Source organism: Enterobacter sp. SGAir0187, from assembly GCF_002952735.2.
Classification (GTDB): domain Bacteria; phylum Pseudomonadota; class Gammaproteobacteria; order Enterobacterales; family Enterobacteriaceae; genus Enterobacter; species Enterobacter quasiroggenkampii.
Genome location: NZ_CP025034.2, coordinates 344,351 through 455,592, shown reverse-complemented (window position 1 = coordinate 455,592; position 111,242 = coordinate 344,351). Strand labels below are relative to the sequence as shown.

Sequence of the window (111,242 nt, the reverse complement as noted above, 5' to 3'; positions counted from 1 at the left end):
CCAACAAACAGCGTCGGCGTGAACACCCCGCCCGGCGCGCCCGACCCGCTGCTCGCCAGTACTGCCAGCAATTTACAGATGAACACCCCGGCAATGACCGACAGCAGCGGCGGCGCGAGCAGAAAAGCCTGCACCACGCTGTAGCCGTTCCCCCACACCTTCGGCGTCAGAAGAGACAGCAGCCCGACGATCGCACCGCCGAGCGCCAGCTGCCACGGCGGCGAAAGTTTGAGGCGCAGGAAAAGATCGTGGCTGAACGCCATCAGCCACATCAGCAGCGGTCCGCAAAGACCCGCCAGCAGCCCCATGGCGACCAGCAGGGCATAATCGGCTGCGGTGAGGATGCCGCTCAGATGGACCGCGTAGAGCGTGCCGGTACCCGGCGCCAGAAGCTGCGTAGTGAGAAGCGCCACCGCCGCCGCGATAACCACGGGCCCGAGCGAGGCCAGCATCAGGGTGCCAAACAGAATCTCCGCGATGAACAGGCTTCCGGCTAAGGGAGCATGGTAGGCGCTGGCCATCCCGGCGGCGGCGCCACAGGCTATCCATAATTTCCACTCGGATTTGGGCGTAAAGCGCCGGGCGAAAAGGGAGGCGGCGAGGGCGGCGAGCAGGATCATCGCCCCTTCACGCCCGATGGCGCTTCCGCTGGCGACGACCAGCAGCGAGGCGAGGGATTTAACCAGGCTGGCACCGTAGTCAAACTGGCCGTCACCGGTCTCCAGCGCTTCCATGTAGTCGGTGGGGGCATGAGGCCGTTGCGCGGTCAGACGCTGCCATCCCCATAGCAACAGTCCGGCAGCCAGCCCGCCCAGCGCGGGCGTCAGCGCGCGCCGCCAGGGCGAGAGCGAGGCGGCGGCATTCACCAGGCTGCCGCTGTCGTTGCTGAGAAGCAGCCACTCCAGCAGGTACATGCTGTGGCGGAACACCGCAACGGCCAGCGCGGCCAGCACGCCGGTGACGGTGGCAATCAGCAGTCGGCGAAACATCGCGCGGATGTCGGGGTACGTATGAAGACGTTGCATGAGTCGCGAGTAAACGGGAAAGATACAATATTGTGGCGGGAAATCGCGGGGTTAGCAAAAGGTATGCGTGCGGAAAAGCCGGGCAATGCCCGGCCTGAAAGATTAGCTGTCGCTATGAATATTGAGCGCCCGACGCGTACGCCCTGAACTGAGATACTCGGCAATATAGTCCTGAGAAATCTCGCCGTTGTAGCGCCCCTCCTCATCCACGATCGGCATCCAGCTGGTATTACTCTCATACAGGCGTGACAGCACCACGCGCAGGTTGTCTTCCGCTTTGCCGGTCATGCGGAACGGATGCAGGATGTCGGCGCAGGTCCCGCTGGCGTTTCGCGCTTCGCGACGCTTCACAAAGCCCAGCGGCTTGCCGTGCTCGTCAACTACGGTAATCGCGCGAATATCGTTATCATCCATGGTCGCAAAGGCTTCAGGGAGCGGCGTAGAGCCCCGCACCGTAATGGTCGGTTGCTGGTCGGTGACGTCGCCCGCCGATACCAGCAGCAGACGCTTCAGCGTACGGTCCTGACCGACAAACGAGCCGACAAACTCGTTCGCCGGTTTCGCCAGCAGCTCATCCGGGCTGGCGCACTGCACGATTTTCCCCTGACGGAACACCGCGATACGGTCGCCGAGCTTGAGGGCTTCGTCGATATCGTGGCTGACCAGCATGACGGTTTTTTTCAGCTTGCGCTGCATCTCCAGGAACTGATTCTGGATCACCTCGCGGTTGATCGGGTCCACTGCGCCGAAAGGTTCATCCATCAGCAGTACCGGAGGATCGGCCGCCAGGGCGCGGATCACGCCGATGCGCTGCTGCTGGCCGCCGGACATCTCGCGCGGGTAGCGATTCAGGAACTTATGTGGATCCATCGCTACCATATCCATCAGCTCTTCGGCGCGGGTTTTACATCGCGCTTTATCCCAGCCCAGCATGCGCGGCACGACGGTAATGTTCTCTTCGATGGTCATGTTCGGGAACAGGCCAATCTGCTGGATCACGTAGCCAATGTTGCGGCGCAGGGTGACGGTGTCCATCCCACTGGTGTCTTCACCGTTGATCAGGATCGTCCCGCTGCTTGGGGTAATGAGGCGGTTAATCATCTTCAGGGTGGTGGTCTTCCCGCAGCCGGATGGGCCGAGCAGGACGCACATTTCCCCTTCGGGCACGTTGAGGTTGACGTTGTCGACGGCCTTAAAGGTCTGGCCGTGCTTCTGTGAAAATTGTTTGGTGAGGTTTTCCAGTTTTATCATTATCGAATCCCCTTTGGAGTCAGAACCACCTGCAGACGGTGCAGCAGCCAGTCGAGCACAATCGCTAAAAGACAAATCATCAGCGCGCCCGCAATCAACATGCGAATATCGCTTCCGCCGATGCCGTTGAGCAGCAGCAGGCCCAGGCCGCCCGCGCCGATCACCGCGGCAATCGCCATCACGCCGATGTTCATCACCACGGCGGTGCGGATGCCGCCGAAAATCACCGGCAGCGCCATCGGGATTTCGACCCAGCGCAGGCGCTGCCAGAAGGTCATGCCGATGCCGCGTCCGGCTTCACGCAGGCCAGGCGGCAGGCTGTCGAGTGCCGTATGGGTGTTACGCACAATCGGCAGCAGCGAGTAGAGAAACACCGCCGTGATCGCGGGCAGGGCGCCAATCCCCTGACCGATCAGCGAAAACAGTGGGATCATCAGGCCAAACAGCGCAATGGACGGAATGGTCAGCACGATGGTGGCAATCCCCAGCACCGGCGTTGCCAGCCACTTATGGCGAACAATCAGAATGCCGAGCGGGACGCCGATGAGAATGGCTAAGCCCACGGCCAGCGCTACCAGCCACAGATGCTGCAGCGTCAGGGTTAACAGGTAGTCCCAGTTGTCCAGAATGTAGTGAATCGTCTCCATAGCGCCTCCTACAGCAGCTGTTTGCTATGCAGGAAATCACGGGCGACCTGCTGCGGTGACTGATGGTCGATATCCACCTTCTTGTTCAGTTCGGTGATAACGTCGTTGTTGAGCTGGGCAGAGAGGGCGTTGAGCGCCTCTTCCAGGCCCGGATTGGCCTCCAGCGTGTCCTTACGGACCACCGGGGTGACCGCATAGCTCGGGAAGAAGCCTTTATCGTCTTCCAGCACCTTGAGGTCGAAGCCCTTCACGCGCCCGTCGGTGGTATAAATCAGCCCGGCGTCGACGAAGCCGTCGCGCACCGCGTTATAGACCAGGCCGGGGTCCATCTGGCGGATCTGCGGGCGATCCAGTTCCATGTTGTAGGCCGCCTGCAGCGGCTTCATGCCGTCGCTACGCCCGGCGAACTCCAGGTCTAAGCCCAGCAGCCAGTTTTTGTCCGGGTTGGTTTTGCGGATCTGCTCAATCTTCGCCACCATCTCCGACATGGTGTTGATATGTTCCGCCTCGGCGCGCTTGCGCTGCATGGCGAACGCATAGGTGTTGTTCATGTCGGCGGGCTTGAGCCAGACCAGACCGTGCTTCGCGTCCAGACGTTTCACCGTCTCGTAAGACTCCTCTGGCGACATGCGCTTGTTGATGTGGTTAAAGATGATTAATGACGTGCCGGTGTACTCCCAGGTCATATCAATCTGTTTGTTTATCATCGCGTTACGGGAAATCACCGTGGCGATATTGGTTTGCGGTTGAACCTGAAAACCTTTCTTTTGCAGGTACTGCACGGTCATCGCCGAGAGAATGTGCTGCTCGGTAAAGCTCTTGGTCGCCAGAATCAGCGGGGCCGCCATCGCCTGGCTGGTGAACAGCGCCGCGGCACACAGCGCCGTCAGGCCGGAAAACAGTCTCATAAAAGCTCCTTTTTATTGTTATCGAGCGAGATGGGGACTCATCACGCGACCCAGCGCCGCCAGCAGGGTATCGAGGATCAGGGCGAACAGGGCGGTGGCCGCCGCGCCGAGGATCAGGGTCGGGAAATCGTTCAGATAAATGCCCGGGAAAATCAGCTCGCCGTAGCTGCTGGCACCAATCAGGAACGCCAGCGGTGCGGTACCGACGTTAATGGCGGTGGCGATGCGGATCCCTGAGAGCATAACCGGCCAGGCGGCAGGCAGCTCAACCTGACGCAGACGCTGCCATTTGGTCATCCCGATGCCGTTTGCCGCTTCCAGCAGCGATGGCGGGACCGAGCACAGCCCGGCATAGGTATTACGCACGATCGGCAGCAGCGAGGCGAGGAACAGGGCGATGATGGCGGGCGTATCGCCGATGCCGATCACCACCATCGCCAGCGCGAGAACGGCCAGCGGCGGCAGCGTGTTGCCGACGTTGAAGATTTGCATCACATATTCGGCGATACCCCGCGCGGCCGGGCGGCTAAGCAGAATACCCGCCGGAATACCCACCAGCAGGGCAAAGAACATTGATGAGAAAACCAGAATCATATGCTGTTGCCCGAGATAGATCAGGTCAACCTGACGCGCTCTGAGGGTCTCCAGCCCGATCCCCCAGACGAGGAGGGCGAGGACCACAATAATGGCGCCGACAAACAGCAGCGAACGTTTGAGTAATGGGTGCATTGCGGTGAGTCTCCCTGTGCGCATGCGTTACAGCAACCACGGGTTGCCTGTTGTTATGCCATGTTTCGGCAGGGGTAGATGACCTATAGCAAGCGTTTGGGAAGGGTTCCAGCGAAGGGGGAAAATCAGTAACCCTATGAAACTAGTGGCAACCTCGGGTCAGGCCTTATGGCGTAAGGCCTGATTGTGGGGCGGGCAGAATAGTCCTAAAGCGAATCCTTATATGTGACAGTGTCACATATAAGGGCTTTTATGCCGATAACATCTCATTACCTTCATAGAGGGGCACGAACCCGTCGAACCCGCGACGAGACGGTGATAATTGAGACGGTGGCGACAAACGCGAGCATCACGCCCAGCGCCAGCATGGCGTTGAAGCCAATCCATCTGAACAGCAGCAGCCCCGCAATACCACCTGTAATGAACGAAAACAGGGTAGTTAAGTGGGTTTTTAGCTGACTTTTTTGCGCTGCCGTATCTTTTGAGTAATCCCTGCGCAGCATCGCCACCATGACGGAGGCCAGGGAAATCCCCGCGTCCGTTAGCGTGCCGGTAATGTGCGTCGATCTCACCCGTCCACCGGAAAGCTGCGTGGAGGTGGAATTATGAATGCCCATCAGAAAGCAGAGAAAAAGAATAATCTCGCGATTGCTGGTGAGCGTATGGAAATACATTTCGTAGAAGGAAACGCCGGTCAGTAATATCCCCTCGACAAAAAGGATCTGGCAAAAAACCAGCCTGACGTTATGGATAATACCCCATATGACGATCGCGCGCGCAATAATGGCGCCAGCCACAAAAGAGAGAATTATCGAGCCGAAGAAAATAATATCGCTCAGATCGGTAGAAGAAACTTCGCTGGATAACTGTGAGGTGTTGCCGGTCATGTGTGAGGGGAAAAAGCCAAATGCCCCGAGAGCGATGGCGTTCAGCAAACCTGCTGAGGTCGCCAGCCAGAGAGCAAGCCGGCGATCCTCCTGATGCGTTCGTTCTTTCTTGAGTTTAATCAGCAAGAATACCTCCGGGTTGAGCTTTGCCTGACTATTCAGGCTAGCAAAGCGGTGCAACGGGCTGTCCAGGATATGGCTTAATTATGATTCCCTCTGACGACAATCAGGGTTTCGTAATTAAAAAAACAGCCTCGTTGCGGTATTCATTCAGGCATTAAGTTTTACACCATGCCGTTATTGCCGTGACGCAAAAATGCCGGACGCTGGTTAAGGCGCTCGAACCAGGCCTCAATGGCGGGCACGTCTGGCTTATCAAACGGCGTCATTTTCCAGCGATTCACCGACAGCCCAAGCACCACGTCCGCGAGGGTAAACGTTTCGCCCGCCGCAAAGGCCCCGGTGCGCTGCAGCTGATTCTCCAGAATAGAGATGCAGTGGTTCCACTCCTTGATTCCTGCCGCAATCCGCTCAGGGTCGTTAAAGTCCGGGTTTTTACGCCCCAGCGCCGGGAAGACATAGCGCCAGGCGTTGTTAAATTCAGTGGCCTGCCAGTCCATCCAGCGCTCAACGTTGGCGCAGGCCTGCGGTGCGGCAGGCAGCAGATCGTGACGTTCGGCCTTCCGCGCCAGATAACGGCAGATGGAATTGGACTCCCACAACACGAAATCATCATCAATCAACACCGGCACCATGGCGTTGGGGTTCAGGGCGCGGAAGGCATCCGTTTCCGTCGAGGCGAAACCGCTGCCGTAATCTTCCTGTTGATACGCGAGGCCTGCTTCTTCGCAGGTCCAGAGTACTTTACGCACGTTGATGGAGGTTGTTTTGCCGAGGATGGTGATCATTGCGCAGGTGTCCTTTAGAGGAATGAATTGTCTAAAAACAATACACCAGTTGCACGGGGAAGGTTGGGGCAAAATTTGGTGGGGCGTGCTCTGTCTGACCCCGGCGAACGTTTCTGGAAGGCGCCTCGCAAAGCGCAAAGTAACCTTATGAAATTCAGCGTTATGTCTTTTCCTCGACGGGGCGCGGTCGTAAAGTGCCTGCGTTGCGGCACATCCGCAATCGGGCGTAGGAACCCGCATTTACCATATAGTGACATTTCGTATGTCGCGGCAGCGCTGATCCCGTTACAATTGCGGTGGCGCTGGCGGAGCAGCCGTAAGGCTGGCCGTTTTTCTATATGGGCGGTATTCCTACCTCTGTCAGCGCTACCCCCCGGGCGTAGGAACTCACTGGGTAGTTTAATGAACTGCATATAGAAAGGATGTCTTGTATGGCTACTATCCCAACCCTGACTTATCTCCCGTCTGACGAAAGCGTCATTCTGCAACTTCTCTCCCGACCGCTTCCGGCTGATGCCGATCTCTTTGACGTGGCCGACAACTGCGCCGCGCTGGTGAGCGTGCTGGTCGAAACCGATAATGCCACGAGCCGTACTGCGCTGTGCGAGCGTCTCCTTCAGACCCTGCGCAGGCTGCGTGAACTCTGCGATGTCGATCTTCCGCCATACCTGATTGAACATTTGATCATGGGTGAGAAAACCAACTCCTGCGTGCCGGACTGCTGGCAGGATACCTTAACGCAGGTGGACTACGTTCTGGCGCTGACGCACGCAGTTATCGGTGGAACGCTACCCGCTCACGTAGCGAAAGAGCTGACGGGCCTGCTGCACGATATGGTGTGGCTGCTGGCTGAGTTTGTGAAGGAGCCGCGCATTACTGCGCATTAAGAGGCTGCGGTGGGGCGGCAACGCCCCAGCGACCGTCGCTTTCCTGCCGAGTTTACCAAGAGCGAGAATCGGCCATTATCTCTTGCTAATCCATAAATACAATGAACACAAATAAACACAACTTTGCATCATCTATCATGTGGTGATACTTTGAGTTACGTGCGTCTAAGCGCTCAGATTTATTTCTTCAAAACGACTATTGATGACCAGGCATTCAGGGGGAAACATGATAAAGCTGATTATTACGGATCTTGATGGCACATTTTTAAACAGCCAGGGGGACTATGACCGTGATTTATTTGCCAAAACGTGGGCGAATATGTTGTCCCACGGGGTGCATTTTGCTGCATGTACCGGCAAGCAATGCGAGCGGGTGGAAGAGCTTTTCGGAGAATTAAGTCAAGACATCTGGATAGTGGGCGATAGCGCTACGCGCATCAAACATAAGGGTAGTTTTGCCTTTCAGTCACTGATAGATAATGCTACAGGCAAGGCAATCATTAACACGCTTGAGGAAGTGAGCTCCACGCATGTCATTATTGCCTGTACTCCTGAAGGCGCGATTGTACGCTCTGATGTTCCGCAGCATCTTAAGGACAAAGTCCGACGCTCCTATGCCCGCATGATAGAGACCGTGGACTTTGACAGGGTCAACAGTGATTTTGTCAAAATCACTGTTTTTGATGAGGAGGGAAACTGCCCGCAAACTCGCCCGCACTTGAGCCCGTTTGAGGATGATGTGTACATCGTGGTGTCTGAAGCCTCATGGATCGATATTGCCGGTTATGGCGTGCACAAGGGGAGCACCGTACAAAAACTTCAGGAAATACTGAATGTCAGTCCGGAAGAAACAATGGCCTTTGGTGACGGGTACAACGATTTGGAACTTCTGGCCCAGGCAGAATATAGCTTTGCCATGCGAAACGCTTTTGAAGAGGTGAAACACGCGGCGCGTTTTGTCACCGGAACCAACGATGACAGTGCGGTAATGGAAACCATCAACCGCCTGCTTGCACTGCAATCCTGACGGGAAAGAAAGGGAAGGCTTAACACCTGCCTTCCCGGAGATTGGGTGCATATCAGCCTGCAATTTCCAGCCGTATATTTGTATGCGCAAGAGAGTCTGTATCCGTCTGGCTGCTTGCCACGACGACATCAAGATCCTCACATGAAGCAACTTTATACCGGGCGACCTGGGGCATTTTGTCCGCAATGACAGCGGCGATAACCTCATTGCTCTGGCGCATCACCTCTTTTTTGAAGCAGGCATCCTCATAGTAAACCGCCGTCAGTCCTGCCTGAAGGTCTAATCCGCAGACGCCGATAAACATCTGGTCAAACAACATCTCCCTGACGTGATTAAGCGGCTCTGACCCCAGAATGCTTCCTGTCTGTGAATTGAGTTTTCCGCCCAGCATAATAACTTCCCCCTGCTTGCGTCCGCTCAGTGCTGCTGCTATTTGTGGGGAATTTGTCACGATAGTGAGATCGTAGTCCTCAGGAATGAAGCTGACCATAGCAAGATATGTCGACCCCCCGTCTATAAAGATACAGGTTCCGGGTCTGATCAATTCCGCACAACGCCTTGCTACCCCTGACTTTTCCTCAATGCTGTGCATAACCCGCGTTTCAAAGCTTGCGGATTGTTTGAACTGGCTGATAGCCCCTCCATAGACCTTTTTACACATCCCCTTGCGAACCATCGCCTGCAAATCTCTGCGTATCGTGTGTTCAGACACGCCCAGCTGGCGGGCAATATCAGCGCCAATCACCCGACCGGTCTGCTGCAGCATCTGGTAAATCACTTCCTGCCTCTGTTCAGGCAGGGCATCATAATCAATCATTCTACACTCTCAAAATAAACATAACATTGCATAAGTGTGCACAATAAAGCATAGTGGGTCTGTGAATATAATACACGTGTGATGTACCGGGCAGGTATCTTTTGACCATGTTGATCAGGAGAGCGGGAAAAATGTGTGGGCCAGTATGTATGAAAAGACTTGAGCAAGACGCTGTGAACCTGGAAAAACTCAGTTCAGCGTGGTTTGACGCTCATAAACATAACACATTATCAGCAATGCTTGTTCTTTATCTCAAAGAGGCACAATCCGGAGATTTAAAAAATAATTATGCCTGCTTACTGGATGATTCACTGGAATGCTTGATAAGCGTTCTACCGCTGGTTGCAAACAACCTGGCCAGTTCCATCATGCGCGTCCGGCAGGTACCGCAGTACAGACTACGTCCCGCATTAAGTTTAATAATATACTGGTTAATACAGGCTCACACGGGCAAAAAAGACAATCTACCGGAAAGTCATGAGATGCTGGACATTATTGATAACATACTGACCTGACCTCCAATAATTAATGCCGCACGGACTCATTGAAGAATTTTTACTGTAACGTTGACTGCGTCATTCTTCCGGGAGTGAAGATTGGCAATGATGTTGTTATTGCCGCAGGTAGCGTTGTGACCCGTGATATCCCTGACAGGGTGATGGCCGGTGGGGTAGAGTGTTAAAACATATTCAATGAAGGGGAGTAACTAAAATGAACCATCCACATGCAGGAAAAATTATTCTCAACGAATCCGCAATCGCGGAAGGTGTCAATTTTGTTGCCGACAGGCTTAATTCGGACTTCAGTGATGCGGTGATTATTACCGTTACACCAGGCGGTATATTCTTCACCGCTGACTTAACCAGAAAGCTGAAGTTTGATGTTGAAATGGATTATATTTCTTGCCCACACACACCGGGAGAACGCAATAACGCGTCAGAGATTGTCTTCCATAATAATATCGGCATTGAAGGACGCCATGTGATTGTTATCGATGACGCAATTGAATCCGGGGGGACAATGAAACGGCTTGTTGAAGATCTTAACGACAAATATAACCCACAGTCAGTCTCGGTTGCCGTGCTTTTCGTTAAACCCGGCCGCATATCCATTCCTGCGCGCTGTTATTACGCTTATGAGATGGAGAATGACGATCTGCTGATAGGCTACGGCATGCCCTGGCAGAACAAGTTTCGTAATTTGCCCTGCGTATCTCAATTGATCAAAGATAACTGAGCAATTTTCATGTTAAAACTAGCAACGTCCGCTCATGGCACGGAGCGGACCGCTCCAGGAGTATGATGTCCGCTCATGGCGCAAAGCTGACCCCCATCTCCTGTCAGCTCGTAAAAATAAAAAAACCTTAATGCGGTTAAGTTATTCTCTGATCGTGACGTGGTGATAGGGCGTCATGCTGGAAAATCTATTCAGGCAAGCGTTGATAGTGTAGTGCGTATTTTCTCTGCGCCACCGTAAAGATCATATCCACTAATCATATGCTCTGTGCCCTTAACCGTCGCCAGCAGCACAGGCACCCCTTGGATATCTCGCTGCTCCATAAGACGCTTCACATCCGAGATCCTCTCGTCCGTCATGCGCCGCAACGCTTTATCGGTATCAAGCGCCAGGGTAACCCGTTCATGCTTTAACTCGAGGTTATTTCCCCCGGCCCAGGCCGCGACGATCTCACCCACCACGTCAGGTCTCGAGGTGTCTCGCCCCTCGACATAGCGGGCATGCTGTAGCGTATGAAGAAGATCTGTCTCGGCAGACGGGGTGATGTCACGAACCATTGTCAGAGCACGATTCATAAACGTCGAATCAAACCGTGCGCTGGTCAGCAAAAGCTGATGATAGCGCTCGCTGAAAGGCTGCCCGGTGAGTGAAGCGATGCGCCGATCGTTGGACCAGGCGTATTCTGCCCATTCTGCGGTGATGTCCCGGGCCCCCTCATTGCTGAAAAGACCGCTGGGCATCAGCTCAAGTTTTTCGGCGTAATGCTGAGCCAGATAACCCAGCGCCGGCGCGCTGGCGTAGCACCAGCCGCAAAGTGGATCAAATAAATACTGCAGTCTCTCAAAACGCATGTTGCCTCCTTCATAACAGAATAGCGCCATCATAATGCGTTCGAACCTCGTTAAAAACGGGCATTCAGTAAATGCAGTGTTGCGTAAAATGAGCGAATGGCGGGCGTTAATCCTGAATCACAGGCTAAACGTGAATCATGGCTTAAGCCGGTACACCCACGCATTTACTGTCTGAGCGATAGTCGTCGTTACATCTACCGGTACACGCTCATATTCAGCACCTTCAAACTTATCGAGTTCGTCCCAGTGATGATGCAAATTCGCTGAGGTGAAAATAAAACCCTGAACACGATGACCTGAATCATCCAGTACGATCCCCGGGTACCCCATCTCTGCACCCCAGCCTTTATTTAACAGAGACCCACCAACGTGTCCTGCCTGCCACGTACCACCGATATTCTCAAGAATATGCGCATTGGGTCGACCTGGACCGAGCGTCCCGTACACGAACAATCTCTCCATTATCCCTCCGATAACATGATGAAAATGAAATGGTTGTTTATGACGATTTTGATTTTGGAAGGATGGCCTGACAAATCATTTGTTCTCACACTATGTGTGAATTATTATCACGCGTATGATGTTCGATCGCCTTCCACCCTTGCAAACGCTTCGGGCTTTTGAAGCCACTGCCCGGCTCTCCAGCATGACGCTGGCGGCAGCGGAGCTGCACGTTACGCATGGCGCGATAAGCCGGCAAATCCGGAAGCTCGAAGAGCATCTGGGGATAAAGCTATTTCATAGACTGACACGACAGATAATCCTGACGGAGCAGGGGGCTGAATTCCATCAGGCAGTTACCCGTCTTCTGGGTGATTTAATGAGAGAGTCTGAACGTTTACGCGGAAGGAGCCCGGCAAAAAGTTTGCGTATCAGTACAACGGTTTCATTCGCCAGTAAGTGGTTGGCGCCGCGTCTCAGCCGCTTCAGGCAGCGGTATCCTGAATTTGATATTCAGCTGGATGTGACTGACATTAATGTGGATCTTAACGATGGTCAGGTGGATGCCGCGATTCGTTATGGCCGTGGCAATTATCGTGACGTCTGTTCTGAGCGGATCTTGAGTGAAACAGTCACCCCAGTCTGTAGCCCTGACTTTATAAAGGAACATAACGGTCTGAAAGAAATTAAGGATCTTTCAAACTGCGTGCTCCTTCATGAGTACAGAATGCTGGCGAACTGGGAGGCATGGTTTGAAATGGCCGGAGAAAACACGTTCAGCGGCCATCAGGGGACCTTATGGACGCTTGGCAGTATGGCGACTGAAGCCGCTATACGTGGCGAAGGCGTGGCGCTTGGACGGAGCGTGCTGATTGCAGATGATGTCGCTGCCGGAAGGCTTGTTGTTCCGTTTCCGCAATACAAACTTAAAGCAGAGCGGGGATACGATTTAGTTTACCTTTTCGATAATAAGGATTCTTCTAAAATACGAATGCTAAAACAATGGCTGTTTGAAGAAATAAGCTTGCTGAAAGATACAAACAGCTAAAAAGCCGTAAGCAGTTAACTCCTTACGGCTTTGGAACAGGTAATGATTATTCTGGCCATCAGGCCGCTTTCACCGCCCTGATTTTTTTCGTGTCAGCCGCATCGGATTCAGTTTTATCCTCTGCAGCCGGAGCGTTGACATCGGGAAGCTTGCTGGTACGCAGAATATGCTGCACGGTCTCTTTCTGCTCGGCGAGATACAGGCCAAGATTTTCAGCCTGCGTTTCATCCATCTGCATTCCGCTTTGCAACAGCCAGTCGGTGAACGCGTCTGCCATATCGAGCAGCTTGTCGTGAGCGTCAGCCTCTTTCTTACTGGCAAATGTCATTTTCTCTTCACCTTTTCTTACGACAACAAATTTTGTTTCAACAGCCATTATGCGCACCTCATACTGTAATTATATACAGTATAACAGATCCGAATTAATGTTGCAGCTAAAAATTGCTCACATTTTAGCGGGCAGGGGGCTCATTCGAAAAGCGTGCGCTGATCGCATCACGTTCATAACCCTGGGGCTGCGTCAGTATCTGGTATAAATCAGGGCGGCGACCGTGGATCCAGCGGCGTCCGGTGCTCATAGCAAGCAGGCTTAAATCCAGCTCAGCGCTCACCATCGCATCTTCAGCCGCCCAGGTTTCATTCACGATCCTGCCATAGGGGTCGAGGATCATGGCATTGCCTGTGCGCACTTCGTCAACATCGGCACCAACACCGTTACTGAAGAGAAGAAATAAGCCGTTGTCATGCGCGCGGGCAGGCAGCCAGCGCATGAGCCATTCCCGACCGCTCGGCCCTTTGAATGCCGCGGTGATTTCTTCCTTGTGCGTTTCCCGCTCCTCCCAGAGCGCCAGCGGAACAGGCTTCATCCCGAGAGGGCTGCGGGAATCGGTACCGCCAGTTTGATGCGGTGCGAGAAGAATATCGGCACCCAGCAGCGCCGTCGCGCGTACGTTTTCGACCAGATTATTGTCCCAGCAAATCAGGATACCGACCTTCACGCCCCACGGCGTATCAAAGACGGTAAAGCTATCCCCGCTACTGATGGCCGGATGTTCAAAAGCATGGAGTTTACGATGCGTATGCATTGAGCCGTCCGGCATGCAGGCAACATACGCATTGTAGAGGCGGCCATCGTCGGCGCGTTCAATAAGACCGGTGCCAATCAGCATTTGATGTTTTATCGCCAGGTAGCGAATGAGCGTCAGGGAAGGGCTGTCTGCAATTGGCTCTGCCAGCGCAGACACCTCCGCTGCGCTGAGCTTGGGGACATGCCAGTAGCCGGTGATGCACATTTCAGGGAAAGTGAGAATGTTCACCTGCTCAAGCGCTGCCCGCTCAATAAATTTCTCCATTATCAGGAGATTGTATTTTTTGTTACTGGCCTGATGCTGAAACTGTACGGTTGCCGCCTTTAAGGATGTCAGTTCGTTCATGTTGCGTCTCCGGTTGTCATCGAGACTGGATTACATAACGATTGCCGATAACTGTATAATCAAATCATTTCCGAATTCGATAACCATCTGGAATGCAAAAATGAACACCCGGTTGCTAAAGGCTTTTTTGATGCTGGCGGAAAAAGGTAATTATGCCGATGCGGCGCGGGCGCTGTTTATCTCACAGCCGGCATTGACCAAACAGATTAATCTCCTCGAATCCGTGGTGAAGATGTCTCTGTTTTCACGAGGTCGTCACGGCGCAATGCTGACGGCCAGCGGCAGGCGTTTGCTGCCGGAGGCTGAAAAAGTGGTCAGGCAGACCCGGCAATTTATGCAGCATGCTGAGCGGGTATCGAAAGGGGTTGAAGGGCATATTTCCGTCGGGTTCGGACTCTCAAGCTTTTATCTGGCGCCACGCTGTATCGCTGACTTTCGTCGGGACTACCCGGAAGTAGAAATGTCATTGACGGATCTGCCTTCCTTCCAGCAGTACGAGCGATTGCAAAATGATGAGCTGCAGGTCGGTTTTGTCAGGGTTCCGCCCCCCGTGGCGCTCGAATACCTGCCGTTATTTACCGATCGGCTGGTCCTGGTTGCGCCCGCCGCGTCGCCAACGCTGTCTGTCGCAGAGTGGCTCGCGAAACGCCCTCTGCTGCGGCTGTATGATGAGCGAGGACGGGGTTTAAACGCGCAGATTGACCGCTTCCTGCATGACAACGGCCTTTTCATCTCATCGACTCAGCTGACTGACGATATCCAAACTATCGTCGCGATGGTGGTTGCGGGTATCGGTGTGGCCATTTTGCCCACCAGCGTGACGCATATCGCGCCGCCGGAGCTGGTGATCATTCCGCTAACGGGAGAGTCAATCAGCTGGGAGGTGGGCATCGCCTGGGACGCTGGCAGGGAGGATGTCATCCGTGACAACTTCATTGCTAGCGTAGCTGCTGCGTTTCCGGGCCACCCATACTCCGCCGCCATGCCCCAGGTGCCTGACCATACTGACGCTTAAAGCTGCGGTTGAAGGACTGCTGGGAGTCAAAGCCCAGCGCGATCGCCACGTTCAGAATCGGTTCGTCACTGTGGGATAACCGCTCAACCGATTTTTGCAGCTTTTGCGCGCGAATATACCCGGCGAGAGGATAGCCCGTATGCTCTTTGAACAGGCGCTGGAGGTGCCATTTCGAGTAGCCGGAACGCCTGGCGACGGTCTCAATGTCCAGTCGGCTGTCCAGGTTGTTGTCGATCCAGTCGAGTAAATCATGCATAAATGCGCCAGTGTTCATCTGGTTACCCCCACGTAGCGGATGAAAAAAGTATTTTTGTCTGTTGCATTTAAAGGTGGCGCGTTTTTGCAGTAATTGCAAGTTTTATTGTTGCATTTAAATCCCTGACCGAAACGGGTCTTTTCACATCCGCTCAAATAGCACATAAAGTGCAACAATTATTCTTGCACTTAGTTAAGCGCCTTCCTACAATCGCCGCGAATAGTGTATTCGCAACTGTTACAGTTTTGTGGCGATGAACGACACAAATGGCCTTAAGACAGCCCCCGGACAAAGGAAGTGGCGCGGTGCCTCCTGCTGCGTCTTGCCCGGTGGCGACAATTATCGGAATAAAAATAATGAGCCTGCAAAAAACCTGGGGTAATTCTCATCTGAGCGCGCTGGGGGCAATGTTGCTCTCCGTGCTGCTCGTCGGGTGCGATAACAGCGTCGCGCAAAATGCCGCGCCACCTGCGCCTGCCGTGAGTGCCGCTGACGTGGTGGTGAAATCGATTAGCCAGTGGGATAGCTTTAACGGCCGGATTGAAGCGGTGGAGAGCGTTCAGCTGCGCCCGCGCGTGTCCGGCTACATTGATAAGGTGAATTACACCGACGGCCAGGAAGTGAAGAAGGGCGAGGTGCTGTTCACTATTGATGACCGTACCTATCGCGCCGCGCTGGAACAGGCGCAGGCGAACCTGGCGAGAGCCAAAACGCAGGCCAGCCTGGCGCAAAGTGAGGCTAACCGTACCGATAAGCTGATCAATACCCATCTGGTCTCACGGGAAGAGTGGGAGCAGCGACGTTCGGCTGCCGTCCAGGCACAGGCCGACATTCGCGCCGCGCAGGCGGCGGTTGACGCTGCCCAGCTTAACCTGGACTTCACCAAAGTAACCGCGCCTATCGATGGTCGTGCCAGCCGGGCGCTGATCACCAGCGGGAACCTGGTGACGGCGGGCGACACTGCCAGCGTCCTCACCACGCTGGTCTCGCAGAAGACGGTATACGTCTACTTTGACGTGGACGAGTCAACCTACCTTCACTATCAGAACCTGGCCCGCAGCGGGCAGGGGGCGTCCAGCAATCACACGGCGCTGCCGGTTGAGATTGGCCTGACGGGCGAGGAGGGCTATCCCCACCAGGGCAAAGTGGATTTCCTGGATAACCAGCTTACGCCGAGCACCGGGACCATCCGCATGCGCGCGCTACTGGATAACTCACAGCGTCAGTTTACGCCGGGACTGTTTGCCCGCGTACGCCTGCCGGGCAGCGCGGAGTTCAAAGCCACGCTTATCGACGACAAGGCGGTGCTGACCGATCAGGATCGTAAATACGTCTATATCGTGGATAAAGAGGGGAAAGCGCAGCGTCGCGACATTACGCCGGGACGTCTGGCAGACGGTTTACGCATTGTGCGGCAGGGGCTGAACCCTGGCGACAAAGTCATCGTCGAGGGTTTACAGAAAGTGTTTATGCCGGGTATGCCGGTTAACGCTAAAACCGTTGCCATGACCGCCACCAGCGCCCTCAACTGATCCCTTGACCTGAGAATCCAACCCATGGACTTTTCCCGCTTTTTCATCGACAGGCCGATCTTTGCTGCCGTCCTGTCGATTCTGATTTTTATCACAGGGTTAATCGCCATCCCGCTGTTGCCGGTGAGCGAATATCCTGACGTCGTGCCGCCAAGCGTGCAGGTGCGCGCGGAGTACCCGGGCGCCAACCCGAAAGTGATTGCCGAGACCGTGGCGACGCCGCTGGAAGAGGCGATCAACGGCGTTGAGAACATGATGTACATGAAATCCGTCGCGGGTTCGGACGGCGTGCTGGTGACTACCGTGACCTTCCGTCCGGGGACTGACCCCGATCAGGCGCAGGTTCAGGTGCAGAACCGCGTCGCGCAGGCCGAGGCGCGTCTGCCGGAGGACGTGCGGCGTCTGGGCATTACCACCCAGAAGCAGTCGCCCACGCTGACGCTGGTGGTGCATCTGTTTTCGCCAAACGGTAAGTACGACTCGCTGTATATGCGCAACTACGCCACGCTGAAGGTGAAGGATGAGCTGGCGCGCCTGCCCGGCGTCGGCCAGATCCAGATTTTCGGCTCCGGCGAGTACGCGATGCGCGTCTGGCTGGACCCAAATAAAGTGGCGGCGCGCGGTCTGACCGCCTCGGACGTGGTCACGGCGATGCAGGAGCAAAACGTACAGGTCTCCGCCGGTCAGCTTGGCGCCGAGCCGCTGCCGAAAGAGAGTGATTTCCTGATCTCCATTAACGCCCAGGGCCGCCTGCATACCGAAGAAGAATTTGGCAATATTGTCCTGAAAACAACGCAGGATGGTACGGTCGTCCGCCTGCGCGATGTGGCGCGGATTGAAATGGGCTCCGGGAGCTATGCGCTGCGTTCCCAGCTGAACAATAAAGACGCGGTCGGGATTGGTATCTTCCAGTCGCCGGGGGCGAACGCCATCGATCTGTCTAACGCGGTGCGCGCGAAAATGGACGAACTGTCCACGCGCTTCCCGGCAGACATGAAGTGGGCGGCACCTTACGATCCGACGGTCTTCGTGCGTGATTCGATCCGTGCGGTGGTGCAGACGCTGCTGGAAGCCGTGGTGCTGGTCGTGCTGGTGGTGATTCTGTTCCTGCAAACCTGGCGCGCGTCGATTATTCCGCTGATCGCGGTGCCGGTGTCGGTGGTGGGTACCTTCAGCATTCTCTACCTGCTGGGCTTCTCGCTGAATACCCTGAGCCTGTTCGGGCTGGTGCTGGCCATCGGTATCGTGGTGGACGACGCCATCGTGGTGGTGGAAAACGTCGAGCGAAATATCGAAGAGGGGCTTGCGCCGCTTGCGGCCGCGCACCAGGCGATGCGTGAAGTGTCCGGGCCGATTATCGCGATTGCGCTGGTACTGTGCGCGGTGTTTGTGCCGATGGCGTTTCTGTCGGGCGTTACCGGCCAGTTCTACAAGCAGTTTGCGGTGACGATCGCGATATCGACGGTGATTTCAGCGATTAACTCGCTGACGCTCTCTCCGGCGCTGGCGGCACTGCTGTTAAAGCCGCACGGCGCGCCGAAAGATTTCCCGACCCGGCTTATCGATCGTCTGTTCGGCTGGATTTTCCGTCCGTTTAACCGCTTTTTCCTCCGCAGTTCAAACGGCTATCAGGGGCTGGTGGGCAAAACGCTGGGACGGCGCGGTGCGGTATTCGTGGTTTACCTGCTGCTGCTCTGTGCCGCAGGCGTCATGTTTAAAGCGGTGCCCGGCGGGTTTATTCCGACGCAGGACAAGCTGTACCTGATTGGCGGCGTGAAAATGCCAGAAGGCTCCTCGCTGGCCCGCACCGATGCGGTGATCCGCAAAATGAGCGAAATCGGGATGAATACCGAAGGCGTGGATTATGCGGTCGCGTTTCCGGGGCTGAACGCGCTGCAGTTCACCAATACGCCGAACACGGGGACGGTGTTCTTCGGCCTGAAGCCGTTCGACCAGCGTAAACATTCCGCGGCGGAAATTAACGCGGAGATTAACGCGAAAATCGCGCAAATCCAGCAGGGCTTTGGCTTCTCTATTCTGCCGCCGCCGATTTTAGGGCTGGGTCAGGGGTCGGGCTATTCCCTGTACATTCAGGATCGCGGTGGTCTGGGCTATGGCGCGCTGCAAAATGCGGTGAACACCATGTCCGGAGCGATTATGCAGACGCCGGGGATGCATTTCCCGATCTCAACCTACCAGGCTAACGTGCCGCAGCTGGACGTCCAGGTTGACCGCGACAAGGCGAAAGCGCAGGGCGTGTCGCTGACCGATCTTTTCGGGACGCTGCAAACCTATCTGGGCTCGTCGTACGTCAATGACTTCAACCAGTTCGGACGTACCTGGCGCGTGATGGCACAGGCCGACGGGCAGTTCCGCGACAGCGTGGAAGATATTGCGAATCTCCGCACCCGTAACAGCCAGGGCGAAATGGTGCCGATTGGCAGTATGGTGAACATCACGACCACCTACGGGCCGGATCCGGTGATCCGCTACAACGGCTACCCGGCGGCGGACCTGATTGGCGATGCCGACCCGCGCGTGCTCTCATCAGCGCAGGCGATGACGCAGCTGGACGCGATGTCTAAGCAGATCCTGCCGAACGGGATGAACATTGAATGGACGGACCTGAGCTTCCAGCAGGCCACACAGGGCAACACGGCGCTGATCGTTTTCCCGGTCGCGGTGCTGCTGGCATTCCTGGTCCTGGCGGCGTTGTATGAAAGCTGGACGCTGCCGCTGGCGGTGATCCTCATCGTGCCGATGACCATGCTCTCTGCGCTGTTTGGCGTCTGGCTGACCGGGGGCGATAACAACGTCTTCGTGCAGGTGGGGCTGGTGGTGCTGATGGGGCTGGCCTGTAAAAACGCCATTCTTATCGTGGAGTTTGCCCGCGAGCTGGAAATTCAGGGCAAAGGCATCATGGAGGCCGCGCTGGAGGCGTGCCGCCTGCGTTTACGCCCGATTGTAATGACCTCCATCGCCTTTATTGCCGGGACCATTCCGCTGATCCTCGGCCACGGCGCGGGTGCAGAAGTACGTGGCGTCACCGGGATCACGGTGTTCTCCGGTATGTTGGGGGTGACGCTGTTTGGTCTGTTCCTGACGCCGGTGTTCTACGTGACGCTGCGTAAGTTCGTCACGCGCGGCAAAGTTGAAAGGGAAGTCCTGCCTGCATAGGGACGCTGCAGATAACAAAAAACCGCCTTCAGAGTGAAGGCGGTTTTTTTTAAGAAAATTAATGGGCTTTTTTATACTGGGCGATAAGTTCAGGTAAGGGATCGCACCCGCTGGTGTCGGCTTTTTTGACCTCTTCCAGCGCGCTTGCCACAGTGTGGCGGGCTAATACCGCGAGAGATGCCTGTTCTGCTTCTTCAGAAATTGATTTGAAGTACCAGCAGGCGTTCGCGCTGACCACGCAGCGGGCCGGCACGTCAGGGCGCGACGCCCAGAGTTTTTTATCTTCGGTGACCGAAAGGTAGATATCACGCAGGGTGATCTGCTCCGGCGGGCGACCAAGATGAATTGAACCGTTACGGCCAAGCGTTGAGACAATAATGCCGTCACGCGTCAGCGGAACCATCAATTTGCGGATGAAGCTCGGGTTCGCTTCCAGGCCGTAGGCCAGAATTGCACTCGTCGAACGTTCTCCTAGTTGCTCCGCCATCGCTACGCTGAGAACCATCTGCAAAGCTGTCGGGAAGCGGTAATCTAACATTTCTCTGTCCTGGGTTGCGGTGAATCTTGTTCTTTTTGGCACCGCAGAGGTGAATAAGCAATAAACAACAATATAACAAATACGGTAATTATTTTGAAGCAATCTGCGGCATTTGCGATCAAACCCCCTGTTCTGCTTTAGCTAAACGTGCGGTTTGGGAAGTCAACCGTGACCAGGAGGCCACCTTCTGCAGAGGTACTCAGATTTACGCTGCTGTTGTGTTGCTGCGCCACCGCTTTGACGATGGCAAGCCCCAGCCCACTGCCGCTTTGCACCTGATTGGGATCGCGGAAAAAGCGGTCGAACACGCGCTCCTGCAGCTCATTCGGAATACCCGGGCCCGCATCGGAGACGCGCAGCTGAACGACGCGATCGCCTGCACGCACGTCGACCTGAATCCGCCCGCACTCGGGACTGTATTTCACGGCGTTCTCAATGAGATTATCAATCAGCGACACCAGGCGTTCCCTGACGCCTGAGATCCACACTTCATCCTCGGCAAAGAATTCCAGCTCGATCCTCCGCGCAGACGCTAAGGGCTCCAGCTCGGCCATGCGCGCCTGGATGAGCGTCGTCAGCGGCACGGGCTCCATGGCCGTATCAATACGCGCTTCGCTGTGCATCAGCAGCAGCAACTGATTGACGAGACGCGCGGCGCGGCTGTTGCTGCGGATCACGCCGGCAAGCAGCTCCTGCTGATTCTCGCTGATGACCCAGGACTGCAGGGCTTCCACGTTGATGCGCATCGCCGCGAGGGGCGTACGCAGCTCGTGCGCGGCATCCGCAATGAAAACCCGCTCCCTTTCCGCGCTTTCACGCACCCTGGCAAGGAAGTCATTGATCGCGTCCACCATCTGGCGAAGCTCTCTGTGCTTCGGTACGGCTTTTAACGGGGAGAGATCGTCCGGCATGCGTAATGTAATCTCATTGACCACCTTATTCCAGGGACGCATCGCAATGCGTATTGACAGCCACGCGGGAAACAGCAGAAAAGGGAAGCAGACCAGCAGCGGCAGGATGTAATACCCGCGCGAGTTCAGATAGATAAAGAAGTTCCAGCCGCTGGCTGGGGTGAAAAGGGTAACCTCCACATCGGAGTGCGGGGATTTGAGGGTGCGGCTGGTCCAGGTACGATCTCCGCTCTGAACATGCTCCAGTTCTCCGAACCGGGTGTTTGTTATCCCCGCGGGCACACCGTCGGAGGCAAAAATAACGGTATTATTTTTGCGAACGATGAGGTTAATCGACAGCACGGGATCTTCCCCTCCGCCGTAACCTTCTCGAAGCGCCTTGCTGAAGGCTTCCAGCACGGCGGTACGATCCTGCGGACGTCCGTCCATACGCTCAGCCAGGGTAAAAACGGTTTCGTACGTTTTACTGCCCGTGAGGATAGGGGGCTACGCAGGTCCTCCCACAGAATAAAGGTTAAAAAAAGACACCACAGCAGGGTAAGCAGCAGCATCTGGGCGATGATAATTCGCCGTACCAGCGTCGGGCGCCTCAGGTGATACCAGACGTTTTGCATTAACCGGTCACCTTTTGTATTGAGACGGTATCAATGACGTACCCGACGCCCCGGACCGTTCGCACATACCCGTCACCGATTTTTCGCCGTAAATTTCCCATATGCACGTCGAGCGCGTTGCTGAGGTTCTCTTTGTTGCCGAATATCCTTTCTTCCAGAAACCGCCGGGTCAGCACGCGGTCCGCGCGCAGCATCAACGTTTCCAGCAGCGCGTATTCACTGGCCGTTAAATCGATATGCCGCGCACTCACCGTCACGCGGCGCGTCGGAACATGAAGGGATAGCCCGCGAATTTCTATCGCCTCTTTTTCAAAACCGTAGCTGCGTCGTGCAAGGGCTCGCACTCTCGCCAGCAGCTCGGCGAGAATAAAGGGTTTGACGAGATAGTCGTCCGCGCCGGCATCCAGCCCGCACAGGCGATCCTGCAATGTCCCTCGCGCCGTCAGGATGATGACGGGGATCCCCTTGAGCTGCTGGCGCAAACGCGTCATCAGGCTCATGCCATCGCCGTCGGGCAGCCCCAGGTCGAGCAAAATAAGTTCCGGCACGCAGACGTCAAGCTGATGCAACGCATCCTCTTTACGGCGAACCCATATGACGTCAAATCCTTGATCTGAGAGGGCGATACGTACGCCATTGCCGAGATCCAGGTCGTCTTCGATAAGTAGAATTTTCACATTGGTAACGGTATCAACCGTGAATGAAGAATAACTTAAGAAAAAAACGGTAGCAGGAAATCTGTCCGGATGACAGCACCTGCCCGCGCTTCAGTGTTTCTTCATTTTCGGCTCATAAGAACCTTAGGGTCACTCTTCAAAATGGGCGTTCCGGCGTTTAACCGCCTGCATCGTCATCATTTGAATCCATAAGGACTTCCTTAATGAGAAATATTGAACTGCGTCATACGTTCCCTCATTTACTTTCGGACCGCTGCCTGAAAACCCTCGTGCCGGGCGTCGTTCTGGCGTTACTGGCTACGCCTGTACTGGCGGAAGAACAGCGCCAGGGTAACGTCTTAACCCTGGGGGGCGGCGTGGATGTGGGGCCGCGCTACTCGGGTTCAGATAAAACCCGCGTCTCAGCGGCTCAGGTAGTGGATTATTCCATGGCAAATGGCTTCTTTATCGGCACCACGCGAGGGATCGGTTACGGTAACAACGTTGGCAACCTGGATTACAGCGCAGCGCTGAGCTATCGAGTTGGCCGTAAAGATAAAGACGTGAGCAGCGATTCGATCAGCTCCGGTAGCGACGAGCTGCGAGGGATGGGAGAGATTAAAGGCTCGGCAATCATCGTGCCCGGGCTGGGGTACAAGGTGACCGACTGGCTGAATCTGCAGCTGCAGGCTGAGGTTCCGGTGTCTGAGAGAGACAACGGAGAGGCGGTGCATTTCGGCTTAAGCAGCCCGCTCTATACTTCACCAACAAATGCGGTGACGCTGGCGCTGACCGGCAGTTGGGGATCCGACAAGTATATGCAGACGTATTACGGGGTCAACGCCACCCAGTCGGCCGCATCGGGCTTTGCCCGACATGACGCCGGGGCCGGGGTTTATGCCTGGTCGATGAACCTTGACTGGACCCACAAGCTCACCTCTCGCTGGAGCGTACTTGCCTCTGCGGGCGTGACGCAACTGACGGGGGATGCGAGTGATAGTCCCATTGTACAACGCAAAACGTCGCCCACGGGGAGTTTGAAGGTGACGTACAGTTTTTGAGCAGTGATAACGACGTATATAAGCCGCTCCGGTTAAGATGGCGGGGCGGTACTGCTGGGTGACGGGAAGAGTGATGGACTATCTCATTCTAATGGTGTGTAACAACCTGCTATCTATGCCAAATTGATTCAACATTAGCGATTAACGAGACTTACTGATAATGACCATTGTATTTATTCCGTCACTTGTTGCATTGCTTGAAGCAAAAGAGAAAGAGGCTGGCCGTGAACTGCTCAGGCATGAGGTTGAGGCGATACGAGATAATGCTACTGCTATTGAATTACCGACCGACATTGCCAGAGACATGAATAAAAGCCGGGGCTATCAAGATATTGATGCGGAGGATGTTTGGAATGAATGGTCAACGTTTAAAAACAGAAACTCATAAAAAACAGCAAAGAGAACCACGCAGAACTACTCAAGATCGATGAAGGCAATGGAGGAGAAATAGGCCCCATTATTACTTCACTGTCGATTCTCCCCATCCATCACTTGCATGCATCACGGCACCCGGCACGGCCAACCCCGGTTAAGCCGCAGTGTCTGAACGACGTTTAACATCAGTCAGAATAATAAAAGAGTTAACGTTTTATTAGATTCGCAACAGTGTCGGCCTCCGTTCGGAGCATTTGAAAACCAGAACCTCATTAAGAAATGTGCCATCATGACGCGAGTAATATCCCTGTCCGGAGAATAACGTGTTCGGAAAACTGTTGTTAAACTACATGCCCGGTTTACAAAATTTGTTAGCCTACGATAAAAGCTGGCTAAAACATGATGTTAAAGCGGGGTTATCCGTTGCGGCTGTCGCGCTCCCTGTTGCGATTGCTTACGCTGAGTTGGCGGGTGTGGGGGCAATTGTAGGGCTCTATTCCTGCGTTTTACCAATGATAGCGTACGCACTGTTTGGCTCTTCACGCCAGCTTATTGTGGGCCCTGATGCCACAACCTGTGCGGTGATTGCGGCCGTCGTATTTCCGCTTTCTGCAGGTAATCCCGAACTGCACTGGCAGCTGACGATCATCATGACATTGATGATGGGCGGGTGGTGCCTCCTTGCCAGTAAATTTCGGCTGGGCGCGCTTGCCGATCTGCTTTCTCATCCCATTCTTACCGGTTTACTTAATGGCGTAGCCGTGACGATTATTGTCGGGCAATTAGGCAAGGTATTGGGGATCAAGCTTGATGAGGCGCAGGTTATTGAAAAAATAATCGCCTTGCCAGGTCGACTTTCAGATAGCCATTTATTAACCGTAGGGATATCCCTTTTTACGTTAATTATTTTAATGGCGATTAAAACGTATCGCAGCCAGTGGCCAGCACCTTTAATTGCCATTGTGATAACAACGGCACTGGTATGGGTGACCTCTGCGCAACAGTACGGCATTGCCACGATTGGGGGAGAAGGCTTCCAGCCTGGTTTACCCATCGTTCACTGGGGGGCGTTCCAGCCGGGGCCGATGCGTGATTTGGTGATCCCGGCGCTGAACCTGGCGTTGGTCAGTTTTGTCAGTCTGATGCTGACCGCACGCAGTTTCGCCGCGAAAAATGGCTATGAAATTAATGCTGATGCTGAGTTCCGGGCTCTGGGTATTGCGAACATTATGTCGGGGTTATCTCAGGGGTTTGCTATCAGTGGAGCCGATTCCCGGACCGCGGTGAATGATTCGGTTGGGGGGAAAAGCCAGCTGGTTTCCGTGGTCGCCGCCTTGATCATCGGTATCGTCGTGGTGTTTTTCACTCAGCCATTACAATACATTCCGGTATCTGCGTTAGGTATTGTTCTAATGTATGCATCGTGGTCATTGATTGATTTACGTGGACTATGGAACCTGAGGCGCAGAAATAAACAGGCCTTTCGCCTGGCCTTCTTCACGTTTGGCTGTGTGTTAATTATCGGCGTTATACAGGGAATTGGCCTTGCGGTATTGCTTGGGTTATTACAATTCCTTCGTACGGTGTTTCGCCCCTCTGAGCACCTGCTGGGCACTGACGAAGAGGGAATGATTCACTCGTTAGGGAATACCACCGATATTAAAATGGTCCCGGGCGTGCTGATGTATCGATTTAACTCACCGTTGACCTATTTTAATGTGGCTTATTTTAAACGTCGGGTATTGAACCTGGTTGATGGGGCAGCCATACAACCTAAATGGGTGGTCATTGATGCCGTTGCCTGCTTCACCTATTCAGACATCAGTGTCCTGGCAACCATTAATGAGTTAAAGCGTGACCTGAAAAGTCGACAGATTAAATTAATCCTTGCGGGCAGGAAAACGGAGTTAACACGCTGGTTTAAAGACAGTCGGCCAACAATGAATGATGATGAGATGATTCTGGCGCCAGACCTCTACCTGGCACTTCGGTTCATTCAAAGCAAAGAGAGTGCGAGTGAGGGGGAATCAGTCGGTGATACATAACCAAATACTGGTTAAAGGCTTGTAGCACATGCTACTGGCAGGCAGGGAACACTCACAATTTCTACCACCGAGGCTCAGCTACTGTTGGCCTGGACAGTGAGATGTTCCTTGCCCGTCTTACCTTCTTCTGCCATCTATCTCAGTAAAACCTGAATCAGCTGAACAAAGATATACACTGCCGCCGCCACTCGTATTGCCTGCCAGCCCCATCTGAGATAGCGCCATTCATAGCGTTCTCTGGCATTAGCCTCTGCTATAGCGGAGTCATAACGCTTTTTTTTCTTTCTCCTGACTACGTCTATTACCCACAGGATGAGAATAAAGATAATGATAGTTTTCAGAAATATGGGATTATCCACTAGAAATGACTCCGGCTTGCTCGCTGAAAAAGCAGAATAGATGAACAGTCGTCACGTATCCACCACTAAATGTGGGGGTATGAATGAAATTTACCCTGATTCGATTTTGAGATGACCCTGCCCATAGCCGGTTTCTCCGCTGTGAATGCGCAATCTGTGGTGCGACGTATCAGGCTGACGGCTATAAGCAAGGAGCGGACTTTGAGTACCATTCATTTTTGCCGGAACAAAAATAGATAGGGTCGTGCCTACAAATAAATAAACTCATAATTCACAATGTAACTTCCAATATTATTTACACGAGCCGTTACCCACACCCCAGTCATTCCCTGCTTACGGTGGCTGTGCAGATATTCTTTGTTTGTACAAAGCTGTATCCATCTGTTGGTGTTCTGATCTTTTAACCAGAGACCCGCTTCACAATGGCCATACTTACCTCTCGAAGGCCCCGGAAAGACAACTTCATATTCAGATTCATAGCCAATTATTTTGTCCGGGAAGAGATAGACATAAATATCATAACCATTTACGCTCAATACAAACCCAAGGCAAAAACCGCATAAGAAAGTATTGGCAAAGTATTTTAAAGTTTGGTTAAAGGCGTGCACAAAAAAAGCACGTATAACCAAAAGCGCGCCAATCACGACTCCAACAGAAATATACGTGGTCAATTCAGGAACCGATTTTTGCAAAATGGTATAATTGGAGATGCTTGTTGTCCATGACATATACCAGATCCATGCACCTAAAATGGTAAATGTTATGGCTGTTATAAGTAGCCTTTTAAACTTATTTTCGGAAGGGTGTTTTCCAGTCATTTTTTATTTTTTTATGTATCAACAGATAGCATCATTTTTTTAGGAAAGGCTATTATATATCATCAATCTTAACATGACTCATGTTTCGATATGAATTTTTAAACGCTATCTTCTGACTGCAGCTTGCCCGCTATCCGCGAGCAAGCCACACCCCTTAGCGATACAGCGTCTTTTCCGCAACCGGAATAATGAGCCCGGATCGCCAGTCCGCGAGCGTCAGCTGCGCAAGCTTACCCAGCGCGGTATAAAACGGATGTCCGGCGTTGTCGACAAACACGGACAGGAAGCGGGTGCTCCACGGCAGCAGGTGCCACGCCAGAAGTTGAGCGCACTCCGCATCGCGGCCGTTCTCGGCCAGCCATGCCGCCAGCATCAGCAAAGTCCCGAAGTGATCTTCCGGTTCATTCTGCTGCATTTCAAATGCGATAGCGTTCTCCCGCATCCACTGGCGCAGCGCGAGGGTCGAGTCGCCGAACAGTACGGATTCGCGGTCAAGCCAGACGGAACCCCACGGTGGCGCGGGCAGGGCGTAAGGGCCAATAAACAGCCGTTGCCAGGCGTCCCTCAGCGGCTCATCGGCAGACGCGGCAAAGGTGTCAGCTACAGGCTGCAGCGTTTCCGACGGCAGGGGCCAGTCCTGAACCCAATCCCCTGCGGTGAGGGCCTGCACCAGCGGCGCGGCCTGCTCGCTGTCTGGCGCGAAATAAAACAGCGCGCCCAGCACCCGGGCGCTGAACGCGAACGATTCACGATGTGAGACATCTTTCATTACATCTTCCTTGTTCGCGCGGAGAGTGTCCGCGCGACTGTGTTAACCGATAATACAAATCATAGAATAAACCACGACAACGCCATCCACCCGCTACACCTTCTCGATCTGCACCAGGTTGGTGTGCTGCGGGTTGCCTTTTGCCAGCGGTGAAGGGCGGTGCGTGGTCAGGGTGTTGATGCATGAGCCGTGGTCGACACGATCGCCGCTCATATTGGCGTCGTGCCAGGCACCCTGGCCCATAGCGCTCACACCGGGCATGATGCGCGGCGTCACTTTTGCTTCAATTCGTACCTCGCCGCGGTCGTTAAAGACGCGCACCGTATCGCCGTTCTTAATGCCGCGTTTTTCGGCATCGACAGGATTAAGCCAGACCTCCTGGCGACAGGCGGCTTTCAGCACGTCTACATTACCGTAGCTCGAGTGGGTTCGGGCCTTAAAGTGGAAACCAAACAGCTGCAGCGGGAACTGCGCGCGCTCGGGCGCATCCCAGCCGTCGAAGGTTGATGCGTAGACGGGCAGCGGGCTGATGGTCTCATCTTTTTCCAGCTCCCAGGTAGCCGCAATCTCCGCCAGCTTGCTGGAGTAAATTTCAATCTTACCCGATGGCGTTTTCAGCGGGTTGGCTTCCGGGTTTTCGCGGAATTTTTTATAGGCCACAAAATGGCCGTTCGGATCTTTGCGCTTGTAAATGCCCATTTTTTTCAGCTCGTCATAGGACGGCAGTAGAGGGTCTTTTTCGAGCATTTTGGCATACAGATACTGCAGCCACTGTTCCTGCGTCCGTCCTTCGGTAAATTTCTGATGGATATCCGGCCCGAGGCGTTTAGCCACTTCGCTCATGATCCAGTAGATGGGCTTGCGTTCAAACTTCGGCGCGGTCACGGGCTGAAGGAATATCAGGTAGCCCATGTTACCCGCATAATCGTTAGGAATAATGTCTTCCTGTTCGACGGTCATCAGGTCCGGCAACACGATATCGGCATACTTCGCTGAAGACGTCATGAAGTTATCGATGACCACAATCATCTCGCACTTGCTTTCATCCTGCAGGATTTCGTGGGTTTTATTGATATCGGAGTGCTGGTTAATGAGGGTATTGCCCGCGTAGTTCCAGATGAACTTAATCGGCACGTCCAGCTTATCCTTGCCGCGCACGCCGTCGCGCAGGGCGGTCATCTCCGGACCGCGGGTGATAGCATCTGTCCAGCTGAAGCAGGAAATTTGCGTTTTGACCGGGTTATCCGGCAGCGGCATACGTTCGATGGTGATGGTGTAGGTGGACTCACGCGCGCCGCTGTTCCCGCCGTTGATCCCCACGTTCCCGGTGAGGATCGGCAGCATGGCGATGGCGCGGGAGGTCAGCTCGCCGTTCGCCTGGCGCTGAGGTCCCCAGCCCTGGCAGATATAAGCCGGTTTAGCGGAGCCGATTTCGCGGGCAAGCTTAACGATGCGATCGGCGGGAATACCGGTGATGCGGGAGGCCCACTCCGGCGTTTTCGCCGTGTGGTCATCGCCCTGGCCGAGAATATACGCTTTGTAGTGACCGTTAGCGGGCGCGCCTTCCGGCAGCGTTTTTTCGTCATAGCCGACGCAGTATTTGTCGAGGAACGGCTGGTCGACCAGGTTTTCGTCGATTAACACCCATGCAATGCCCGCTACCAGCGCGGCATCGGTACCCGGACGGATCGGGATCCACTCATCCTCACGTCCGGCGGCCGTGTCGGTGTAGCGCGGGTCGATAACAATCATGCGCGCGTTGGACCGCTCGCGAGCCTGTTCCAGATAGTACGTAATCCCGCCGCCGCTCATGCGCGTTTCCGCCGGGTTATTGCCGAACATGACCACCAGTTTGGTGTTTTCGATGTCCGAGGTGCTGTTGCCGTCGTTGCTGCCGTAGGTGTAGGGCATCGCGCAGGCAATTTGCGCCGTGCTGTAGGTACCGTAGTGGCTCAGGAAACCGCCGTAGCAGTTCATCAGACGCGCCACCAGCGAAGCGTAAGGAGAGGAGCGGGTGATATTGCCGCCGACAATCCCGGAGGAGTAGTTGATATACACCGCTTCGTTGCCGTAGTTGGCCACCACGTCTTTCAGGCTGGCGGCGATCGTGTCGAGCGCTTCATCCCAGGTGATGCGCTCGAACTTGCCTTCGCCGCGTTTGCCCACGCGCTTCATCGGGTAGTTCAGACGGTCAGGGTGATTGATGCGGCGGCGAATAGAGCGTCCGCGCAGGCAGGCGCGCACCTGGTGATCGCCATACACATCTTCACCGGTGTTATCCGTTTCGACCCAGTACACTTCGTTGTCACGCACGTGCAGACGCAGCGCACAGCGGCTGCCGCAGTTGACCGAGCAGGCGCCCCACACCACGGTATCTTCAGGCGGCTGGACGGCGTGCTTCACCGCCGCGGCGGCGCTTTTTAAACCAAAAGGCAGCGAGATCCCACCAGCGGCAAGCGCCAGAGAACCTATCGCCGTAGATTTCACGAGAGTTCGACGGCTAATTCCGCCGTCGTAATGTTCAGCATCGGACATGGCTCACCCCATCATTATACCCGTCATACTTCAAGTTGCAGGTGTGTTGGCTGCACTCACTCACCCCAGTCACGTACTTATGTACGCTCCTGGGGATTCGTTCCCTTGCCGCCTTCCTGCAACTCGAATTATTTAGGGTATATAGTTGCGTATTATTTCGCCCGAAATGATATCCGGGCTAATGATGGGGTGAGTGTTACTTATTTGGGGGTATTAAATCTTAATCCTCATCAAATCAAAGGGGATTGAGGGTCAATTACTGAGCTTCAGCGGCCGCAACACTGCCTGTACGGGTGTACAAAATTTTAAAGGTGTCGTTGGCGCAGTGGCCCACCACCTGCGTGCCCGCCTGATCGGCCTGGTCGTTCGGCACAATGCTCAGCGTAAAGCCTGACTCAGGCACGCCGTTGTTGATAATCTTCTGCTGAATGTCGCTTTTCACGCGCTCGCAGGAATCCGGTGCCGCCAGCGCGGCCGTTGAGGCACTCATTAACAGCAGGGCGGTAATCCAGGGTAACCGTTTCATCTGTAGCTCCTTTTCTCTGTGTAGAGATTAATTTTAGCAGGCTTCGTGTAAACAACTGTATTTGCTAATATGATTGGGAATAATCTCCCTGTACGGTAATAAATGTGAAGAAATACGCAGCGATAACGCTACTGGCAGCAACACTGGTGGGGTGCGACAACAGCTCCGCACCGCTGTCGTTTACGCCCGAGATGGCGAGTTTTTCGAACGAATTTGATTTTGATCCGCTGCGCGGACCGGTCAAAGACTTCACCCAGACGCTGTTCAACGAGAAGGGCGAAGTGTCCAAACGGGTCACCGGCACCGTCTCGACGGAAGGATGTTTCGATACGCTTGAGCTGCACGACCTGGAGGCCAACACCGGCGTGGCGCTGGTGCTGGATGCCAATTACTATCTTGACGCAGAAACCCAGCAGCGAAAAGTGAAGCTGCAGGGGAAATGCCAGCTGGCCGAACTGCCGTCAGCCGGGGTGACGTGGGATACCGACGACAACGGTTTTGTGGTGGCGGCGCACGGCAAAGAGATGGAAGTGAAGTATCGCTACGATGCGGATGGTTACCCGCTGGGCAAAACCACCGTCTCCGGGGATCAGCACCTGTCCGTCCAGTCGACGCCGTCTAAAGATCTTCGCAAAAGAATGGATTACTCGGCGGTGAGCATGTTGAATGACAAGCCGCTGGGCAACGTGAAGCAGAGCTGCGATTACGACCGCCACAATAACCCGGTGAGCTGCGATCTGACGATCACCGACGACAGCGTCAAACCTGCCGTTGAGCGCAAGTACACCATCAAGAACACGATTGAATATTACTGAAATAAAACCGCGCAGGTTACTGCGCGGTAGGTTTCAGCAGGCTGGCGCCAGACGGTTTGTGTCCGGCCAGGTGCTGATGCTGGAAAATGCACATGCGGATGGTGTTGCGGTATTCACCGTTAATAAAGAACTCGTGAATCAGCTCGCCTTCCACCATAAAGCCCAGTTTGCGGTAGATATGGATCGCTTTCTCATTCTCTTTGTCCACAATCAGGTAAAGCTTGTAGAGATTTAAAACGTTGAATCCGTAATCCATTGCCAGCTTCGCTGCCCGTGAGGCAAGGCCTTTTCCCTGATGCTCAGGGGAGATGATGATCTGGAACTCCGCCCGACGGTGAACGTGGTTGATTTCAACCAGTTCAACAAGACCCGCTTTTTCGCCTTCACACTCCACCACAAACCGACGTTCACTCTGATCGTGAATGTGCTTATCGTAGAGATCGGACAGCTCGACAAACGCCTCGTAAGGCTCTTCGAACCAGTAGCGCATCACGCTGGCATTGTTGTCGAGCTGGTGGACAAAGCGCAGGTCTTCACGCTCCAGCGGACGGAGTTTAACGTCGCAGGATCCAGACATTACGGGGCTACCGTGCGGCCAGTGCGGCGATCCAGGCAGCGCAGGGTGTTAGGCTCCCAGTAGGCATTGACGTTTGCACTTTGCTGACACTTATCGCGCGCGTCAAAAGCGACATCTTCTTTGTCCCACTCTTTTTCAGCACGTTTGTTGACCTTCTGACGAAGGTTACGGGTGTCATTCCATTGTTCTTTGTCCATGGCGGCGTTCTGGCGGCTTTGCGCGCTGTCACCAGACTCAATAATGAGCTTGCTGGTTTCCGCTGTCGCAGAGGCGGCAAAGGCGAACGATGACAGCGCCAGCAGGGCTGTCAGACAAAGGCGTTTGCTTAATGTGGTCATAGCGTTTCCTTTTAAATGGGTGCAGATAATCAAGTTACCCCGTACAGATTCTACACTAAAGCGAAATGACGGCATACCCGCGGAGCAAGTATGGAAAAGTAAAGGGCATCATCAGGTATGATGGTTAAATAAATCCTCACCTGACGTGAAATATGCTCAAAACAACGCTGCTTTTTTTTGCCACCGCGCTATGCGAAATCATCGGTTGCTTCCTGCCCTGGCTCTGGCTGAAGAAGGGAGGATCCGTACTGTTGCTCATCCCGGCAAGCGTCGCGCTGGCCCTGTTTGTCTGGCTATTAACACTGCATCCGGCGGCCAGTGGGCGCGTTTACGCGGCTTATGGTGGCGTCTATGTCTGCACGGCGCTGCTGTGGTTACGCGTGGTGGACGGCGTCAAACTCAGCGCATACGACTGGGCCGGGGCGCTGATCGCCCTGTGCGGTATGCTGATTATTGTGGCGGGATGGGGGCGTGCGTGAGCCCCCTGGTTTTGTGATCGTTAGCTGATTTTATGATCATTATACTTGTATGGTAGTAGGGTTGGTGGGTAAATTTCCAGCATCACAATGAACGATGTAAGGAAAGGAATTATGAAGATTGTCGCGGCTGACGTGTTTGTTACCTGCCCGGGGCGGAACTTTGTCACCCTTAAAATCACCACCGATGAGGGGATTGTCGGTCTCGGTGACGCTACGCTAAACGGACGCGAGCTCTCCGTGGCCTCTTACCTGAAGGATCACCTTTGCCCCCAGCTGATTGGCCGCGATGCGCACCGCATCGAAGACATCTGGCAGTTCTTTTATAAAGGCGCCTACTGGCGTCGCGGTCCGGTTACCATGTCGGCCATCTCCGCCGTGGATATGGCGTTGTGGGATATCAAAGCCAAAGCGGCCAACATGCCGCTCTACCAATTGCTGGGCGGCGCCTCCCGGGAAGGGGTGATGGTCTATTGCCACACCACCGGTCACACGATTGACGACGTGCTGGAAGACTACGCTCGTCATAAAGAGATGGGCTTTAAGGCGATCCGCGTGCAGTGCGGCGTGCCGGGCATGAAAACCACCTACGGCATGGCCAAAGGAAAGGGGCTGGCCTACGAGCCTGCGACCAAAGGCGACTGGCCGGAAGAGCAGCTCTGGTCCACCGAAAAATACCTCGATTTCACGCCGAAGCTGTTCGACGCGGTGCGCAGTAAATTCGGCTTCAATGAGCACCTCCTGCACGACATGCACCACCGCCTGACGCCAATTGAAGCGGCGCGCTTCGGCAAGAGCATCGAAGCATTCCGCATGTTCTGGATGGAGGATCCAACGCCTGCGGAAAACCAGGCCTGCTTCCGCCTGATCCGCCAGCATACCGTTACGCCCATTGCGGTGGGGGAAGTGTTTAACAGCATCTGGGACTGCAAGCAGCTCATCGAAGAGCAGCTTATCGACTATATTCGCACCACCATTACCCACGCGGGCGGCATTACCGGGATGCGTCGCATTGCCGATTTTGCCTCGCTTTATCAGGTGCGCACCGGCTCGCACGGCCCGTCGGATCTGTCGCCCGTTTGCCACGCCGCCGCGCTGCATTTCGACCTGTGGGTGCCGAACTTTGGTGTCCAGGAGTATATGGGCTACTCCGAACAGATGCTGGAGGTCTTCCCGCACAGCTGGCGCTTTGATAACGGCTATATGCATCCGGGCGACAAGCCGGGGCTGGGCATCGAGTTTGATGAAAAACTGGCGGCGAAATACCCCTACGATCCGGCCTATCTGCCGGTGGCCCGTCTTGAAGACGGCACGCTGTGGAACTGGTAAGCGAGGAGCGAACGATGAAAAGCGTAGTGATTCAACAGCCGAACGAACTGGTGATTGAAGAGCGGCCACGCCCGGTGCCAGGCGCAGGTGAAGTCCGCGTGAAAATCACCCTGGCGGGTATCTGCGGGTCGGACAGCCACATCTATCGCGGCCATAATCCTTTTGCGAAATATCCACGCACGATTGGCCACGAGTTTTTTGGCGTGATTGACGCCGTGGGTGAGGGCGTAGACAGTGCCCGTCTGGGCCAGCGCGTCGCGGTTGACCCGGTGATCAGCTGCGGGCACTGCTACCCGTGCTCCGTGGGAAAACCGAACGTCTGTACCTCGCTGGTCGTGCTGGGGGTCCACCGTGACGGCGGCTTCAGTGAATATGCGGCAGTGCCCGCTCAAAATGCCTGGGTCATTCCGGATGACATTCCCGACCGACACGCCGTCATGGTTGAACCCTTCACCATTGCCGCCAACGTAACGGGGCAGGCGAAACCGATGGAACAGGACGTCGCGCTGATATACGGCGCTGGCCCGATGGGACTGGTCACCGTGCAGGCGCTGAAAGGCGTCTATCAGGTGAAGCAGGTTATCGTGGTTGACCGCATAGACGAGCGCCTGGCGATGGCGCGGCGCAGCGGCGCGGATTGGGTCTTTAATAACGGCGAGCAGTCGCTGCAGGCCGCGCTGGAGGAAAAAGGCATCAAACCGACGCTAATCATTGATGCCGCCTGCCATCCATCTATTTTGCAGGAAGCGATAACCCTGGCCTCGCCAGCGGCGCGCATCGTGCTGATGGGCTTTTCCAGCGAGCCGAGCCAGATTGTTCAGCAGGGCATTACCGGCAAAGAGCTGGCGATCTTCTCCTCGCGCCTGAATGCCAACAAATTCCCGGTCGTCATCGACTGGCTGAAGAGGGGGCTGATCGACCCGGAAAAACTGATCACCCATACTTTTGACTATCACCACGTAACAGACGCCATCGAACTGTTTGAGAAAGATCAGCGGCAGTGCTGCAAAGTCTTACTCACGTTCGGCCAATAATCATATACGCGATTAAGAGCCTGCGCAGACAGGCTCTATGTGGTTCGCATCTTACCTTTCAGAGATAGCCATCATGACACAAGTACAACCGCAACGATCCACCGCCGATCTGGTGAAAGCCGCCGTTTCCGGCTGGCTTGGCACCGCGCTGGAGTTCATGGACTTTCAGCTTTACTCGCTGGGGGCCGCCCTGGTCTTCCATGAGATCTTCTTCCCCGAACAGTCTGCCGCGATGGCGCTGATCCTGGCGATGGGGACCTACGGCGCAGGCTATATCGCGCGTATCGTCGGGGCTTTCATCTTCGGCAGAATGGGTGACAGCATCGGTCGTAAAAAGGTGCTGTTTATCACCATCACTATGATGGGGATCTGCACCACGCTGATTGGCGTGCTGCCGACCTACGCGCAGATTGGGATTTTCGCGCCGGTCCTGCTGGTGACGCTGCGCATTATTCAGGGGCTGGGCGCTGGCGCGGAGATATCTGGGGCTGGCACGATGCTCGCGGAGTACGCTCCGAAGGGGAAACGCGGCATTATCTCCTCGCTGGTGGCGATGGGGACTAACTGCGGGACGCTGAGCGCCACGGCGATCTGGGCCATTATGTTCTTCGCCCTCGATCGTGAACAGCTGCTCGCCTGGGGCTGGCGCGTGCCGTTCCTCGCCAGCGTCGTGGTGATGATCTTTGCCATCTGGCTGCGCATGAATCTCAAGGAGAGCCCGGTCTTTGAGAAAGTGAACGATGCACAAACCGTGCAGCCGGACACGTCGCTGGGCTCCATGGTGAAAAGCAAATCCTTCTGGCTGGCGACTGGCCTGCGTTTCGGCCAGGCGGGCAACTCGGGGCTCATCCAGACCTTCCTCGCGGGCTATCTGGTCCAGACGCTGCTGTTCGATAAGGCTATCCCTACCGATGCGCTGATGATCAGCTCCATTCTCGGGTTTATCTCCATCCCGCTGCTGGGCTGGCTTTCCGATAAAGTGGGGCGCCGTCTGCCGTACATTATTCTCAATATCTCCGCCATTCTGCTCGCCTACCCGATGCTGTCGATCATCGTCGATAAGAGCTATGCGCCGGGAACGATCATGCTTTGCATCATCGTTATCCATAACTTCGCCGTTCTGGGGCTCTTCGCGCTGGAAAATATCACCATGGCGGAGATGTTTGGCTCGCGAAATCGCTTTACGCGTATGGCCATCTCCAAAGAGGCGGGTGGTCTGGTGGCGGTGGGCTTTGGTCCGGTGCTGGCAGGGATCTTCTGCAATATGACCGGCTCCTGGTGGCCGATTGTTGCCATGCTGGTGGCCTATTCCGTGATTGGACTGGTCTCGGCGATCCTGATGCCGGAAGTGCGCGACCGTGATTTGAGCGCGGCGCATGACGCAGCTGAGTCTGCGCCAAAAGAGACGCTCGGTTACGGCGCTATCTCCTCGCGGCGCTAGTGGTTTATAGCTTGCATGACTTATCACACAACTTTGTTTTTATGTCACACCACATGACCAAAAGTTAATATAAATCAAAATATCAAACGGCAGTATCAGTATGGTTGATGGCAGTAATTTTTTACCCCGACTGCCATTCTAGTTGGTGTAGTCAGCAGGCGCTGCCGCTTCAGAAAGAGCGGCAGCGATCCACAGCTTTCTAATTAACGAGTCTTAATCATGGAAAACACGTTATTACAGGCCAATGCGACGCTGCCTCAGTACGATCGCGACAGCCTTAAAGCTCGCATCGTTCATTTAGGCTTTGGCGCATTTCACCGGGCGCATCAGGCAGTGTATGCCGATATTCTCGCCGCTGAGCACGCCAGCGACTGGGGCTACTGTGAGGTTAACCTGATTGGTGGTGAGCAGCAGATTGCCGATCTGAACGCGCAGGATAATCTCTATACCGTGGCGGAAATGTCTGCCGATGCGTGGACCTCCCGCGTAGTTGGCGTGGTCAAAAAGGCCCTCCATGCGCAGGTAGACGGGCTGGAGGCGGTTCTGGCGGCGATGTGTGACCCGCAGGTGGCGATTGTCTCGTTGACCATCACCGAGAAAGGCTACTGCCACTCACCGGCGACCGGGCAACTGATGCTCGATCATCCGTTTATCGTCGCCGACCTGCAAAACCCGCACCAGCCGAAATCTGCGCCGGGCGTGGTGGTGGAAGCGCTGGCGCGTCGCAAAGCGGCGGGTCTGCCGGCGTTTAGCGTGATGTCCTGCGACAACATGCCGGAGAACGGTCACGTGATGCGCAATGTCACCTGCGCGTACGCCCGTGCAGTAGACGGTGAGCTGGCCGACTGGATCGAATCCCACGTTACCTTCCCGTCAACGATGGTGGATCGCATCGTGCCCGCGGTCACCCCCGACACGCTGGATAAAATTGAACGGCTGACCGGCGTGCGCGATCCGGCAGCGGTGGCCTGTGAACCGTTCCGTCAGTGGGTGATCGAAGATAACTTTGTGGCAGGGCGTCCTGCGTGGGAAAAAGCCGGGGCCGAACTGGTGTCGGACGTGATCCCGTTTGAAGAGATGAAGCTGCGCATGCTTAACGGCAGCCACTCATTTCTGGCCTACCTGGGCTATCTGGCGGGCTACCAGCATATCAACGACTGTATGGAAGATGAACATTACCGCATCGCCGCGCACGCGCTGATGCTTAACGAGCAGGCGCTTACGCTGAAGGTCAAAGGCGTCGATTTAGGACGCTATGCCGATCTCCTGATTGCCCGCTACAGCAATCCGGCCCTGCGCCATCGGACCTGGCAAATTGCGATGGACGGCAGCCAGAAGCTTCCGCAGCGCATGCTGGATTCCGTGCGCTGGCACCTGGTGCATCAGAAGCCTTTCCCGCTGCTGGCGCTGGGCGTGGCAGGGTGGATGCGCTATGTCGGCGGCGTGGACGAGCAGGGTAATGCTATTGACGTGAGCGATCCGCAGCTGGCAGTGATTCAGACGGCGGTTAAAGGCAGTGCGGAAGGGGAAAGCCGGGTCAAGGCGCTGCTCGGCATCGAGGCCATCTTCGGCACGGAATTACCGCGTGAAGCCGTCTTTGTTGATGCGGTGATGAAGGCGTACCAGATGCTGCTGCAAAAGGGGGCGAAAGCGACCGTGGCACAGTACGTGTCTCAACGGTAATTCAGCACATGCCGCCGTTCACGGCGGCATGTCTGCGCACCGTTTAGTGCATACCCAGGCGAATCAGCTCAATCGGTTCGAACTTACCTTCGCATCCTTCCACTTCAACCGTTTTGCTGCGGCGCACCTGCGCGGCATCCAGCCCGTCGCTGTGGATCGCTTTAATCACGCCAGTTTTGCCCGTGCCGCTAATCATGACGCGGCTGCCGGTGGTGATTGCATTGCGGTTACGGTCGTATGTCATCATGGTATTTTCTCCTCTCTAACCTGTTCGTTACGGCGATATTTCAGGGTTGCCGTTCACGGAGCATATAAATACGCCTGTCTGCATCACATGTTTTTGTTTTTGATCAAACTCACACTTTTTTCTTTATTGTGCCGGGCGCTGACGGTTCACGACAGCAATTGACAAAGCAGACCGTTATTTTCATTTATTGATAGTTTCAGCAGGGAAGCGTTGAGGGTTGGTTTATATTCCCGGTGCCATTCTGGGTACAGGAAATAACCCTTTCATCGGAATAAGGAGTCAGGCTTATGTATAAGAAGATTTTGATGCCTGTTGATGTGTTTGAAATGGATTTGAGCGACAAAGCGGTTCGCCACGCGGCAAACCTTGCGAAGTCAGAAGGCGCCTCGATTACCCTGGTCAATATTCTGCCGGCCAGCAGTCGGTCCCTGCTGCGCGGATTTAACGCCGACATTAAAAAGTTCGAAGAGTATATGACGGAGGAATCCGGTAAGAAAATGAACGCGTTAAAAAGACTGTTCGATATCTCGCCGGAGAAAATTGACACCCTTGTTCGCTTTGGCAACGTCCGCGATGAAATTATCAGGCTAAGCAAGGAAGGGGAATATGACGTCATTGTCATCGGGTCGAAAAATCCGGGCATCACCACCCATCTGCTGGGATCAAATGCGGAATCTATCCTGCGCTACGCCACCATTCCGGTGTTAGTCGTTCGCTAAACCCATCGCCGCGTCCGAAAGGGGGCGGCGAATATTACTCTTCGCTAAACCACTCGCTATTTTCCTGACGAATCAGCTGCACGGATTCGCTAATTTCCTGCAGATGCAGCGTCATCGCTTTTTCCACAGCGTCCGGGTCGCGTTTTTCCAGCGCGCTGAAAATATCGTGATGCTGTCGGAGCAGCATTTCCGGCGGTGAGACGTGATCGAGACTCATATAACGCACGCGGTCGATGGTGGCCTTGATGTTTTCGATGGTGTCCCAGGCCAGCTGGCAATCCGCAATCTGCGCCAGCTTCTGGTGGAATTCATCATCAAGCTGGAAGAAATCATTCAGTTGCTTGCGGTCAATCGCAATCCGCTGCTGATGCAGGTTCTGCTCCAGCAGGTAACACTGGTTGTCGTTGATGAGCGTTGCGGCACGCCGCGCCACCGCGCATTCAATGGCCTGGCGAACGAAACAGCCGTTGCGAACCTGAGAGAGGGAGATTTTGTTCACGTAGCTGCCGCGCTGCGGGCGGATCTGAATCAGACCGTTTTCCGCAAGCTTAATAAACGCTTCACGCACCGGCTGACGGGAAACGTCAAAACGCACTGATACCTCTTTTTCAGAAAGTGGCGTTCCCGGTGGGATCAGGCAATGGACAATATCACGTCGCAAAATGCGATAGATTTGCTGGTTTACGGGCTGGGTGGGATTGAGTTGCGATTCAGCGGCCATGAGTTGTCATTTCTCAGAGAGTTAGCCTGAACATACTACCATTCTTTTAGAACCCGAAACAGACCCGGCCCGCAGGCCGGGAAGGTCAGCGTTAGCCACGATGGACGCTAAGTCCGGCAAAACTCTGGCTGACCGGCATCATTTCTACGGTATTGATGTTCACGTGTTTTGGCAGCGTTGCCACCCACCAAACCGTTTCGGTGACATCTTCCGGCGTCAGGGCGTTCGCGTTTTCATAGGTTTTGTCTGCTTTCGCGTCATCGCCTTTGAAACGCACGTTGGAAAACTCGGTGCCACCCACCAGGCCCGGCTCGATGTCGGTGACGCGGATGGCGGTGCCGTGCAGATCGGTCCGCAGGTTAAGGCTGAACTGGCGCACAAACGCTTTGGTCGCCCCGTAGACGTTACCGCCTGCATAGGGCCAGCTTCCGGCGGTGGAGCCGATATTGATAATGTGTCCACGATTGCGCTCGACCATGCCCGGCAGCACCGCGCGGGTCATATAGACCAGCCCTTTGTTGTTGGTGTCGATCATGTTTTCCCAGTCTTCCACGCTGGCTTTGTGGGCAGGCTCCATGCCCAGCGCCAGACCGGCATTGTTAACCAGCACGTCGATGGCGCGCCATTCTGCTGGCAGATTCGCAATCATCTCTTCGATCGCCGCGCGGTTACGCACGTCCAGCTGCGCGGTCAGAATGCTGTCGCCTAGTTCGTCCTTCAGCTCCTGCAGACGTTCCTGACGGCGGCCGGTCGCAATAACCTTGTGCCCGTTGGCGACGAAGCGACGCGTGATGCTTTCACCAAAACCTGCCGTTGCCCCGGTAACTAAAATAATCATCTCACTGTTCCTCAACGCTTTTTGTGTTGTACTAACATAGCACGGCCGCAGAGGGTGCGTTAAGGCAACATTTGTATGACAGCGTTGCAGGGGATGGCGGCCTGGCCTACTCTGGGAGAATACCCGTACTCAGGAGCGAAAGATGACGGCCACGAATCCCTTTTTTAACATCAGCCTGCTGCCTTACCAGGCCCCCCATTTTGATGAGATCAACGACAGCCACTATCGTCCGGCCTTCGATGAAGCCCTTCGCCAGAAGCGGGCGGACATTGACGCGATTGTCGATCAGGCCGCTGCGCCTGATTTCGCTAACACCGTGCTGGCGCTGGAGAAAAGCGGCACTTTGCTCGCGCGCGTCAGCAGCGTGTTCTTCGCCATGACTTCCGCGCACACCAATCCGTATTTACAGGCGCTGGAGGAACAGTTCTCCACCGAGCTTGCCGCGCTGGCAAACGATATCTGGCTGAATGACGTGCTGTTTGCCCGCGTGGAGAGCGTCTGGCAGGACCGTGCCGCGCTGGATGCCGAATCCCGTCGTCTGGTCGAAGAGACGTATCAGCGGTTTATTCTGGCCGGCGCGCGTCTTAATGAGACAGAAAAGGCCGAGCTGAAGGCGTTGAATACCGAGGCGGCCTCCCTGACCAGCCAGTTTAGCCAGCGTCTGCTGGCTGCCGATAAAACGGGTGGGCTGGTGGTGGATTACGCGCACCAGCTTGACGGGCTCAGCGCCGGTGAGATCGCTGACGCGGCGCAGGCTGCCGCGGAGCGAGGGCTAAACGATCGCTGGCTGATCCCGCTTTTGAACACCACCCAGCAGCCCGCGCTTTCCGCGCTGCGCAATCGTCAGACGCGCGAAAACCTCTTCAACGCAGGCTGGACGCGTACTCAGAAAGGGGATGAAAACGATACTCGCGCGCTGATCCTGCGTCTGACGGCGCTACGTGCGCGACAGGCCCGTCTGCTGGGCTTTGAGGATTACGCCAGCTGGAGCATCGCCGATCAGATGGCGAAAACCCCGGCCGCCGCGCTGGAATTTATGCGCGGCATTGTGCCTGCCGCCCGCGCCCGCGCGGAACGCGAGCAGGCCGATATTCAGAAAGTCATCGACGACGAGCAGGGCGGTTTCACCGTGCAGGCCTGGGACTGGGCCTTTTATGCGGAGCGCGTGCGCCAGGCGAAATATGCCCTCGATGAGTCGCAGATCAGGCCCTACTTTGCGCTCAATACCGTGCTGCAGGATGGCGTATTCTGGGCAGCCAGCCAGCTGTTTGGCATTCGCTTCGTCGAACGCTTCGATATCCCGGTGTATCACCCGGACGTCCGCGTATGGGAAATTTTCGACCACACCGGCGAGGGCATGGCGCTGTTTTACGGTGACTTCTTTGCCCGTGATTCCAAACAGGGCGGGGCATGGATGGGGAATTTCGTCGAGCAATCCTTCGAGTTTGCTGCCCGTCCGGTGATCTACAACGTCTGTAACTATCAAAAACCGGCGAATGGCGGTGTCGCGCTTCTCTCCTGGGATGACGTGATAACCCTGTTCCACGAGTTTGGCCATACGCTGCACGGTCTCTTTGCCAGCCAGCGGTTCGCCACGCTTTCTGGCACCAATACGCCGCGTGATTTTGTTGAATTCCCGTCACAAATCAACGAGCACTGGGCCAGTCATCCACAGGTGTTTACCCATTATGCGCGCCATTACGAAACCGGCGAACCGATGCCGGACGCGCTGCGGGAAAGCATGCTCAACGCGACCCATTTCAACAAGGGTTATGACATGACGGAGCTGCTGAGTGCCGCGCTGCTGGACATGAACTGGCACGGCATCGGCGAGGCCGTTTCGAGCGTGGAGGATTTTGAAGCGGCTGCGTTGAAAAAAGAGGGGCTGGATCTGCCCGCCGTTCCGCCGCGCTATCGCAGCAGCTATTTTGCCCATATTTTTGGCGGCGGCTACGCGGCGGGGTATTACGCCTACCTGTGGACGCAGATGCTCGCTGACGATGGCTACCAGTGGTTTGTTGAGCACGGCGGCCTGACCCGTGAAAACGGGCAAAAATTCCGCGAGGCGATTTTGTCGCGCGGGAATAGTACTGATTTAGCTGAACTGTATCGCACCTGGCGCGGGCACGATCCGAAGATTGAGCCGATGCTGGAAAATCGCGGGTTGAGCGCGTAGGAAGCGTTAAGGCTGGAAGAACAACCGGGCAGCGCGCCCGGTTTTTATAAAAACAGCCAAGCCCGGATTGGTCAATAAATGAACTTAATTTACATTTGTTAATCTTTTGAAATCTTTTTAAATAAAACTCGCTTAATTTTGCCCGTTTTTGTAAATCTCAAATTTATTATATCTGCAAGTTTATTTGATTATTTAACTTTCTGTAAGCGGGCCATGAATAACATATCAGAATTATCCTAATTGGATGGTAAATATAATTTAATTGAACCTAAAGTATTAATTTCCTCTGCCGATTAGCATGGGTGTGGGCATGATGGATTCCTTAATCCATTAACCACAAAAAATAAGCCGTTATTAAAATTCATCTCCAGAAGATGAACCTATGCTAATTATTAAGGAAGAGTAATGTTTAAAAATCTCAACATCGGCACCCGGCTTACCATAGCATTTGGCGCAATTGTGGTTTTAATGTCCGTCGTATGCGGATTGCTCTATTTGAGCTTTGACAAAGTGACGGCCGTAAGCAAGCTCAACGTCCATAGCTATAAAGTGGTCGATAATCTTCGCTCTGTCACCGAAACCCTGATCAACATGGAAACAGGTATTCGAGGTTTTGCGCTCACCGGCAACCGGGACGTTCTCGAGCCCTTCACGCAGGGTGATGAGAGGTTTAAAAGCAAAGTAGAAGAAATCGCCGAGCTTACGCGTGATAACCCGTTGCAGCAGCAGAAATTAACTTCACTTTCCACGCTTGAAGGGGAATGGAAAAGATCATTTGCTCTGCCGTTAATCCAGCGCAGGGAGAGCGTATCCCGCGGGGGAGAGAATATGGATGCGTTTATCAATAATGTTCAGCGCAATACTGGAAAAACCCAAATGGATGCCATGCGGGGCGTTATTCAGCAAGCGTTGAGGGATGAGTACAGCATTATGGCTGAACGCCAAACCCGACTGGCTGAAGAACGCTTCCGAACGCGAATGATGATTGTCCTGGGAATGATTGCTGCGGTTATCACCGCGCTGCTGACGGGCATACTTCTTTCACGCAGTATTCTCCGACCGCTAAAGCAGGCCGTAAATACGGCGAATACTATCGCTGCGGGCAATCTCACCTCAACCATACATATTACCCGTAGGGATGAAACGGGCACGCTGCTTTCAGCGCTGGACAACATGCAGACCCAGTTGAAAACGCTTGTCACTGAAATCAAAGAGGCTGCCGCGTCGGTTGATCTCGCCGCCGGGGAGATTGAGCAGGGAAACATGGAGCTATCGTCTCGGACCGAGGAACAGGCGGCAGCGTTGCAGCAGACTGCCGCCAGCATGGAACAACTGACGATGACCGTTCGAAACAACACCGAGGTCGCAGAGCACACGGCAACGTCCGCGAGAAAGACTGAGGCACTGGCTCGCGAAGGTGAGTCTGCTGTGGGCGAGATGAGCGAAACGATGCAAAATATCTCGGCTAATGCCATGAAGATTAAAGAAATTACTAGCGTTATTGAAGGGATTGCTTTCCAGACTAATATCCTGGCACTTAACGCCGCGGTTGAGGCTGCCCGTGCCGGTGAGCATGGCCGCGGCTTCGCCGTGGTGGCGACAGAAGTGAGGAATCTCGCTCAGCGCAGCGCAACGGCGTCAAAAGAAATTGGGGCCCTGATTGAGCATGCCGTTGAGGATGTCGAAAACGGTGTGTCGGTCGCATCCAGAACGGCTGAGACGATTTTACGCGCCGCCAGCAACGTGGCTACGTTGGCAGAAACGATGGATAGCCTTTCTATGGCCTCGGTTGAGCAAATGCAGGGGATCATGCAAATCAGCGCAGCCGTCACCCAGATGGATGGCGTGACGCAGGGGAATGCGGCACTTGTCGAGCAGTCGGCTGCGGCATCACAGGCCCTGACCGAGCAGTCAAGGTCTCTGAAGCAGATGACGGAAAACTTTGCGATTTGAGCAGCAATTACCGGTAAAACGCCAGCGTTATAAACGCGTCTGGTAATCAAACCTTAACGGGGACGCATCATTAAGAGGACGTCCCCGTAAATAAGGAGAAAAATAGCCGAGCGCCAGTGACAATTAAAAAATAGGGGCTACGATTTCGTAGGATGAAAAATTCAAAAAGGAGTTTTCAATGGTGTTTGCCGCAATGACGTTTTTACTCGTTCTGCTGACAATTCCGGCGGCTATTCACATTTTGCTGCAGCTCGTGGAAGGCTGGTGCGACAGGTAGCCTCCCTCGTTAATCCCTCTCAGGGTCGTCATTTGTTTTTCAAAAAGCACCGCTACACTATATCTTTAATTTTATTGTGCGATTGTCTGGCTGCGGGTCGTCGCAGAACGCGAGCCGGATACATAACAGGCAGGAAGTATGTCTCTTCGTTCGCTGCAGGCATTATGCCTGACCAGTTTTTTTATCGCGGATGTTCGCGACGGGCTCGGGCCTTTTCTCGGCATTTTTCTGACCGAACGCCACTGGACTCCCGATGATATCGGCATCCTGATGACGGCCGGTGGCCTGGCGGGATTACTCGCTACGCTGCCGGCGGGGTTCATCACCGACACCTCCCGCAACAAGCGTGCTGTACTCGCGCTGCTGTGCATTCTGATCACGCTAAGCACGCTTCTGCTCTGGTTTAGCCAGCAGAGCGGCGTGGTAGCCGTGTCGCAAATCGTCACCGGTATCTGTGCGGCATTTGTCGGGCCGTTGATCGCCGGGATTACGCTGGGGTTGACCGGGCAGAGCGGCTTCAGCGCGCAGATGGGCAAAAACGAGGCGTTCAATCACGGCGGCAATTTCGTCACCGCACTGCTAGCGGGCGGCATTGCCTGGTACTGGGGCGTGGGCGGGATTTTCCTGCTGATGACCAGCACCACGCTGCTCACGCTGTGTGCGCTGCTTGCCATTCGCAACCGCGATATCGATAACGACGCGGCGCGCGGGCTGTCCTCTTCAGCGAGCCTGCCGGTCCCCGGTTTTGCGGTGCTGATGAAAAACCGGGCGCTGTTTGTGACCGGACTGACGCTGCTGCTGTTCCACCTGGCAAACGCCGCGCTATTACCGATGCTGAGCATGAGGGTGGCTGCGGCACCCGCCACGATCAACCCCGGTTTGTACGCGGCGGGTACCGTCATCATCTCGCAGGCCGTGATGATCCCCGTCGCCATCTGGGCCTCGCGCCGGATCGAACATTATGGTTACTGGCGCTTGATTATGCTGGCGCTGCTGGTTATGCCGGTGCGCGCGGCGCTGGCGGCATCCACGGACGCGCTGTTGATGATGATCCCGGTACAAATTCTTGATGGCCTGGCAGCCGGGATCCTGGGCGTTGTCGTACCGTCGTTTATTGTGGTGCTGCTGCGTGGAAGCGGGCACGTCAATGCCGGGCAGAGTGTGGTGATGTTGATGCAGGGAGTAGGGGCATCCATGAGCCCGGCGTTAACCGGGACGATCGCCGGACATTACTCGTTTGCGACGGCATTCAGTGTCCTGAGCGCCATTGCCCTGGCTGCCGTTCTGCTCTGGTGGCGCGTTGCGCACCGGAGCTGGGAAACAAACGCGCCGGGTGAGGCTTAGCCGCCCACCCGGCGTAGCACTTAAGCCAGCTCGTTAGGGCACGCTTCGCCCTTTTCCAGCTGCTGCAGGTTCCCCAGCGTGGTTTCTGAAATGCTGATCAGCGCTTCGGCCGTCAGAAACGCCTGGTGACCGGTAAACAGCACGTTATGGCAGGCAGAGAGGCGACGGAACACGTCGTCCTGGATGACATCGTTGGACTTGTCTTCAAAGAACAGATCGCGTTCGTTCTCATACACGTCCATGCCCAGCGCGCCAATTTTCTGGGTCTTCAGCGCTTCGATAGCGGCCTGGGAGTCAACCAGTCCGCCGCGGCTGGTGTTGATGATCATCACACCATCCTTCATCTGGTCAAATGCCGCCTGGTTAAGCAGGTGGTAGTTTTCCGGCGTCAGCGGGCAGTGGAGGGAGATTACATCGGACTGCGAGAACAGGGTCGGCAGGTCGACGTACTCCACGCCCAGATCCAGCGCTGCGGCGCTTGGGTACGGATCGAATGCCAGCAGACGCATGCCAAAGCCTTTCAGGATGCGCAGGGCAGCCACGCCAATTTTACCGGTCCCGATCACGCCAGCGGTTTTGCCGTACATGGTAAAGCCGGTCAGCCCTTCCAGCGAGAAGTTGGCGTCACGGGTGCGCTGATAAGCGCGGTGAATACGACGGTTGAGCGACATCATCATGCCAATCGCATGTTCCGCGACCGCTTCCGGGGAGTACGCCGGAACGCGCACCACCTTCAGACCCAGCTCTTTTGCCGCGTCGAGATCCACGTTGTTAAAGCCCGCGCAGCGCAGAGCGATGTACTTCACCCCCTGTTTTTTCAACTCTTCCAGCACCGGACGACTGCCATCATCGTTTACGAAAATGCAGACGCCTTCACAGCCGTGCGCCGTTTTAGCGGTTTTTTCGGACAGCAGAAAGTCGAAAAATTCAAGCTCAAACCCGTAAGCCTCGTTAACATGTTGCAGATACTTTTTGTCGTACTGCTTTGTGCTATATACCGCGAGTTTCATAAGACTTTCTCCAGTGATTTTGCATTCACGTTAGCATGATTAAAATTATCTTACAATTTCTAAAATATTATTGAATTCAATAAGTTCTATCAATTATTCTAGAGCATCTATCCTTAAAAATGGCATTCCCTTCAACTGACTGGCTAAACATGCGACAATGATCGGCACTGCCGGCTTAAATCTTTCGCTAAATCAGGATATTAACTGCCCATGAAGGGTAAATACAAAGCCGCTCTTGCGCTTTTACTGCTGTTCATACTGTTGCCGCTGACGCTGCTGATGACGCTCGCCCAGTGGGTGCCGACGCTCGCCGGGATCTGGCTGCCTGTCGGGACGCGCATCGCGTTCGAAGAGAGCCCAAAACTGACTCGCCACGCGCTGGTGATCCCCGACCTTCGCTATCTTGTGGAAGACTGCGAAATTGCCCGTATCGATAACGTGACGCTGTCACATCCCAGCCGCTGGAAGCTGGATATCGGCACGCTCGATTTAAACTCCGTCTGCCTCAGCAAAATTCCCCAGTCTGCGCCCTCAACGGTCGCCCCGAAAACGCTGGCACAATGGCAGGCTGTGTTACCCAATACCTGGCTCACGATTCACCGCCTGACGCTGTCGCCCTGGCAGCAGTGGCAGGGCGAGCTTAATGCGTCGCTGACCCCGTCCAGCCAGGAGATAGTCTATAAAGGCGAGCAGGTCAGCATTAAAGGGACGCTTCGCGGTCAGACGCTCTCGGTCAGCCAGTTCGATATACAGCTCCCGGATCAGCCGCAGCCAATTAAGCTGGTGGGCGAGTTTACCCTGCCGCTGGTGCCGGACGGCGTGCCGGTGAAAGGCCACGCGGTGGCGACCTTTACCGTGCCACAGTTAACGTCTCTGGTCGATGCCGATCTCGACTGGGAGGACAATCAGGGACAGCTGGTGGTGATGGCGAGAGACAACCCCGATCCGCTTCTCGACCTGCCGTGGCAGATCACGGCGGAACAGCTCAACATCAGCGACGGACGCTGGAACTGGGATCTCTCGGGTATGCCGCTGAGCGGGCGGGTGTCCCTTCGCGCCGACAACTGGCAGCAGGGGCTGGAGAAAGCCACGCTGACCGGACGACTGAACGTGTTGACGCAAGGCGATGCGGGGAAAGGCAACGCGGTACTGAATATCGGGCCCGGCAGGCTCAGCATGGAAAACAGCGACATGCCGCTGTATCTGAGCGGCGAGGCGAAGCAAAACGATCTCATTCTTTATGCCAAATTGCCGGCAACGCTGACCGGCAGCCTGTATGAACCGCAGCTGGCCTTTGAGCCGGGCGCGCTGCTCCGCTCGCGCGGACGCATCATTAACTCACTCGATATCGATGAAATCCGCTGGCCACTGGCGGGCGTGAAGCTCACCCAGAAGGGCGTGGACGGTCGTTTACAGGCGATTTTACGCGCTCATGAAAACGAGATGGGCGATTTTGAACTCCACCTGGACGGTCAGGCCAACGACTTTTTACCTGATAACGGCCTGTGGCAGTGGCGATACTGGGGGAAAGGCGGCTTTACGCCGATGCATGCCCGCTGGGATGTCGCCGGGAAAGGCGAGTGGCGCGACAACCTTATTGAGCTGACGGCGCTCTCCACCGGTTTTGACAAGCTTCAGTACGGCACGATGGAGGTCAGCAAGCCGCGTCTGGTGCTGGAGCAGCCTGTACGCTGGTTGCGCGATGCCGAAAAACCGGCCTTCAGCGGCGCGCTGTCGCTGAAGGCCGGGCAAACCCGGTTCTCCGGCGGCAGCGCGTTGCCGCCCTCGGTTCTGACCTTCAGCGTCGACGGCACCGACCCGACAATTTTTCAGTTTAAGGGCGACCTCCATGCGGACAACATCGGTCCGGTACAGGTCAACGGAAGGTGGGATGGCGTGCGCCTTCGCGGGCAGGCCTGGTGGCCGAAACAGTCCCTCACCGTCTTCCAGCCGCTGGTCCCGCCGGACTGGAAAATGACGCTGCGTGACGGAGAACTCTATGCGCAGGTTGCCTTCTCGGCGGCCCCCGATCAGGGCTTTGAGGCGGGCGGGCACGGGGTGCTGAAATCCGGTAGCGCCTGGATGCCGGACAACCAGATCAACGGTGTCGATTTTGTGCTGCCGTTCCGCTTCAGCGAGGGCACCTGGTCACTGGGCACGCGCGGCCCGGTCACGTTGCGCATTGGCGAAGTGGAAAACCTGGTGACCGCGCGCAACATTACCGCGGATTTACAGGGCGATTATCCCTGGACGGAGGACAATCCGCTGCTGCTCACCAACGTGAAGGTAGAAACCCTCGGCGGGAAGATCACCATGCAGCAGCTGCGGATGCCGCAGCACGATCCGGCCCTGCTGCGGGTGGACAATATCTCTTCGAGCGAGCTGATTAGCGCCGTCAATCCAAAACAGTTTGCCATGTCGGGGCCGGTCAGCGGGGCGCTGCCGTTCTGGCTGGACAACGAAAAATGGATCATTAAGGATGGCTGGCTGACTAACCCGGGCCCAATGACGCTGCGCATCGACAAAGATACGGCCGACGCCATCGTCAAAGACAATATGGTCGCGGGCGCCGCGATTAACTGGCTCCGCTACATGGAAATTTCGCGTTCGTGGACGAGAATCAATTTAGATAACCTGGGTGAATTAACCATGCAGGCGACCATCAAGGGGACCAGCCGGGTCGATGGCAAGAGCAGCTCCGTCAACCTGAATTATACCCATGACGAGAATGTCTTTACCCTCTGGCGCAGCCTGCGTTTTGGAGACAATCTGCAAACCTGGTTTGAGCAACACGCGGCGATACCCGGTCTCCGCAGTTCGACTGGCAAGGAAAGTGAGGAACAACAATGAAAAAGATGGCTGGTGCGCTCACCGTTGCCGTTGCCGCGCTACTGTCCGGCTGTACGCCGCGCATTGAAGTCGCTGCGCCAAAGGAGCCGATTACCATCAATATGAATGTCAAAATCGAACATGAGATCCACATTAAGGTCGATAAAGACGTTGAAACTTTGCTGAAATCGCGCAGCGATCTGTTCTGAGGACGCCATGAAACGAGTAGCTCTGATTTTACTGGCGCTGGGGATGAACGTGCAGGCGGCTACGCTCACCCTAAATGACGCCCGGGCGCAGGGGCGCGTGGGGGAAACCCTCAGCGGTTATCTCGCCCCGATTCAACAGGACGCCGAAACGCTGGCGCTGGTTAATCGCATTAACGCGGCGCGCACGGAAAGCTACCAGAAGCTGGCTGACAGCAATAATTTGCCGGTCGATGAAGTGGCCAAAATGGCAGGGCAAAAACTGGTTGCCCGTGCGCAGCCGGGCGAGTACGTGAAGGGCATTAACGGAAAATGGCTGAAAAAATAGCTAGCGGTAGCGCTTGCGGTATTCACCCGGCGAAACGCCAAAGCGCTGCTTAAACGCCGTTGAAAAATGGCTATGGTCGGTGAACCCCCAGCTGTAGCCAATCCCCGCCAGCTTTTCGTCATCACCGGCTGCGCGCAGCACCTCCGCGCAGCGATCCAGGCGGCGGTTTTTAATGTACTGCGCGACTACCAGCCCCTTCTCGGCAAACATGCGATAGAGGCTGCGTACGGACATTCCGCTCTCGGCGGCAATCCACTCCGGGCGCAGCGATTCAGACTGAATATGGTCGTCAATCAGGGCCACCACATGCTGGAACTGGCGCTCCTTACGCGGCTGAATGATTTCGCGCTGCTGGAAAGCGGGGCGCAGCAGGCAGATCATCGCTTCGAGCGCCGCTTCACTCTCCCGGTCACTCAGGCTGGCATTGCTCATACTCTCCATCAACAGGCGATGGCTCAGCTGTACCGTGGGCAAGGTGCGGGAAAGGGCGGTCGCGCAGCTTATCTCCTGAAAACGACACTGCTGCTCAATAATCTGACGGGGAACCAGGAGCGAAATCTGGCGGGATTTTTCCTGCCAGTTGATCGAGCAGGGGCGTGAGGCGTCAATCAGCGTAATATCACCGGTTCTGAGTACCGCGCGGCGGTCATCCTGCTCAATTTCCGCACTCCCTTCGAGCTGGAACACGGTATAGAACCAGGCATCGTTACTCTGTTTGATCTCCTGACGGGAGCGGAACAGGTTGACGCCGCCGGCGGTGACGGTACTGAGCTTCAGGCTACGCGCATAGCTGGTCTCCAGCTCGCCGTAGAATTTTCCCTCGGTGGGCTGAGCGTTAAATCGACCGCAAACCTGGTTAATTTGCGCCAGCCACTGCTGATACTGTTCCTGCTCGCTTGCACACGCCATCGTTTCTCTCACTGCGCCGTCAACGTTTTCGCATTGTTGCATTTATGTTGCATTTTGTCAGGGCTATGAGGCTGACTATAGGAAAGAACACTCACCGGTAACAGCGATATAAGCGGCAATTATCGCGATTTGCGGAGCCTGTCACAGGTGGCAAAGCGAATGTCACAGAGACAAAAGCGAGAATGCAAAACCCCACTTAGACTGGATGAACACCCTGCGAAGAATAACGAAGGAGTATCCTATGTCTGAATCACTGGTGGCTATTCAGCCTGCCGTGCAGCAATTTTTAGACCGACAGCATGGCCTGTGGATTGAAGGGCGTCAGGCCACATCGGACAGTGAAAAGCGGCTGAATGTCTACAACCCGGCCACGGGCGAGGTCATCGCCTCGACTGCCGACGCCAGCGTCGACGACGTTGATCGTGCCGTCATGTCCGGCTGGCGCGCCTTTGTGGCCCGTACCTGGGCCGGAAAACTCCCGGCGGAGCGCGAGCGGATCCTGCTCCATTTCGCCGATCTGGTGGAACAGCACAGCGAGGAGCTGGCCCAGCTTGAAACGCTGGAACAGGGCAAATCCATCAACATCTCTCGTATGTTTGAAGTCAGCTGCACCCTGAACTGGATGCGCTATACCGCCGGGCTGACCACCAAAATTGCGGGCAAAACCCTCGATCTCTCCATCCCGCTACCGCAGGGGGCACGCTATCAGGCGTGGACGCGTAAAGAACCGGTTGGCGTGGTGGCCGGAATTGTGCCCTGGAACTTCCCGCTGATGATCGGCATGTGGAAAGTGATGCCAGCGCTGGCCGCGGGCTGTTCTATTGTCATCAAGCCGTCTGAAACCACGCCGCTGACCATGCTGCGCGTGGCGGAACTGGCCAGTGAAGCGGGCATCCCGGACGGGGTGTTCAACGTGGTGACCGGCAGCGGCGCGGTGTGTGGCGCAGCGCTGACCTCGCATCCGCATATTGCAAAGGTAAGCTTTACCGGCTCAACGGCGACGGGTAAGCAAATCGCCCGCGCGGCGGCAGATACGCTAACCGGGGTGACCCTGGAGCTGGGTGGGAAAAACCCGGCTATCGTACTGAAAGACGCGGACCCGGCGTGGGTGATCGAAGGCCTGATGACCGGCAGCTTCCTGAACCAGGGGCAGGTGTGCGCGGCGAGCTCGCGCATCTACATTGAAGCGCCGCTGTTTGACACGCTGGTCAGCGGGTTTGAGCAGGCAGTGAAATCCCTGAGCGTCGGGCCGGGCATGTCGCCGGAAGCGTTTATCAACCCGCTGGTGTCGCGTGCGCACTGTGACAAGGTGCAAACCTTCCTTGATGAGGCGAAGTCGCGCAACGCGGAGCTGATCGTCGGTAACCGGGGGCCGGAAGGCAAAGGTTATTACGTTTCACCTACGCTGGTGGTGAACCCGGATGCCTCGCTGCGCCTGACCCGCGAAGAGGTGTTTGGCCCGGTGGTCAACGTGGTGCGCGTCGCGGACGGTGAAGAGGCGCTCCAGCTGGCAAACGACACCGAATATGGCCTGACGGCGAGCGTCTGGACGCAGAATATCAGCAAGGCGCTGGAGTATACCGACAGGCTGCAGGCGGGCACCGTCTGGGTGAACAGCCATACGCTGATCGACGCCAACCTGCCGTTCGGCGGGATGAAGCAGTCCGGAACAGGGCGCGACTTTGGCCCGGACTGGCTGGACGGCTGGTGTGAAACGAAGTCAGTGTGTGTGAGATATTGAAAACAAGCCGGGTGGCGCTGCGCTTACCCGGCCTACGGTTCGTGCAATTTGTAGGCCGGGTAAGGCGAAGTCGCCACCCGGCTTTGCCTACCGCGACCACCGATCCCGCCCGGCCTCTTTCGCCCGATACAGCGCCGCATCGGCGCGGGCGATGATCTCGGTGCCCGCTAACCCCTCGGCCATGCTCGCAATCCCCATGCTTACGGTGACATGGTCGCTGACCGTGGAGGCGTCGTGCGGTATGGCTTCCGTACGCAGGCCGTCCTGAATACGCAGGGCAACCTTTTCCGCGATGTTTGCCGGGCAATTGAAGAGGATGACCACGAACTCCTCACCGCCGTAGCGTGAAACCACATCATCAGGTGCGCGCACCGACTGCTTCAGCACGCGCGCCACGCGGGTCAGACAGTCGTCGCCTGCCTGGTGCCCGTAGGTATCGTTGTAGCGCTTGAAGTAGTCGATATCCAGCATAATCAGCGAGAAGGGCTTCTTCTGCTCAACCGCGTTCTCCAGCACCACCTCCATTTTCCGGCGATTGGCGGTCTTGGTTAACGGGTCCTGATGCGCCAGCGCGTCCAGCCGCGATATCAGCAGTTGATTTTGCTGGTTACGTCGCCAGGCTTCGTCAAACCAGCTAAGCAGAATAAAACGCCCGCAGATCAGAATCAGTGTAAAGACGCTCCAGATAATAACGAAGTGAAGATTGAGACCATCGTTTCGTATCCAGCTTGCTATCGGCAGGGTGATCCAGAGCGGGAGCACAAAGGCGAGCAGCCCCTCGGGGTAAAAATAGAGCGCCGTCAAACCGGCGAGTAACAGAATAACGCACAGCGGCCAGACGTGCGGGAGCAGCAGCTGGGTGATAAACCAGAAGCAGGAGACCGACCAGATGGCGCTGCAGATAAACAACACCACGCTGATGCCGGCGATGCGCCGCCAGGCCATAAGGATCAGCGCAGCCGAGAGGATGATAATACCGAGCATGGAGGCATCGACGATTCTCGTCAACTGCGGCGAGTGGGGATAAAGGGGATCGCTGACCTTAAGCAGAATGTGTCGCAGCAGAATCATCACCGCGAAGCTGATATTGACGAAGGCCAGCCACGGCAGGTTCATCGCCAGTCCATGCATAACCATGGCCTGGCGCGTTGGCCAGGTTGCCCGTTCCAGCGTCGGTTTTTTTCTTTTTTCCATAAAGCCCTTTCCCGTCCGGGGGATAAATCATGCAGGTGAGATATCAGTAACTATAAGCAAGCCAGGACGATCCTCAAACGCCAGGGCAAAAAAAACCGGGCAATTGCCCGGCGGATGGTTATTTTTCGTCTTTTTTCTTCCCGAGCGTTGGCGTCTCGTCGAAGAAGTTCCACGGTTTAAGCAGGGTATGCACCCATTCCGTCGGCATGATCGGCCACTCTTCCGCGCGGGCGACGTGGGTGGTGCCGGTGGTCATCCAGACCACGTCATCCTGATCGTTGAGAGATTCGTTATCCTTACTGTACTGGCCCAGACCGGTGTCGTGCACGGAGCGGTTAGGGAATTTCCCTTCCGGGTAGAGCTCATCCGGGTGGTAGCGGGTCACCCACAGCTGTTTGTCCATAAAGCTCAGACGATGGTAGATCCACTCGTCCGGTGCAAATTTCGCGCCGGTCGCCACCGGGTGCGTCCCCCCCGCGTAAGGGATAATCTGGTATGAGACCGGATTGCCCATGCGGTTCTCTTTACTTGTGTTGCTCAGCAGTCGAATCGTGCCCGGGTCGAACTTCTGTGCCGCCTGCTGCTCGGTATCAATATCGTACTGATTAATCTGCATGGTGCTGGTGCGCGGGCCCCCGGCGGTATTCGGCTTCACTTCCGGATCCATCGCCACCAGCTTGTTGTTGATGCCGTCCACGTCCATATCAAGACGGAAGTTGTAGATATGCTGGTGCGTGGTGCCCACGATGTTATGGTCGATCAGCGTGCCGTATTTGGTGTCGTCTTTGGCGGTGGCGTCGTGCATGGTTTTCGCCTGCACGCCTTTCACCGCCTCGATACCCGTCGCGCCGGCATCAATGCCGATGGTGCCATTTTCATGGAACACCCAGTCGAAGATGTAATCGTAGTTGCCCACGGTACTCACCCAGCGCACCACCAGCTCGCGGCGCTCGGTGCTGACGTTTGGCTGGCCCATCTCCTGATGTTTGTATTCCGGCCCCGCATAGCGTTCGAAAATGGCGATCGCGCGCGGGATCTCCATCGGCGCGCCGGTGTAGTCCGGGATGGTTTCGTTGAGCATCACCGCGTTGGACGGCACGTCTTTACCGCGTACCAGCGGTGAGGTCAGGGTGCCCATGCCGTAGTCGCCGGAATCAAGATAGGCCTTGAAGTACCAGCCCACGTCCGGATCGCCGTAAGGGACGATCATGCCGCCGAGCGACCCCTGATACATAATCTGCCGTTTTTTGCCGTTGTCGTTATAGGTGACGGTTGAAATCATCGGGCCGACGCGGGAGTCCAGGCTCAGGTGGAAGTCCCAGTTCTGCCAGTGCACCATATCGCCGGTAATGGTGTAGTTCTTGCCTTCCGGCTCAATGATGTCGAGCGGTTTTTTCGGCGTCTCTATACGGTCGCGGCCATCGTAGGGGCGCGGCGTCATCGGAACTGGAACAACGGCGCCTTCCTCAATCTTCTGGATTTTCTTCTGCTCAAGATCGACCACGGCCACCAGGTTTTCAATCGGGTGCGCCCAGTAGTTGCCGTCGCCAACGTCCAGATAGCTCACCACTTTCAGCAGGCGATCTTCCTGCTTCAGGCCATCTTTACCGTCGAAATAGCCGACGGTCAGCGGGGTTGTAATCACTTTTTTCGGGTCGGTGATGCCGTGTTTTTTAAGCACCTCGGCAAACTCCGTGCTGTCGTTGATGATCTGCTGTACCGCGGTGAAATCATCCAGCAGCACCATGCCGTGCGCGTCTTTCACCGGCTCCCAGCGCAGGATTTTTTTATCCTTCAGATCCACCACGCTTTCGATAACGTGCTTTCCATCGAGCATCACAATCTTCGCCTGGCGAGGGGCATCCACCGCATTACCGTTAAGCACAAAGTCCCACACTTTGGCTTTCTCTGGCTCAGCAAGGGCAATCTGGGTAAAGCGGGTATTCGGTTTAAAATCCGCCGAGGCTTTGACAATCTCAACGGCTTGCTTAATTTCGTCCGCCGTCAGTGCGTTTAGCGGGTGAGGGCGTTTTTCAACCTGGAAAGTCTGGTCAAGACCGGACTGGAAAACATCGTTGATGAAGCTGTCAGAGATAAAGGCTTTTTTGCCTTTCATCACCACCGGCACCTCGAGCTTGAGGGTTTTCCCGTTGACGATGGCGGTTTTAGCGCCCGGTTTGACCTTCACAAAGGCACCGTCTTTCGCAATGGTGAACATCTGTGCGTAATCATCCCACTGAACGTCGGCGCCAAAGTCCTGCAGCGTTTTGTCCATCGGGACCATATGCGCCTCACTGCCGTGGGCGAAAACAGGGGATTGCCAGGCGCAACACAGCGCAACGGCCATAGCCAGCGCCGTTCTACGGGCAGAAAAAGAAGAATTGCTTCCCATCGTAGACCTCATCTTGTTGTGTTTTTAGGGCTTATTGTGTTGTGACAGCCTTATCCTGACAGGCGCCTGAGAAAAGCGTTTGCCTGCATCTGCCAGATTATTTGCCAGTCTTGCCAGGTTAAAAAAAGAGCGGGGGTAAATCACATGCCGGGCCATTTCCCCTCCCATTGAGGCTGAGGGAACCCCACAAATGATGTCAGCACAGACGGCTCCCTCTCCCTTGAGGGAGAGGGCTGGGGTGAGGGGGAACATACGGCACTGGTGGTCATTCCGTTCACTTTATGTTCCTTGCTACTCTGTAACGACATGACCTGTGAACGTGCCAGGGTGGCTCAGTCGCCACCACCCTGGCGACCCGGGCTCCCGGCGGTAAATCGCCGCTGCGCGGTACCTTCGGCTTATTCCTTCCGGCTTATCGGGTACGGGCGGAGGTAACATCCCTGTAAAGCCCGCCCTCTCGGCGCATCCCTGCGCCTCGCCCCGGCCGGAAGGCAAACGCCTCAGCGATTTACAGCCGGACCAGGGCATCGCTAAAGGCCCTCAGCCATTCTAAAAGCAGCGTTATTGCTTCTGCTTGCACATTACTTGAGAGCGCTCAGCCATTGTGGAGAGGATGAGGAGCAGGGAACTTAGCTGAAATCACCCTGCTGGCGCGCCACCAGCGTCAGAATGGAGTAGAGCGCCACGGCCTGCTGGTGCTGGTTGAAGATCTCAACCGCCCACTCCACCACGCCCGTCGGTTTTTCCTCGGCGGTACGCTGTTTCTTCAGCGTTTTACGCTTGCAGGTCAGACGCACCTGAATGGTATCGCCCGGTTTAACCGGCTCGATAAAGCGCAGGTTTTCCATGCCGTAGTTGGCAATAACCGGCCCGACGCCCGCATCAACAAACAGCCCTGCTGCGGCAGAAATCAGGAAGTAGCCGTGCACCACGCGCTCGCCGAAGATCGACTCTGCCGCGCCGATCTTGTCCATATGGGCGTAGAAGTGGTCGCCGCTCAGGCAGGCAAAGTTCACAATATCCGCTTCCGTCAGGGTGCGGCGCGGCGTCAGCAGGCTGTCGCCCGGCTGCAGCTCCTCAAAGTATTTGCGGAACGGATGCACGCGATCTTCCTGCACCGCTGCGCCCCGCACCCACTGTTTGCCAATGGCCGCCAGCATCGTCGGGCTACCCTGAATGGCGGTGCGCTGCAGGTAGTGCTTCACCGCGCGCAGACCGCCCAGCTCTTCGCCGCCGCCCGCGCGCCCCGGGCCGCCGTGCACCAGCTGCGGCAGCGGGGAGCCGTGGCCGGTGGACTCTTTCGAGGCTTCCTCGTTGAGGATCTGAATACGCCCGTGGGCGCGCGCCGCACCGGTAATAAACTGGCGGGCAATGTCCGGGTCTGCGGTAACCAGCGTGCCGGCCAGGCTGCCGCCGCCCGCGCGGGCAAGCTGCATCGCGTGGCGTGCATTGCGATACGGCATTAGCGTCGCAACCGGGCCGAAGGCTTCGGTAGAGTGAACAGCAGGGGTTTCATCCGGCTGCGGGCAGAACAGCAGGGTCGGCGGGAAGAACGCGCCCGCGGCCTGCAAATCCGCTTTGCCACCCAGGCGGACCTGGCAGCCTGCGGCGATCAGTTGCTCCACTTTCTCCTGCACGTCCGCACGCTGTTCGGCGTTGACCAGTGCACCCATCTTTACCCCTTCCTGCGCCGGGTCGCCCACTACCACCTTTTCCAGCCGGGCAACCAGCGCCTGGCTCACGGCGTCAATCTGGCTCTGCGGGACGATAATGCGGCGAATGGCCGTACATTTCTGCCCGGCTTTGGCGGTCATCTCGCGCACCACTTCCCGAATGAACAGGGCAAATTCCGGCTGCTCCGGCGTGACGTCTTCACCCAGCACGCAGCAGTTCAGGGAGTCGGCTTCCATCGTGAACGGAATGGCATTCGCCACAATATTCGGGTGCACGCGCAGGCTTTGCCCGGTAGTGGCGGAGCCGGTAAAGGTCACCACGTCCTGGCTGTCGAGCTGGTCGAGGAGATCCCCCGCGCCGCCGCAGATCAGGCTGATGGCGCCGTCCGGCACCAGCCCGCTGTCCACGATGGATTTTACCATCGCCTGCGTCACCTGCGCGGTCGCGGTAGCGGGTTTAATAATGGCGGGCATACCGGCAAGCCAGGTCGGCGCCAGCTTTTCCAGCATCCCCCAGCAGGGGAAGTTAAAGGCGTTGATATGTACCGCCACGCCGGACTTCGAGGTGAGAACGTGGCGCGCTGCAAAGCCGCCTTCTTTCGACAGCGAGATTAACTCGTCTTCCGGCCACAGCGTGTCATCCGGCAGCTCGCGGCTGCCCAGGCTTGCATAAGTGAAGAGGGTGCCGATCCCGCCTTCGATATCGACCCAGCTGTCTGATTTTGTCGCCCCGGTCTGGGCGGACAGGGCATAAAACGTCTCTTTCTCGCTAAGCAGGTGCTTTGCCACCGCCTTCAGCATGGCCGCGCGTTCGATAAAGGTCATCTCGTGAAGCGCTTCGCCGCCGCGCTCAATCGCATAGCGACGGGCGGCCGCCATGTCCAGCCCTTCGCTGGTCACGCTCCACAGCGCTTCGCCACTGATGGCGTGATGAATAGTGCGTTCGCGGCCCCGGCCAGACTGCCAGGTACCGGATAAGAAGCTGGCTAACTGCTGCATCGCTTATCTCCAAATGTTACGTAATTTACCCATTAATAGTTTGATCATGAATCATAAAAATCAAGCTGAGTTTTAATGAATTGTTAACATTGTGATCCGCTCTGATGAAACGCGGCGCGCGAGGACGCTCTTCAGTACGCCTGCAGTAAAAGCCTTGCGAGCGATATCACAAAACAAGGAAACAATTCTTGGGGTTATATTTAACCTTTGTGTAACTTTTAAAAAACAAAGTGATTCAACATTACGCTTTAATTTGCAAACTAACGAATCATAAAGGTGATGACGTGACGCAAGAACAACGGTTTGAGCAGCGCATAGCGCAGGAGACGGCGATTGAGCCTCAGGACTGGATGCCTGACGCCTACCGTAAGACGTTGATCCGCCAGATTGGTCAGCATGCGCACTCCGAAATTGTCGGCATGCTGCCGGAAGGGAACTGGATCACCCGCGCCCCGACGCTACGCCGCAAGGCGATCCTGCTGGCGAAGGTGCAGGACGAAGCCGGACACGGGCTTTACCTCTACAGCGCGGCGGAAACGCTGGGCTGCGCGCGGGAAGACATCTACCAGAAGATGCTCGACGGCAAGATGAAATACTCCTCCATCTTCAACTATCCGACCCTGAGCTGGGCCGATATCGGCGTGATCGGCTGGCTGGTGGACGGCGCGGCCATCGTCAACCAGGTGGCACTGTGCCGAACCTCCTACGGTCCGTATGCCCGCGCGATGGTGAAAATCTGTAAAGAAGAGAGCTTCCACCAGCGTCAGGGCTTTGAAGCCTGCATGGCGCTGGCACAGGGGAGCGAGGCCCAGCGCCAGATGCTGCAGGATGCCATCAACCGCTTCTGGTGGCCGGCGCTGATGATGTTCGGGCCGAACGACGACAATTCGCCGAACAGTGCCCGCAGCCTGGCGTGGAAAATCAAACGCTTCGGCAACGACGAGCTGCGCCAGCGCTTTGTCGACAACACGGTGCCGCAGGTAGAGATGCTGGGCATGACGGTGCCCGATCCCGACCTGCGTTTTGATGAAGAGAGCGGTCATTATCGCTTCGGCGAGATTGACTGGCAGGAGTTTGACGAGGTCATTAACGGGCGCGGCATCTGCAACCACGAACGCCTGGCCGCCAAACGTAAAGCCTGGGAAGAGGGGGCGTGGGTGCGGGAAGCCGCACTGGCGCACGCCGAAAAACAACACGCCCGCAAAGTGGCTTAAGAGGAATCACGATGAGCAATGTCTACTGGCCGCTGTACGAAGTGTTCGTACGCAGCAAACAAGGGTTATCCCACCGTCACGTGGGCAGTCTGCATGCCGCCGACGATCGCATGGCGCTGGAAAATGCGCGTGATGCCTACACCCGCCGCAGCGAAGGCTGTTCTATCTGGGTGGTTAAGGCGAGCGAGATTGTCGCCTCCCTGCCGGAAGAGCGCGGCGAGTTCTTCGACCCGGCGGAAAGCAAGGTTTACCGCCACCCGACGTTCTACACCATCCCTGACGGCATCGAGCATATGTGAGGCAAAGAATGAAGACAGTGACGGCCTATGCCCTGCGTCTGGGCGACAACGGTCTGGTGCTCTCCCAGCGTCTCGGCGCCTGGTGCGGCCACGCGCCGGAACTGGAGATCGACCTCGCGCTCGCCAATATCGGCCTCGACCTGCTGGGACAGGCGCGCAATTTCCTGACCTATGCCGCGGAGCGGGAAGGCCAGGGCGATGAAGACACGCTGGCGTTTGGCCGCGACGAGCGCCAGTTCCGCAATGTGCTGCTGGTGGAGCAGCCGAACGGCAGCTTCGCCGACACGATTGCCCGCCAGTACCTGATGGATGCCTGGAACGTGGCGCTGTACGAACGCCTGACCCAAAGCCGCGACGGCCAGCTTGCCGCCATTGCCGCCAAAGCGATTAAAGAGGCGCGCTACCACCTGCGCTTTAGCCGCGGCTGGCTGGTGCGTCTGGGCGACGGGACCGAAACGTCCGCGCAAAAAATGCAGCAGGCCATCGACAGCCTGTGGCGTTTTACGGCCGAGCTGTTTGAAGCCGATGACGTCGAGCGGCAGCTGATTGAGTCCGGCGTGGCGGTTGACCCGCGCCTCCTGCGTCAGCCGTGGGAAAGCGAAGTGTATGCCGGTCTGAATGAAGCCAGCCTGCAGGTGCCCGCCGAGGTGGCGTACCGCACCGGGGGCAAGCAGGGGCTGCATACCGAACATCTGGGCCCGATGCTGGCGGAAATGCAGTATCTCCAGCGCGCGTATCCCGGTCAGCAGTGGTAAAGGAGAACGCTATGCAACGCCTCGTCGACATCGCGCCCGCGCAAATCCCGCAGATCTGGGCGCTGCTCAGCCAGATCCCGGACCCGGAAGTTCCGGTGTTAACCATCACCGATTTAGGCATGGTGCGCAGCGTGAAGGCGCAGGGGGAAGGCTGGGTCATTGGCTTTACGCCGACCTACTCGGGCTGTCCGGCGACGGAACATCTGCTGGGGGCGATCCGCGAGGCGATGACCGCGCACGGCTTTACTCCGGTGCACATTGTGCTCCAGCTTGAACCCGCCTGGACCACCGACTGGATGACCCCCGACGCGCGTGAGCGCCTGCGGGCGTACGGCATCAGCCCGCCGGTGGGGCATAGCTGTCACGCGCACGCGCCGGTGGAGGTGAGCTGTCCGCGCTGCGCCAGCACCGACACCTCCCTTATCAGTGAATTTGGCTCGACGGCCTGCAAAGCGCTCTACCGCTGCAATTCCTGCCGTGAGCCCTTCGACTATTTCAAATGTATTTGAGGCTGCCATGACAACGTTTCATTCATTAACAGTGGCAAAAGTGGAACCCGAAACCCGCGACGCAGTAACCATCACCTTCGCGGTGCCACAGGCGCTGCAGGAGGCCTACCGCTTCCGCCCCGGCCAGCACCTGACCCTGAAAACGACGCTGGGCGAAGACGAGCTGCGCCGCTGCTACTCCATCTGCCGCAGCACCGCGCCGGGTGAGATCAGCGTGGCGGTCAAAGCGATTGAGGGCGGGCGCTTCTCCCGCTATGCCCGGGATGAGATCAAAGCGGGCATGGCGCTGGAGGTGATGGTTCCTCAAGGGCAGTTTGGCTACCAGCCGAGAGCTGACCGCGAAGGCCATTATCTGGCGATTGCGGCAGGCTCCGGGATCACCCCGATGCTGGCGATTATCTCCGCGACGCTGGCGACCGAACCGAACAGCCATTTCACCCTGATCTACGGCAACCGCAGCAGCCAGAGCATGATGTTCCGCCAGGCGCTGGCGGACCTGAAAGACAAATACCCGCAGCGGCTCCAGCTGGTCTCCATCTTCAGCCAGGAGCGGCTGGACAGCGATCTGCTCTATGGCCGCATCGACGGGGAAAAACTGCAGGCGCTGGCGAAAACCCTAATCAACTTCCGCCAGTATGACGAGGCCTTTATCTGCGGCCCGTCGGCGATGATGGACGACGCCGAAGCCACGCTGAAGGCGCTGGGGATGCCGGACAAATCCATTCACCTTGAGCGCTTTAACACCTCCGGAATCACCGTTAAGCGCACGGCGCACGTGCAGGCAGAAGGACAGAAAGTGACCGTTCGCCAGGACGGGCGCGACCGTGAAATTACCCTCACGGCGGACGACGAAAGCATTCTTGATGCTGCCCTGCGTCAGGGGGCAGATCTGCCGTATGCCTGCAAGGGCGGCGTCTGCGCCACCTGTAAATGCAAAGTGCTGCGCGGGAAGGTGGACATGGCGACCAACTACAGCCTGGAGCCGGACGAGCTGGCCGCCGGGTATGTGCTGAGCTGCCAGTCTTTACCGTTAACCGCCGACGTGATCGTCGACTTCGACGCGAAGGGGATGGCATGAGCGAACTGATTGTTACCCGTCATGGCCGCGTGCTGCAGCTGACGCTGAACCGTCCGGCGGCGCGCAACGCCCTCAACAATGCGCTGTTGACGCAGCTTGCTGAAAAGCTGGAGGCCGCGGCTGCTGACAGCGATATTTCCGTCTGCGTGATTTACGGCAGCGAGCGCTGCTTTGCCGCCGGGGCCGATCTCAATGAGATGGCGGAGAAAGACCTGCCTGCCACCCTGAACGACATCCGACCGCAGCTGTGGGCGCGTATCAACGCTTTTCCTAAACCGCTGATCGCCGCCGTGAACGGCTTCGCGCTGGGCGCGGGTTGCGAGCTGGCGCTGCTGTGCGATGTGGTGATTGCCGGTGACAACGCCCGTTTCGGCCTGCCGGAAATCACGCTCGGCATCATGCCCGGCGCGGGCGGCACCCAGCGTCTCATCCGCTGCGTCGGGAAATCGCTCGCCAGCAAAATGGTGCTGACGGGCGAGAGCATAACTGCGCAGCAGGCGCTGAACGCCGGGCTGGTGAGCGATGTTTTCCCGGCAGCGCTGACGCTGGAGTATGCCCTGAAGCAGGCGGCCCTGATGGCGCGCCACTCGCCGCTGGCGCTGCAGGCGGCGAAGCAGGCGCTGCGCCAGTCACAGGAGGTGCCGCTCCAGGCCGGTCTGGCTCAGGAGCGCCAGCTGTTTACGCTGCTTTCCGCCACCGAAGACCGCCGGGAAGGCATCGACGCCTTCTTACAAAAACGCACCCCCGACTTTAAAGGACGCTAATTGTGGAATTTATTCTCAGTCATGTAGAACAGGGCGTGATGACCATTACGCTGAACCGTCCGGATCGTCTGAACAGCTTTAACGATGTGATGCACCAGCAGCTGGCCGAGTGCCTGAAACAGGCCGAGCGCGATGACACCGTTCGCTGTCTGCTGCTCACCGGGGCAGGACGCGGCTTCTGTGCCGGTCAGGACCTGAATGACCGCAACGTCGACCCCAACGGCCCGGCGCCGGATCTGGGCATGTCCGTTGAAACCTTCTACAACCCGCTGGTGCGCCGCCTGGCAAAGCTGCCAAAGCCGGTCATCTGTGCCGTTAACGGCGTGGCGGCGGGCGCGGGCGCCACGCTGGCGCTCGGGTGCGACATGGTGATTGCCGCCCGTTCGGCCAACTTCGTGATGGCCTTCAGCAAGCTCGGTCTGGTGCCAGACTGCGGCGGCACCTGGCTGCTGCCGCGCGTGGCCGGACGCGCCCGCGCCATGGGGCTGGCGCTGCTCGGGGACAAACTCAGCGCCGAACAGGCGCAGGCGTGGGGCATGATCTGGCAGGTGGTGGATGACGAGCAGCTCTCCACCACGGCACAGCAGATGGCCCTGCATTTTGCGTCGCAGCCGACCTTCGGGCTGGGGCTGATCAAGCAGGCGATCAACGCTGCAGAAACCAATACTCTGGACGCTCAGCTCGATCTGGAGCGCGACTATCAGCGCCTGGCCGGGCGCAGCGACGACTACCGCGAGGGCGTCAGCGCCTTCCTGGCGAAGCGCACGCCGAACTTTACGGGGAAATAAGATGCTGAATATACGGACTGTCGCCGTGATCGGCAGCGGCACGATGGGCGCCGGCATTGCCGAAGTGGCGGCCAGCCACGGTCATCAGGTGCTGATTTACGACATTTCCAGCGATGCGATATCGCGCGCCATTGACGGGATCCGCCAGCGTCTGGCCTCCCGGGTAACGCGCGGAAAGCTCTCCGCCGATGCCGGCAGCCAAATCCTTGCCCGGCTGGTTCCCGTCACCGATATCGACGCGCTCTCCGCGGCCGATCTGGTGATTGAAGCGGCCTCCGAGCGTCTGGAAGTGAAAAAGGCGCTGTTTGCACAGCTGGCTGAGATCTGCCCGCCGCAGACGGTGCTGACCAGCAATACCTCTTCCATCTCCGTCACGGCGATTGCGGCTGACGTCCACCACCCGGAACGCGTCGCCGGCCTGCATTTCTTTAACCCGGCGCCGGTCATGAAGCTGGTGGAGGTGGTCAGCGGGCTGGCGACCTCCCCGGAAGTGGCCGACGCGCTGTGCGAGCTGGCGCTGAACTGGGGCAAACAGCCCGTTCGCTGCCAGTCAACGCCGGGGTTCATCGTCAACCGCGTCGCGCGTCCGTTCTATTCCGAAGCCTGGCGCGCGCTGGAAGAACAGGTCGCTCCGCCGGAGGTGATTGACGCCGCCCTGCGTGAAGGCGGCGGCTTCCCGATGGGGCCGCTGGAGCTGACCGACATGATTGGTCAGGACGTCAACTTTGCGGTGACCTGCTCAGTATTTAACGCCTTCTGGCAGGAGCGTCGTTTTCTGCCTTCGCTGGTGCAGCAGGAGCTGGTGCTGGCAGGTAGGCTGGGCAAAAAGAGCGGGAAGGGCGTGTACGACTGGCAGGGTGACAAACCTGACGTGCAGTGGGTTGAGCCGGTGAACGACAGCTATAGTCCGATGCGCGTAGAAAAAATACGTGACGTTGTCACGGAAATAGATGACGTCTATCTGATTGAAACGCAGGGCGAGACCGCGCAGGTGCTGGCGCTGCGGCTCAACGGCTCGGTGGTGGTGGTGGACCGTATTGAGCGTGACGTGGCGGTCATTGCCGCCGCCGCCAGCAACCCGCATACCGCGACGCAAAAAGCCATTCGCTACCTGCAGCAGCAGGGACACCGGGTGGTGCAAATTGCCGATTATCCCGGCCTGCTGATCTGGCGGACGCTGGCGATGATTGCCAACGAGGCGCTGGATGCCCTGCAAAAAGGGGTCGCCAGCGAGAAGGACATCGACACGGCCATGCGCCTCGGCGTGAACTACCCGAGCGGGCCGATCGCCTGGGGCGAGCGCCTGGGCTGGCAGCGCCTGCTGACGCTGCTGGAGAACCTGCAGCGTCATTACGGTGAAGAGCGCTATCGCCCCTGTTCACTGCTGCGCCAGCGCGCGCTTCTGGAGAGTAGCTATGAGTCATAACGCCTGGCATAACGCCCGCACCATGTACGAACGGGACGCCTGTGCGCAGGCGATGGGGATGGACATTGTCGAGATGGACGAGGGCTACGCGGTGGTGACCATGACCATCACTCCGCAGATGCTGAACGGCCACAAAACCTGCCACGGCGGCCAGCTGTTTTCGCTGGCGGACACCGCCTTTGCCTACGCCTGCAACAGCCAGGGGCTGGCGGCGGTAGCCTCCGGCTGCTCGATTGACTTTTTGCGTCCGGGCTTCGCCGGGGACACGCTCACCGCCACCGCGCGGGTGAAGTATCAGGGCAAGCTGACCGGCGTGTATGACATTGAAATCCATAACCAACAACAGAAAACCGTCGCCCTTTTTCGCGGAAAATCTCACCGCATCGGCGGCAGCGTGACAGGAGAGGCCTGATGCGTGACGCATTTATTTGTGATGGCGTGCGAACCCCGGTGGGCCGTTACGGCGGCGCGCTTTCCGCTGTTCGAACTGACGATCTCGGTGCCGTGCCGCTGCGCGCGCTGCTGGCCCGCTACCCGCAGCTCGACCTGGAGCGGATTGACGACGTAATTTTCGGCTGCGCCAACCAGGCGGGGGAAGATAACCGCAACGTGGCACGCATGTCGTTGCTGCTGGCCGGTGTGCCGCAGACGGTCTCCGGCACGACGATCAACCGCCTGTGCGGTTCCGGGCTGGACGCGATTGGTTTTGCCGCGCGCACCATTAAGGCGGGCGACGGCGACCTGCTGATCGCGGGCGGCGTGGAGTCGATGTCCCGCGCGCCGTTTGTGATGGGCAAAGCCACCGCGGCGTTTCAGCGACAGGTGGAGATCTTCGATACCACCATCGGCTGGCGATTTGTGAATCCGCTCATGCATCAGCAATTCGGAACTGACAGTATGCCGGAAACGGCAGAGAATGTAGCTGAATTGTTAAATATCAGCCGTGCCGATCAGGACGCCTTCGCGCTGCGCAGCCAGCAGCGTACCGCGCAGGCGCAGCAAAACGGCGTTCTGGCGCAGGAGATTGTCCCGGTGCCGGTGCCGGGTAAAAAAGGGGCGATCACTGAGTTCAGCGTGGATGAACATCCGCGCGCGGACACCACACTCGAACAGCTTGCCGGGCTGAAAACGCCGTTCCGTAAGAACGGGGTGGTCACGGCCGGAAATGCCTCCGGGGTTAACGACGGCGCGGCGGCGCTGATTGTCGCCAGCGAGAAGATGGCGCTGGCGCAGGGGTTAGTTCCTCGCACGCGGATCGTGGCGATGGCGACGGCAGGCGTGGAGCCACGTCTGATGGGGCTTGGCCCGGTACCCGCCACCCGCAGGGTGCTGGAGCGCGCCGGGCTCGGCATTCACGATATGGACGTGATCGAGCTTAACGAAGCTTTCGCCGCGCAGGCGCTGGGCGTGCTGCGTCAGCTGGGCCTGCCGGATGATGCCGCGCACGTTAACCCGAACGGTGGCGCGATTGCGCTGGGCCACCCGCTGGGCATGAGCGGCGCCAGACTGGCGCTGGCCGCGAGTAACGAACTGCACCGACGCGGCGGGCGCTACGCGCTGTGTACGATGTGCATCGGTGTGGGTCAGGGCATTGCCATGATCCTTGAGCGTGTTTGAGCATAAAAACAATGTGAGTACCCTACAATGACAAATACAACAAAGCTTGATCCGATTGAAACGGCCTCCCTTGACGAGTTACAGGCGCTGCAGACCGCGCGTCTGAAATGGACGCTGCATCACGCCTATAACAACGTGCCGATGTACAAACGCAAGTTTGATGCTGCGGGCGTTCATCCTGACGATTTCAAAGAGCTGGCGGATATCCGTAAGTTCCCGTGCACCACCAAGCAGGACCTGCGGGATAACTATCCGTTCGATACCTTCGCCGTGCCGATGGAGCAGGTGGTGCGCATTCACGCGTCATCCGGCACCACCGGCAAACCGACGGTAGTCGGCTACACCCAGGGCGACATCGACAACTGGGCCAACCTGGTGGCGCGCTCCCTGCGCGCCGCGGGCGGCAGCGCGAAGGATAAAATTCACGTGGCGTATGGCTACGGCCTGTTTACCGGCGGGCTGGGGGCGCACTACGGGGCCGAGCGTTTAGGCGCGACGGTGATCCCGATGTCCGGCGGCCAGACGGAGAAACAGGCGCAGCTGATCCGTGACTTCCAGCCGGACATGATCATGGTGACGCCATCCTACTGTCTCAACCTGATTGAGGAGCTGGAACGTCAGATGGGCGGCGATGCCAGCACCTGTTCCCTGCGCGTGGGCGTCTTCGGGGCCGAGCCGTGGACGCAGGCCATGCGCCGTGAAATTGAAAAACGCTTAGGGATTACCGCCCTGGATATCTACGGCCTCTCCGAAGTGATGGGGCCGGGCGTGGCGATGGAGTGTATCGAAACCGTCGACGGCCCGACCATCTGGGAAGATCACTTCTACCCTGAGATCGTCAACCCGAACGACGGTACGCCGCTGGATGACGGTCAGCAGGGCGAACTGCTGTTCACCACGCTGACCAAAGAGGCGCTGCCGGTGATCCGCTACCGCACCCGCGACCTGACGCGTCTGCTCCCGGCAACCGCGCGCAGCATGCGCCGTATGGACCGCATCAGCGGCCGCAGCGACGATATGCTGATCATTCGCGGCGTCAACGTCTTCCCGTCGCAGCTGGAAGAGGAGATTGTGAAGTTCGAACACCTTTCTCCGCACTACCAGCTTGAGGTGAACCGTCGCGGACATCTTGATTCACTTTCCGTGAAGGTGGAGCTGAAAGAGAGTAGCCTGACGCTGACGCACGAGCAGCGTTGCCAGGTGTGCCACCAGCTGCGCCACCGTATTAAGTCGATGGTGGGGATTTCCACCGACGTGACGATCGTGAACTGCGGCAGCATCCCGCGCTCGGAGGGTAAAGCCTGCCGGGTGTTTGACCTGCGTAAAGTTGCGGCCAACGGCTAAGTTTCCTCTCACCCCGGCCCTCTTCTAAAGGGAGGGCGTTAGGGTGAGGGGCCATCCCAGAATCCTATGCTATGATTCATCCAGGACAAAAATAACAACAGAATGAATCATATGAATAAACTCGACGCCTTTATCCAGCACGCGGTCAGCTCCGTTCCCGTCAGCGGGACCTCGCTTATCTCCTCGTTATACGGTGACGCGCTTTCCCATCGCGGCGGTGAGATTTGGCTCGGCAGCCTGGCCGCCTTACTGGAAGGCATGGGGTTTGGCGAACGGTTCGTGCGTACCGCGTTGTTTCGTCTCAACAAAGAGGGCTGGCTGGACGTCTCGCGCATCGGGCGACGCAGCTTTTACCGCCTGAGCGATAAGGGGCTGCGCCTGACGCGTCGCGCGGAGAATAAGATCTACCGCGCGGAACTGCCCGCCTGGGACGGTAAATGGTTATTGCTGCTCTCCGAGGGGCTGGATAAAACCACCCTGGCCGACGTTAAAAAGCAGCTGATCTGGCAGGGGTTTGGCACGCTGGCGCCGAGCCTGATGGCCTCGCCGTCACAGCATCTGGCGGACGTGCAGTCCCTGCTTCACGATGCCGGCGTGGCGGAAAACGTGATTTTCTTTGAAGCCCACTCGCCGCTCGCGCTCTCGCGCGCCGCGCTGCGTTCACGCGTAGAAGAGTGCTGGCAGTTAACCGAGCAAAACGCGATGTACGAGTCGTTTATCAGCTCGTTCCGGCCGCTGCTGCCGCTGTTGAAAGAGGCCGCGCCGGAGGAGCTGACGCCGGAACGCTGTTTCCAGATCCAGCTGCTGCTGATTCACTTTTATCGTCGCGTGGTGCTGAAGGACCCGCTGCTGCCGGAAGAGTTACTGCCTGCGCACTGGGCGGGACAAAGCGCCCGACAGCTCTGCATAAATATCTATCAGCGTGTCGCGCCGGGAGCGCTGGCGTTTGTCAGCGAGAAGGGCGAAACCTCTGTCGGCGAACTGCCCGTGCCCGGCACGCTCTACTATCAACGCTTTGGTGGTCTTACAAGCGCATAAGGAGGGAAGATGCCTGTTTATCAAATTGACGGTCTGACGCCGGTGGTACCTGACGAAAGCTATGTTCACCCGACGGCGGTGCTGATTGGGGACGTGATTCTGGGCAAAGGCGTGTATGTCGGCCCCAATGCCAGCCTGCGCGGTGATTTTGGCCGTATTGTAGTGAAAGATGGGGCCAACATTCAGGATAACTGCGTGATGCACGGCTTCCCGGAGCAGGACACGGTGGTTGAAGAGGACGGGCACATCGGCCACAGCGCTATTCTTCACGGCTGCGTGGTCCGCCGCAATGCGCTGGTGGGCATGAACGCGGTGGTGATGGACGGCGCGGTCATTGGTGAAAACAGCATCGTCGGCGCGGCGGCGTTCGTGAAGGCCAAAGCGGAGATGCCTGCCAACCATTTGATCATCGGCAGCCCGGCCAAGGCGATCCGTGAGCTGAGCGAGCAGGAGCTGGCCTGGAAGCAGCAGGGCACGCGGGAATACCAGATACTGGTGGAGCGCTGCAAGCTCACTATGCACCAGGTCGAGCCGCTGCGCGAGGCTGAGCCTGAACGCAAGCGGCTGACGTTTGACGAGAATTTACGGCCGAAGTCGGCGGTGTAGGACGGGAAGTTCGCGCCACGGCACTAACGGGAAGATGTTACCCTGCCTCACCATGCTATAAATCCTCCTACACAGACTCATCACGATAAAGGACGCAGAGTTATGCTGAGAGGAAAACGCGCTGTTATCACGGGTGGCGGCGGGGGATTTGGTCAGGCGCTGTGCGTCTGGCTGGCGCGAGAGGGCGTTGACGTGGATTTTAGCGCCCGTCGGGTAGAGGATATCGAAAAAACCTGCGCCCTCATCGCGGCTGAAGGGGGTGTGGCAAGAGGGTATCTCTGCGATTTAGCCCAGCCGGAATCCGTTTCTCAGTTCTCTTCGCAGGTCTTACATGCAGACAGGCCAATCGATATTTTACTACTGAATGCTGCTCAGTGGCTGTCAGGGACTCTAGACGAACAATCGAGCACAGAAATCGTCAATACCGTCAGTTCAGGCCTGACAGGTTCAATCCTGCTCACCCAGGCGCTGCTTTCAGGATTGCGACGTTCAGACGGCGCAGACATCATTGCGATTATATCCGCATGCGGTATTCCGAACTTTACAGATTCCATTGCCCATCCCGCTTTTTTTGCCAGCAAACACGGAATGAGCGGCTTTATCACCAAACTGTCAAAACAATTGTCCCGGGAAAATATAAGGGTGACCGGCTTGTATCCACCCGATTTTGAACTTACCGGGTTAGATGCGCTTGTCGACGATCGCTCACGAATGGGGGAGCGCTTAATGAATGGACGATCTGTCTGGGAAACGGTGCGTTTTGTGCTGACTCAGCCCCGTAGCTGCCATATTGGTACCGTCTACTTTCAGGGGCCCACTCGCGAAGATCTGGAATGTCAGTCCTGAACCTCGTATTTTGTATCAACCTCTCGATTTAGCAGAACAGGGACCACACAGATGACGCGCTTTTACGAATTTACCGCTACCAGCCTTGATGGCCGACCGATCTCATTGGCCGACTATGCGGGTAAGGTGGTTCTGGTTGTTAATACGGCCAGCCAGTGCGGCTTTACGCCCCAGTATGCGGGGCTTGAAGCACTGTACAAAAAATACGCCGATCAAGGGCTGGTGGTGCTTGGCTTCCCCTGCAACCAGTTCGGTAAGCAGGAACCTGGCGGTGCCGACGACATCTCAAAGACCTGTTACATTAATTACGGCGTCAGCTTTCCCATGTTCGAGAAAGTCGAGGTAAACGGCGCCGCAGCACATCCGATTTTTCGTTATCTGAAAGACGAATTGTCTGGCGTGCTGGGTGGGCGGATTAAGTGGAACTTTACCAAGTTCCTTGTCGGGCGTGACGGTAAACCCCTCAAGCGCTTTGCACCGATGACTACGCCCGAGAAAATGGAGGAGGCAATTGTTGCGGCACTGGGAAGGTGAGTATTTTTGTCGCTAAAACCATCTATTTGTCGGGGATAGCCGATGTTCTGATGTCCGCTCTGTGCCAGAAGCGGACGTTGCTAACATCGCGGTGTATTAATCAACAGGGAGCAGGTCAAGGCCACTGAAGCTTCCAGTTTTTGACCCTGAGCCTGAAACCTTCCCCGATGAGCAGTTCCACCTAAAGACTGCGCAGTCTTAGTTTTCTTTGCTATTAGTTTATCGCTTTATGATATCGATAAATATTTTTTTGCAATTTCCGCTGCCGTTTTCTCCATGCTGGGATATACAGTGCTTTCGGATATATTAAGCTGCGCCAGCTCGTCCAGAATTTTATTTTTGTTTGCTATCTCCACTCTGTTGAGAGGAAAATCAGCATCTGTTTCCGGTAAAATGGGATCAAGTCCGAACAAAAGAAAAGCGCCTGCCTGAGACTGTATGCGTTCATTATTTATTTTAGCCTTAAGGATAACAACTTTTTTTAAATCATCAGGGATTATCCTGTTTCTGAAATATGATTTTTCATTCTGTATAAGGTCTGCAAGTTTATCAGTGAGTTCAGATAGCTTTACAGTATCTTTTCTGACATCAATGGAAGACAATTTTTTAAGCTCTTCGTAAGATAAAACTGATAAGTTTGCTATGCAGCTCACTGTATCTGAGTCGAAATATTTAATTTTCTTTCTGTTTGTTGAGAACGAAATCACCTGCCCGTTTTCATCAGGATTCGAACTGCAAGCAAAGTATAATGCTATCAGTGGGTTAGATGTTATATCCAGAAGTCTTGTAGGCAGGCCATAATGCTGCATGCGGACAAGTTTATCAATCGTAAATTTATCCTCCTTAAATTCATTAGGTCTTGCACTGAGTATTTCACGTACTAAGTCAGATTCAGAAGCAAGATGCCTGTACGTCCCGTTTTCATTCTTTCTGTAAAGAGAGGGGACAAGCTCATATGAGCTTTTAGAGTGTCCACGATAAAAGGTAACGAGACCATCCTGAGTGTTTTTTTTAATAAAATCAAGATAATCTCTGACATTTTCAACCACCTGGTATTTTTGTTTTTTTAATTTTATTGTACCTTTCAGGTGGTTGTTTTTCTTGTCTAAACCCAGCCGTTCCAGAACAATATTCAAATCCTTATCTTTTACTGCCCAGTGCGTACGACTTAACCCGAAAGATCCTAGCTCTAGGGTTTCTTTATATAATGCCGGTTTGGGGTTTGTTATTTCTCCAAAATCATGATTAATTTCGAAGGAAAATAGAATATCATCACCATCTTTACGTAAATGCCTTATTTTCCCAAGCCTGACCCTAATGTACTTGTTTTTATCATTTTCATCATCTTTCATATAAGTTTCGGTCATGAACAACACCGGTAGCATGGTGAGTGCTTTTAAGGTATTGGGTCTTACTGGTATTAATTTACTGTAAATATCGCTTGGGGTGCCTTCCAGCATGCGGGACATCGAAAAGCTATCCTCGCCTTCTTTAAGCTCAGGATCCATACACGGCCAGCGGTCAAAAACGTCCGGTTCTCCGGCCATGATTAAGTTAAACATCGCAATCTCCTGAATTTACTAACTAAAGTCAGTGTTTTTTATCATATCGCTTCATTCTGTATGAAAGTAACATAGGTTGTCCATGCTTGTTTGTCTCTCATAATTCGCAAATTCCTGAATTATTTTTTTAATAAAAGCTTCAAACCTATAGGTTGAAACAATCAAAATTCACAAAGTACATCTGCTTCTAATGTGGTTACGGTACGACCATGTGGGCGATGTCTTTCCATTCCTGAAAACTCCAGACTCAACCATCTGTATGATAACGATCAGCTTCGCTGCTTGAATAATCTGACGTTTCAAGCCAACCGTGATGTATGAGCTGTAGTATGAAGTCTCTTGTCATCCTGTTAAGTAAATGTCCGCTCCTCACTCACAGCGGACCTTTAGCTCAGTTAGCAAATCCGCTCAGTGCCAGAAGCGGATGTCGTAAGATTCGTTCGGCTAAAAGAGCAAATTCTTCTGCATCAGAGTGACAGGCCCTGCGGATTCACATTTATCATTACTCTCTGAAAAGTACTTTTATTTTTGCCCGGGGTGACGATAAATATCGGGTCGATTGATTTGCCAGACAAAATCTGGTCGGTTCAATGGGTTATACCCCAGCTTCTGGTATAACCATGGCGCGCTGTCGGTTACCAGCATTATCCGTCGCAGACGTGACAACAATGGATGGGCATGACAGCATTCAATCAGCCAACGTCCAAGACCACTTTTCTGATAATCGTTCAGCACGTAGACGTCACACAAATAACCAAAAGTGGCATAGTCTGTGACCAGACGGGCGAAGCCGATTTGTCTTGTTCCATCCAGGAGCGCGAAACAAAGGCTGTTCTGGATTGATATCCTGACCGTTTCAGCATCAATACCAGGAGCCCAGGACGATTGCGAGAGGTAATCGTGAATGGCTTCCAGCTGAAAAAAGCTGGGATCGGTTGTGACAATAAATTTGTCTTTGGTAAAACGCAGATGCTGATTATTCACCGAACTCCTCCTTTTGGGCTACTTGTGATGAGGCACAGGGCTGTCCTCTATGCCGGGGAATGCTCAGGATGCTTTTTCATGTACTGTCATGATAAATACTAGCGGGTTCTCCCCCTGGTTTTCATAGAAATGAGGAACGTCCGTTCTGGCGGTTGCCGAACAGCCAGTATTTACCCGATACACGTGTTCCTGTACGCCGAGTGTGAGCGTGCCCGACTGCACATAAAACAGTTCAAGCGTACCTTCCGTGTGGCCGGGGGACGCAAACTTTTCCCCCGGCTGCATTTCCCACATCCAGAGCTCGGTCATATCAGGGCCACCCGATCCTGCTAGCAATCTTGCTCTCCCGCCTTTTTCACCTTCCCACAATTCAGGGATCTCATCTTCAGCGATGAGATGCACGGTCGGTTTTGAACTGACATCCACAAAATCAGCCACTGAAACCCCCATTGCGGCAGCCAGGCGGCATAGCAGGGCAATGCTGGGATTCGCCCGGCATCCCTCTATCTCAACCAGAGCTCCCTTGCTGACGCCTGCCCGACGCGAGAGTTCATCAAGGGAGATTTTCTTTTGCTTACGATACAGTTTTATTCGCTGCGATACGGCTTCATTCACGGAACTGGCGATCGAATTTGCATCGGTCATTAAATTGACTTTTTTGGTCATTGGTCATTATCATGGAATAAATTGGTCATTACAGGATTATCACGTGCTAACAGTATCGCCGTCAATTGCCCCTGAAATTTATCGTATTGCTCCCGGTTTTCGGGCACTCAGCATCTGCGTAAAAGCTGCGCCAGTGCTTAATCCCGACACTGGAGAAATGGCGCTGCGTGAAGCCTGTGAAGCCGTTCTGGCCGGTGAACCAGAGTGGGCGGACTCTCATCTGGCGGCATGGGCCGACGTTTTTCAAAAGTTTGGTGCTAAACCTAAACGCACTCCTTGCTCAGCGGATGCGTTACGCAAGCGCGTGTTACGTGACGGAACGATGCCAGCGCTCGATCCTATCGTTGATCTTTATAATGCCGTTAGTCTCCGCTATGCCGTTCCGGTTGGTGGAGAGAATCTCTCTGCCTATCAGGGGGCGCCGCGTCTGACTGTGGCAAAAGGAACAGAGCCTTTTGATACCGTCAAAGAGGGAGAGGCCACCGTTGAGTATCCTTCACAAGGCGAGGTTATCTGGTGTGATGATATCGGCGTGACCTGCCGTCGCTGGAACTGGCGACAGGGGATCAGAACCCGCTTAGGCGTGGAAGCTCAGGAAATGTGGTTCATTCTGGAGAGTCTCCCGCAGATGCCGCTGGATAGACTTCACGAAGCCGGGAAGATGCTGACCGACGGCCTGGAAAAAATGATGCCCGGTCTGTGGTTTGAAGTTGCTCTCATCGAAGAACAACAGCAGTAATACCCTTCAGGAGAAACAGTTATGTTTACCGGTTTGTCGGCGTTTCCATTAACCCCAGTCACTGCCAGCGGCGTGGATGAAAAGGGTTTCAGCCATATTCTTTCCCGTCTTACAGACGCTCGGGTTGATTCTATGGGCATCCTGGGGTCAACCGGAAGCTACGCCTATCTGACCCGGGAGCAGCGCAAGCGCGTAGCAACGCTGGCAAAACAGCATGCAGGGAACATCCCCGTTATGGTGTGTGTGGGAGCGGTCAGTACCGATGCCATTCTGCATCTGGCAGATGATGCACAGGCAGCTGGTGCGAATGCGCTGTTACTCCCGGCGGTCAGTTACCAGCCACTCCGTGACGAAGAAGTCTTCTCACTCTTTGAGACCGTTACCCGGCACGTTTCTGTACCGGTATGTATCTATGATAATCCGGGCACTACGCATTTTACCTTTACGGATGAACTCCACGGTCGTCTCTCCTCACTTGAGGGGGTTCGCTCGGTCAAGATCCCTGGCGTCCCGGATAGCCCCGCTGCAGCGATTGAGCGGGTGAATGCGTTACGTCAACATTTGCGCCCTGGCGTAACAATCGGTATTAGTGGCGACGCTTATGCGGGGCTGGGATTAAACGCCGGTTGTGAAGTGTGGTATTCCGTGTGTGGCGGTCTGTTCCCTGAGATGGCGAAACAAATCACCGAAGCTGCGGCGGCAAACGATCATCAACGCGTTACAGCCCTGACAACCCGCCTCGAGCCGTTGTGGTCGCTCTTCCGGAAACATGGGGGAAGTATTCGCGTTATTGCCGCTGCTGCTGGTGTGCTTGGGCTTACCGACATGGATTGCCTGCCTCGACCTCTGCAACCATTGTCAGCTGGTGATATCGCGGATATTGCCCATGTGATAAGCATGCTGGAGCTGAAGTGATCTCTCCGCAGGACGGGGTGTCTACCGGTCCTTTTGAAACCTGGTGGGGGATCAATCATCAGATGTTTGACACACGTTCTTTAGGTCCGCTCTTCGCTAAAAGCGGACCATACTTTAAAACTTTATTAGTGACGTGACTCTTCCTCTCCTGAGAGCGTATCTGCATCAGGTGAATAATTCCGGTAAACGCATGCCAGTTTATGCCCGTCAGGATCGCGCAGATAGGCAACATAAAAATCGGGGCCGTAGGCGGTTCGTGTACCGGGCACGCCTTCATCCTTTCCTCCCGCACGGAGGCCCGCTGCATGGAAGCGTCTGACAATTTCCGCGTTATCGGCTCTGAATGCGAACATTGTCCCGTTTCCCGCCGTCGCGGGTTGCTGGTCAAAAGGAAGACAAATGCAGAAGCTAAATTCGTCATCCGGATGATTTTCGTCTCCCCACATTGCCCAGCTATCAGTCCAGGCGGGCAGACGTGAATAGCCCAGCACGTTAAAAATAGCGTCATAAAAGTTCACGGCGCGCTGAAAGTCATTTGTCCCTATCGTGATATAAGCCAGCACCTTATAACATCCTCTATCCACGCTGCCACGGCGTAATCGTCAGCCCGGTAAGCAAACCTTCCGGGCTGAGCAGGCGAGTGACGGTTTGCCCCCACGGTTCTGTGCGGTTGGCGACCAACAACCGATAGCCTTTTTCGCTCAGAACGCGGGTAGCGGAATCGAGATCCTGCACCTCGTATTCAATCCATCCCTGCGGTATAGGATGCTCAGGGGGCCACTGCGCTTCACCGAAACAGGACGCTGCCGCCTGTGACAGCGGCCAGACGGCAAAATGCTTCACGCCCGGCAAGCGTCCCTCTTCAGTGAGCAGATACTCGGCATTGCCCTCCATCGGCTTCAGCGGCAGTCCGAGAGTCTGGATATAAAACGCGGTGCTGGACACTGTATCCCGTGAAATGGGCCCGAACCCGGCGACGAACATGACATCAATTTCCGGTAACGTCTGCGACATATCCACTCCTTAATAGCCTGAAATGATGGAATTTAGCGTAGAGCCTTCTGAAATACGACTCTCAATTCTGGTATCACATTCACCGCGCCGGCACGTTCACGGTGGGTTTGAAAGTGAACGCGATAACGATCAACAGCACGACTCCCGCACTCATCACCAGCCATGCGCTGGTCAGCGAGACCGAACTGTCGCGAACGATCCCTGCAACTAACGGCATGAGCGCGGCGATCATATATCCTCCTCCCTGAACTTTAGACAGTAACTTCCCGGCCTGCGCGGGCGTTCGCGCATGATCGAACGTGACGATAAGCGACAGCGGGAAGAGGGAGCCAATACCGATGCCAAGCAGCAAGGTTGATAAGACCGGCGTGGTGCCCGGCGCAAAGACCAGACACAGTAATCCCGCCAGCAGCAGTAACAGTACAGTTATCAGCGGAACACGGCGGTCGGGGAATTTACCGATCAGCGCGGAGACGGCAAACCCGGCGGCTACCTCGGTTAAGGTCAGCCAGGCCAGCATATAGCCGCTGCTGCGTGCGGACCATCCTGCCTGAATATAGAGCGGGGGCAGCCAGGCTAAGACCAGCGTGTAGGCACCCGTCCCCACGCCAAAAAAGAGCAGAAGGAGTCCAGTCCGGGAGGAAGAGAGCGTAACGGGTTCATGTGCTGTTTGTTCCCCTTCAGACTGTTTAACCAGGGGTAACCACAGCATCAGCGCCAGCAGCGCGAGCACGCCTGCCATAGCCAGCGCGGGCTTGAGCGTGAGCCATGAAAACAGCGGCTCGGCGCTGGCGGCGGCGACTGCCGCACCGGCCATAATGCCCGTGCTGAATAGCGACATGATCGTGCTGGCCGTTTGCGTATATGCCTTTTTTATCAGGGCAGGCATTAACGCCTGGATCGTGCCGATGCTGGCCCCACCCAGTAACGCGGTACCCATCAAACCTGTCAGCGAGGTGCTAAAACCGCGTAATGAACAGGCTACCAGCAGGATGAACAGCCCGAGCATTATTCCCCTGACGGCACCGATCCTGGCTAAAAGCCAGGGGCCACACAGGGCAGCCAGTCCCATCATCGCCACCGGCAGGGTAGTCAGCAGGCTGAATTGCGTCGCGGTCAGCCCCGCTTCGCGCTGCAGCACGGAGAAAAGAGGGCTGACCGAGGCCAGAATGGGGCGCAGGTTCAGCCCGACGATAAAAGCGATAACGGCGAAGAGTAATGGTGATGTACGTTTCAACATGGCATCCTTTTCGGTTGTGAATGGCCCAGGCAAATTGCCGCGAGCATTTATCTTAACGTTAAGATAAAATCTGTTTTTGCGTAAGATGTACCGCACAACTCGATAAATTCCCACGCTATCCGGGGTGAAGATGAAAGACCATGTAGACTTCGTTGTTGGCCAGTGGAGCAGCGCCATGCCTGAACTGGACGCCTCGTCGATGAAAATTTTTGGCCGAATGCTCAGGCTGATGAAGCACCTGGGAAAAGAACGCGCGCAGGCCATGGCGCCGTTTGGCTTTCGCGAGGGCGAGTTTGACGTCCTCGCCACGCTGCGTCGCGCCGGGGAGCCGTACTGCCTTTCGCCCACGCAGCTGTATACATCCCTGTTGATCACCTCAGGGGCGATGACGAACCGGCTCAACCATCTTGAACAACAAGGCCTTATCAGGCGGATTGCCGATCCTGATGACAAGCGCAGCTCGCTCGTCAGCCTGACGCCGCACGGGCAGGCTCGTATCGAACAGGCGCTGCTCGTGCATACGGAAACGCAAAATGCGCTGCTGAGAAACCTCTCTGAGGCGCAACGCGCGCAGCTTGAGTCTCTGCTCAGGGGGCTGCTGCTGACGTTTCCGGCTGAGGAATGGGGTGAAACGTCACCGAGTGCCGATAATACAAAAACTGCATGATTACACCTGACAAAAAGGGAACGTATGTCTTTACCGCCACTGTATGCGCTGCGCGCGTTCGAAGTTGCCGCACGGCTAAACTCCTTCAGCAAAGCGGCTGAAGTCCTGAATATCACGCCGGGGGCGGTCAGCAGACATGTCCAGACGCTTGAAATGTGGTTCGACTGCGAGCTGTTTAAACGCCAGGGTCCGAAAGTAGAGGTCAGCGATGCCGGGCGTATTCTGGCCGGGCAGCTTAGCGAAAGTTTCTCGACTATTGAGTGGGCCTGTCGCGCATTCAAAAGTGAAAACCACCTTTTGCGCCTCAAAGCGCCCAGCTCGCTGACGATGCGATGGCTTCTGGATGTGCTTAAATCCTTCCGCGAGAACCACGCGAAGCCGAAAATCGAAATTGCCAGCGTCTGGATGGACTTCGACACGGTTGATTTCAGTCGGGAACCCTACGATTGTGCGATCCTCCTCGGGAACGGTTATTTCGGCGAGTCAACGGAGAGCCGGCTGCTGTTCAGCGAATGGCTTATTCCGGTTTGTACGCCGTCTTTGCTGGAGCCTGCCCGGCATCAGCTTCCAGAATGCGATCTTATTCATCCGTCACCGGACAGACGGGACTGGAAGCGCTGGCTGAAAAGGACGGGCCTATTCCCCGGCCTCGACATGAGCGGCGGGATCGTGTTCGACACCCTGGAGCAGGGAAGCCTTGCTGCCATGCACGGACACGGCGTAGCGATGGCGGATCTCCGGCTCACGCTCGAGGCGCTGAAAAGCGGCCTGCTCGCGCTGCCCTTCAGGGAGGCGATAGCAACGGGGGACGGTTACTACCTTGTCTGGCCCAAAAATTCGCTCAGAGGACAGAGTATTGAACGGTTGCTGGCCTGGCTTAACCTTAATGCGCCAGTGGTGCCCTCTTTGGATATTGTCTGTCTTGATTTCAATGAAAAGCGGATTTAATAAATAGCGGAATATTTATTATGGGATATTCCGCATAGTGAACGTATTTATGCGTAGGGAATATTCGCCATCTTTTTATATCTTTCCGGCAGGGCGCTGTTCAGATTGAGTAATTTATCCAGTATATAAAGCGCAGGCGTTCCCTTTGCGCGTTCAGCTTCGATCAGCGCAGAACGTAACAGATTGGTAGCCGATGTCATTTCACTGAAGTACTTCTCAGATTCAGGCGTCTGAACTTCACCTGACCCCACATAACGCACCCGGGGCCAGTCCGCGAAGTCCAGAACCGGAAGGATCCCGTCGTCTTTGGGTAAATGCGCAGAGAGTAACTCTTCGGCGTTACGCGGATTGTTCTGGGCAAAAGAGAGCAGATGCAGGCGATGAATAAAGGGTGAAAGCACCTCAGTTCTATCGTTCTCTGAGGAAAGTAACGTTATTAACGTATGTATATTTTCACCCGCGATGTTTTTTTCAGGTGAGATCATTTTCATTAGATGAAATAAAACATCGAGTGTCATACGTACTCCATATGCATGCAGGTGTATTTATTATTTGAGTTTCGCTCTCTGTTCCAGGTCAGGAAGAGATCGGGAATGAAGGGATGGTATTTCAATGCGATCGGGTTTGAAAAACGAGAAATAGTGGGAATCAATGTGAGTTTTACTCAACGTCAAATGTTGAACAACCACACTATACTTACGTCCTGAAACCGAACGGGTGGCATGAGGATGGTATGACCGCCGAGAATTTATCCAGAATGGGCGCTGCAAAAGTCCGCCAGGTGATGGATCAACATGGCAATACGTTGATAGAAAAATACCCTGTTAGCGATGTGGAATACGGCTTTTATGAGCGTGCTGCGGACCCGCTACGTCGCGTTGTTGAATCCCCGCGACTGTTGCGCGCCGATTCGCATCGACGCTGCCTGAGGATCGAATATGTTCCTCATAAGCTCTCTCTGGATGAGATTTCCGGGTATGAGATATTGAGACGCCTTGTCCGCCTTCATGATTATCCTGCCGATCCTGCATAGATTTATCACACCCATACCTGGTCTGAGTCAGCGCTTGAAGAGTCCGTCTCATCTCTTTGATGCCTTATATCAGCCTTCGGGGCGATAACGCAGGCAGCGATTTGTTTCACAAATCCCATCGCTCCTCGACCGTTCACGATGGTATAACGTCTTGCGGCAATCGGGTTGCCGTAGACAGCCCACATTCCTAAAGGTGTATATGAAACAAATTACTTTCAGTGACCTGCAGCAGCAAAGCGAGCAGGCCGCACATTCTCCTCGCTTACGCGCGCACCGTAATTTACACCCTGACCTGAGCGACCCGGTGCAGCGTCTGGCCATTGCAATGGAGCCCGGTACCTATGTCCGCCCCCATCGCCATCCGCACACCTTTGAACTGCTGACGGCGCTGAGCGGTCGCTTTCTGGTGCTGAATTTTGACGACAGCGGTAATGTGACCCAGCGCGTGGTGTTAGGTGAAGACTGCAAAGTGCTGGAGATGGATGCCGGAACCTGGCATGCCGTGCTGTCGCTGGATAAAGGCGGTGTCATTTTTGAGGTTAAACACGGAGGGTATCAGCCCGTGCCCGAGCATGATTCCGCCCCATGGTCACCGGCAGAAAACGAGCCCGGCACCGAGAAGCTGATGCAATGGTACGCTCAGGCACAGGTGGGTGACGGTGGGTTTACCCTGTAATTATTCTCTTATGTGCCCGGCGCGCGGAAAGGCGAGCCGGGTAAAGAGATAAGCGCTCACGCGAGTCAACTCACCGTATTAAAAAGCCAGTCACGAGCAGTCGACAGCGTCACAAACGGGCCTGCCAGCGTGCTGTTGTGATGGGCAATAATGTCGCTGGCGAATAAATAGTCATTATCCATTGTGGTATGCGCATCTGAAATTAATACCGTCCTGAAACCCAGTTCCGGTGCGGCCCGGCAGGTCGTATCGACGCAAAACTCTGTTTTCATCCCGGCAATGACCAGCTGTTTGATGCCTCTCTGATTAAGTTCACGCAGCAATTCGGTATCCCGAAAACAGCTAGGATAGCGCTTGGTGAAAACAACGTCCTGCTCCTTCACGTCCAGTTCAGGTATCAGCTGGGTTAACGGACCCTTCTCTGAGAGCGGCGAGTCGTCTGGTCCAATATGGCGGGCAAAAAAGAGGGGCACCTGCGCGCGTCGCGCATGGGTGATTAACAGACGGATATTTTCCAGAACGGCATCGGCGGAACAGGGAGGAACCGGGCCCCGGAAGAGGCCCTGCTGCATGTCGATAACCAGGAGTGCATTGTCAGACGAAACCATTTTCTTTCTCCATTCAGAGGGTGGTGAACGGAGAGAGATTTCCCCGTCCATGTCGGCGGGGATTGAGGTTCTGTTTGTCAGTCGTTTGCTACAGATACACTCACGCCGCCGAAGGTTCCGGTGGTGGTGAGCGTGGTTGCTGGCTGAACTGACTGATACATGCAATGACCTTTGTTTATTTCGCTGTTAGCGCAACTATCGCGTCCAGTTATAGCGCTGGTGAGAGATTCTCTTCAATACACCAACATCAGTAGGTGCAACGTTAGCGTTGCGCCTGGCTGATATTATTTAATACTGCCGAGCCTTTGCAGGAAATCCTCAACCTGCTCGGGCGTCGCTTCGTCTGCCTGGTAAAGGACATCGAGCTTAACGTTCTTCAACCCGCAGAAGCCAAATACCCCTTCGATTATCTGCGTCTGAATCGCCGTCGAATAGCCGTGTTTATCAAACCCGGTGAGATCGCTGCCGCCAGTGGCAATCAGGCGAACGGGAACATCCCGTAAATTGCCCACGATCCGGCCGTCGTCAGCCACCTTATACGCCCAGTTCAGGGTCAATACGCGGTCGAACCAGCCTTTCAACAGCGCGGGGACCGACCACCAGTACACGGGAAAGACAAACACCAGCATATCCGCTCGCTCGACGCGCTGCTGCTCGCGCAGAATATCGTCGGGGAGGGCGCTCGGATCCCCGTGATACAAGTCAAGATCGGCGCGAGACATGGCCGGATTAAAGCCTTCAGCATGAAGATCGGCCATCTCAACCTGCATGCCTTCCTCGCGTAATTTTCCGGCAATGCGGGCGGCCAGTGAATGGGACAAGGACGTGTCGACAGGGTGAGCCGTCACGATCAGCGCGTTACTCATGGCATTTGTAGCAGACATAGCAACCTCAAAATGGGGGAGAAGAGACGCCTATGTTACTATTGGTAACTTAAGTGTCAATCCACCCCCGGCGATCATTTTGTGCTATTCGCGTAGGTCGCAAGCACGCCGGTCATGGCGCCGCTGAGGGTATCTTCTGCCACATTTCGGGCGAGCACGCCGTTGCCCGCCGCGGTGCTGAGCGCCTCCGCCGCGCCAATGATGGCCGTCAGTACCGCTTCCCCCTGAACGCCTTTTAAGACGATAAAAGGCGAAAGCGCGGTGCGCAGGCAGTCGGCACATTCGGCCACGCATGCTTCCCGGAACGTCTGCAGCGCGCGAGAACCGGACAGCGCCGCGGCGATTGGCCCGGTTTCAGGCCCGGCGGCAATGGCACAGTCGATATAGGCCGCGCTGAAAAAGCGGATCGTCTTCTCCAGCGTTTTGCTGTCAACCGCCAGCGTCTCGCGGAATTTCGCCAGCTGCCGATCGCTATAGTCCTGATACAGCGCCATCAGCAGCCCTTCGCGATCGCCAAAGTGGTCGTAGGGGATGGGCTTGGTCACGTTGGCCCGTTCTGCCAGATAGCCAAGGGTTAACGCCTCGGTGCCTTGCTGACGCACGATCCCACGCGCAACCTCCAGCAGCTGCACGCGGCGGTCCTCTTTTCTTAAGCGCTTAACAACCATGCTTTCCTCAGATTAGTTATCTACTAATGGTAGTTTACACGTTTTCCGTGCCGTGCTGAACGCGTTGTTCAACCGGGCGGATCCGGAACCAGATCGCATACATCGCGGGCAGGAAGACGAGGGTAATGATCGTCCCGCCCAGCGTTCCGCCGATCAGCGTCCAGGCCAGCGTGCCCCAGAACACCGAATGCGTCAGGGGAATGAACGCCAGCACGGCCGCCATGGCGGTGAGTAAGACCGGTCGCGCTCGCTGGACCGTCGCCTCAACCACCGCCTGGAACGGATCGAGGCCGTCCTTCTGGTTATGATCGATTTGACCGATCAGAATCAGCGTATTACGCATCAGAATGCCGGAGAGGGCGATCAAACCGACCAGCGCGTTGATACCAAACGGCTGATTAAATATCAGCAGGGTCGGCACGACGCCAATCAGCCCCAGCGGCGCGGTTAAGAACACCATGACCATTGCGGAGAGTGAGCGCACCTGCAAAATGATGATCAGCAGGGTCAGGGCAATCATGATCGGGAAGAGCGGTAACATGGCCTGCGTGGCTTTACCTGATTCCTCAATCGAACCCGCCATGTCGATACGGTAGCCGGCCGGCAGCGAATCAACGATCGGCTGGAGCTGCTTCATGATGGCGACCGACACGTCCGGCGGCTGAAGATTGTCGGCGATATCGCCCCGTACGGTAATCGTGGGGGTGCGATCGCGACGGCGTAGGATCGGGTCTTCCATGCCGACCTCTATCTTGCCAATTTGAGACAGCGGCACGCGCTGTCCGGCATTGCCGACCAGGGTAAAGCCTTCGATTTTTGCCGGGTCAAGGCGGATATCACCCGCCGCGCGGGCAACGACCTCTACCGATCGAATATCTTCCCGCACGGAGGTGACAGGCACGCCTGATAACAGGAACTGAAGCTGCCCGGCAACGGCGCTGGAGGTTAAGCCGGTCGCCTGCAGGCGGTTCTGATCGAGAGTGAAATGGAGCACCGGAACGCGCGAGCCCCAGTCGGTGTTAACGGTTCGCATCATCGGGCTTGCCTGAAGCACGGCTTTCACCCGTTCGGCGATGTTCTGCACCTGTTTGACATCCGGCCCCGACACGCGCCAGGCAACCGGGAAGGGCGAGTAGGGGCCAAACACCAGCTGCGTCACCCGCACGCGGGCTTCGGGCGCAAGGCCGCTGGCGACGGCCTCCCTGAGCCTGAACTTGAGCGCCTCGCGTGACGTCTCGCTGTCCGTCAGGATCACGATTTTTGCAAAAGAGGGGTCGGGCAGCTCGGGAGCCATTGCCAGATAGAAACGGGGCGAGCCCTGACCAATATAGGCCGTGACGATTTTGGCTTCTGGCTGCTTGCCCAGCCACGCTTCGATTTTTGCGGTAGCGGCGCTGGTTTGCGCAATCGAGGTGCCATAAGGCATCTGTACTTCAACCAGCACTTCCGGGCGATCGGAGGTCGGGAAAAACTGTTTTTTTACCAGCCCCATGCCGAGCACGGCCAGAATGAAAATGGCGACCACGGAGCCGGCCACGCGCCATTTTCTGGCGATAACGCGGCCAAGCAGCTGGCGAAAACGGTTATAGCGAGGCGTGTTATAGATGGCAGCATGGCCCCCTTCCACTTTGGGGATCGCCGGCAGGATCTTCACCCCAAGATACGGTGTGAACACCACCGCCACAAACCACGAGGCAATCAGGGCGAGGCCGACAATCCAGAACATATTGCTGGTGTATTCCCCGGCGGTCGACTGGGCAAAACCATTCGGCATAAAGCCAATGGCCGTCACCAGTGTACCGGCCAGCATCGGCGCGGCGGTGTGGCTCCAGGCGTAGGCCGAGGCTTTGATTCTGTCGTAACCTTCCTCCATCTTCACCACCATCATTTCAATGGCGATAATGGCATCGTCAACCAGCAGACCGAGGGCGAGGATCAGGGAGCCCAACGTGACGCGGTCAAAGTTTATTCCCGCGGCTTCCATCACCACGAATACGACCGCCAGCGTCAGCGGTACCGCCGCCGCAACCACCACCCCCACGCGCCAGCCCATGCTGACAAAACAGACCACCATGACCACAAGCAGGGCGACGAAGAATTTGATCATAAACTCATCGACCGAGGAGCGGATATTGACGGACTGGTCGGTGACTTTGGTCAGGGTCATGCCAAGCGGCAGGCTATCGTTGATTTTCGCCGCTTCCGCATCCAGCGATTTCCCCAGCGCCAGGCCGTTCCAGCCCTCACGCATGACAATGCCCAGCAGCAGGGCGGGTTCATGCTGATTGCGTATCAGCATCGTCGGGGGATCTTCATAACCTCGTTCAACCGTTGCCACATCCGACAGCGTGAGCGTTTTGCCCTGGGCGACTAAAGGCGTATCGCGGATTTTCTGCAGTTCATCGAACGCGCCGTCCAGACGGATAAAAATCTGCGCGCCCCGGGTCTCAATGGCACCCGCCGCGGCCAGGGCGTTCTGGCTATTGAGGGCATTGAAAATATCCTGCGGTGAGAGGCCCATTGTGGCCAGACGGTCATGGGAGAAGGCGATATATATCCGTTCGGCCTGTTCGCCAATAATGTTCACTTTTTTTACCCCGGGAACGTGCAGAAGCTGCTGTCGCAGGCCTTCGGCATCGCGTACCAGCTGCCGCTGCGGTTCGCCTTTTGCTTTCAGGGCAAAGAGGGCAAAGGTGACATCCGAGAATTCGTCATTGATCATCGGGCCGATGACGCCCGCCGGGAGACGCTGAGTTTCATCTCCAAGCTTCTTACGCGCCTGATAGAACTCCTCCTGCACTTCGGCTGGCGGGGTCTTGTCCTGCAACGACAGCGTGATAAATGCCATGCCGGGACGGGTATAGGTTTCGGTACGGTCATACCATTTGAGCTCCTGCAGGCGCTTTTCCAGCGGCTCCGCGACCTGATCCTGGATCTCCTGCGCGGTGGCGCCCGGCCAGACGGCGATCGCCGTCATCTGCTTCACGGTGAAGGGCGGATCTTCCGCGCGTCCCAGTCCAAAAAAAGCGTAAATACCGGCAATCGTCACCAGAACGATCAGAAATAGCGTGACGGAGCGCTCGCGGACGGCCAGCGCTGACAGGTTGAAGCGACGTTGGCTCATGGTGCGTTCTCCGCCGGAGCGGCATGGCGTTGATCTGCAAGCCTGACAACTTCACCTTCGTGCAGAAGATGGGCCCCTAACGCAACGATCTTCTCCCCGGGCTTCACGCCACCCGTGACCTGGACCGCATCTTCGCCCACGCTCAGCACCTTAACCGGCGTCCATGTGACCTTTTCTGGCTGGGCGGAAATGCGCCAGACGCCGGGCCCTTTACCCGCATCGTAGAGTGAGGCCAGCGGGACCTGCATCGCCTGACCTTCCGTTTTCGCGTCTTCAATGCTGAGCGTGACGGTCGCCCCCAGCGGCGCGTTCGCCAGCTGACCATCCAGCACGTAGCGGGCTTCATACGTGCGGGTTGTGGCATCCGCGGAGTCAGACAGCAGGCGCAACGTCGCGGTGACCGGGTGTTGTTCACTGCCATAAAGCGTGGCCTGCGCTTCGCTGCCGACGGCAGGGCGCAGCGTCTCCGGAAGCTGGACAAGCGCTTCGCGCTGTCCCGCTCTGGCAAGGCGGATGACGACCTGCCCGGCGCTAACGACCTGACCGGGTTCGGCGAGCGTCTCCATCACCACGCCGTCTGAATCCGCCAGCAGTACGGCATAGCCCGTGGCGTTTTGCGCCACGTTGGCCTGCGCCCGAGCTGCGCTGAGATCCGCCCGGGCCGTATCGGCCGCCGCTTTAATCTGATCGTACTCCGAGGCGGACACTGCGCCGGACGCCACCAGACCGCGATAACGCGACTCATCGCTGGTGGCTTTTCTCGCCCGCGCCTGGGCAGCATCCACCGCGCGCTGCTGCGCCTGGGCCTGTAATTTCAGGTCAACAGGATCGAGACGCAGCAAAGGCTGTCCCTGTCTGACGGTCTGCCCGGTATCCACCAGGCGTTCGAGGATTTTTCCCTGAACTCTGAAGCCCAGGTCGCTTTGCGTTCTTGCCACCACCACGCCCGTGAAGGCGCGGGCGGCAGGGTTCGCCATCTCGACAGAGGCGGATCTGACAAGCGGTGGCTTAGTGCGCGGATCGTCACTCGCGGAATTATCGCCGCACGCCACCAGGGCAAACGGCAGAAGACATACGGCAACGCGGGCTGAAGTGAGCCTGAGCATGGGAAACCTTATTGAAGTAACAAGACGGTATCCGCATTCTCTGACTAGTGACCAATAATGTCAATGGTCACAAATTAGGGGGCCAGACTTCTTAATATCATTGAAGAGAGTAGCACCGCCGCAGTGGGGGCCATCTCGAGGTTATATTGTAGCTGAACGGGGTTAATGTAAGGGCACATCACCATGTGGATGGCTTGAGTGACCTCATCCAGTGGCGTTTTTCTTTCGAACTCACCGGCCTGCCTGCCTTCGATAATGATGCTTTCGATCAGCTTCATCAGACTTTCGGTATACTTTTGGGTCGAAGGCCACTGCTCCTGCGCGGCGACTGCCGCGATGTCATAAAGCTTGCGATCGTGGAAAAACAGCTCGCTTCCCGCCTCGGTAAGCGCTTTGAAAAGACGGCGTAATTTTTCGCTGGCTGACGGTGCACCCTCAATGGCGGAAAGCACGGCCGCCATGATCAGCTCCAGGCGGTTAGCGCAGATCACTTCGCCGATAGCCTGCTTGGAATCGAAGAACTTATAAATGTAGGATTTTGAAAAACCGATAGATTTCGCCAGCTCGGCGACGGTGGTTTTTTCATAGCCGTAGTGACCGAAGTGCTCGAAAGCCGCTTCGACGATTTGCTCTCTGACAGAGTGGTCAAGTGGACCACGTATTGATGGGGCATTCATAGTATTAGTCATTATGTAAGCTTAGCGTGACGGGCCGGGGTTGGCAACGAGTGACCATTTGGTAATTTGGTTACGTTGGTTTTTATCCTGCATCGTGAAGACGGGACAATCGGCCAGGTGGAGTAAGTGTATCACTGTTTTTTACGTTAATGTTTTTTAAGCCAGTCGAGAAAAAACTGGCTGAACGCCGTAACCTGAAGCGGCTGCAGCTTGCGCTGCGGGTAAACAAGCTGCAGCCCGACATCTTTGCGATCGTAGCGGCTAAAGCCGGTGAAGCTGTCGGCAAACAGCACCGTGAGTCTTCCGGCGTCAACGTCGTCTTTGACGTCCCACCACGATTTCCCCGCGATGCCGGCCCCGCTGAGCGCCCACTGACGAAGCACTGCCCCGTCGTCGCACACCATGGCGGGCTCGACGCGAACAACGCTTTCCTCTCCCTCATGTTCAAAGCGCCATTCGTTCATCACCACGCCCTGAGACTCCAGCGCCAGGCACCGGTGCCGGGCTAAATCTGCAAACGTGGCGGGGATGCCGTGGTCGTTAAGATACGCCCCGGAGGCAACCAGCACCCGATGGTTTGGGCGGATGTTTCTGACGACAAGGCTGCTGTCCGGCAAATTACCGAAGCGCACGCTCATATCCAGCCGGTTAGCGACCAGATCCTCAACGTGTTCTTTTAGCGAGATGTAAAATTTGACGGCAGGATGGTGACGAGAAAATTCAATGACGGCAGGGCTGAGATACTGTCTGCCAAAGTCTGAGGGCGCGGAAAGGCGAATATTGCCGCTGAGCACGCCCTCTTTTTGCGTCAGCAGCGACTCGGCGTGATGCACCTCTTCCAGCACGCGCAGCGCGGCGTGGTAAAACTCTTCGCCTGCGCGGGTCAGGGTGAGGGATCGCGTGGAGCGATGAAACAGCCGCGTCTGGTAACGCTCCTCAATCGCCTTCAGCCTGGCCGTCATGGTGGCAGGGGAAAACGACAGGCGTCGTCCGGCGGCGGAAAGACTTCCGGCTCTGGCGACTTCCACCAGTAAGGCCATGTCTTCGAGTTTACCCATTATTCATTTTTTCCGAAAAGTGCATCTATTTTTAGCGTAATTATCAAAATCAGGTGCCGACTGTAAAGTGATTTCATCCAAACCATAAGGGATGAAAACATGAAACCTGCTTCACTCTTTGAACGTTACAGGCTGGGTTCGCTGGACCTGAAAAATCGTATCGTCATGGCGCCGATGACCCGCGCGCGTTCCCTTCAGCCGGGCAACATTCCCTCCGCGCTGATGGCCGAGTATTACCGGCAGCGGGCCAGCGCGGGGTTAATCATCACCGAAGCCACACAGATCTCGCCTCAGGGTCAGGGATACTCCTGGACGCCCGGCATCCATTCGCCGGAGCAGGTTTCAGGATGGCAGCTCACGACGGGGGCCGTACATCAGGCGGGCGGCGTCATTTTTTCTCAGCTCTGGCACGTTGGGCGAATGTCGCACGCCAGTTTTCACCAGGACGGTCAGCCGGTCGCCCCGTCTGCCCTTGCGCCAGACGCGCAGGTGTGGGTGGTGAATGAGCGTGGGGAAGGCCAGATGGTTGACTGCCCGCAGCCGAGAACGCTCTCACGCAAGGACATTCAGAACATCGTCGCGGACTATCGCCAGGCCGCCTTGAATGCCGTCCAGGCCGGGTTTGATGGCGTGGAGATCCACGGCGGAAACGGCTATCTGATCGACCAGTTCCTGCGCCAAACCTCCAACAAACGCACGGACGAGTACGGCGGCACGCTGGCTAACCGGATCCGCTTCGCCCAGGAAGTGTTAAGCGCGGTTGCCGAAGCCATTGGTCACGACCGCACGGGCATCCGTCTTTCGCCGTTTATTACCCAGCGCGGGATGAACGACCCGCAGGTCTCTGAAGCCATACTCGCACTTGCGGCCTGGTGCGAACAAAAGGGGATTGCGTTCATCCACCTGGCGGAAGCCGACTGGGACGACGCGCCGCAGATACCCGAGCGTTTTCGTCAATCCCTTCGCGAGACGTTCAGCGGAACCCTGATCGTCGCGGGCAACTATGACCTTAATAAAGCCGAAGAAATTCTGGCGGCGGGCTATGCCGATTTGATTGCGTTCGGACGGCCCTTTATTGCCAACCCGGATTTGCCTCACCGGCTGGCGCACCGCTTGCCGCTGGCCCAGGTGCGCGACCCCGCCACGCTGTTTGGCGGCACCGCCACGGGCTATACCGATTACCCAACGTACACCCTGGAGGAGGAAACGTTATGACCCGTAAAACCTTAATTATCGGCGGCGCTTCCGGCATCGGTTTCGCCCGGGAAACCTGCTCGCCGGCGCGGCGGATACCCTGCCAGCCAAAGCCTGGGGAAGGGCGGAGGACATCGCGCAAGGATATCTTTTCGCCATGGACAATCCCTTTGTCACGGGGTCGGTCATTGATATTGAGGGCGGGGCGTTAATTAACTGAATCCCCACCGGTTTGAACCGCAGGAAATCGTCTGCGGGTAACGTAATACTCTGTTGAGAGACATCATGAAATATACGACGTGTTTTCGTCCAGCTGTGGCGATGCTTATTCTTGCCGGTCTGTCCGGCACCACATTTTCGGCGCAGCTGGAATGGCTGCAGCCGAAACAGCTTATTGTTGATAAGAGCTTGCCCCAGGCGCAATTAAGGGTGAATGAAGCCGTTGCCAGAGAATATGCAACGTTCTGGAATACGGGAGAAGAATCCCTGGCGCGTGATGCGCTGGCGGTGAATTTCATCGATAAAACGCCCCCGGAAGGTCGTAAGCAAGGGCCTGAAGGCGCTATTTTAGCCTCCCGGGCGTTTCGTGCCGCCGTGCCGGACTTACGCTGTGACGTTGAACAGATGATTATTTCAGGCAATCGCGTGGTTTCGCATTTGCATTTTTACGGCACATTCACCGGGACATTTGGCACGCTGAAAGGAAAAGGGCAGAAAATAGATTTCATCGCTACGGATATTTATGAAGTCCGCGACGGTAAAATTGCGGCAAACTGGCATATTGAGGACAACCAGACGCTGATGAAACAGCTGGGCGCACTCTAAACGCATCACTCCGGGGCGCCCCGGAGTGATGTAAAAATCCTATAAGCCCAGATCGCTCAGCGACGGGTGATCGTCCGGGCGTCGGCCCAGCGGCCAGTGGAACAGTCGCTCGGATTCTTTTATCGGCATATCGTTTACGCAGGCAAAACGACGCTTCATCAAGCCGTCCGGGGCGAACTCCCAGTTTTCGTTGCCGTACGAGCGGAACCAGTTTCCTGAATCATCATGCCATTCATAGGCATAGCGGACCGCGATGCGGTTATCCGTAAAGGCCCACAGCTCTTTAATCAGACGATAATCCAGTTCTTTTTTCCATTTCCGCGCCAGGAACGCCTGCGCTTCCTCCCTGTTGGTGGCGAATTCTGCACGGTTGCGCCATTGGGTATCCAGCGTATAGGCCAGCGCAACTTTCGCCGGGTCGCGACTGTTCCAGCCATCTTCTGCCAGCCTGACTTTTTCGATGGCGCTTTCACGGGTGAAGGGCGGTAAAGGAGGACGTGTGTTCATGGCGGTTACCTCAATGTGATTTTAGGTAGACAGATCTGTCTACCTGGTGTAATCTATGCCTGAAAAATAACGCTGTCAACACCCTTTTTGAGGCTGTCGAAAAAATGAAAACCGAACACGCAGGCAACGAAACAAAAATTAGCGTCCGGGATAAAATATTACTCACGGCGCACGATCTGTTTTATTCCACGGGCTTCAGGGCGACGGGGGTGGATACGCTGATTAAAGAGGCGAAAGTGACGAAGGTGACGTTTTATCGCCATTTTCCGAGCAAAAGCTTACTTATTATCGCCTATTTGCACTATCGGCATGAAATATGGATTAACTGGTTTGAATCCACGCTGCGCCGACATCTCAATGACGGCGAAATACCTGCTGAGGCGATATCTTCAACGCTCTATGAATGGTTTATTTCGCCTGAATTCCACGGCTGCGCGTTTATTAATGCCAGCGCCGAAGCCAAATCCGAAGATATTGAAAGTGAAATAAAAGCGATATGCCGCGATCACAAAATCGAAACAAAGAATATTATTGCGTCGCTGACGAAAATCGCGGATGAGCGCGTCGTCAATGAAATCATGCTGCTCATTGACGGTGCCATTATTCATGCGCAGATGGGCATGGAGACGGATGAGGTCATTGCTCCGTTGAAGAGGGCATTAGCCGGGTGTACTTAACGTCGTTCACCGCAATACTCTATGCTGCAAGAATGTAACTGTTTTTGTCTTTCTCGTTTCGCACGACATCACACGTAAAGCGGCTAGTAAGGATACCTTCCATGACTCTTCGAATTCGACAGGCCAGCGGGGCCGATTCTACGCTCTTAAGCGAGCTGGGATATCGCATCTATCCCGCCCATTTTCAGCATCTGTGGATGTCAGAGGCAGAGATGAAGGATTTTCTGCACGGAGAGTACGCGCTTCCTGTAGTTGAACAGAGCCTGAAAGATAACGCGGTTTCCTGGTATGTTGCAGAGACCGATCGGCCTGTGGGATTTATGAAAGTGACCTGGGACGCCATGCTTCCAGAAACGGACAAGAGGGGCGTTCTCCTCAATAAGCTCTACCTCGATCCTGCCGAGACCGGCAAGCACTATGGTCAGGACATGTTCAATAAAATTATCGACATGGCCCGGAGCAGGGGTAAGGACTATCTCTGGCTGGAAGTACTTGAGCAGAACGCGGGAGCGTACCGGTTCTACCAGAAGCAGGGCATGCTCTGCATTAAGAACGTCCTTTTTGAAACCGCCTCACAGCAGAGCATACTCAGAATTATGGGGATGTCTCTTTAGAAAGCGTGTCATGCTGTGCCAGCGACAGCGCGCTGGCGCTGGCGGGATCGAACAGCGAGATGCTCTCAATCTGATTGAGTAAAATCACCTTGCGGAATGACATGGCGCTGCGGGGTTCCGAGTCGAGCGTAATGTCATGCTCGGCGTACCACCGGCTGTAATTATTCTCGATGCGCAGGTTCATCGTCTTCTCGTCCCGGTACCCGCTCAACATCGGGATCAGCACGATATTGGCCGTTTTTTCATATTCCAGCGTCGCGGTGTGGATCATACCCACGTATATCCGCCTCGACCGGAGCGTGACCTGCGCCAGCTCGCCTTGCTCCATACACTGATAGAGCAGTTGCTCGATCCCGCTTGCCTGCGCAAGCCGTTTGTAGAGCTTTTTCCGACTCTCGCCGTCCAGCCTGGCGCTGCCTGCCCAGTTAGAGCGGTAGAGGCAAAACAGAATGGCAAACGCCAGCATCACGACCACCGGCGCCTGAATGCCTAGAAAACTCCAGTTCATAAAGTCGATTTGCCAGTCGGTGTATTTCGGTGAGGCAAAGTGGAAAGCGTTGTTGGCGGCGGAAAGGCTAAGCAGCAGCAGCCAGAGCAGCCCCGTAGCAATCACCCCCTGCAGAACGAAAATACAGCCGTAAAGCGCAACGAGAAAATAGACGTCCCAGCCGAAGGAACGCTTGATTTTAAAGCGGGTCGACAGGTCGCGGCTGGTGTACCAGTACCCGCATACCATCAGCACCATAAATATCGCCGTTCCCATCTCAGGCCCTCTTCAGCGTGTTGACGTGACGCAGAAAGTCCTGCCGCACCTCGTTGCTCTTGTAGTTCACCGAGGCGTTCCCGTCCTGGTCGATGATGATGCGGTCGCCATCTTCCACGGCTTCAATAATTTCCTGCTGACTCATCACCTGCAGTAAGGATTCCGGGCTTGAGAAGAGGGAGAGAAAGAAACGTTTCATGTCAGGCATCCTTATGAATAAAAAGGATAAGCCTGGAAGATGATCGCTGAATTTGCCTTAAGGATAACCTGAAAGTGAGTGAAAGCCGGGTGGCGGCTACGCCTTACCCGGCCTACAAAACCGTCAAATGAATGAGTTATCAAGTTGTTGATATTGAAAGGTAATAAAAAATAAATTTGCACAAACTTGGACAAATAACGTTAATTGTGTAAGTTTTAATTATGCGATTACGCCACGTTGTTTACAGCCAGGATGTGACCCATGAGCACTTTGCCCTCTGTCGTGAGTCGGTTTGTCGAGTACTACGCCGCACTGGATAGCCAGCCGCCGTCCGCGCTGGCGGGGCTTTATCATTCGAACGCCACGCTTATCGATCCCTTCGGTGAGCACAACGGTATTTTTGCGCTTCAGCGCTATTTCACCCATCTGCTGGCCAACGTCGAGAACTGCCGTTTTTCTATCGATCCGCCGCTGTGCAGCGGGAACCGATTTGTTGTCACCTGGGTGATGCACTGGTCACATCCGCGCATTGCCGGAGGCGAACCGCTCGACCTGCCTGGATGTTCAGTGGTGGAAACGGAAAACGATCTCATCACGCGCCAGCGGGACTACTACGATGCGGGAGAGATGATCTATGAACATCTTCCTCTGCTGGGCTGGGCGGTTCGCGGCGTGAAGCGGAGGGTGAAATCATGAAGACGGTGCTGATTACCGGCGCAAGCTCGGGGATTGGCGCCGGGCTGGCGAAATCCTTCTCTGCTGACGGCTACCATGTGATTGCCTGCGGGCGCGATCCGGCGCGTCTGGAAGCGCTGCATCAGACCTGCCCCAATCTCACCGTGCGCCTGTTCGATATGACGGACAGGGACGCCTGTCGCCAGGCGCTGACCGGCAGCTACGCCGACCTGATTATCCTCTGCGCGGGTACCTGCGAATACCTCGACGGTGGCGTGGTGGATGCGGCGCTGGTGGAGCGGGTCATGAACACCAATTTCCTTGGGCCGGTGAACTGCCTTGAGGCGCTGCAGCCGCAGCTGGTTCGAGGCAACCGCGTGGTGCTGGTGAGCTCGATGGCCCACTGGCTGCCTTTTCCCCGCGCAGAGGCCTACGGTGCGTCCAAAGCGGCGCTGAGCTGGTTTGCCGAAAGCCTGCGCCTGGACTGGGAGCCAAAAGGGATTGCCGTTACGGTTGTCTCTCCCGGCTTTGTCGATACGCCCCTGACGCAAAAAAACGATTTTGCCATGCCGGGCAGGGTGACCGTCGACGAGGCGGTCAAGGCGATCCGTATCGGACTGGCGGCTGGGAAAATGCACATCGCGTTTCCGTCCGGGTTTGGCTTCATTTTGCGGCTGCTCTCCGGGCTGCCTGCGTTTCTTCAGCGCGCGCTGCTGCGCAGGATGGTGCGTTCATGAACATTGCGATTATCGGCAGCGGCATTGCCGGGCTGACCTGCGCCTGGCGCCTGGCCGGGCACCATCAGGTGACCCTGTTTGAAGCGGGATCCACGCCGGGCGGCCATACCGCAACGGTTGACGTCTCAACGCCACAGGGTACATACGCGATCGATACCGGGTTTATCGTCTACAACGACCGTACCTACCCGCGCTTTATGGGCCTGCTCAGCGAGCTGGGCATCAGCGGGCAAAAAACGCAGATGAGCTTTTCGGTGCACGACCCCGCGACGGGGTTTGAGTACAACGGTCACACGCTGACGTCGCTGTTTGCCCAGCGTCGAAACCTGGTGAATCCGGCATTCTGGCGGCTGCTGGGCGAGATCGTACGCTTTAACCGCCTGGCAAAACAGGCGCTGGACGGGGAAGTGGATCCGAACGCCACGCTGCAGACGTTTCTGGACCAGCACGGCTTCACGCCGTTTTTTGCGCGCCACTACATTCTGCCGATGGGGGCCGCCATCTGGTCATCGTCGCTGCAGGAGATGACGCGCTTCCCGTTGCCGCTCTTTTTACGTTTCTTCCAAAACCACGGTCTGCTTGATATCACTCATCGCCCGCAGTGGTACGTGGTGCCGGGCGGCTCGCGGGAGTATATCCGCGCGATGCGGGACAAATTGGGGGATCGGCTGACGCTGCATCTCAATTCGCCGGTTCAGCGGGTGAGCCGCCACGAGCGCGGGGTCACGCTCCAGCTCGAAAACGGCAGCCATACCTTCGATCAGGTGATATTTGCCTGCCACTCCACTCAGGCGCTGGCCATGCTTGACGACCCGACCACCGCAGAGCGCGAGGTGCTGGGCGATATCGGCTGGCAGCGCAACGAGGTTGTGTTGCACAGCGACCCGCGCTGGCTGCCGGTGCGGCCGCGCGCCTGGGCGAGCTGGAACTACCGCCTGAGCGAGCAGGCGCAGGCCAGCGCCTGTGTCACCTACAACATGAATATCCTGCAGGGGCTGCCTGCGGGCAGCCCGCTGTTCTGCGTCACCCTGAACCCGGACGCGCCGGTGGATGAGCGCTTCGTTCTGCAACGCTTCGTTTATGAGCATCCGCTGTTTAACCCGCAAAGCTGGCGGGCGCAGGCGCGGCGCGGCGAGATCAACGGCCACCGGCGGAGCTGGTTCTGCGGAGCCTACTGGTACAACGGTTTTCATGAGGACGGGGTGCGCAGCGCGCTGGACGTGGTCAATGCGATTGCAGCCGGGGAGGGGAACTGAGATGAACAGCTGCCTCTACCACGGCGTATTACGCCACCGCCGCCTCCAGCCGAAAACCCACGAATTCAGCTACAGCGTGTTTATGGCCTGGCTGGATCTCGATGAACTGCCGCAGCTCGCGTCCGTCGGCGTGCGGCGCAATCGCTTTGCCGCCGCCTCGTTCCATGACGCGGACTACCCGCTCGGCACGCCGCTTAAAGAGAACGTGCTAAGCAGGCTGGAGAGCCTGACCGGGGAACGTCCGGACGGGCGGGTGATGCTCCTGACGCAGCTGCGCTATTTCGGGTTCCATTTTAATCCGGTCAACTTTTACTACTGCTATGACGGGAACGGTACCCTGCGCTGGCTGCTGGCGGAGGTCCGCAACACGCCGTGGAACGAGCGTCATTATTACGCGGTCGACGGGCAACATGCCCGGCCTACGGAAAAAGCGTTTCACGTTTCTCCGTTCAATCCGATGGACATGATCTACCACTGGCGCTTCAACGACCCGGATAACACGCTGCATATGCACATTGAAAATCATCAGGAGGCGAAGGTGTTCGATGCCACGCTGGCGCTGCGCCGGGAGCCTTTGACGCGCCCTGCGCTGCGTTCGCTGCTCCTGCGCATCCCGCTTATGACCCTGAAAACCGTTTTCGCCATTTACTGGCAGGCGCTGCGCCTGTGGCTCAAGCGCGTGCCGCTGTATAACCATCCCGTCAGCAGGAGTGAACGCTCATGACCGATCCCGTCTTTGCGTTAGAACCCGATATTCCGCGCAACGTCCGCATCGCACGATGGCTGCTGTTTCGTCTGTTAAGCGGTATCCGCGGCGGCTCGCTCACGCTGCGTGAAGGGGCGCAGACCTTTCATTTTGGTGAGACATCCTCCGCGCTGCATGCCGACGTGCAGATCCTCACGACCGGCGTCTACTGGCGCGTCTTAACGGGCGGGAGCCTTGCCGCGGCAGAAGCCTGGATGGATGGTGAATGGGAAACCGCGCACCTCACGCCGCTTCTGGAACTGCTGGCGCTCAACGGCGAGGTGCTTGGCCGTCTGGAAAACGGGTTCCGTCTGTTCGGCAGGCCGCTGGAGCGGCTACGCCACTGGACGCGGCGTAACTCCCGCGCGCAGGCGCGTGAGAATATTGCCGCCCATTACGATCTGGGTAACACCTTCTATGCCCATTTTCTGGATAAGGAGCTGCTCTATTCCAGCGCCTTGTTTACGGAGGACGAGCAGGATCTGACGGCGGCCCAGCAGGCCAAAATGGCGCGTCTGTGCGAACAGCTGGCGCTGAAGCCGGGCGATCATCTGCTGGAAATTGGCACCGGCTGGGGGGCGATGGCGGAATACGCGGCCCGTCATTATGGCTGTCGGGTGACCACCACCACGCTATCGCAGGAGCAATACGTCTGGGCAACCGAGCGCATTGCCCGCGCCGGACTGCAGGATCGGGTCGAGGTGCTGCTCTGCGACTATCGCGACCTCACCGGGCAGTACGACAAGCTGGTCTCGATAGAGATGATTGAAGCCGTCGGGCAGCGCTATCTGCCCACGTTCTTCCGTACCTGTCAGGCGCGGCTGCGCCCGGGAGGACGCATGGCGATTCAGGCCATCACCATTCAGGACCAGCGCTATCGCGACTACAGCAAAAGCGTCGATTTTATCCAGCGCTACATTTTCCCCGGCGGCTTCCTGCCGAGCATCACCGCGATGAACGATCTGATGACGCGCCATACCGATTTCGTGGTGCGCAATCTGTTCGACATGGGTCCCGACTACGCCCGCACGCTGGCGCACTGGCGGCAGCGCTTTGTCCACGCCTGGCAGGAGATTGAAAAACTCGGCTTTGATGAGCGGTTCCGCCGCATGTGGCTTTACTACTTTGGCTACTGCGAAGCCGGGTTTAACGCCCGCACCATCAGCGTGGTGCAGCTGACCGCCGAGCGCGTATGAGACGATACCTTCAGGTCTTCCTGCTGGCCGTCGCGTTCGATCTCTACTGGACGCTGGTGGTGCTCTTTCGCGAAAAGGGCCTGATTATCTGGCTCGCGCTGGCGATCCTGGCGTGCCTGCTCTTGCCGTCTGTATACCGTTTTTACGCCATCGGGCTGGCCGCGGCGGGCAGTTTGCTGGATACGCTCTGGGCGCTGACGGGGCTGATCGCCTTCACGGGTGATGCCCTGATGCCGTTATGGATGGTGGCATTATGGCTGATGTTCGCCACCGTCTGGACGCAGCTTACGCGCACCACCACGTTGCCCGGCTGGCTGCTCACCCTGCTGGCCGCCGCGGGAGGCCCGGTGGCGTACCTGATTGGCGAGCGGCTGGATGCCATCACATTTCTGGAGCCGACTTTTATCGTCGTCAGCTGGATGGCGCCGGGTTGGCTGGTGTTGATGCTGTTTTTCCACCTGCTGATGGGGAGACAAAAATGAGAGCTGCGATTTTGCTGCTTTGGCTGATCGCCATGCCTGCGGCCCAGGCCGCCGACTGGCTGGCGTGGCGTAAGGTGGGCGATGCCACGCTCACCTGGGGGCCGTTCACTGTCTATACCTCCCAGCTGCGTACGCCGGACGGGCGTTACGGTCGGGAGAACCAGGATCAGGCGCTGATCATTACCTATGCGCGGGACATCGATCGCGATGAGCTGGTCGAGGCAACCCGCGACCAGTGGCAGGCGCAGGGGATCCTGGCGCAGGAACCGCAAAGCGAAGCCTGGCTGCGGATGCTCCGGTCGCTGTGGCCGGATGTTCGACCGGGCTCACAGCTGGCGTTTGTCCTTGATGACCAGCAGGGGCAGTTCTGGTACCGCGACCCGACCCTTCAGAAAACCTTTATTCCCCTGGGACCACGCCAGTCAGAAGCGTTCAGTACCCGTTTTCTGGCCATCTGGCTGGCTCCCCGTACGCAATATCCTGAGCTGCGTCAGCAGTTAATCGGAGGCCAAAAATGAAACGTTTCCTGATGATGGTGCTGGCATTCACGATGCTGCTGGCGGGCTGTAGCACAGAGGTGACCGAGTACCGCCAGCAGCAGCCGCGGCTGGATATCTTCCACTTCTTCCAGGGCAAAACCGAAGCGTGGGGGATGGTGCAGGATCGCAGCGGCAAGCAGATCCGACGTTTTCACGTTGAGATTGCCGGGGACGTTATCGGCGATACGCTGACGCTCAACGAACATTTTATTTACGACGACGGCGAGAAGCAGCAGCGGGTCTGGCATATCCGGCGCCTGGGGAACGATCGCTATGAGGGCACGGCGGGGGATATCGAAGGGGTGGCGACGGGGCAGGCCGCAGGCAACGCGTTCAACTGGCATTACAGCATGAACGTGAAGGCCAACGGCAGCACCTGGCTGCTGAACTTTGACGACTGGATGTACCTGCAGGATGAGACGCACCTCTTTAATAAAACCGAGATGAAGAAACTGGGCGTCACCGTCGCCACGGTGACGTTGTTTTTCACCAAGGGATAAGGGATCCCCACTCAATTTGTAACCAGAAGCGATTCGGATTTTTAAATGACATGATTATTTTGCAGCGATGACCTGGTCCGGCTGTAAATCGCTGAGGCGTTTCCTGCAGGCCGGGGCGAGGCGCAGGGATGCGCCGAGAGGGCGGGCTTTACAGGGATGTTACCTCCGCCCGTCCCCGATAAGCCGGAAGGAATAAGCCGAAGGGACCGCGAAGCGGCGATTTACCGCCGGGAGCCCGGGTCGCCAGGGTGGTGGCGATTGAGCCACCCTGGCACGTTCACCGGTCATGTCGTTACAGAGTAGCAAGAAACATAAAGTGAACGGAATGACCACTACAGCCGTATGTTCCCCCTCACCCTAACCCTCTCCCCAAAGGGGCGAGGGAACTGTTTCGGGTCTACGCTGTGTCCGCAAGGTGTGATGTCATGCCCCGGCAGAACGGGTTTTACTACCCGAGTAAATAAAGACAAGCGCAATCCCCAGGCAGACTACCGCCCCCAGACGGCTCGGCGAAAACGAAATGGCGGGATTACCCAGCCAGCCAAAGTGATCAATCAACATGCTCATGGCGAGCTGGCCAAAGATGACCGCCACCGTGGCGACGGCGGTGCCGATCCGCTGTACGGCGAGCACCATTATCACGATATAGGGCACGCCGAACATCGCCCCGAGGAGCTGCCATTTCGGCACGTCCAGCAGCGTGACCGCCTGCTTAGGCTCAAAGAAGAAAATCAGCAGGGCGGTCACCAGCGCGCCGACGGAGAAGGTCAGAAACGCGCTTTTAAATACCCCCACGCTGCTGCCGAGCTGGCCGTTAATGGCGGCCTGAATGCTTAGCGTTGCGCCGCCGCACACGGCCAGAAGAATCATCATCAGTGTCATACGTTACCCCTGCGCGACCAGAACCAGTGCCGCAATAATGAACCCCAGTGCAATAATGCGCTTTGCGTTTATCTTCCTGTGCGGCGAACCCAGCAGACCATAATGGTCAATGATCAAGCTTTTAAAAACCTGGCCGGCCAGAATGCCAATCATGGTCATGGCGATGCCGATGGTGGGTGTCGCCACGGTCAGAATGACCACGTATACCGGACCGAGCACGCCGCCGAGCAGCTGCCAGCCGGGCTGTGCGAAAAACGACGGGCTGTTGCGCGGGCTGAAAAACAGCATCAGCAGAAACGTTAGCGCGGCGCCGACGCCAAAAATGCTGAACGTCGCCCATAAATCTCCGACCTTTCCCCCCAGCGGTCCCAGCAGTCCCGCCTCGACGGAGAGGCCCATCCCGCCAGCAATCACCAGTAAAATCAAAACAAACTGCATTCTTCTTCCTCCGTTTTCAGGCGAAGAAGATTACGTGGGTTGTTCAATGAGAAAAATGCCATAATGCAGTAAACACCTTTGCGAGAAATGCATTAATGGTTGACGCCAGCAACATCAACATCCGCGCGCTGCTGATCTTTATCGACGTGTATGAAGCGCAGAATTTCTCCGTCGTGGCGCGGCGGCAGGGGATATCGGCCTCGCAGATATCGCGCGTGATCCACCAGCTTGAGGATGCGCTTGGTCAACAGCTTTTCTACCGCAATACGCGGGCCGTCATTCCCACGGAAAGCGGTCATCTGTTTATCCGCTACGCCCGGACAATGGCGGAAAACCTGGAAGAGGCGCGCCGGGAGCTGGACGCGCGTGCGGTGGAACCGTCCGGTGCGATCCGCATTAACGGACCGGTGTTTTTCGGCCAGAAGCACATAGCCCCAGGACTTCCCGGCCTGTCGGAACGCTATCCTCGCCTGAGCGTAGAGCTGACGCTGACCGATGATTTTATCGATCCCCACCGTGATGCGGCAGACCTTATCTTCCGCATTGGCGTACTGACGGACTCCTCGTATCGGGCGCGGGTATTCGGGCAGCAGGTGTATCATCTGGCCGCGTCGCCAGACTACGTGCGAAAACACGGTGCGCCCGAAGGGCCGGACGATCTGAACCGCCATCACTGTCTTGTCTATCGCGGATCGTCAGGGCCTAACCGCTGGCTGTTGCGCAGAGCGGGCGAGGCGTGGATACACTATCCCGTGACGCCATTGATGACCTCGAATAATGCGGAAGCGCTGCTGGCTGCGGCGCGGGGTGGAATGGGGATCGTGCTGTTCCCGGACTGGCTGGTGAGCGAGCCGCTCCAGCGCGGTGAGCTGATTCCGCTCCTGCCCACGCTGGAGTGTGCCATCAATACGGAACAGCAGGCGATCGCGGCGATCTACCCTGATGCCCGACATCCGCCCCTGAACGTCAGGGCGGTAATTGATTATTACGTTGAGCGTTTTGGCACGCCACCGTACTGGCAAACGTAAGGGATTACGCGCCAAGCTCTTTGCGGATAATTTCTGCGCCCGCGCTCAGTGCTTTCAGCTTGCCGTTGGCAACCTGGCGAGAGAGAGGTGCCATGCCGCAGTTGGTTGACGGGTACAGCTTGTCCGCATCGACGAACTGCAGCGCTTTACGCAGCGTATCGGCGACTTCCTCCGGCTTTTCAACCGTGTTGGTTGCTACGTCAATCGCGCCAACCATCACTTTTTTGCCGCGGATCAGCTCCAGCAGATCCATCGGCACGCGGGAGTTGTGGCACTCCAGGGAGATAATGTCGATGTTAGAGGTCTGCAGCTTAGGGAAGGCCTCTTCGTACTGGCGCCACTCGGATCCGAGCGTCTTTTTCCAGTCGGTATTGGCCTTGATGCCGTAGCCGTAGCAGATGTGGACCGCGGTCTCGCACTTCAGCCCTTCAATGGCGCGTTCCAGCGCGGCGATGCCCCAGTCGTTGACCTCATCAAAAAAGACGTTAAACGCCGGTTCATCGAACTGGATAATATCCACGCCTGCGGCCTCTAGCTCTCGCGCTTCCTGATTGAGGATTTTGGCGAATTCCCAGGCCAGCTTTTCGCGGCTTTTATAGTGCGCGTCGTAAAGCGTGTCGATCATGGTCATTGGCCCCGGCAGGGCCCATTTGATTGGTTTGTCGGTGAGCTGGCGCAGGTACTTTGCATCGTCGACGAAGACCGGTTTCTGACGCGCAACCGCGGAAACCACGGTCGGCACGCTGGCGTCATAGCGGTTACGAATGCGCACCGTCTGGCGGTTCTCAAAATCGACGCCGCTCAGGTGTTCAATAAAGGTGGTGACGAAGTGCTGACGGGTCTGTTCCCCGTCGCTGACAATATCGATTCCCGCACGGATCTGCTCATCCAGAGACAGGCGCAGTGCATCCTGCTTGCCCGCCAGCAGTTCCTGATCCTGCAATTTCCAGGGTGACCATAGCGTTTCAGGTTGTGCAAGCCAGGTCGGCTTAGGCAGGCTGCCAGCCGTTGAAGTCGGGAGCAATGTTTTCATAATAAAAGACCTTTTTTGATGTATTAAAGCGTGTAGTTATCAGACCACTGCTCAAGAATATGTTTGTAAGGCTTAATGAAGTACGCTTCGGTAAATCGACCCTGTTCAATCGCCAGACGGCTTCGCTCTTCCCGGTCATACACAATTTTGGTTAAGGAGTGATCCTGCTGGTTCAGATCCGGTCGGTAGCACAGTCCGGCCGCCGAGTTGGCGTTATAAATTTCCGGGCGATAGATCTTCTGGAACGTCTCCATCGTGCTGATGGTGGCGATCAGTTCGAGATCGGTGTAGTCGCTCAGTAAATCCCCGGTAAAGAAGAACGCGAACGGCGCCACGCTGTGTTCCGGCATGAAGTAGCGCACGCTCAGGCCCATCTTCGCGAAGTACTGTTCCGTGAGCGATTCGCCATCCGGTTGATACTCAACGCCCAGCACGGGGTGCTGATTACCGGTGCGGCGATAGGTATCTTTGCTGGAGACGCTCAGGCAAATCACCGGTCCTTTTGTGAAGTTCTCTTTGTATTCCGGTGAGCTCACAAAATGGCGGAAGATATTGCCGTGCAGTTCGCCAAATTTTTCCGGAATGCTGAAGTGCTGCTGGTTCTTGTTGTGCTCCAGCAACAACACGCTGAAATCATAATCCCGCACGTAAGACGAGAAGTTATTCCCGACGATGCCAGGGATACGCTGGTTGTTTTTCTTGTCGATAATGGTGGTTTGCAGTATCTCAATGGCCGGGAACGGCTTTTCCGCGCCAATATTCAAATCGACAGAGATGATTTCAAGCTCAACCGCATAGCGATCGGCGTTTGGGTTATCCCAGCGTGCTAAAGCGTTAAAGCGGTTGTTGATCATCACCAGCGTATTGCGCAGGTTCTCCTGACGCTTTTCCCCGCGGGCCAGGTTGGCGAAGTTGGTGGTCGTACGCGTATTTTCTGACGGGTTGTAATTCTCATCGAAGCAACTGCGCTTAAGGGTATATGTGAAAGCTTTGCTCATTGTGGTTATGCATCCTAAGTTCATGTTGCTAAGAAGTTACCAATGCATAATTTATGCCTGAGCCCGCGGCGCAGGGGAAGTGACTTAATTTCAATGCAACATGAGGGAAGTTCATGAACAGGATTGCGCACAGCATGGAGAGGGAAGTGAGAGAGTAAGGGGCATCGCGCCCCTTAGCGTTATGCTGTAGGGCGTTCGTTCCAGGCGTCACTGTGCATTATGTTCCCGTCGACGATGCGCCAGGTAATTTTTTCGTACTGCAGACTTACGCTTTCAACATGGTTCATTTTATCGTTGGCAGCGATTTTCACGTTCGGCACGCTGCAGTTAACACCCGTAACCTTTACGTTCTCCATTAGTACGGTGTAATAACAGACTTCCTGTCCGGCATCATTAATATGATAGAACTTAATTTCAGCGCTTTTGAGTGCCTGACCGGTAGATGCTGCTTTGTAAAGGTAGGGCGTGGCGCTATCAACTTCCTTTTCAATCCGCATAGATGAGTGTTGACGCGTGCCGGTGATCTTGCCGTTAGCGCTGTCTACCGGGAGGTTAAGGCCATGGCTCAGTCCTATGATCTCAATGCTACCTTCACGATCCTGAACATCTACAGAACCTTTAATATGTGCTCCACCGTCGTCTTTTAGCCACATGTAGGGAGGAATAGGCATTCTTTATTTCCTTATTTTATTGAGTAGTAGCGTTGTTAAGCGATAAATAAACGTAGCGAGGGTCAGTACGATTAAAATATCGATATTGGTATATGTGTCGTATATTGTTTCAGCATTCACATCACCATAAATAAAATCACATAGAGATGAGACCACGTCATGATCAAGATAGCGTTCAGCGGGTCCCAATGTGCGGCCTACTAAAATGCTGATGCATAGAAACCAGACCGTTTTGAACAGCCTGATGCCCCATTTAAGGGCACGCGTTGGTATATCCACTTTCACTCACCTCAACCCAACCGCGTGCCATCAGTGAACGCATACAGGGAACCTGAATAAGCTCTGTACTCATGAGAGCATTCCGGATCAGTGCGTAATCAGAATTATGGGCAATCGTGATACATCCTTCAGATACCGTACCCGGATGCAGCCGAAACAAACCCCGATAGACGTTATCAATCCAGGTACCATCATCGATTCCCCAGTCATCCTTGTATAAAGCAAACCACTCATCGCGGCCAAATTCTGCACCGGACCTGACCTTATTCCACCGATCCTGAACCTTCGCTTTTAAACCTGAAAAGAAACCTCCAGTCCCTCTGTCAACAATCCAGTATTTACCTGGGGGAATTGGACCCGACCCTTTTACTGCACCACAAAATCCGTTGTTTCTGTAAATTCCCTGCCCGGAATGCGCCATAAACACGCCAACGCCGTACAGGTTAAAAGGCGCATAGTCAGCACCATTTAGCAGCATCGTTCCTTTTAAGGCCATCTTTTCTCCACATCCTTTTATTAAGAGAAAGTCAGCCTACGCCTGACGTGACCATAGATATTCAACCCACATCATATTTATGAACGGCTCATTTTTTTTAAGAAAATGACCTGACAATTTTTAATTACGCTTTCGCGTTAACCTTAGTAAATGCTCAATGAATAATGAACCAGACTCAGCTAACAAAACGCCATGACTGCTTCTCTGGCACACGCTCTGCAATTCCCGCTATAATCCCCAAAATTTCCAACCGGTTTAGAAACAATCATGACAAAACTCACCTTACAAGAGCAGATGCTGAAAGCGGGCCTCGTCAGCAGCAAGAAAGCGGCGAAAGTGCAGCGCACGGCAAAGAAATCACGCGTTCAGGCGCGTGAGGCTCGGGAAGCGGTAGAAGAGAACAAGAAGGCGCAGATCGCGCGTGATAAGCTGCTGAGCGAGCAGCAGAAGCAGGCCGTGCTGGCGAAAGAGTTTAAGGCGCAGGTGAAGCAGTTGATTGAGATGAACCGCATCACCGTGGCGAAAGGCAACATCACCTTTAACTTCACCGACGGTACGCTGATTAAAAAGATTGAAGTCGATAAGCAAACGCAGACCCAGCTGATCAACGGCCGTCTGGCGATTGCGCGCCTGGTGCTCAATGTTAACGGTGACTGCGACTACGCGATCATTCCGGCAGTGGTGGCCGATAAAATCGCCCAGCGCGATGCCGACAGCATCGTGTTAAACAGCGCGCTCAGCCAGGAAGAGCAGGATGAAGACGATCCGTACGCGGACTTCAAAATCCCTGACGATTTGATGTGGTAAACCGCGTTCAGAACGGGGCGGCGTGACGGGCGTTAACCGGCTCGCCGCTCACGGGATGAATAAAATGCAGCTCGCTGGCATGCAGCATCATCCGGGGCGCGTCTTCAGCACCCGGCACGTCAAGACCGCCATACAGGTCGCAACCCAGAATCGGATGCCCCAGTTGCTGGCAGTGAATACGCAGCTGATGGGTTCGCCCGGTCTCCGGGATCAGTTTCACGCGCGTTAACGGTAATCCCGCCCCCTGATAAAACCGTTCCACAACCTGGTAGCGGGAACGGGCGGGTTTCCCGGTGATGGCGCAGATCGACATCAGCGGGAACAGCGCCGGGTCTTTGGCTATCGGCGCATCAATAACCCCTTCATCATTTTCCACGTGGCCGCAAAGCAAGGCGCTGTAGACTTTCTCCACGCTGCGCTGGATAAACTGATGGCACAGTGCCGCGTTAATGGCTTTATTGCGCGCAACCACCATCAGCCCGGACGTACCAAAATCCAGACGGTGCACTAGCGTGCAGCCCGGGAACGTCTGAACCAGACGATAATGGACGGAATCAAGGTTTTGCGGATTTTTGCCCGAGAGGCTGAGTAGGCCGGAAGGCTTGTCGATCAGCAGCAGATGTTCATCCTGCCAGAGGATCTGAATGTCATCGTGACATGGTGGGGCAATAAAAGAATCAATAATCGCAGACATCAGGCCGCCCGGATGGAGAGTGGGAGCGGATGATAACGAAATGCGGGGGAAAAGAAAAACCCTCCCACCGGGCGGTGAGAGGGTGAAGTCTTACGCTGCAACCAGGCTGTCGATGGCGGCTTTCGCGTCGGTCTGCGCTTTGGTCGCCACTTCAGGACCGTAAGCGATACCTTCCGCGAACACGAAGTTCACGTCTGTGATGCCGATGAAGCCCAGGAACAGGCTCAGGTACGGCGCAACCAGGTCGGTTGGGGTGTCTTTATGGATACCGCCACGGCTGGTCAGTACGATCGCACGCTTGCCTTTCACCAGACCTTCCGGGCCGTTCTCGGTGTAACGGAAGGTTACGCCAGCGCGCGCTACCAGGTCGAAGTAGTTCTTCAGCTGGGTTGGGATGTTGAAGTTGTACATTGGGGCGTTGATGACAATAACGTCGTGCGCCTGCAGCTCAGCAATCAGTTCGTCGGACAGGGCCAGCGCTTCCTGCTGACGCGGAGACAGCGGTGCATCGCTTGGGCGCAGCGCGCCAACCAGCTCACCGTCCAGCACAGGAATGGGGTTTGCAGCCAGGTCACGCACGGTGATTTCGTCAGCAGAATGCTGTTCACGCCACTGTTCAACGAAGTAATCAGACAGCTGACCAGACTGAGAGTACCCTGCCAGAATGCTGGATTTCAAAACTAATACTTTGCTCATGGGTGATTCCTGTTGTTGCATTTGATTGAAGGGGGTTGCCCCGTTGCTTGTTGACACTCTATTCACAATCCTGCCACAGAGATAGCGCAATATATCGAAGCCTATGTTCGAATTTTTTGAATAAGGCGCGAAAGGCGTCAGTGTGGTACTCTATAGCAATCATTAAAAAGAGAGTTTATCAGGGCGTGTACTGCCCTTTAACGCTATGACAGAACAACAAAAATTCACCTTCCCGATGCTCCTGCAACAGCTCGATTCTCTGACGCTGCGCGACAAACAGCGCTTTGCCCGCCGCCTGCACGGTGTGAAGAAGGTTAAAAATCCTGATGCACAACAGGCCATTTACCAGGAGATGGCGAAAGAGATTGAACAGGCAGCAGGGAAGGTTGTGCT

General features: G+C 56.0%; 116 protein-coding genes and 3 pseudogenes (2 of these 119 running past the window's edge). 63 read left to right on the top strand and 56 right to left on the bottom strand.

Going from position 1 to position 111,242, the window contains the following annotated elements; all coding sequences use genetic code 11:
* From clcB to CWR52_RS02115, 7 genes are all read right to left on the bottom strand, one after another.
* Positions 1–1,025 carry the 5' portion of a voltage-gated ClC-type chloride channel ClcB gene (gene clcB, locus CWR52_RS02145; protein WP_104948707.1) on the bottom strand. Its footprint begins 286 nt before the window's first position, so the window shows 1,025 of its 1,311 coding nt (coding positions 1–1,025); its start codon is at positions 1,023–1,025; its stop codon lies off the left edge, out of view.
* Positions 1,026–1,127: 102 nt separating this feature from the next.
* Positions 1,128–2,276 carry an osmoprotectant ABC transporter ATP-binding protein OsmV gene (gene osmV / locus CWR52_RS02140; RefSeq protein WP_104948706.1) on the bottom strand — a complete coding sequence of 383 codons (1,149 nt, stop codon included), beginning with the start codon at positions 2,274–2,276 and terminating at the stop codon, positions 1,128–1,130.
* Positions 2,276–2,923 carry an osmoprotectant ABC transporter permease OsmW gene (gene osmW, locus CWR52_RS02135; protein ID WP_014169860.1) on the bottom strand — a complete coding sequence of 216 codons (648 nt, stop codon included), beginning with the start codon at positions 2,921–2,923 and terminating at the stop codon, positions 2,276–2,278. Before osmW ends, osmV begins: the two co-directional genes overlap by 1 nt.
* Before the next feature lie 8 nt (positions 2,924–2,931).
* Positions 2,932–3,831 carry an osmoprotectant ABC transporter substrate-binding protein OsmX gene (gene osmX / locus CWR52_RS02130; RefSeq protein WP_104948705.1) on the bottom strand — a complete coding sequence of 300 codons (900 nt, stop codon included), beginning with the start codon at positions 3,829–3,831 and terminating at the stop codon, positions 2,932–2,934.
* Between the two features lie 18 nt (positions 3,832–3,849).
* Positions 3,850–4,560 (bottom strand): osmoprotectant ABC transporter permease OsmY, encoded by a 711-nt coding sequence (gene osmY / locus CWR52_RS02125; protein WP_025911451.1) that lies wholly within the window; start codon positions 4,558–4,560, stop codon positions 3,850–3,852.
* A gap of 275 nt (positions 4,561–4,835) precedes the next feature.
* Complete coding sequence (locus CWR52_RS02120) at positions 4,836–5,573, bottom strand: YoaK family protein (protein WP_104948704.1); 738 nt, start codon at positions 5,571–5,573, stop codon at positions 4,836–4,838.
* A gap of 158 nt (positions 5,574–5,731) precedes the next feature.
* Positions 5,732–6,355, bottom strand: coding sequence for a glutathione S-transferase family protein (locus CWR52_RS02115; protein ID WP_104948703.1), 624 nt, complete (start codon positions 6,353–6,355; stop codon positions 5,732–5,734).
* A 431-nt stretch (positions 6,356–6,786) separates the two neighbouring features.
* Between CWR52_RS02115 and CWR52_RS02110 the strand changes: the two genes are divergently transcribed.
* On the top strand, positions 6,787–7,242 hold the full coding sequence (locus tag CWR52_RS02110; RefSeq protein ID WP_104948702.1) for a hypothetical protein: 456 nt from the start codon (positions 6,787–6,789) through the stop codon (positions 7,240–7,242).
* A 226-nt stretch (positions 7,243–7,468) separates the two neighbouring features.
* Positions 7,469–8,269, top strand: a complete 801-nt coding sequence (locus tag CWR52_RS02105) for a Cof-type HAD-IIB family hydrolase (protein WP_104948701.1) — start codon at positions 7,469–7,471, stop codon at positions 8,267–8,269.
* 52 nt (positions 8,270–8,321) lie between these two features.
* On the opposite strand, the gene CWR52_RS02100 is transcribed toward CWR52_RS02105, so the two are convergent.
* A complete protein-coding gene (locus CWR52_RS02100) occupies positions 8,322–9,086 on the bottom strand; it encodes a DeoR/GlpR family DNA-binding transcription regulator (RefSeq protein WP_104948700.1) in 765 nt (254 codons plus the stop codon).
* 149 nt (positions 9,087–9,235) lie between these two features.
* On the opposite strand from CWR52_RS02100, the gene CWR52_RS02095 reads away from it, so the two are divergent.
* The 3 genes and pseudogenes from CWR52_RS02095 to CWR52_RS02085 all read left to right on the top strand — a co-directional run bounded on the left by CWR52_RS02095 (position 9,236) and on the right by CWR52_RS02085 (position 10,322).
* Positions 9,236–9,601, top strand: a complete 366-nt coding sequence (locus CWR52_RS02095) for a hypothetical protein (protein WP_104948699.1) — start codon at positions 9,236–9,238, stop codon at positions 9,599–9,601.
* 59 nt (positions 9,602–9,660) lie between these two features.
* Positions 9,661–9,765: pseudogene (locus CWR52_RS02090) on the top strand (hypothetical protein); the annotation flags it as partial.
* 32 nt (positions 9,766–9,797) lie between these two features.
* On the top strand, positions 9,798–10,322 hold the full coding sequence (locus CWR52_RS02085; RefSeq protein ID WP_104948697.1) for a phosphoribosyltransferase: 525 nt from the start codon (positions 9,798–9,800) through the stop codon (positions 10,320–10,322).
* A 191-nt stretch (positions 10,323–10,513) separates the two neighbouring features.
* On the opposite strand, the gene CWR52_RS02080 is transcribed toward CWR52_RS02085, so the two are convergent.
* Both CWR52_RS02080 and CWR52_RS02075 read right to left on the bottom strand, forming a co-directional pair.
* Positions 10,514–11,173, bottom strand: a complete 660-nt coding sequence (locus CWR52_RS02080) for a DsbA family protein (protein WP_104948696.1) — start codon at positions 11,171–11,173, stop codon at positions 10,514–10,516.
* Positions 11,174–11,308: 135 nt separating this feature from the next.
* On the bottom strand, positions 11,309–11,635 hold the full coding sequence (locus CWR52_RS02075) for a gamma-glutamylcyclotransferase family protein (protein ID WP_104948695.1): 327 nt from the start codon (positions 11,633–11,635) through the stop codon (positions 11,309–11,311).
* A gap of 115 nt (positions 11,636–11,750) precedes the next feature.
* Between CWR52_RS02075 and gcvA the strand changes: the two genes are divergently transcribed.
* Positions 11,751–12,662: a transcriptional regulator GcvA gene (gcvA, locus tag CWR52_RS02070; protein WP_252152181.1), complete on the top strand. Its 912-nt coding sequence runs from the start codon at positions 11,751–11,753 to the stop codon at positions 12,660–12,662.
* 58 nt (positions 12,663–12,720) lie between these two features.
* Here the strand turns inward: gcvA and CWR52_RS02065 are convergent, their stop codons facing one another.
* Complete coding sequence (locus tag CWR52_RS02065) at positions 12,721–13,038, bottom strand: YebG family protein (RefSeq protein ID WP_104948694.1); 318 nt, start codon at positions 13,036–13,038, stop codon at positions 12,721–12,723.
* A gap of 76 nt (positions 13,039–13,114) precedes the next feature.
* Positions 13,115–14,095 carry a nitrilase family protein gene (locus tag CWR52_RS02060; protein WP_104948693.1) on the bottom strand — a complete coding sequence of 327 codons (981 nt, stop codon included), beginning with the start codon at positions 14,093–14,095 and terminating at the stop codon, positions 13,115–13,117.
* Between the two features lie 100 nt (positions 14,096–14,195).
* Here CWR52_RS02060 and CWR52_RS02055 point away from each other — a divergent pair, with 100 nt between their 5' ends.
* Positions 14,196–15,110, top strand: a complete 915-nt coding sequence (locus CWR52_RS02055) for a LysR family transcriptional regulator (protein ID WP_201268148.1) — start codon at positions 14,196–14,198, stop codon at positions 15,108–15,110.
* On the opposite strand, the gene CWR52_RS02050 is transcribed toward CWR52_RS02055, so the two are convergent.
* Positions 15,034–15,384, bottom strand: a complete 351-nt coding sequence (locus tag CWR52_RS02050; RefSeq protein ID WP_104948692.1) for a helix-turn-helix domain-containing protein — start codon at positions 15,382–15,384, stop codon at positions 15,034–15,036. The two genes, CWR52_RS02055 and CWR52_RS02050, sit on opposite strands and share 77 nt — an antisense overlap.
* Positions 15,385–15,722: 338 nt before the next feature.
* On the opposite strand from CWR52_RS02050, the gene CWR52_RS02045 reads away from it, so the two are divergent.
* Together CWR52_RS02045 and oqxB are read left to right on the top strand one after the other, a co-directional pair.
* Positions 15,723–16,898: an efflux RND transporter periplasmic adaptor subunit gene (locus tag CWR52_RS02045; protein ID WP_023292563.1), complete on the top strand. Its 1,176-nt coding sequence runs from the start codon at positions 15,723–15,725 to the stop codon at positions 16,896–16,898.
* A 24-nt stretch (positions 16,899–16,922) separates the two neighbouring features.
* A complete protein-coding gene (oqxB, locus tag CWR52_RS02040; protein WP_104948691.1) occupies positions 16,923–20,075 on the top strand; it encodes a multidrug efflux RND transporter permease subunit OqxB in 3,153 nt (1,050 codons plus the stop codon).
* A 58-nt stretch (positions 20,076–20,133) separates the two neighbouring features.
* Here the strand turns inward: oqxB and CWR52_RS02035 are convergent, their stop codons facing one another.
* The 3 genes and pseudogenes from CWR52_RS02035 to CWR52_RS02025 all read right to left on the bottom strand — a co-directional run bounded on the left by CWR52_RS02035 (position 20,134) and on the right by CWR52_RS02025 (position 22,815).
* Positions 20,134–20,613, bottom strand: a complete 480-nt coding sequence (locus CWR52_RS02035) for an RrF2 family transcriptional regulator (RefSeq protein ID WP_104948690.1) — start codon at positions 20,611–20,613, stop codon at positions 20,134–20,136.
* 137 nt (positions 20,614–20,750) lie between these two features.
* Positions 20,751–22,138: pseudogene (locus CWR52_RS02030) on the bottom strand (sensor histidine kinase).
* Positions 22,138–22,815 carry a response regulator gene (locus tag CWR52_RS02025; protein ID WP_104948689.1) on the bottom strand — a complete coding sequence of 226 codons (678 nt, stop codon included), beginning with the start codon at positions 22,813–22,815 and terminating at the stop codon, positions 22,138–22,140. The pseudogene CWR52_RS02030 and the gene CWR52_RS02025 overlap by 1 nt, the downstream one beginning before the upstream one ends.
* Positions 22,816–23,018: 203 nt before the next feature.
* Here CWR52_RS02025 and CWR52_RS02020 point away from each other — a divergent pair, with 203 nt between their 5' ends.
* The 3 genes from CWR52_RS02020 (at position 23,019) to CWR52_RS02010 (ending at position 26,275) form a co-directional block, all read left to right on the top strand.
* Positions 23,019–23,855, top strand: a complete 837-nt coding sequence (locus CWR52_RS02020) for a MipA/OmpV family protein (protein WP_104948688.1) — start codon at positions 23,019–23,021, stop codon at positions 23,853–23,855.
* A 160-nt stretch (positions 23,856–24,015) separates the two neighbouring features.
* Positions 24,016–24,243, top strand: a complete 228-nt coding sequence (locus tag CWR52_RS02015) for a hypothetical protein (RefSeq protein ID WP_104948687.1) — start codon at positions 24,016–24,018, stop codon at positions 24,241–24,243.
* A 310-nt stretch (positions 24,244–24,553) separates the two neighbouring features.
* Positions 24,554–26,275, top strand: a complete 1,722-nt coding sequence (locus tag CWR52_RS02010; protein ID WP_104948686.1) for a SulP family inorganic anion transporter — start codon at positions 24,554–24,556, stop codon at positions 26,273–26,275.
* A gap of 134 nt (positions 26,276–26,409) precedes the next feature.
* Here the strand turns inward: CWR52_RS02010 and CWR52_RS23545 are convergent, their stop codons facing one another.
* The 5 genes from CWR52_RS23545 to CWR52_RS01985 all read right to left on the bottom strand — a co-directional run bounded on the left by CWR52_RS23545 (position 26,410) and on the right by CWR52_RS01985 (position 31,282).
* Positions 26,410–26,634: a hypothetical protein gene (locus CWR52_RS23545; RefSeq protein WP_104948685.1), complete on the bottom strand. Its 225-nt coding sequence runs from the start codon at positions 26,632–26,634 to the stop codon at positions 26,410–26,412.
* A gap of 248 nt (positions 26,635–26,882) precedes the next feature.
* Positions 26,883–27,452, bottom strand: a complete 570-nt coding sequence (locus CWR52_RS02000; protein WP_167467772.1) for a hypothetical protein — start codon at positions 27,450–27,452, stop codon at positions 26,883–26,885.
* Positions 27,453–27,606: 154 nt separating this feature from the next.
* A complete protein-coding gene (gene dmsD, locus CWR52_RS01995) occupies positions 27,607–28,221 on the bottom strand; it encodes a Tat proofreading chaperone DmsD (protein ID WP_104948683.1) in 615 nt (204 codons plus the stop codon).
* A gap of 93 nt (positions 28,222–28,314) precedes the next feature.
* A complete protein-coding gene (ynfE, locus tag CWR52_RS01990; RefSeq protein WP_104948682.1) occupies positions 28,315–30,756 on the bottom strand; it encodes a selenate/tellurate reductase subunit YnfE in 2,442 nt (813 codons plus the stop codon).
* Positions 30,757–31,012: 256 nt separating this feature from the next.
* The gene (locus CWR52_RS01985) at positions 31,013–31,282 is read right to left on the bottom strand and encodes a DUF1161 domain-containing protein (RefSeq protein ID WP_104948681.1); all 270 of its coding nucleotides are present in this window, start codon (positions 31,280–31,282) and stop codon (positions 31,013–31,015) included.
* 104 nt (positions 31,283–31,386) lie between these two features.
* Here CWR52_RS01985 and CWR52_RS01980 point away from each other — a divergent pair, with 104 nt between their 5' ends.
* Positions 31,387–32,097 carry a YnfC family lipoprotein gene (locus CWR52_RS01980; protein WP_104948680.1) on the top strand — a complete coding sequence of 237 codons (711 nt, stop codon included), beginning with the start codon at positions 31,387–31,389 and terminating at the stop codon, positions 32,095–32,097.
* 16 nt (positions 32,098–32,113) lie between these two features.
* Here the strand turns inward: CWR52_RS01980 and speG are convergent, their stop codons facing one another.
* Positions 32,114–32,674, bottom strand: coding sequence for a spermidine N1-acetyltransferase (gene speG / locus CWR52_RS01975; RefSeq protein ID WP_024909098.1), 561 nt, complete (start codon positions 32,672–32,674; stop codon positions 32,114–32,116).
* Complete coding sequence (locus CWR52_RS01970) at positions 32,674–33,012, bottom strand: DUF1283 family protein (protein ID WP_023335541.1); 339 nt, start codon at positions 33,010–33,012, stop codon at positions 32,674–32,676. The genes speG and CWR52_RS01970 overlap by 1 nt, the downstream gene beginning before the upstream one ends.
* Before the next feature lie 152 nt (positions 33,013–33,164).
* Between CWR52_RS01970 and CWR52_RS01965 the strand changes: the two genes are divergently transcribed.
* The 5 genes from CWR52_RS01965 to CWR52_RS01945 all read left to right on the top strand — a co-directional run bounded on the left by CWR52_RS01965 (position 33,165) and on the right by CWR52_RS01945 (position 38,975).
* Positions 33,165–33,491: a YnfA family protein gene (locus tag CWR52_RS01965; RefSeq protein ID WP_021241222.1), complete on the top strand. Its 327-nt coding sequence runs from the start codon at positions 33,165–33,167 to the stop codon at positions 33,489–33,491.
* Between the two features lie 111 nt (positions 33,492–33,602).
* On the top strand, positions 33,603–34,817 hold the full coding sequence (gene manD / locus CWR52_RS01960; protein WP_023292552.1) for a D-mannonate dehydratase ManD: 1,215 nt from the start codon (positions 33,603–33,605) through the stop codon (positions 34,815–34,817).
* A 14-nt stretch (positions 34,818–34,831) separates the two neighbouring features.
* On the top strand, positions 34,832–35,851 hold the full coding sequence (locus CWR52_RS01955) for a Zn-dependent oxidoreductase (protein ID WP_104948679.1): 1,020 nt from the start codon (positions 34,832–34,834) through the stop codon (positions 35,849–35,851).
* A 73-nt stretch (positions 35,852–35,924) separates the two neighbouring features.
* Positions 35,925–37,292, top strand: a complete 1,368-nt coding sequence (locus CWR52_RS01950; protein WP_104948678.1) for an MFS transporter — start codon at positions 35,925–35,927, stop codon at positions 37,290–37,292.
* A gap of 219 nt (positions 37,293–37,511) precedes the next feature.
* Positions 37,512–38,975, top strand: a complete 1,464-nt coding sequence (locus CWR52_RS01945) for a mannitol dehydrogenase family protein (protein WP_104948677.1) — start codon at positions 37,512–37,514, stop codon at positions 38,973–38,975.
* Positions 38,976–39,018: 43 nt separating this feature from the next.
* Here CWR52_RS01945 and ydfZ read toward each other — a convergent pair whose 3' ends face one another.
* Positions 39,019–39,222, bottom strand: coding sequence for a putative selenium delivery protein YdfZ (gene ydfZ / locus CWR52_RS01940; protein WP_014883679.1), 204 nt, complete (start codon positions 39,220–39,222; stop codon positions 39,019–39,021).
* Positions 39,223–39,509: 287 nt separating this feature from the next.
* On the opposite strand from ydfZ, the gene CWR52_RS01935 reads away from it, so the two are divergent.
* Positions 39,510–39,941 (top strand): universal stress protein, encoded by a 432-nt coding sequence (locus tag CWR52_RS01935; protein ID WP_104948676.1) that lies wholly within the window; start codon positions 39,510–39,512, stop codon positions 39,939–39,941.
* Positions 39,942–39,975: 34 nt separating this feature from the next.
* On the opposite strand, the gene CWR52_RS01930 is transcribed toward CWR52_RS01935, so the two are convergent.
* Both CWR52_RS01930 and ydfG read right to left on the bottom strand, forming a co-directional pair.
* Positions 39,976–40,662: a GntR family transcriptional regulator gene (locus CWR52_RS01930; protein ID WP_025757990.1), complete on the bottom strand. Its 687-nt coding sequence runs from the start codon at positions 40,660–40,662 to the stop codon at positions 39,976–39,978.
* Positions 40,663–40,753: 91 nt separating this feature from the next.
* Complete coding sequence (gene ydfG, locus CWR52_RS01925; RefSeq protein WP_023292548.1) at positions 40,754–41,500, bottom strand: bifunctional NADP-dependent 3-hydroxy acid dehydrogenase/3-hydroxypropionate dehydrogenase YdfG; 747 nt, start codon at positions 41,498–41,500, stop codon at positions 40,754–40,756.
* 142 nt (positions 41,501–41,642) lie between these two features.
* Between ydfG and dcp the strand changes: the two genes are divergently transcribed.
* The 3 genes from dcp (at position 41,643) to CWR52_RS01910 (ending at position 47,250) form a co-directional block, all read left to right on the top strand.
* Positions 41,643–43,676 (top strand): peptidyl-dipeptidase Dcp, encoded by a 2,034-nt coding sequence (gene dcp, locus CWR52_RS01920; RefSeq protein WP_104948675.1) that lies wholly within the window; start codon positions 41,643–41,645, stop codon positions 43,674–43,676.
* Positions 43,677–44,081: 405 nt separating this feature from the next.
* Entirely contained in the window at positions 44,082–45,629 is a 1,548-nt protein-coding gene (locus CWR52_RS01915; protein WP_104948674.1) for a methyl-accepting chemotaxis protein, read from the top strand.
* Positions 45,630–46,044: 415 nt separating this feature from the next.
* On the top strand, positions 46,045–47,250 hold the full coding sequence (locus CWR52_RS01910; protein WP_104948673.1) for an MFS transporter: 1,206 nt from the start codon (positions 46,045–46,047) through the stop codon (positions 47,248–47,250).
* Between the two features lie 20 nt (positions 47,251–47,270).
* On the opposite strand, the gene CWR52_RS01905 is transcribed toward CWR52_RS01910, so the two are convergent.
* The gene (locus CWR52_RS01905) at positions 47,271–48,260 is read right to left on the bottom strand and encodes a 2-hydroxyacid dehydrogenase (protein WP_008502392.1); all 990 of its coding nucleotides are present in this window, start codon (positions 48,258–48,260) and stop codon (positions 47,271–47,273) included.
* A 210-nt stretch (positions 48,261–48,470) separates the two neighbouring features.
* Between CWR52_RS01905 and CWR52_RS01900 the strand changes: the two genes are divergently transcribed.
* The 3 genes from CWR52_RS01900 to CWR52_RS01890 are packed head-to-tail and all read left to right on the top strand — an operon-like array spanning position 48,471 to position 51,623.
* Complete coding sequence (locus tag CWR52_RS01900) at positions 48,471–51,110, top strand: YdbH family protein (protein ID WP_104948672.1); 2,640 nt, start codon at positions 48,471–48,473, stop codon at positions 51,108–51,110.
* Positions 51,107–51,298 (top strand): YnbE family lipoprotein, encoded by a 192-nt coding sequence (locus tag CWR52_RS01895; protein ID WP_008502388.1) that lies wholly within the window; start codon positions 51,107–51,109, stop codon positions 51,296–51,298. The genes CWR52_RS01900 and CWR52_RS01895 overlap by 4 nt, the downstream gene beginning before the upstream one ends.
* 7 nt (positions 51,299–51,305) lie before the next feature.
* Positions 51,306–51,623, top strand: a complete 318-nt coding sequence (locus tag CWR52_RS01890) for a YdbL family protein (protein WP_008502387.1) — start codon at positions 51,306–51,308, stop codon at positions 51,621–51,623.
* On the opposite strand, the gene feaR is transcribed toward CWR52_RS01890, so the two are convergent.
* Positions 51,624–52,532 (bottom strand): transcriptional regulator FeaR, encoded by a 909-nt coding sequence (gene feaR, locus CWR52_RS01885; protein ID WP_104948671.1) that lies wholly within the window; start codon positions 52,530–52,532, stop codon positions 51,624–51,626.
* Between the two features lie 241 nt (positions 52,533–52,773).
* Here feaR and CWR52_RS01880 point away from each other — a divergent pair, with 241 nt between their 5' ends.
* On the top strand, positions 52,774–54,273 hold the full coding sequence (locus CWR52_RS01880) for an aldehyde dehydrogenase family protein (RefSeq protein ID WP_104948670.1): 1,500 nt from the start codon (positions 52,774–52,776) through the stop codon (positions 54,271–54,273).
* 87 nt (positions 54,274–54,360) lie between these two features.
* On the opposite strand, the gene CWR52_RS01875 is transcribed toward CWR52_RS01880, so the two are convergent.
* The 3 genes from CWR52_RS01875 to paaZ form a co-directional block, all read right to left on the bottom strand.
* Positions 54,361–55,467, bottom strand: a complete 1,107-nt coding sequence (locus CWR52_RS01875; RefSeq protein ID WP_104948669.1) for a GGDEF domain-containing protein — start codon at positions 55,465–55,467, stop codon at positions 54,361–54,363.
* 118 nt (positions 55,468–55,585) lie between these two features.
* Positions 55,586–57,859, bottom strand: a complete 2,274-nt coding sequence (gene tynA / locus CWR52_RS01870; RefSeq protein WP_104948668.1) for a primary-amine oxidase — start codon at positions 57,857–57,859, stop codon at positions 55,586–55,588.
* A gap of 629 nt (positions 57,860–58,488) precedes the next feature.
* Positions 58,489–60,531 carry a phenylacetic acid degradation bifunctional protein PaaZ gene (gene paaZ, locus CWR52_RS01865; RefSeq protein ID WP_104948666.1) on the bottom strand — a complete coding sequence of 681 codons (2,043 nt, stop codon included), beginning with the start codon at positions 60,529–60,531 and terminating at the stop codon, positions 58,489–58,491.
* A gap of 284 nt (positions 60,532–60,815) precedes the next feature.
* On the opposite strand from paaZ, the gene paaA reads away from it, so the two are divergent.
* The 15 genes from paaA (at position 60,816) to CWR52_RS01790 (ending at position 73,349) form a co-directional block, all read left to right on the top strand.
* Positions 60,816–61,745, top strand: coding sequence for a 1,2-phenylacetyl-CoA epoxidase subunit PaaA (paaA, locus tag CWR52_RS01860; RefSeq protein WP_048222992.1), 930 nt, complete (start codon positions 60,816–60,818; stop codon positions 61,743–61,745).
* A gap of 11 nt (positions 61,746–61,756) precedes the next feature.
* Positions 61,757–62,044 (top strand): 1,2-phenylacetyl-CoA epoxidase subunit PaaB, encoded by a 288-nt coding sequence (gene paaB, locus CWR52_RS01855; RefSeq protein WP_104948665.1) that lies wholly within the window; start codon positions 61,757–61,759, stop codon positions 62,042–62,044.
* An 8-nt stretch (positions 62,045–62,052) separates the two neighbouring features.
* The gene (paaC, locus tag CWR52_RS01850) at positions 62,053–62,799 is read left to right on the top strand and encodes a 1,2-phenylacetyl-CoA epoxidase subunit PaaC (protein WP_104948664.1); all 747 of its coding nucleotides are present in this window, start codon (positions 62,053–62,055) and stop codon (positions 62,797–62,799) included.
* Positions 62,800–62,810: 11 nt separating this feature from the next.
* Positions 62,811–63,308, top strand: a complete 498-nt coding sequence (gene paaD / locus CWR52_RS01845; protein ID WP_025911360.1) for a 1,2-phenylacetyl-CoA epoxidase subunit PaaD — start codon at positions 62,811–62,813, stop codon at positions 63,306–63,308.
* 7 nt (positions 63,309–63,315) lie between these two features.
* Entirely contained in the window at positions 63,316–64,386 is a 1,071-nt protein-coding gene (paaE, locus tag CWR52_RS01840) for a 1,2-phenylacetyl-CoA epoxidase subunit PaaE (RefSeq protein ID WP_104948663.1), read from the top strand.
* Complete coding sequence (gene paaF / locus CWR52_RS01835; RefSeq protein ID WP_104948662.1) at positions 64,383–65,150, top strand: 2,3-dehydroadipyl-CoA hydratase PaaF; 768 nt, start codon at positions 64,383–64,385, stop codon at positions 65,148–65,150. The genes paaE and paaF overlap by 4 nt, the downstream gene beginning before the upstream one ends.
* Positions 65,150–65,938, top strand: a complete 789-nt coding sequence (gene paaG / locus CWR52_RS01830; RefSeq protein ID WP_104948661.1) for a 2-(1,2-epoxy-1,2-dihydrophenyl)acetyl-CoA isomerase PaaG — start codon at positions 65,150–65,152, stop codon at positions 65,936–65,938. The genes paaF and paaG overlap by 1 nt, the downstream gene beginning before the upstream one ends.
* A gap of 1 nt (position 65,939) precedes the next feature.
* On the top strand, positions 65,940–67,364 hold the full coding sequence (gene paaH / locus CWR52_RS01825; RefSeq protein WP_104948660.1) for a 3-hydroxyacyl-CoA dehydrogenase PaaH: 1,425 nt from the start codon (positions 65,940–65,942) through the stop codon (positions 67,362–67,364).
* A complete protein-coding gene (gene paaI, locus CWR52_RS01820) occupies positions 67,354–67,776 on the top strand; it encodes a hydroxyphenylacetyl-CoA thioesterase PaaI (protein WP_104948659.1) in 423 nt (140 codons plus the stop codon). The genes paaH and paaI overlap by 11 nt, the downstream gene beginning before the upstream one ends.
* Positions 67,776–68,981 carry a 3-oxoadipyl-CoA thiolase gene (gene pcaF / locus CWR52_RS01815; RefSeq protein ID WP_104948658.1) on the top strand — a complete coding sequence of 402 codons (1,206 nt, stop codon included), beginning with the start codon at positions 67,776–67,778 and terminating at the stop codon, positions 68,979–68,981. Before paaI ends, pcaF begins: the two co-directional genes overlap by 1 nt.
* A 27-nt stretch (positions 68,982–69,008) precedes the next feature.
* Positions 69,009–70,325: a phenylacetate--CoA ligase PaaK gene (gene paaK / locus CWR52_RS01810; protein WP_063621537.1), complete on the top strand. Its 1,317-nt coding sequence runs from the start codon at positions 69,009–69,011 to the stop codon at positions 70,323–70,325.
* 102 nt (positions 70,326–70,427) lie between these two features.
* Positions 70,428–71,363, top strand: coding sequence for a phenylacetic acid degradation operon negative regulatory protein PaaX (paaX, locus tag CWR52_RS01805; RefSeq protein WP_028016008.1), 936 nt, complete (start codon positions 70,428–70,430; stop codon positions 71,361–71,363).
* 9 nt (positions 71,364–71,372) lie between these two features.
* A complete protein-coding gene (gene paaY / locus CWR52_RS01800; RefSeq protein ID WP_104948657.1) occupies positions 71,373–71,969 on the top strand; it encodes a phenylacetic acid degradation protein PaaY in 597 nt (198 codons plus the stop codon).
* Positions 71,970–72,071: 102 nt separating this feature from the next.
* A complete protein-coding gene (locus tag CWR52_RS01795; RefSeq protein ID WP_048223013.1) occupies positions 72,072–72,815 on the top strand; it encodes an SDR family oxidoreductase in 744 nt (247 codons plus the stop codon).
* A gap of 51 nt (positions 72,816–72,866) precedes the next feature.
* Entirely contained in the window at positions 72,867–73,349 is a 483-nt protein-coding gene (locus tag CWR52_RS01790) for a glutathione peroxidase (RefSeq protein WP_104948656.1), read from the top strand.
* Positions 73,350–73,576: 227 nt separating this feature from the next.
* On the opposite strand, the gene CWR52_RS01785 is transcribed toward CWR52_RS01790, so the two are convergent.
* The 3 genes from CWR52_RS01785 to CWR52_RS01775 all read right to left on the bottom strand — a co-directional run bounded on the left by CWR52_RS01785 (position 73,577) and on the right by CWR52_RS01775 (position 76,561).
* A complete protein-coding gene (locus CWR52_RS01785; protein ID WP_104948655.1) occupies positions 73,577–74,911 on the bottom strand; it encodes an FRG domain-containing protein in 1,335 nt (444 codons plus the stop codon).
* Positions 74,912–75,433: 522 nt separating this feature from the next.
* Complete coding sequence (locus tag CWR52_RS01780) at positions 75,434–75,895, bottom strand: GNAT family N-acetyltransferase (RefSeq protein ID WP_104948654.1); 462 nt, start codon at positions 75,893–75,895, stop codon at positions 75,434–75,436.
* Positions 75,896–75,958: 63 nt separating this feature from the next.
* Positions 75,959–76,561, bottom strand: coding sequence for a helix-turn-helix domain-containing protein (locus tag CWR52_RS01775; RefSeq protein ID WP_045910440.1), 603 nt, complete (start codon positions 76,559–76,561; stop codon positions 75,959–75,961).
* A gap of 43 nt (positions 76,562–76,604) precedes the next feature.
* On the opposite strand from CWR52_RS01775, the gene CWR52_RS01770 reads away from it, so the two are divergent.
* A complete protein-coding gene (locus CWR52_RS01770) occupies positions 76,605–77,300 on the top strand; it encodes a B3/B4 domain-containing protein (protein WP_045910441.1) in 696 nt (231 codons plus the stop codon).
* Between the two features lie 21 nt (positions 77,301–77,321).
* Positions 77,322–78,215: a dihydrodipicolinate synthase family protein gene (locus tag CWR52_RS01765; protein ID WP_104948653.1), complete on the top strand. Its 894-nt coding sequence runs from the start codon at positions 77,322–77,324 to the stop codon at positions 78,213–78,215.
* A gap of 125 nt (positions 78,216–78,340) precedes the next feature.
* Here CWR52_RS01765 and CWR52_RS01760 read toward each other — a convergent pair whose 3' ends face one another.
* The 3 genes from CWR52_RS01760 to CWR52_RS01750 form a co-directional block, all read right to left on the bottom strand.
* Positions 78,341–78,778 (bottom strand): VOC family protein, encoded by a 438-nt coding sequence (locus tag CWR52_RS01760; RefSeq protein WP_104948652.1) that lies wholly within the window; start codon positions 78,776–78,778, stop codon positions 78,341–78,343.
* Positions 78,779–78,791: 13 nt separating this feature from the next.
* Positions 78,792–79,229 (bottom strand): VOC family protein, encoded by a 438-nt coding sequence (locus CWR52_RS01755; RefSeq protein WP_104948651.1) that lies wholly within the window; start codon positions 79,227–79,229, stop codon positions 78,792–78,794.
* Positions 79,230–79,308: 79 nt separating this feature from the next.
* Positions 79,309–80,469, bottom strand: a complete 1,161-nt coding sequence (locus CWR52_RS01750) for an MFS transporter (protein WP_104948650.1) — start codon at positions 80,467–80,469, stop codon at positions 79,309–79,311.
* Positions 80,470–80,599: 130 nt separating this feature from the next.
* On the opposite strand from CWR52_RS01750, the gene CWR52_RS01745 reads away from it, so the two are divergent.
* Both CWR52_RS01745 and CWR52_RS01740 read left to right on the top strand, forming a co-directional pair.
* The gene (locus tag CWR52_RS01745; protein WP_048030625.1) at positions 80,600–81,136 is read left to right on the top strand and encodes a MarR family winged helix-turn-helix transcriptional regulator; all 537 of its coding nucleotides are present in this window, start codon (positions 80,600–80,602) and stop codon (positions 81,134–81,136) included.
* Between the two features lie 24 nt (positions 81,137–81,160).
* The gene (locus CWR52_RS01740) at positions 81,161–82,084 is read left to right on the top strand and encodes a LysR substrate-binding domain-containing protein (RefSeq protein WP_104948649.1); all 924 of its coding nucleotides are present in this window, start codon (positions 81,161–81,163) and stop codon (positions 82,082–82,084) included.
* Positions 82,085–82,131: 47 nt separating this feature from the next.
* Here the strand turns inward: CWR52_RS01740 and CWR52_RS01735 are convergent, their stop codons facing one another.
* Positions 82,132–82,602, bottom strand: coding sequence for a hypothetical protein (locus CWR52_RS01735; RefSeq protein ID WP_104948648.1), 471 nt, complete (start codon positions 82,600–82,602; stop codon positions 82,132–82,134).
* Positions 82,603–82,817: 215 nt separating this feature from the next.
* Between CWR52_RS01735 and CWR52_RS01730 the strand changes: the two genes are divergently transcribed.
* Together CWR52_RS01730 and CWR52_RS01725 are read left to right on the top strand one after the other, a co-directional pair.
* Complete coding sequence (locus CWR52_RS01730; protein WP_201268147.1) at positions 82,818–83,117, top strand: hypothetical protein; 300 nt, start codon at positions 82,818–82,820, stop codon at positions 83,115–83,117.
* Positions 83,118–83,316: 199 nt separating this feature from the next.
* Positions 83,317–83,793 carry a WbuC family cupin fold metalloprotein gene (locus tag CWR52_RS01725; RefSeq protein WP_104948647.1) on the top strand — a complete coding sequence of 159 codons (477 nt, stop codon included), beginning with the start codon at positions 83,317–83,319 and terminating at the stop codon, positions 83,791–83,793.
* 65 nt (positions 83,794–83,858) lie between these two features.
* Here the strand turns inward: CWR52_RS01725 and CWR52_RS01720 are convergent, their stop codons facing one another.
* The 7 genes from CWR52_RS01720 to CWR52_RS01690 all read right to left on the bottom strand — a co-directional run bounded on the left by CWR52_RS01720 (position 83,859) and on the right by CWR52_RS01690 (position 91,918).
* Positions 83,859–84,401, bottom strand: a complete 543-nt coding sequence (locus CWR52_RS01720; RefSeq protein ID WP_104948646.1) for a cysteine hydrolase family protein — start codon at positions 84,399–84,401, stop codon at positions 83,859–83,861.
* A gap of 284 nt (positions 84,402–84,685) precedes the next feature.
* Entirely contained in the window at positions 84,686–85,285 is a 600-nt protein-coding gene (locus CWR52_RS01715) for an NAD(P)H-dependent oxidoreductase (protein ID WP_104948645.1), read from the bottom strand.
* Positions 85,286–85,359: 74 nt separating this feature from the next.
* Positions 85,360–85,953, bottom strand: a complete 594-nt coding sequence (locus tag CWR52_RS01710) for a TetR/AcrR family transcriptional regulator (protein WP_045910453.1) — start codon at positions 85,951–85,953, stop codon at positions 85,360–85,362.
* A 34-nt stretch (positions 85,954–85,987) separates the two neighbouring features.
* Complete coding sequence (locus CWR52_RS01705; protein WP_104948644.1) at positions 85,988–89,077, bottom strand: efflux RND transporter permease subunit; 3,090 nt, start codon at positions 89,075–89,077, stop codon at positions 85,988–85,990.
* The gene (locus tag CWR52_RS01700) at positions 89,074–90,183 is read right to left on the bottom strand and encodes an efflux RND transporter periplasmic adaptor subunit (RefSeq protein ID WP_104948643.1); all 1,110 of its coding nucleotides are present in this window, start codon (positions 90,181–90,183) and stop codon (positions 89,074–89,076) included. The genes CWR52_RS01705 and CWR52_RS01700 overlap by 4 nt, the downstream gene beginning before the upstream one ends.
* 74 nt (positions 90,184–90,257) lie before the next feature.
* Positions 90,258–90,872, bottom strand: a complete 615-nt coding sequence (locus tag CWR52_RS01695) for a TetR/AcrR family transcriptional regulator (RefSeq protein WP_104948642.1) — start codon at positions 90,870–90,872, stop codon at positions 90,258–90,260.
* Positions 90,873–91,006: 134 nt separating this feature from the next.
* Positions 91,007–91,918, bottom strand: a complete 912-nt coding sequence (locus CWR52_RS01690) for a LysR family transcriptional regulator (RefSeq protein ID WP_104948641.1) — start codon at positions 91,916–91,918, stop codon at positions 91,007–91,009.
* A 99-nt stretch (positions 91,919–92,017) separates the two neighbouring features.
* Here CWR52_RS01690 and CWR52_RS01685 point away from each other — a divergent pair, with 99 nt between their 5' ends.
* The 3 genes and pseudogenes from CWR52_RS01685 to CWR52_RS01675 all read left to right on the top strand — a co-directional run bounded on the left by CWR52_RS01685 (position 92,018) and on the right by CWR52_RS01675 (position 93,937).
* A complete protein-coding gene (locus tag CWR52_RS01685) occupies positions 92,018–93,133 on the top strand; it encodes an alkene reductase (RefSeq protein WP_104948640.1) in 1,116 nt (371 codons plus the stop codon).
* Between the two features lie 58 nt (positions 93,134–93,191).
* A pseudogene (locus CWR52_RS23380) lies at positions 93,192–93,332 on the top strand (dehydrogenase); the annotation flags it as partial.
* Between the two features lie 65 nt (positions 93,333–93,397).
* The gene (locus CWR52_RS01675; RefSeq protein WP_104948639.1) at positions 93,398–93,937 is read left to right on the top strand and encodes an ester cyclase; all 540 of its coding nucleotides are present in this window, start codon (positions 93,398–93,400) and stop codon (positions 93,935–93,937) included.
* A 39-nt stretch (positions 93,938–93,976) separates the two neighbouring features.
* Here CWR52_RS01675 and CWR52_RS01670 read toward each other — a convergent pair whose 3' ends face one another.
* The gene (locus CWR52_RS01670; RefSeq protein WP_023618025.1) at positions 93,977–94,444 is read right to left on the bottom strand and encodes a DUF1348 family protein; all 468 of its coding nucleotides are present in this window, start codon (positions 94,442–94,444) and stop codon (positions 93,977–93,979) included.
* 104 nt (positions 94,445–94,548) lie between these two features.
* Between CWR52_RS01670 and CWR52_RS01665 the strand changes: the two genes are divergently transcribed.
* Together CWR52_RS01665 and CWR52_RS01660 are read left to right on the top strand one after the other, a co-directional pair.
* Entirely contained in the window at positions 94,549–95,121 is a 573-nt protein-coding gene (locus CWR52_RS01665; protein ID WP_104948638.1) for a TetR/AcrR family transcriptional regulator, read from the top strand.
* A gap of 101 nt (positions 95,122–95,222) precedes the next feature.
* Positions 95,223–95,735, top strand: a complete 513-nt coding sequence (locus CWR52_RS01660; RefSeq protein ID WP_104948637.1) for a GNAT family N-acetyltransferase — start codon at positions 95,223–95,225, stop codon at positions 95,733–95,735.
* Here CWR52_RS01660 and CWR52_RS01655 read toward each other — a convergent pair.
* Together CWR52_RS01655 and CWR52_RS01650 are read right to left on the bottom strand one after the other, a co-directional pair.
* Positions 95,716–96,498, bottom strand: a complete 783-nt coding sequence (locus tag CWR52_RS01655; RefSeq protein ID WP_104948636.1) for a hypothetical protein — start codon at positions 96,496–96,498, stop codon at positions 95,716–95,718. The two genes, CWR52_RS01660 and CWR52_RS01655, sit on opposite strands and share 20 nt — an antisense overlap.
* A 1-nt stretch (position 96,499) precedes the next feature.
* Positions 96,500–96,697 (bottom strand): hypothetical protein, encoded by a 198-nt coding sequence (locus tag CWR52_RS01650; protein WP_024908361.1) that lies wholly within the window; start codon positions 96,695–96,697, stop codon positions 96,500–96,502.
* A 261-nt stretch (positions 96,698–96,958) separates the two neighbouring features.
* Here CWR52_RS01650 and CWR52_RS01645 point away from each other — a divergent pair, with 261 nt between their 5' ends.
* From CWR52_RS01645 to CWR52_RS01610, 8 genes are read left to right on the top strand one after another with little or no spacing between them, the layout of a single operon-like run.
* A complete protein-coding gene (locus CWR52_RS01645) occupies positions 96,959–97,393 on the top strand; it encodes a nuclear transport factor 2 family protein (protein ID WP_045910466.1) in 435 nt (144 codons plus the stop codon).
* Complete coding sequence (locus tag CWR52_RS01640; RefSeq protein ID WP_104948635.1) at positions 97,390–98,109, top strand: SDR family NAD(P)-dependent oxidoreductase; 720 nt, start codon at positions 97,390–97,392, stop codon at positions 98,107–98,109. The genes CWR52_RS01645 and CWR52_RS01640 overlap by 4 nt, the downstream gene beginning before the upstream one ends.
* Entirely contained in the window at positions 98,106–99,365 is a 1,260-nt protein-coding gene (locus CWR52_RS01635) for an NAD(P)/FAD-dependent oxidoreductase (RefSeq protein ID WP_104948634.1), read from the top strand. The genes CWR52_RS01640 and CWR52_RS01635 overlap by 4 nt, the downstream gene beginning before the upstream one ends.
* Position 99,366: 1 nt before the next feature.
* Complete coding sequence (locus tag CWR52_RS01630; protein WP_104948633.1) at positions 99,367–100,089, top strand: DUF1365 domain-containing protein; 723 nt, start codon at positions 99,367–99,369, stop codon at positions 100,087–100,089.
* Positions 100,086–101,306 carry an SAM-dependent methyltransferase gene (locus CWR52_RS01625; RefSeq protein WP_104948632.1) on the top strand — a complete coding sequence of 407 codons (1,221 nt, stop codon included), beginning with the start codon at positions 100,086–100,088 and terminating at the stop codon, positions 101,304–101,306. The genes CWR52_RS01630 and CWR52_RS01625 overlap by 4 nt, the downstream gene beginning before the upstream one ends.
* On the top strand, positions 101,303–101,788 hold the full coding sequence (locus CWR52_RS01620) for a DUF2878 domain-containing protein (RefSeq protein ID WP_104948631.1): 486 nt from the start codon (positions 101,303–101,305) through the stop codon (positions 101,786–101,788). Before CWR52_RS01625 ends, CWR52_RS01620 begins: the two co-directional genes overlap by 4 nt.
* Entirely contained in the window at positions 101,785–102,306 is a 522-nt protein-coding gene (locus CWR52_RS01615) for a hypothetical protein (protein WP_048030580.1), read from the top strand. Before CWR52_RS01620 ends, CWR52_RS01615 begins: the two co-directional genes overlap by 4 nt.
* A complete protein-coding gene (locus CWR52_RS01610) occupies positions 102,303–102,827 on the top strand; it encodes a DUF3833 domain-containing protein (RefSeq protein WP_104948630.1) in 525 nt (174 codons plus the stop codon). The genes CWR52_RS01615 and CWR52_RS01610 overlap by 4 nt, the downstream gene beginning before the upstream one ends.
* A gap of 423 nt (positions 102,828–103,250) precedes the next feature.
* Here the strand turns inward: CWR52_RS01610 and CWR52_RS01600 are convergent, their stop codons facing one another.
* Positions 103,251–103,709: a DMT family transporter gene (locus CWR52_RS01600; protein ID WP_104948629.1), complete on the bottom strand. Its 459-nt coding sequence runs from the start codon at positions 103,707–103,709 to the stop codon at positions 103,251–103,253.
* Between the two features lie 3 nt (positions 103,710–103,712).
* Complete coding sequence (locus CWR52_RS01595; RefSeq protein ID WP_045910475.1) at positions 103,713–104,147, bottom strand: DMT family transporter; 435 nt, start codon at positions 104,145–104,147, stop codon at positions 103,713–103,715.
* A gap of 95 nt (positions 104,148–104,242) precedes the next feature.
* Here CWR52_RS01595 and CWR52_RS01590 point away from each other — a divergent pair, with 95 nt between their 5' ends.
* The gene (locus CWR52_RS01590) at positions 104,243–105,175 is read left to right on the top strand and encodes a LysR family transcriptional regulator (protein WP_104948628.1); all 933 of its coding nucleotides are present in this window, start codon (positions 104,243–104,245) and stop codon (positions 105,173–105,175) included.
* A gap of 4 nt (positions 105,176–105,179) precedes the next feature.
* Here CWR52_RS01590 and CWR52_RS01585 read toward each other — a convergent pair whose 3' ends face one another.
* From CWR52_RS01585 to CWR52_RS01565, 4 genes are all read right to left on the bottom strand, one after another.
* Positions 105,180–106,208, bottom strand: coding sequence for a methionine synthase (locus CWR52_RS01585; RefSeq protein WP_104948627.1), 1,029 nt, complete (start codon positions 106,206–106,208; stop codon positions 105,180–105,182).
* 23 nt (positions 106,209–106,231) lie between these two features.
* Positions 106,232–107,206 carry a DUF1852 domain-containing protein gene (locus CWR52_RS01580; protein ID WP_104948626.1) on the bottom strand — a complete coding sequence of 325 codons (975 nt, stop codon included), beginning with the start codon at positions 107,204–107,206 and terminating at the stop codon, positions 106,232–106,234.
* 179 nt (positions 107,207–107,385) lie between these two features.
* On the bottom strand, positions 107,386–107,877 hold the full coding sequence (locus CWR52_RS01575; RefSeq protein WP_008502317.1) for an Hcp family type VI secretion system effector: 492 nt from the start codon (positions 107,875–107,877) through the stop codon (positions 107,386–107,388).
* Positions 107,878–108,130: 253 nt separating this feature from the next.
* Positions 108,131–108,652 (bottom strand): DUF2778 domain-containing protein, encoded by a 522-nt coding sequence (locus tag CWR52_RS01565; protein ID WP_032674738.1) that lies wholly within the window; start codon positions 108,650–108,652, stop codon positions 108,131–108,133.
* Positions 108,653–108,919: 267 nt separating this feature from the next.
* Here CWR52_RS01565 and CWR52_RS01560 point away from each other — a divergent pair, with 267 nt between their 5' ends.
* A complete protein-coding gene (locus CWR52_RS01560; protein ID WP_104948624.1) occupies positions 108,920–109,459 on the top strand; it encodes a DUF2058 domain-containing protein in 540 nt (179 codons plus the stop codon).
* 7 nt (positions 109,460–109,466) lie between these two features.
* Here the strand turns inward: CWR52_RS01560 and CWR52_RS01555 are convergent, their stop codons facing one another.
* Together CWR52_RS01555 and azoR are read right to left on the bottom strand one after the other, a co-directional pair.
* The gene (locus tag CWR52_RS01555) at positions 109,467–110,153 is read right to left on the bottom strand and encodes an RluA family pseudouridine synthase (protein ID WP_104948623.1); all 687 of its coding nucleotides are present in this window, start codon (positions 110,151–110,153) and stop codon (positions 109,467–109,469) included.
* A 90-nt stretch (positions 110,154–110,243) separates the two neighbouring features.
* Positions 110,244–110,849: an FMN-dependent NADH-azoreductase gene (gene azoR / locus CWR52_RS01550; protein WP_008502313.1), complete on the bottom strand. Its 606-nt coding sequence runs from the start codon at positions 110,847–110,849 to the stop codon at positions 110,244–110,246.
* Positions 110,850–111,054: 205 nt separating this feature from the next.
* Here azoR and hrpA point away from each other — a divergent pair, with 205 nt between their 5' ends.
* On the top strand, positions 111,055–111,242 hold the 5' end (the start) of the coding sequence (gene hrpA, locus CWR52_RS01545) for an ATP-dependent RNA helicase HrpA (protein WP_104948622.1). 3,715 nt of this gene lie beyond the right edge of the window; the window shows 188 of its 3,903 coding nt (coding positions 1–188); the start codon lies at positions 111,055–111,057; its stop codon lies off the right edge, out of view.

Coding starts and splice junctions, on each gene's coding strand:
- osmV (WP_104948706.1), bottom strand. CDS start 2,276: ATGATAAAACTGGAAAACCTCACCAAACAATTTTCACAGAAGCACGGC.
- osmW (WP_014169860.1), bottom strand. CDS start 2,923: ATGGAGACGATTCACTACATTCTGGACAACTGGGACTACCTGTTAACC.
- osmX (WP_104948705.1), bottom strand. CDS start 3,831: ATGAGACTGTTTTCCGGCCTGACGGCGCTGTGTGCCGCGGCGCTGTTC.
- osmY (WP_025911451.1), bottom strand. CDS start 4,560: ATGCACCCATTACTCAAACGTTCGCTGCTGTTTGTCGGCGCCATTATT.
- CWR52_RS02115 (WP_104948703.1), bottom strand. CDS start 6,355: ATGATCACCATCCTCGGCAAAACAACCTCCATCAACGTGCGTAAAGTA.
- CWR52_RS02110 (WP_104948702.1), top strand. CDS start 6,787: ATGGCTACTATCCCAACCCTGACTTATCTCCCGTCTGACGAAAGCGTC.
- CWR52_RS02105 (WP_104948701.1), top strand. CDS start 7,469: ATGATAAAGCTGATTATTACGGATCTTGATGGCACATTTTTAAACAGC.
- CWR52_RS02100 (WP_104948700.1), bottom strand. CDS start 9,086: ATGATTGATTATGATGCCCTGCCTGAACAGAGGCAGGAAGTGATTTAC.
- CWR52_RS02095 (WP_104948699.1), top strand. CDS start 9,236: ATGAAAAGACTTGAGCAAGACGCTGTGAACCTGGAAAAACTCAGTTCA.
- CWR52_RS02085 (WP_104948697.1), top strand. CDS start 9,798: ATGAACCATCCACATGCAGGAAAAATTATTCTCAACGAATCCGCAATC.
- CWR52_RS02080 (WP_104948696.1), bottom strand. CDS start 11,173: ATGCGTTTTGAGAGACTGCAGTATTTATTTGATCCACTTTGCGGCTGG.
- CWR52_RS02075 (WP_104948695.1), bottom strand. CDS start 11,635: ATGGAGAGATTGTTCGTGTACGGGACGCTCGGTCCAGGTCGACCCAAT.
- gcvA (WP_252152181.1), top strand. CDS start 11,751: ATGATGTTCGATCGCCTTCCACCCTTGCAAACGCTTCGGGCTTTTGAA.
- CWR52_RS02065 (WP_104948694.1), bottom strand. CDS start 13,038: ATGGCTGTTGAAACAAAATTTGTTGTCGTAAGAAAAGGTGAAGAGAAA.
- CWR52_RS02060 (WP_104948693.1), bottom strand. CDS start 14,095: ATGAACGAACTGACATCCTTAAAGGCGGCAACCGTACAGTTTCAGCAT.
- CWR52_RS02055 (WP_201268148.1), top strand. CDS start 14,196: ATGAACACCCGGTTGCTAAAGGCTTTTTTGATGCTGGCGGAAAAAGGT.
- CWR52_RS02050 (WP_104948692.1), bottom strand. CDS start 15,384: ATGAACACTGGCGCATTTATGCATGATTTACTCGACTGGATCGACAAC.
- CWR52_RS02045 (WP_023292563.1), top strand. CDS start 15,723: ATGAGCCTGCAAAAAACCTGGGGTAATTCTCATCTGAGCGCGCTGGGG.
- oqxB (WP_104948691.1), top strand. CDS start 16,923: ATGGACTTTTCCCGCTTTTTCATCGACAGGCCGATCTTTGCTGCCGTC.
- CWR52_RS02035 (WP_104948690.1), bottom strand. CDS start 20,613: ATGTTAGATTACCGCTTCCCGACAGCTTTGCAGATGGTTCTCAGCGTA.
- CWR52_RS02020 (WP_104948688.1), top strand. CDS start 23,019: ATGAGAAATATTGAACTGCGTCATACGTTCCCTCATTTACTTTCGGAC.
- CWR52_RS02015 (WP_104948687.1), top strand. CDS start 24,016: ATGACCATTGTATTTATTCCGTCACTTGTTGCATTGCTTGAAGCAAAA.
- CWR52_RS02000 (WP_167467772.1), bottom strand. CDS start 27,452: ATGACTGGAAAACACCCTTCCGAAAATAAGTTTAAAAGGCTACTTATA.
- dmsD (WP_104948683.1), bottom strand. CDS start 28,221: ATGAAAGATGTCTCACATCGTGAATCGTTCGCGTTCAGCGCCCGGGTG.
- ynfE (WP_104948682.1), bottom strand. CDS start 30,756: ATGTCCGATGCTGAACATTACGACGGCGGAATTAGCCGTCGAACTCTC.
- CWR52_RS01985 (WP_104948681.1), bottom strand. CDS start 31,282: ATGAAACGGTTACCCTGGATTACCGCCCTGCTGTTAATGAGTGCCTCA.
- speG (WP_024909098.1), bottom strand. CDS start 32,674: ATGTCTGGATCCTGCGACGTTAAACTCCGTCCGCTGGAGCGTGAAGAC.
- CWR52_RS01970 (WP_023335541.1), bottom strand. CDS start 33,012: ATGACCACATTAAGCAAACGCCTTTGTCTGACAGCCCTGCTGGCGCTG.
- CWR52_RS01965 (WP_021241222.1), top strand. CDS start 33,165: ATGCTCAAAACAACGCTGCTTTTTTTTGCCACCGCGCTATGCGAAATC.
- manD (WP_023292552.1), top strand. CDS start 33,603: ATGAAGATTGTCGCGGCTGACGTGTTTGTTACCTGCCCGGGGCGGAAC.
- CWR52_RS01955 (WP_104948679.1), top strand. CDS start 34,832: ATGAAAAGCGTAGTGATTCAACAGCCGAACGAACTGGTGATTGAAGAG.
- CWR52_RS01950 (WP_104948678.1), top strand. CDS start 35,925: ATGACACAAGTACAACCGCAACGATCCACCGCCGATCTGGTGAAAGCC.
- CWR52_RS01945 (WP_104948677.1), top strand. CDS start 37,512: ATGGAAAACACGTTATTACAGGCCAATGCGACGCTGCCTCAGTACGAT.
- ydfZ (WP_014883679.1), bottom strand. CDS start 39,222: ATGATGACATACGACCGTAACCGCAATGCAATCACCACCGGCAGCCGC.
- CWR52_RS01935 (WP_104948676.1), top strand. CDS start 39,510: ATGTATAAGAAGATTTTGATGCCTGTTGATGTGTTTGAAATGGATTTG.
- CWR52_RS01930 (WP_025757990.1), bottom strand. CDS start 40,662: ATGGCCGCTGAATCGCAACTCAATCCCACCCAGCCCGTAAACCAGCAA.
- ydfG (WP_023292548.1), bottom strand. CDS start 41,500: ATGATTATTTTAGTTACCGGGGCAACGGCAGGTTTTGGTGAAAGCATC.
- dcp (WP_104948675.1), top strand. CDS start 41,643: ATGACGGCCACGAATCCCTTTTTTAACATCAGCCTGCTGCCTTACCAG.
- CWR52_RS01915 (WP_104948674.1), top strand. CDS start 44,082: ATGTTTAAAAATCTCAACATCGGCACCCGGCTTACCATAGCATTTGGC.
- CWR52_RS01910 (WP_104948673.1), top strand. CDS start 46,045: ATGTCTCTTCGTTCGCTGCAGGCATTATGCCTGACCAGTTTTTTTATC.
- CWR52_RS01905 (WP_008502392.1), bottom strand. CDS start 48,260: ATGAAACTCGCGGTATATAGCACAAAGCAGTACGACAAAAAGTATCTG.
- CWR52_RS01900 (WP_104948672.1), top strand. CDS start 48,471: ATGAAGGGTAAATACAAAGCCGCTCTTGCGCTTTTACTGCTGTTCATA.
- CWR52_RS01895 (WP_008502388.1), top strand. CDS start 51,107: ATGAAAAAGATGGCTGGTGCGCTCACCGTTGCCGTTGCCGCGCTACTG.
- CWR52_RS01890 (WP_008502387.1), top strand. CDS start 51,306: ATGAAACGAGTAGCTCTGATTTTACTGGCGCTGGGGATGAACGTGCAG.
- feaR (WP_104948671.1), bottom strand. CDS start 52,532: ATGGCGTGTGCAAGCGAGCAGGAACAGTATCAGCAGTGGCTGGCGCAA.
- CWR52_RS01880 (WP_104948670.1), top strand. CDS start 52,774: ATGTCTGAATCACTGGTGGCTATTCAGCCTGCCGTGCAGCAATTTTTA.
- CWR52_RS01875 (WP_104948669.1), bottom strand. CDS start 55,467: ATGGAAAAAAGAAAAAAACCGACGCTGGAACGGGCAACCTGGCCAACG.
- tynA (WP_104948668.1), bottom strand. CDS start 57,859: ATGGGAAGCAATTCTTCTTTTTCTGCCCGTAGAACGGCGCTGGCTATG.
- paaZ (WP_104948666.1), bottom strand. CDS start 60,531: ATGCAGCAGTTAGCCAGCTTCTTATCCGGTACCTGGCAGTCTGGCCGG.
- paaB (WP_104948665.1), top strand. CDS start 61,757: ATGAGCAATGTCTACTGGCCGCTGTACGAAGTGTTCGTACGCAGCAAA.
- paaC (WP_104948664.1), top strand. CDS start 62,053: ATGAAGACAGTGACGGCCTATGCCCTGCGTCTGGGCGACAACGGTCTG.
- paaD (WP_025911360.1), top strand. CDS start 62,811: ATGCAACGCCTCGTCGACATCGCGCCCGCGCAAATCCCGCAGATCTGG.
- paaE (WP_104948663.1), top strand. CDS start 63,316: ATGACAACGTTTCATTCATTAACAGTGGCAAAAGTGGAACCCGAAACC.
- paaF (WP_104948662.1), top strand. CDS start 64,383: ATGAGCGAACTGATTGTTACCCGTCATGGCCGCGTGCTGCAGCTGACG.
- paaH (WP_104948660.1), top strand. CDS start 65,940: ATGCTGAATATACGGACTGTCGCCGTGATCGGCAGCGGCACGATGGGC.
- paaI (WP_104948659.1), top strand. CDS start 67,354: ATGAGTCATAACGCCTGGCATAACGCCCGCACCATGTACGAACGGGAC.
- pcaF (WP_104948658.1), top strand. CDS start 67,776: ATGCGTGACGCATTTATTTGTGATGGCGTGCGAACCCCGGTGGGCCGT.
- paaK (WP_063621537.1), top strand. CDS start 69,009: ATGACAAATACAACAAAGCTTGATCCGATTGAAACGGCCTCCCTTGAC.
- paaX (WP_028016008.1), top strand. CDS start 70,428: ATGAATCATATGAATAAACTCGACGCCTTTATCCAGCACGCGGTCAGC.
- paaY (WP_104948657.1), top strand. CDS start 71,373: ATGCCTGTTTATCAAATTGACGGTCTGACGCCGGTGGTACCTGACGAA.
- CWR52_RS01795 (WP_048223013.1), top strand. CDS start 72,072: ATGCTGAGAGGAAAACGCGCTGTTATCACGGGTGGCGGCGGGGGATTT.
- CWR52_RS01790 (WP_104948656.1), top strand. CDS start 72,867: ATGACGCGCTTTTACGAATTTACCGCTACCAGCCTTGATGGCCGACCG.
- CWR52_RS01785 (WP_104948655.1), bottom strand. CDS start 74,911: ATGTTTAACTTAATCATGGCCGGAGAACCGGACGTTTTTGACCGCTGG.
- CWR52_RS01775 (WP_045910440.1), bottom strand. CDS start 76,561: ATGACCAAAAAAGTCAATTTAATGACCGATGCAAATTCGATCGCCAGT.
- CWR52_RS01765 (WP_104948653.1), top strand. CDS start 77,322: ATGTTTACCGGTTTGTCGGCGTTTCCATTAACCCCAGTCACTGCCAGC.
- CWR52_RS01755 (WP_104948651.1), bottom strand. CDS start 79,229: ATGTCGCAGACGTTACCGGAAATTGATGTCATGTTCGTCGCCGGGTTC.
- CWR52_RS01750 (WP_104948650.1), bottom strand. CDS start 80,469: ATGTTGAAACGTACATCACCATTACTCTTCGCCGTTATCGCTTTTATC.
- CWR52_RS01745 (WP_048030625.1), top strand. CDS start 80,600: ATGAAAGACCATGTAGACTTCGTTGTTGGCCAGTGGAGCAGCGCCATG.
- CWR52_RS01740 (WP_104948649.1), top strand. CDS start 81,161: ATGTCTTTACCGCCACTGTATGCGCTGCGCGCGTTCGAAGTTGCCGCA.
- CWR52_RS01735 (WP_104948648.1), bottom strand. CDS start 82,602: ATGACACTCGATGTTTTATTTCATCTAATGAAAATGATCTCACCTGAA.
- CWR52_RS01730 (WP_201268147.1), top strand. CDS start 82,818: ATGACCGCCGAGAATTTATCCAGAATGGGCGCTGCAAAAGTCCGCCAG.
- CWR52_RS01725 (WP_104948647.1), top strand. CDS start 83,317: ATGAAACAAATTACTTTCAGTGACCTGCAGCAGCAAAGCGAGCAGGCC.
- CWR52_RS01720 (WP_104948646.1), bottom strand. CDS start 84,401: ATGGTTTCGTCTGACAATGCACTCCTGGTTATCGACATGCAGCAGGGC.
- CWR52_RS01715 (WP_104948645.1), bottom strand. CDS start 85,285: ATGTCTGCTACAAATGCCATGAGTAACGCGCTGATCGTGACGGCTCAC.
- CWR52_RS01710 (WP_045910453.1), bottom strand. CDS start 85,953: ATGGTTGTTAAGCGCTTAAGAAAAGAGGACCGCCGCGTGCAGCTGCTG.
- CWR52_RS01705 (WP_104948644.1), bottom strand. CDS start 89,077: ATGAGCCAACGTCGCTTCAACCTGTCAGCGCTGGCCGTCCGCGAGCGC.
- CWR52_RS01700 (WP_104948643.1), bottom strand. CDS start 90,183: ATGCTCAGGCTCACTTCAGCCCGCGTTGCCGTATGTCTTCTGCCGTTT.
- CWR52_RS01695 (WP_104948642.1), bottom strand. CDS start 90,872: ATGACTAATACTATGAATGCCCCATCAATACGTGGTCCACTTGACCAC.
- CWR52_RS01690 (WP_104948641.1), bottom strand. CDS start 91,918: ATGGGTAAACTCGAAGACATGGCCTTACTGGTGGAAGTCGCCAGAGCC.
- CWR52_RS01685 (WP_104948640.1), top strand. CDS start 92,018: ATGAAACCTGCTTCACTCTTTGAACGTTACAGGCTGGGTTCGCTGGAC.
- CWR52_RS01675 (WP_104948639.1), top strand. CDS start 93,398: ATGAAATATACGACGTGTTTTCGTCCAGCTGTGGCGATGCTTATTCTT.
- CWR52_RS01670 (WP_023618025.1), bottom strand. CDS start 94,444: ATGAACACACGTCCTCCTTTACCGCCCTTCACCCGTGAAAGCGCCATC.
- CWR52_RS01665 (WP_104948638.1), top strand. CDS start 94,549: ATGAAAACCGAACACGCAGGCAACGAAACAAAAATTAGCGTCCGGGAT.
- CWR52_RS01660 (WP_104948637.1), top strand. CDS start 95,223: ATGACTCTTCGAATTCGACAGGCCAGCGGGGCCGATTCTACGCTCTTA.
- CWR52_RS01655 (WP_104948636.1), bottom strand. CDS start 96,498: ATGGGAACGGCGATATTTATGGTGCTGATGGTATGCGGGTACTGGTAC.
- CWR52_RS01650 (WP_024908361.1), bottom strand. CDS start 96,697: ATGAAACGTTTCTTTCTCTCCCTCTTCTCAAGCCCGGAATCCTTACTG.
- CWR52_RS01645 (WP_045910466.1), top strand. CDS start 96,959: ATGAGCACTTTGCCCTCTGTCGTGAGTCGGTTTGTCGAGTACTACGCC.
- CWR52_RS01640 (WP_104948635.1), top strand. CDS start 97,390: ATGAAGACGGTGCTGATTACCGGCGCAAGCTCGGGGATTGGCGCCGGG.
- CWR52_RS01635 (WP_104948634.1), top strand. CDS start 98,106: ATGAACATTGCGATTATCGGCAGCGGCATTGCCGGGCTGACCTGCGCC.
- CWR52_RS01630 (WP_104948633.1), top strand. CDS start 99,367: ATGAACAGCTGCCTCTACCACGGCGTATTACGCCACCGCCGCCTCCAG.
- CWR52_RS01625 (WP_104948632.1), top strand. CDS start 100,086: ATGACCGATCCCGTCTTTGCGTTAGAACCCGATATTCCGCGCAACGTC.
- CWR52_RS01620 (WP_104948631.1), top strand. CDS start 101,303: ATGAGACGATACCTTCAGGTCTTCCTGCTGGCCGTCGCGTTCGATCTC.
- CWR52_RS01615 (WP_048030580.1), top strand. CDS start 101,785: ATGAGAGCTGCGATTTTGCTGCTTTGGCTGATCGCCATGCCTGCGGCC.
- CWR52_RS01610 (WP_104948630.1), top strand. CDS start 102,303: ATGAAACGTTTCCTGATGATGGTGCTGGCATTCACGATGCTGCTGGCG.
- CWR52_RS01600 (WP_104948629.1), bottom strand. CDS start 103,709: ATGACACTGATGATGATTCTTCTGGCCGTGTGCGGCGGCGCAACGCTA.
- CWR52_RS01595 (WP_045910475.1), bottom strand. CDS start 104,147: ATGCAGTTTGTTTTGATTTTACTGGTGATTGCTGGCGGGATGGGCCTC.
- CWR52_RS01590 (WP_104948628.1), top strand. CDS start 104,243: ATGGTTGACGCCAGCAACATCAACATCCGCGCGCTGCTGATCTTTATC.
- CWR52_RS01585 (WP_104948627.1), bottom strand. CDS start 106,208: ATGAAAACATTGCTCCCGACTTCAACGGCTGGCAGCCTGCCTAAGCCG.
- CWR52_RS01580 (WP_104948626.1), bottom strand. CDS start 107,206: ATGAGCAAAGCTTTCACATATACCCTTAAGCGCAGTTGCTTCGATGAG.
- CWR52_RS01575 (WP_008502317.1), bottom strand. CDS start 107,877: ATGCCTATTCCTCCCTACATGTGGCTAAAAGACGACGGTGGAGCACAT.
- CWR52_RS01565 (WP_032674738.1), bottom strand. CDS start 108,652: ATGGCCTTAAAAGGAACGATGCTGCTAAATGGTGCTGACTATGCGCCT.
- CWR52_RS01560 (WP_104948624.1), top strand. CDS start 108,920: ATGACAAAACTCACCTTACAAGAGCAGATGCTGAAAGCGGGCCTCGTC.
- CWR52_RS01555 (WP_104948623.1), bottom strand. CDS start 110,153: ATGTCTGCGATTATTGATTCTTTTATTGCCCCACCATGTCACGATGAC.
- azoR (WP_008502313.1), bottom strand. CDS start 110,849: ATGAGCAAAGTATTAGTTTTGAAATCCAGCATTCTGGCAGGGTACTCT.